The organism is Vibrio floridensis (assembly GCF_021852965.1).
Classification (GTDB): domain Bacteria; phylum Pseudomonadota; class Gammaproteobacteria; order Enterobacterales; family Vibrionaceae; genus Vibrio; species Vibrio floridensis.
Map to the genome: position 1 here is coordinate 1 of NZ_JAKGCY010000016.1, position 84,361 is coordinate 84,361.

General features: G+C 48.0%; 77 protein-coding genes, 1 tRNA gene and 1 pseudogene. 46 read left to right on the top strand and 33 right to left on the bottom strand.

All coding sequences use genetic code 11. From position 1 onward, the window contains the following. Window positions 1-2: 2 nt before the first annotated feature. Together LZU85_RS17860 and orn are read right to left on the bottom strand one after the other, a co-directional pair. Window positions 3-75: transfer RNA gene (locus tag LZU85_RS17860), tRNA-Gly, on the bottom strand. 156 nt (window positions 76-231) lie between these two features. After that, a complete protein-coding gene (gene orn / locus LZU85_RS17865; RefSeq protein WP_176298273.1) occupies window positions 232-777 on the bottom strand; it encodes an oligoribonuclease in 546 nt (181 codons plus the stop codon). Window positions 778-908: 131 nt separating this feature from the next. Between orn and rsgA the strand changes: the two genes are divergently transcribed. The 4 genes from rsgA (at window position 909) to LZU85_RS17885 (ending at window position 5,500) form a co-directional block, all read left to right on the top strand. Further along, window positions 909-1,967, top strand: coding sequence for a small ribosomal subunit biogenesis GTPase RsgA (gene rsgA, locus LZU85_RS17870; protein ID WP_176298274.1), 1,059 nt, complete (start codon window positions 909-911; stop codon window positions 1,965-1,967). Window positions 1,968-2,075: 108 nt separating this feature from the next. Next, complete coding sequence (gene asd, locus LZU85_RS17875) at window positions 2,076-2,933, top strand: archaetidylserine decarboxylase (protein ID WP_237288011.1); 858 nt, start codon at window positions 2,076-2,078, stop codon at window positions 2,931-2,933. Between the two features lie 160 nt (window positions 2,934-3,093). Then, window positions 3,094-4,509: an SLC13 family permease gene (locus tag LZU85_RS17880; RefSeq protein ID WP_237288013.1), complete on the top strand. Its 1,416-nt coding sequence runs from the start codon at window positions 3,094-3,096 to the stop codon at window positions 4,507-4,509. Window positions 4,510-4,612: 103 nt separating this feature from the next. Then, complete coding sequence (locus LZU85_RS17885; protein WP_103199867.1) at window positions 4,613-5,500, top strand: DMT family transporter; 888 nt, start codon at window positions 4,613-4,615, stop codon at window positions 5,498-5,500. Window positions 5,501-5,556: 56 nt separating this feature from the next. On the opposite strand, the gene gpmM is transcribed toward LZU85_RS17885, so the two are convergent. Further along, window positions 5,557-7,089, bottom strand: a complete 1,533-nt coding sequence (gene gpmM, locus LZU85_RS17890) for a 2,3-bisphosphoglycerate-independent phosphoglycerate mutase (protein WP_080538796.1) — start codon at window positions 7,087-7,089, stop codon at window positions 5,557-5,559. 413 nt (window positions 7,090-7,502) lie between these two features. Here gpmM and LZU85_RS17895 point away from each other — a divergent pair, with 413 nt between their 5' ends. From LZU85_RS17895 to LZU85_RS17915, 5 genes are all read left to right on the top strand, one after another. Next, the gene (locus LZU85_RS17895; RefSeq protein ID WP_176298278.1) at window positions 7,503-7,937 is read left to right on the top strand and encodes a rhodanese-like domain-containing protein; all 435 of its coding nucleotides are present in this window, start codon (window positions 7,503-7,505) and stop codon (window positions 7,935-7,937) included. Window positions 7,938-8,117: 180 nt separating this feature from the next. Next, window positions 8,118-8,585: a protein-export chaperone SecB gene (gene secB / locus LZU85_RS17900; protein ID WP_011079263.1), complete on the top strand. Its 468-nt coding sequence runs from the start codon at window positions 8,118-8,120 to the stop codon at window positions 8,583-8,585. A 184-nt stretch (window positions 8,586-8,769) separates the two neighbouring features. Further along, entirely contained in the window at window positions 8,770-9,807 is a 1,038-nt protein-coding gene (gene gpsA, locus LZU85_RS17905) for an NAD(P)H-dependent glycerol-3-phosphate dehydrogenase (RefSeq protein ID WP_176298279.1), read from the top strand. 39 nt (window positions 9,808-9,846) lie between these two features. After that, window positions 9,847-10,668, top strand: coding sequence for a serine O-acetyltransferase (cysE, locus tag LZU85_RS17910; protein ID WP_130394372.1), 822 nt, complete (start codon window positions 9,847-9,849; stop codon window positions 10,666-10,668). 21 nt (window positions 10,669-10,689) lie between these two features. Further along, the gene (locus tag LZU85_RS17915; RefSeq protein ID WP_176298280.1) at window positions 10,690-11,853 is read left to right on the top strand and encodes a murein hydrolase activator EnvC family protein; all 1,164 of its coding nucleotides are present in this window, start codon (window positions 10,690-10,692) and stop codon (window positions 11,851-11,853) included. Between the two features lie 52 nt (window positions 11,854-11,905). Here the strand turns inward: LZU85_RS17915 and LZU85_RS17920 are convergent, their stop codons facing one another. The 4 genes from LZU85_RS17920 to epmA form a co-directional block, all read right to left on the bottom strand. Continuing rightward, window positions 11,906-12,859, bottom strand: coding sequence for a DHH family phosphoesterase (locus LZU85_RS17920; protein WP_176298281.1), 954 nt, complete (start codon window positions 12,857-12,859; stop codon window positions 11,906-11,908). 148 nt (window positions 12,860-13,007) lie between these two features. Continuing rightward, window positions 13,008-13,643 (bottom strand): TetR/AcrR family transcriptional regulator, encoded by a 636-nt coding sequence (locus LZU85_RS17925; RefSeq protein WP_176298282.1) that lies wholly within the window; start codon window positions 13,641-13,643, stop codon window positions 13,008-13,010. A 121-nt stretch (window positions 13,644-13,764) separates the two neighbouring features. Then, window positions 13,765-14,133 carry a VanZ family protein gene (locus tag LZU85_RS17930; RefSeq protein WP_176298283.1) on the bottom strand — a complete coding sequence of 123 codons (369 nt, stop codon included), beginning with the start codon at window positions 14,131-14,133 and terminating at the stop codon, window positions 13,765-13,767. 8 nt (window positions 14,134-14,141) lie between these two features. Further along, window positions 14,142-15,113: an elongation factor P--(R)-beta-lysine ligase gene (gene epmA / locus LZU85_RS17935; RefSeq protein ID WP_237288015.1), complete on the bottom strand. Its 972-nt coding sequence runs from the start codon at window positions 15,111-15,113 to the stop codon at window positions 14,142-14,144. A 404-nt stretch (window positions 15,114-15,517) separates the two neighbouring features. On the opposite strand from epmA, the gene frdA reads away from it, so the two are divergent. Genes frdA through frdD form a run of 4 tightly spaced genes read left to right on the top strand, consistent with a single transcriptional unit; the run spans window position 15,518 to window position 18,869 of the window. After that, window positions 15,518-17,335, top strand: coding sequence for a fumarate reductase (quinol) flavoprotein subunit (frdA, locus tag LZU85_RS17940; RefSeq protein ID WP_011151343.1), 1,818 nt, complete (start codon window positions 15,518-15,520; stop codon window positions 17,333-17,335). Continuing rightward, window positions 17,335-18,093, top strand: a complete 759-nt coding sequence (locus LZU85_RS17945; RefSeq protein ID WP_011079253.1) for a succinate dehydrogenase/fumarate reductase iron-sulfur subunit — start codon at window positions 17,335-17,337, stop codon at window positions 18,091-18,093. Before frdA ends, LZU85_RS17945 begins: the two co-directional genes overlap by 1 nt. Before the next feature lie 2 nt (window positions 18,094-18,095). After that, a complete protein-coding gene (frdC, locus tag LZU85_RS17950) occupies window positions 18,096-18,479 on the top strand; it encodes a fumarate reductase subunit FrdC (RefSeq protein WP_011079252.1) in 384 nt (127 codons plus the stop codon). A gap of 12 nt (window positions 18,480-18,491) precedes the next feature. Beyond that, complete coding sequence (gene frdD / locus LZU85_RS17955) at window positions 18,492-18,869, top strand: fumarate reductase subunit FrdD (protein WP_011151344.1); 378 nt, start codon at window positions 18,492-18,494, stop codon at window positions 18,867-18,869. 83 nt (window positions 18,870-18,952) lie between these two features. On the opposite strand, the gene LZU85_RS17960 is transcribed toward frdD, so the two are convergent. Beyond that, on the bottom strand, window positions 18,953-19,540 hold the full coding sequence (locus LZU85_RS17960) for a hypothetical protein (RefSeq protein WP_237288017.1): 588 nt from the start codon (window positions 19,538-19,540) through the stop codon (window positions 18,953-18,955). Between the two features lie 258 nt (window positions 19,541-19,798). Then, window positions 19,799-20,365, bottom strand: a complete 567-nt coding sequence (gene efp, locus LZU85_RS17965; protein WP_176298286.1) for an elongation factor P — start codon at window positions 20,363-20,365, stop codon at window positions 19,799-19,801. 33 nt (window positions 20,366-20,398) lie between these two features. Here efp and epmB point away from each other — a divergent pair, with 33 nt between their 5' ends. Continuing rightward, window positions 20,399-21,421, top strand: coding sequence for an EF-P beta-lysylation protein EpmB (gene epmB / locus LZU85_RS17970; RefSeq protein ID WP_237288018.1), 1,023 nt, complete (start codon window positions 20,399-20,401; stop codon window positions 21,419-21,421). A 49-nt stretch (window positions 21,422-21,470) separates the two neighbouring features. Further along, entirely contained in the window at window positions 21,471-21,965 is a 495-nt protein-coding gene (locus tag LZU85_RS17975) for an MgtC/SapB family protein (protein ID WP_176298288.1), read from the top strand. Window positions 21,966-22,066: 101 nt separating this feature from the next. On the opposite strand, the gene LZU85_RS17980 is transcribed toward LZU85_RS17975, so the two are convergent. The 3 genes from LZU85_RS17980 to LZU85_RS17990 all read right to left on the bottom strand — a co-directional run bounded on the left by LZU85_RS17980 (window position 22,067) and on the right by LZU85_RS17990 (window position 24,967). Continuing rightward, window positions 22,067-22,621 carry a VC2662 family protein gene (locus LZU85_RS17980; protein ID WP_176298289.1) on the bottom strand — a complete coding sequence of 185 codons (555 nt, stop codon included), beginning with the start codon at window positions 22,619-22,621 and terminating at the stop codon, window positions 22,067-22,069. 341 nt (window positions 22,622-22,962) lie between these two features. Then, window positions 22,963-24,603 (bottom strand): chaperonin GroEL, encoded by a 1,641-nt coding sequence (groL, locus tag LZU85_RS17985; protein WP_176298290.1) that lies wholly within the window; start codon window positions 24,601-24,603, stop codon window positions 22,963-22,965. Window positions 24,604-24,676: 73 nt separating this feature from the next. After that, on the bottom strand, window positions 24,677-24,967 hold the full coding sequence (locus LZU85_RS17990; RefSeq protein WP_011079244.1) for a co-chaperone GroES: 291 nt from the start codon (window positions 24,965-24,967) through the stop codon (window positions 24,677-24,679). A 251-nt stretch (window positions 24,968-25,218) separates the two neighbouring features. Here LZU85_RS17990 and LZU85_RS17995 point away from each other — a divergent pair, with 251 nt between their 5' ends. Next, window positions 25,219-26,565: an MATE family efflux transporter gene (locus LZU85_RS17995; RefSeq protein ID WP_176298291.1), complete on the top strand. Its 1,347-nt coding sequence runs from the start codon at window positions 25,219-25,221 to the stop codon at window positions 26,563-26,565. An 80-nt stretch (window positions 26,566-26,645) separates the two neighbouring features. On the opposite strand, the gene pfkA is transcribed toward LZU85_RS17995, so the two are convergent. The 3 genes from pfkA to LZU85_RS18010 form a co-directional block, all read right to left on the bottom strand. Further along, a complete protein-coding gene (gene pfkA, locus LZU85_RS18000; protein ID WP_176298292.1) occupies window positions 26,646-27,608 on the bottom strand; it encodes a 6-phosphofructokinase in 963 nt (320 codons plus the stop codon). 284 nt (window positions 27,609-27,892) lie between these two features. Then, entirely contained in the window at window positions 27,893-28,801 is a 909-nt protein-coding gene (gene fieF, locus LZU85_RS18005; RefSeq protein WP_176298293.1) for a CDF family cation-efflux transporter FieF, read from the bottom strand. A gap of 119 nt (window positions 28,802-28,920) precedes the next feature. Then, window positions 28,921-29,436, bottom strand: coding sequence for a CpxP family protein (locus LZU85_RS18010; RefSeq protein ID WP_026050335.1), 516 nt, complete (start codon window positions 29,434-29,436; stop codon window positions 28,921-28,923). A 201-nt stretch (window positions 29,437-29,637) separates the two neighbouring features. Here LZU85_RS18010 and LZU85_RS18015 point away from each other — a divergent pair, with 201 nt between their 5' ends. From LZU85_RS18015 to trmL, 4 genes are all read left to right on the top strand, one after another. Further along, complete coding sequence (locus LZU85_RS18015) at window positions 29,638-30,321, top strand: response regulator (RefSeq protein ID WP_237288021.1); 684 nt, start codon at window positions 29,638-29,640, stop codon at window positions 30,319-30,321. Window positions 30,322-30,324: 3 nt separating this feature from the next. Continuing rightward, window positions 30,325-31,713 carry an envelope stress sensor histidine kinase CpxA gene (cpxA, locus tag LZU85_RS18020; protein WP_237288022.1) on the top strand — a complete coding sequence of 463 codons (1,389 nt, stop codon included), beginning with the start codon at window positions 30,325-30,327 and terminating at the stop codon, window positions 31,711-31,713. Between the two features lie 76 nt (window positions 31,714-31,789). After that, entirely contained in the window at window positions 31,790-32,398 is a 609-nt protein-coding gene (locus LZU85_RS18025) for a superoxide dismutase (protein ID WP_237288023.1), read from the top strand. Between the two features lie 107 nt (window positions 32,399-32,505). Then, a complete protein-coding gene (gene trmL, locus LZU85_RS18030) occupies window positions 32,506-32,979 on the top strand; it encodes a tRNA (uridine(34)/cytosine(34)/5-carboxymethylaminomethyluridine(34)-2'-O)-methyltransferase TrmL (protein ID WP_237288024.1) in 474 nt (157 codons plus the stop codon). An 89-nt stretch (window positions 32,980-33,068) separates the two neighbouring features. Here trmL and LZU85_RS18035 read toward each other — a convergent pair whose 3' ends face one another. After that, window positions 33,069-33,599 (bottom strand): FxsA family protein, encoded by a 531-nt coding sequence (locus LZU85_RS18035; protein WP_176298299.1) that lies wholly within the window; start codon window positions 33,597-33,599, stop codon window positions 33,069-33,071. A 309-nt stretch (window positions 33,600-33,908) separates the two neighbouring features. Here LZU85_RS18035 and aspA point away from each other — a divergent pair, with 309 nt between their 5' ends. From aspA to LZU85_RS18080, 9 genes are all read left to right on the top strand, one after another. Continuing rightward, window positions 33,909-35,360 carry an aspartate ammonia-lyase gene (gene aspA, locus LZU85_RS18040; RefSeq protein WP_176298300.1) on the top strand — a complete coding sequence of 484 codons (1,452 nt, stop codon included), beginning with the start codon at window positions 33,909-33,911 and terminating at the stop codon, window positions 35,358-35,360. A gap of 154 nt (window positions 35,361-35,514) precedes the next feature. Continuing rightward, window positions 35,515-36,822, top strand: coding sequence for an anaerobic C4-dicarboxylate transporter (locus LZU85_RS18045; RefSeq protein ID WP_103199862.1), 1,308 nt, complete (start codon window positions 35,515-35,517; stop codon window positions 36,820-36,822). A 142-nt stretch (window positions 36,823-36,964) separates the two neighbouring features. Continuing rightward, window positions 36,965-38,761 (top strand): protein-disulfide reductase DsbD, encoded by a 1,797-nt coding sequence (locus LZU85_RS18050; protein WP_176298302.1) that lies wholly within the window; start codon window positions 36,965-36,967, stop codon window positions 38,759-38,761. A 186-nt stretch (window positions 38,762-38,947) separates the two neighbouring features. Further along, entirely contained in the window at window positions 38,948-39,583 is a 636-nt protein-coding gene (locus LZU85_RS18055) for a response regulator transcription factor (protein ID WP_043877344.1), read from the top strand. Window positions 39,584-39,731: 148 nt separating this feature from the next. Beyond that, the gene (locus tag LZU85_RS18060) at window positions 39,732-40,355 is read left to right on the top strand and encodes a MarC family protein (RefSeq protein WP_017419764.1); all 624 of its coding nucleotides are present in this window, start codon (window positions 39,732-39,734) and stop codon (window positions 40,353-40,355) included. Between the two features lie 215 nt (window positions 40,356-40,570). After that, entirely contained in the window at window positions 40,571-40,837 is a 267-nt protein-coding gene (locus LZU85_RS18065; RefSeq protein WP_011079229.1) for a DUF4212 domain-containing protein, read from the top strand. A 12-nt stretch (window positions 40,838-40,849) separates the two neighbouring features. Beyond that, the gene (locus LZU85_RS18070; protein WP_176298303.1) at window positions 40,850-42,553 is read left to right on the top strand and encodes a sodium:solute symporter family protein; all 1,704 of its coding nucleotides are present in this window, start codon (window positions 40,850-40,852) and stop codon (window positions 42,551-42,553) included. 202 nt (window positions 42,554-42,755) lie between these two features. Continuing rightward, window positions 42,756-43,295: a DUF6795 domain-containing protein gene (locus LZU85_RS18075; protein ID WP_237288025.1), complete on the top strand. Its 540-nt coding sequence runs from the start codon at window positions 42,756-42,758 to the stop codon at window positions 43,293-43,295. A 56-nt stretch (window positions 43,296-43,351) separates the two neighbouring features. Further along, window positions 43,352-43,813: a DUF6795 domain-containing protein gene (locus LZU85_RS18080; protein ID WP_237288026.1), complete on the top strand. Its 462-nt coding sequence runs from the start codon at window positions 43,352-43,354 to the stop codon at window positions 43,811-43,813. Window positions 43,814-43,922: 109 nt separating this feature from the next. Here the strand turns inward: LZU85_RS18080 and LZU85_RS18085 are convergent, their stop codons facing one another. After that, the gene (locus LZU85_RS18085; protein WP_237288027.1) at window positions 43,923-47,354 is read right to left on the bottom strand and encodes a PAS domain-containing hybrid sensor histidine kinase/response regulator; all 3,432 of its coding nucleotides are present in this window, start codon (window positions 47,352-47,354) and stop codon (window positions 43,923-43,925) included. A 92-nt stretch (window positions 47,355-47,446) separates the two neighbouring features. Further along, window positions 47,447-48,637 carry a 3-phenylpropionate MFS transporter gene (locus LZU85_RS18090; RefSeq protein WP_013570973.1) on the bottom strand — a complete coding sequence of 397 codons (1,191 nt, stop codon included), beginning with the start codon at window positions 48,635-48,637 and terminating at the stop codon, window positions 47,447-47,449. A 213-nt stretch (window positions 48,638-48,850) separates the two neighbouring features. Here LZU85_RS18090 and LZU85_RS18095 point away from each other — a divergent pair, with 213 nt between their 5' ends. The 10 genes from LZU85_RS18095 (at window position 48,851) to LZU85_RS18140 (ending at window position 60,468) form a co-directional block, all read left to right on the top strand. Beyond that, window positions 48,851-50,677 carry a DUF294 nucleotidyltransferase-like domain-containing protein gene (locus LZU85_RS18095; RefSeq protein ID WP_237288028.1) on the top strand — a complete coding sequence of 609 codons (1,827 nt, stop codon included), beginning with the start codon at window positions 48,851-48,853 and terminating at the stop codon, window positions 50,675-50,677. Between the two features lie 67 nt (window positions 50,678-50,744). Beyond that, window positions 50,745-51,380: a 3'-5' exonuclease gene (locus LZU85_RS18100; protein ID WP_011079224.1), complete on the top strand. Its 636-nt coding sequence runs from the start codon at window positions 50,745-50,747 to the stop codon at window positions 51,378-51,380. Window positions 51,381-51,554: 174 nt separating this feature from the next. Further along, window positions 51,555-53,507 (top strand): acetate--CoA ligase, encoded by a 1,953-nt coding sequence (gene acs / locus LZU85_RS18105; RefSeq protein WP_237288029.1) that lies wholly within the window; start codon window positions 51,555-51,557, stop codon window positions 53,505-53,507. Between the two features lie 296 nt (window positions 53,508-53,803). After that, entirely contained in the window at window positions 53,804-54,253 is a 450-nt protein-coding gene (gene aroQ, locus LZU85_RS18110; protein WP_176298309.1) for a type II 3-dehydroquinate dehydratase, read from the top strand. Window positions 54,254-54,313: 60 nt separating this feature from the next. Beyond that, entirely contained in the window at window positions 54,314-54,778 is a 465-nt protein-coding gene (gene accB, locus LZU85_RS18115; RefSeq protein WP_011079221.1) for an acetyl-CoA carboxylase biotin carboxyl carrier protein, read from the top strand. A gap of 12 nt (window positions 54,779-54,790) precedes the next feature. Continuing rightward, complete coding sequence (gene accC, locus LZU85_RS18120; protein ID WP_080609396.1) at window positions 54,791-56,137, top strand: acetyl-CoA carboxylase biotin carboxylase subunit; 1,347 nt, start codon at window positions 54,791-54,793, stop codon at window positions 56,135-56,137. Between the two features lie 120 nt (window positions 56,138-56,257). Continuing rightward, window positions 56,258-57,145: a 50S ribosomal protein L11 methyltransferase gene (gene prmA, locus LZU85_RS18125; protein ID WP_011151370.1), complete on the top strand. Its 888-nt coding sequence runs from the start codon at window positions 56,258-56,260 to the stop codon at window positions 57,143-57,145. Between the two features lie 139 nt (window positions 57,146-57,284). Further along, on the top strand, window positions 57,285-58,253 hold the full coding sequence (dusB, locus tag LZU85_RS18130; protein WP_176298310.1) for a tRNA dihydrouridine synthase DusB: 969 nt from the start codon (window positions 57,285-57,287) through the stop codon (window positions 58,251-58,253). Window positions 58,254-58,276: 23 nt separating this feature from the next. After that, on the top strand, window positions 58,277-58,573 hold the full coding sequence (gene fis, locus LZU85_RS18135) for a DNA-binding transcriptional regulator Fis (protein ID WP_000462885.1): 297 nt from the start codon (window positions 58,277-58,279) through the stop codon (window positions 58,571-58,573). A 254-nt stretch (window positions 58,574-58,827) separates the two neighbouring features. Beyond that, on the top strand, window positions 58,828-60,468 hold the full coding sequence (locus LZU85_RS18140; RefSeq protein WP_237288031.1) for a methyl-accepting chemotaxis protein: 1,641 nt from the start codon (window positions 58,828-58,830) through the stop codon (window positions 60,466-60,468). 59 nt (window positions 60,469-60,527) lie between these two features. On the opposite strand, the gene zntR is transcribed toward LZU85_RS18140, so the two are convergent. Beyond that, the gene (gene zntR, locus LZU85_RS18145) at window positions 60,528-60,926 is read right to left on the bottom strand and encodes a Zn(2+)-responsive transcriptional regulator (RefSeq protein ID WP_011079216.1); all 399 of its coding nucleotides are present in this window, start codon (window positions 60,924-60,926) and stop codon (window positions 60,528-60,530) included. A gap of 17 nt (window positions 60,927-60,943) precedes the next feature. Here zntR and LZU85_RS21195 point away from each other — a divergent pair. The 3 genes and pseudogenes from LZU85_RS21195 to purD form a co-directional block, all read left to right on the top strand. Beyond that, window positions 60,944-61,053: pseudogene (locus tag LZU85_RS21195) on the top strand (phosphoribosylamine--glycine ligase); the annotation flags it as partial. Window positions 61,054-61,196: 143 nt separating this feature from the next. Continuing rightward, window positions 61,197-62,789: a bifunctional phosphoribosylaminoimidazolecarboxamide formyltransferase/IMP cyclohydrolase gene (purH, locus tag LZU85_RS18150; RefSeq protein WP_237288033.1), complete on the top strand. Its 1,593-nt coding sequence runs from the start codon at window positions 61,197-61,199 to the stop codon at window positions 62,787-62,789. Between the two features lie 57 nt (window positions 62,790-62,846). Then, window positions 62,847-64,136 carry a phosphoribosylamine--glycine ligase gene (gene purD / locus LZU85_RS18155; protein WP_237288035.1) on the top strand — a complete coding sequence of 430 codons (1,290 nt, stop codon included), beginning with the start codon at window positions 62,847-62,849 and terminating at the stop codon, window positions 64,134-64,136. Between the two features lie 69 nt (window positions 64,137-64,205). On the opposite strand, the gene LZU85_RS18160 is transcribed toward purD, so the two are convergent. Further along, on the bottom strand, window positions 64,206-64,898 hold the full coding sequence (locus LZU85_RS18160; protein WP_176298314.1) for a DUF1481 domain-containing protein: 693 nt from the start codon (window positions 64,896-64,898) through the stop codon (window positions 64,206-64,208). A 51-nt stretch (window positions 64,899-64,949) separates the two neighbouring features. Next, a complete protein-coding gene (hupA, locus tag LZU85_RS18165; protein ID WP_011079212.1) occupies window positions 64,950-65,222 on the bottom strand; it encodes a nucleoid-associated protein HU-alpha in 273 nt (90 codons plus the stop codon). A gap of 265 nt (window positions 65,223-65,487) precedes the next feature. Between hupA and LZU85_RS18170 the strand changes: the two genes are divergently transcribed. Further along, window positions 65,488-66,576 (top strand): CNNM domain-containing protein, encoded by a 1,089-nt coding sequence (locus tag LZU85_RS18170; protein WP_237288036.1) that lies wholly within the window; start codon window positions 65,488-65,490, stop codon window positions 66,574-66,576. 57 nt (window positions 66,577-66,633) lie between these two features. On the opposite strand, the gene LZU85_RS18175 is transcribed toward LZU85_RS18170, so the two are convergent. Further along, window positions 66,634-67,221 (bottom strand): YjaG family protein, encoded by a 588-nt coding sequence (locus tag LZU85_RS18175; protein ID WP_237288038.1) that lies wholly within the window; start codon window positions 67,219-67,221, stop codon window positions 66,634-66,636. 66 nt (window positions 67,222-67,287) lie between these two features. Between LZU85_RS18175 and LZU85_RS18180 the strand changes: the two genes are divergently transcribed. Further along, window positions 67,288-68,214, top strand: a complete 927-nt coding sequence (locus LZU85_RS18180; RefSeq protein ID WP_176298317.1) for a D-2-hydroxyacid dehydrogenase — start codon at window positions 67,288-67,290, stop codon at window positions 68,212-68,214. A 3-nt stretch (window positions 68,215-68,217) separates the two neighbouring features. After that, a complete protein-coding gene (locus LZU85_RS18185) occupies window positions 68,218-68,811 on the top strand; it encodes a uracil-DNA glycosylase family protein (RefSeq protein WP_237288040.1) in 594 nt (197 codons plus the stop codon). Between the two features lie 114 nt (window positions 68,812-68,925). On the opposite strand, the gene hemE is transcribed toward LZU85_RS18185, so the two are convergent. Beyond that, window positions 68,926-69,993: a uroporphyrinogen decarboxylase gene (hemE, locus tag LZU85_RS18190; RefSeq protein ID WP_176298319.1), complete on the bottom strand. Its 1,068-nt coding sequence runs from the start codon at window positions 69,991-69,993 to the stop codon at window positions 68,926-68,928. Between the two features lie 257 nt (window positions 69,994-70,250). Continuing rightward, entirely contained in the window at window positions 70,251-71,039 is a 789-nt protein-coding gene (gene nudC, locus LZU85_RS18195) for an NAD(+) diphosphatase (RefSeq protein ID WP_176298320.1), read from the bottom strand. A 194-nt stretch (window positions 71,040-71,233) separates the two neighbouring features. Here nudC and rsd point away from each other — a divergent pair, with 194 nt between their 5' ends. Next, the gene (gene rsd / locus LZU85_RS18200) at window positions 71,234-71,728 is read left to right on the top strand and encodes a sigma D regulator (protein WP_176298321.1); all 495 of its coding nucleotides are present in this window, start codon (window positions 71,234-71,236) and stop codon (window positions 71,726-71,728) included. A 108-nt stretch (window positions 71,729-71,836) separates the two neighbouring features. On the opposite strand, the gene rpoC is transcribed toward rsd, so the two are convergent. The 9 genes from rpoC to LZU85_RS18245 all read right to left on the bottom strand — a co-directional run. After that, window positions 71,837-76,039 (bottom strand): DNA-directed RNA polymerase subunit beta', encoded by a 4,203-nt coding sequence (gene rpoC / locus LZU85_RS18205; protein WP_176298322.1) that lies wholly within the window; start codon window positions 76,037-76,039, stop codon window positions 71,837-71,839. Window positions 76,040-76,114: 75 nt separating this feature from the next. Continuing rightward, a complete protein-coding gene (rpoB, locus tag LZU85_RS18210; RefSeq protein ID WP_237288042.1) occupies window positions 76,115-80,143 on the bottom strand; it encodes a DNA-directed RNA polymerase subunit beta in 4,029 nt (1,342 codons plus the stop codon). A 252-nt stretch (window positions 80,144-80,395) separates the two neighbouring features. Then, entirely contained in the window at window positions 80,396-80,761 is a 366-nt protein-coding gene (gene rplL / locus LZU85_RS18215) for a 50S ribosomal protein L7/L12 (RefSeq protein WP_039431518.1), read from the bottom strand. Window positions 80,762-80,821: 60 nt separating this feature from the next. Continuing rightward, window positions 80,822-81,310, bottom strand: a complete 489-nt coding sequence (gene rplJ, locus LZU85_RS18220) for a 50S ribosomal protein L10 (RefSeq protein ID WP_011079199.1) — start codon at window positions 81,308-81,310, stop codon at window positions 80,822-80,824. Window positions 81,311-81,600: 290 nt separating this feature from the next. Next, window positions 81,601-82,302: a 50S ribosomal protein L1 gene (gene rplA, locus LZU85_RS18225; protein WP_176298324.1), complete on the bottom strand. Its 702-nt coding sequence runs from the start codon at window positions 82,300-82,302 to the stop codon at window positions 81,601-81,603. 4 nt (window positions 82,303-82,306) lie between these two features. Further along, entirely contained in the window at window positions 82,307-82,735 is a 429-nt protein-coding gene (rplK, locus tag LZU85_RS18230) for a 50S ribosomal protein L11 (protein WP_011079197.1), read from the bottom strand. A 142-nt stretch (window positions 82,736-82,877) separates the two neighbouring features. After that, the gene (gene nusG, locus LZU85_RS18235) at window positions 82,878-83,426 is read right to left on the bottom strand and encodes a transcription termination/antitermination protein NusG (RefSeq protein WP_011079196.1); all 549 of its coding nucleotides are present in this window, start codon (window positions 83,424-83,426) and stop codon (window positions 82,878-82,880) included. Between the two features lie 13 nt (window positions 83,427-83,439). Continuing rightward, complete coding sequence (secE, locus tag LZU85_RS18240; RefSeq protein WP_176298325.1) at window positions 83,440-83,820, bottom strand: preprotein translocase subunit SecE; 381 nt, start codon at window positions 83,818-83,820, stop codon at window positions 83,440-83,442. 232 nt (window positions 83,821-84,052) lie between these two features. After that, on the bottom strand, window positions 84,053-84,361 hold a 309-nt coding region (locus tag LZU85_RS18245; RefSeq protein ID WP_237288044.1), incomplete at its 5' end, for an EF-Tu C-terminal domain-related protein.

Sequence of the window (84,361 nt, forward strand, 5' to 3'; positions counted from 1 at the left end):
GGAGCGACACACGAGGTTCGAACTCGTGACCTCAACCTTGGCAAGGTTGCGCTCTACCAACTGAGCTAGTGTCGCAATCAACAACGTTTTACGTCGTTCAGGGCTGCGAATTATAAGAGCATTTTTTTGTGATGCAAGTCCTTCGTTGAAAAAATCTTTAAATTTTTCTCGTTCGATGAAAAAGCGCACAAAGCAGCCAAAAATTCATCGCCCTGACGCATGAAATCAAAGCTAAATCTTAAAAATGGTTTGGCGATAGAACTTGAGTTCTGCAATAGATTCACGAATATCGTCGAGTGCGAGGTGAGTTCCCTGCTTAGAAAAACCTTTCAATACTTCTGGATTCCATCTTCTGGCCAACTCTTTCAAAGTACTGACGTCGATATAACGGTAGTGAAAGTAGCCCTCAAGCTCAGGCATATGACGGTACAAAAAACGACGATCTTGCCCAATGCTGTTACCACAGATTGGCGATACTCCTTTAGGTACCCACTTTTCTAAGAAAGCGATGGTTTGTTCAACCGCCTCTTGCTCAGTAATTTGACTACTACGCACTCGTTCTACGAGACCACTACCTGTGTGTGTATTGGTACACCACTCATCCATTTTTGCGAGTTCCTCTTCTGACTGATGAATCGCAAGTACCGGTCCTTCGGCTAAAATGTTTAGCTCGCTATCGGTGACGATAGACGCTATTTCAATAATTTTATGAACGTCAGGATCCAAGCCTGTCATCTCAAGATCGATCCAAATTAAGTTCTGATCGCTAAAGGACATAGATGAGTTGCCTATTTGTTTGCTGCTAAAAGAGGTACTATACCTCAAAATAGTGATAACAAGATACTTCGATAATGTAGCGAAAGTCGTCATACTTAGCTCGTTATCAGCGAACAGATTAAGTAGATATCGTGGCAAAAAAGAAGAAGTTAACTCAAGGTCAAGTGCGTCGAGTGCGCGACAACCAACAAAAACGTTTGAAAAAACAAGCCGACACCATTCAATGGGATGAAGCAATGTTGGGTGATAGCCGTAGAGGGCTAGTGATCACACGTTTCGGTCAACATGCCGATATTGAAGATTCGGAGACAGGGCTTATTGAACGTTGCAACCTTCGCCGTGGTATCGAATCACTGGTGTCTGGCGACAAGGTCATTTGGCGCAAAGGCTTAGAGTCAATGGCCGGAATTTCAGGCGTGGTTGAAGCTGTAGAACCGCGGACTTCAGTGTTAACTCGACCTGACTATTACGATGGTTTAAAACCCGTTGCGGCCAATATTGATCAAATGGTCATTGTCTCATCGGTGCTGCCAGAGTTGTCACTCAATATCATTGATCGCTACTTGATTGCGGCAGAGACCCTTGGTATCGAGCCGCTGTTGGTATTAAACAAAATCGATTTGTTGCAAGAAGCTGATCTCGCCACGTATCGTGAGTGGTTGGCCGACTATGAGAAAATTGGCTACAAAATCCTTTATGTGAGCAAACGCTCTGGCGCTGGCATTGCCGAGCTCGAAGCGCAATTGCAAGATCGTATCAATATCTTCGTCGGACAATCAGGCGTGGGTAAGTCTAGCTTGGTGAATGCGCTCATTCCTGAACTGGATATTGAAGAAGGGGAAATCTCCGAGCTATCCGGTTTGGGCCAACATACGACAACAGCAGCACGCCTCTATCACATTCCGTCAGGTGGTAACTTGATCGATTCTCCAGGAGTTCGTGAGTTTGGACTCTGGCACTTGGAGCCAGAAGAAATCACCAAAGCCTATCTTGAGTTTCGTCCTTACTTGGGCGGCTGCAAGTTCCGAGATTGCAAGCACGCGGATGATCCAGGCTGTATCATTCGTGAGGCTGTAGAAAATGGTGAGATCAGCGAAGTACGCTACGATAATTACCATCGCATTATTGAAAGCATGGCGGAGAACAAAGCCAATCGCCAATATTCGCGCAATAAGAAAGCGGACTTATAACGCATATTGTTGTGTAAGTTTTCGTCACTGATTACTGACAAACAGAATAAATTTCAGTAACATCACGCGCCCGAAACAAGAATCAATCAGACATCATCGGTATTTACAATGGATAAGATTAAAGTTGGACTGCAGTACTGGATCCCACAACATGGCTTAACTCGCCTAGTGGGTAAATTGGCTTCTGCCAAAGCTGGCGGCCTGACCACAGCGATCATTCGCTGGTTTATCAAACAGTACAACGTCAATATGGACGAAGCGAAACACGCCGATCCCAAACATTACAAGACGTTCAATGAGTTCTTTGTGCGTGAGCTAAAAGAAGGCGCACGTCCAATTGCTGAAGGTGATGCGATCATTACCCACCCAGCGGATGCTTGTGTCAGCCAGTTCGGTCCTATTACCAACGGCCAATTGATTCAAGCGAAAGGGCATGACTTCTCCGCTCAAGAGCTGTTAGGCGGTGACGCTGCTCTTGCTGAAGAATTTAAAGACGGTAGCTTCGCGACCTTGTATCTATCACCTCGTGATTACCACCGTGTACACATGCCATGCGATGGTACTCTACGCCAAATGATTTACGTTCCTGGTGATCTTTTCTCGGTGAATCCGCTGACAGCAGAGAATGTGCCCAACCTATTTGCTCGTAATGAGCGCGTGGTGTGTATCTTTGATACTGAGTTTGGCCCTATGGCTCAAGTGCTTGTTGGTGCGACCATTGTTGGCAGTATTGAACAAGTATGGGCGGGTACCATTACTCCACCTCGTGGCAATACGGTATACAAATGGGATTACCCAGCCTCTGGTAACCATTCGGTTATCTTGAAGAAAGGCGAAGAAATGGGTCGCTTCAAGCTCGGTTCAACCGTCATTAACCTTTTTGCCAAAGATGCAATTCGTTTTGATGAGTCGATGGCCAATGGCCAACCAACGGTGATGGGTACCCCATACGCCCACCAGCAATAAGTTTATTTTTAGCCCCAACAACCGTTGGGGCTTTTTCTTGACGAAAAACAAAACTCTTCATAAAAAATCAACGGAATTCAGAAACTTCAACCCGCCTCTAAGATGTTCTTTGCACAATGAATTAACCTAAGTTTTCACGTGAAATCCTGAGGTGTGATGAATGCAGAAATTGAACATGACTGTGGTATGGAAGCTGCTGGTTTGTTTTGCGCTCCCTATCGGCATTTTGTTAATGCCCATCGATGCGATTCCTATCGATGATCTGACGCTCATTCAACATCGCCTACTGGCCATCTTTCTACTTGCAGCCTTACTTTGGGTTTTAGAGCCCGTGCCAGTGTTTGCCACTTCAATTCTGATCATCGCCCTCGAGCTGATCATGATTTCTGATAAAGGATTACACCTGTTTCGTACCCCTCCTACCGGACACGACCTCGGTGAGTTGATTGGTTATACCGACATTTTTTCTGCGTTTTCCTCGCCCATCATCATTCTTTTCATGGGCGGATTTGCGCTCGCCATTGCTGCTTCAAAATACGAATTAGATAACAACCTCGCACGGGTATTGCTCAAGCCTTTTGGCCAGCAACCCAAGTTTATTATGTTGGGTTTGATGCTGATTACCGCAGTGTTTTCAATGTTTATGTCCAATACCGCGACTACGGTCATGATGCTGGCGTTATTAGGGCCAATTGTGGCCTCCGCGCCAAAAGGCGATTTGGGCATAAAAGCACTGGTGTTGTGCATCCCAATTGCAGCAAACACCGGCGGCATCGCGACTCCAATTGGTACCCCGCCCAACGCCATTGCATTGCAATATTTAACTGGAGAAAACAGCATCGACTTTCTCAGTTGGATGGCAATGGGTTTACCCTTTGTTCTGGTCCAGTTGACCATTGCTTGGTTTTTATTGCAGAAACTTTTCCCTTCTAGCGAAGCAAAAATGACGCTGAAGTTAGACGGCAAGTTCAAGAAAAGCTGGCGTGCCGTGGTGGTGTATGTCACGTTTGCCGCCACGATTTTGCTATGGATGACCACGCAATTACACGGCATGAATACCTATGTGGTGGCCATCATTCCGCTGGCAGTGTTTACATTGACGGGCATTATGGGCAAAGAAGAACTCAAGCTGATCAACTGGGATGTGCTTTGGCTGGTCGCGGGGGGGATTGCCATTGGTATCGGGCTGGAAAAAACAGGGCTGGCGAAAGCCTTAGCGCATGCAATCAATTATGAAGCCCTCTCACCATTTGCGATTGTGGTTTCTCTCTCTTTGGTGTGCTGGCTTATGGCGAACTTTATGTCCAATACCGCGACCGCCAACTTGTTGATGCCAATCGCGGCCGCCATCGGTACCTCAATGAGCAGTTTAGAAGCCGTCGGAGGCTTACAAGGCTTGCTGGTGGTAGTGGCATTCTCAGCCTCGCTCGGGATGATTCTTCCTGTATCAACGCCTCCCAACTCGCTCGCCTACTCTACCGGCTTAATCGAGAGCAAAGACATGGCAAAAGTGGGCTTGCTGATCGGTGTGATTGGTTTAGCCATCGTCTACGGGGCCGTTTTGATTCTCGGTTAATGAGAAAGCACGACGACAAAGCGGAGAAAGTCACGTCTGTGCTTTGCCAAGATGATAACTTGAGGCATATTGTCGGTCTCTTCAATTAGGGATCACACAATCAATGGGATTTGAATGGCTTGCACTGGCCGCAGCACTACTGTGGGCGATCGCCAGTTTACTTTCGGTCACGCCGGCTCAGCATTTGGGGTCGTTTGCTTACAGTCGTTGGCGAATGGGATGCACGGCGGTCATGCTCTCCAGTATGGCTCTGTTTACCGGAGGCTGGTCGAGTGTCATGGCAGAACACATCACGCCCATGATGTTTTCAGGCTTAATTGGCATCTTTATTGGCGATACCGCGCTGTTTGCTTGCTTAAATCGCATGGGGCCTCGCCAAGCGGGCTTGCTCTTCTCTTGCCATGCCGTCTTTTCCGCCATTCTCGGTTACTTCCTATTTAGCGAAAGCATGACGTCAATGGAGCTACTCGGATCGCTGCTGGTATTTTCCGGCGTCGTTCTGGCGATCTTTTTTGGCCGACGTGGACAAAGTCAGAATGCATTGGAAACCGTCAAAGGTGCCGCTTGGATCGGCATCGCCTTGGGGTTACTGGCGGCTTTGTGCCAAGCGCTAGGGGGAATTATTGCCAAACCAGTGATGCAGACTGACATCGATCCTGTCGCAGCATCCGCTATCCGTATGATCAGCGCCTTTGTGGCACATTGCCTCCTACGAGCCACTGGCGCAAAAATTTCTCGGGCAACACAAAAAATGAATGGGCGCATCTTTACCATTACCGCGATTAACGGCTTTCTCGCCATGGCGGTTGGTATGACGTTGATCCTGTACGCTTTGCGCGATGGGAATGTCGGGATGGTCGCCTTACTCTCCTCGACAACCCCAATCATGCTGTTGCCGATACTGTGGTTCTACACCAAACAACGCCCCAATCGTTACGCGTGGCTTGGTGCCTTCGTCGCGGTGGCGGGGACAGCCATCTTAGTTCAGTGACGCACAGAGACAAAAAAGCCCGAGTCATGCTCGGGCTTTCATTTAGCCGTTTAGGCTTACTTAACCAATACTTGGCCAGTCATCTCTGCTGGAATCTCTAGACCCGCTAGAGACAGCATGGTTGGTGCTAAGTCAGACAGTTTACCGCCTTCCTTGAACTCAACCGCTTTGTCACCGACGTAGATAAGTGGTACTGGTAGGCTAGTGTGAGCTGTGTGGATACCGCCGGTTTCTGGGTCAACCATCATTTCTGCGTTACCGTGGTCTGCTGTGATCAATAGCTGACCACCCACTTCTTTGATCGCTTCAACCACTTGGCCAACGCTTGCATCCAGCGCTTCAATCGCTTTTTCTGCAGCTTCATAAACACCAGTGTGACCAACCATGTCCGCATTCGGGTAGTTACAGATAATGGTGTCGTACTTACCAGACTTAATCGCCGCAACCATTTTCTCAGTCAGCTCAGTTGAACTCATTTCTGGTTGAAGGTCGTAAGTCGCCACTTTAGGAGAAGCGACAAGCTGACGCTCTTCGCCTGCAAATTCCGTTTCCACACCACCGTTGAAGAAGAAGGTCACGTGTGCGTATTTCTCAGTTTCAGAAATACGTAGCTGCGTTTGACCCTGCTTAGACAACCACTCACCGTAGGTGTTTTCTAGCGATGCAGGTGGGAATGCGATAGCAAGAGGAATGTCTGCTGCGTATTGAGTCAGCATCACAAAGTTCACTGCTGGGAATACTGCACGTTCAAAGCCAGCGAAATCAGCCACGAAGGTACGGGTGATTTGACGTGCACGGTCTGCACGGTAGTTCATGAAGATCACCGCATCGCCATCTTGCATTGCGGCACTTTCTTGACCTTCCGCTTTGATTTCTGTCGCTTTAACGAACTCATCGTTTTCACCACGCTCATACGCGGCAGCAAGACCTGCTACAGCTGAGTCATAAGTGAAGTCTGCCTTCGCTTGAGTAAGAAGATCGTAAGCCACTTGAACGCGATCCCAGTTGTTATCACGGTCCATGGCGTAGTAACGACCCACCAAAGATGCCACGCGGCCTTTACCTAGCTTAGCGAACAGATCTTGGAATCGTTGTAGAGAACCCTCTGCACTGCGTGGTGGTGTATCACGACCATCAAGGAAGCAGTGTAGGTAAATCTTCTCAGCGCCACGCTCTGCTGCCATTTCTACCGCAGCAAGAATGTGGTCTTCGTGTGAGTGAACACCACCAGGAGACATCAGACCCATGATGTGAACCGCTTTTTCCGCTTTCACTGCAGTATCAATCGCTTCAACAAGCGCTGCCGTTTGCTGGAATTCACCATCTAGGATTGATTTCGTGATACGAGTGAGATCTTGGTAAACCACGCGACCTGCGCCAATGTTGGTGTGACCCACTTCAGAGTTACCCATTTGGCCGTCAGGCAGACCGACATCCATGCCAGAGGCAGAGATAAGTGTATTTGGGTGATTTGCAATCAACGCATCCATAACTGGTTTTTTTGCGTTTGCAATTGCGTTGCTTGCTGTGTCTTCACGGTAACCGTAACCGTCAAGGATAACTAGAGCCAAAGGCTTCTTAGCAGACATAGTGATGACCTCGTCAAATTTCAGTAACTTTCGGCGCTTAGGGCTCATTCCCTGTTTGCCTTGAAACAAAACTAGCGTAATTTTACTACACTTTTTAAGCAAAACTGTAGGGTAAGATCAAATTATGTTGGCGAACCCCCGTTGTATTCTTACAGGCAATAAAGAAAAAAGCGCTTAACCAACCACCAATTATAGTTTCGCTTGGGCAGAAAGATTTCATTGTCATGATAATCCACCACTCACACCTTTTTATAAAGTTGATATCACCAATCACTCTGATAGTTCAATCGAACACGAGCAAGATAAGATCCCATTTATTGGTTAGAAAGTTTTAACGCACTCGCCTCTCGCCAATAACCTCGCTATACTCCTTGCCACTTTATTTTTCCGCTTATGGTTCGAGAGCAACTAAGATGCAAGAGTACACCGACTTTATTCAGCAAAATATGATCATGTTTTTGGCTTGGGTTGGCCTAGTGATCGCCGTGATAATGAGCTTCGTGAAATCGGCCACCGCCGCGTACAAGATCATTACTGTCAACGAACTTACCGCATTGGTAAACCGTGAGAACGGCCAAGTCATCGATATCCGTGCTAAAGACGAGTTCAAAAAAGGCCATATCACCGACGCAGTTCACATTTTGCCATCGGATATCAAAGCTGGCAGTTTCGGTGGTCTTGAAAACCGTAAATCAGACCCAATCATCGTAGTATGCAAAACAGGCCAAACCGCGCAAGAAAGCGCTAACCTGTTGGCGAAAGCGGGTTTTGAAAACGTCAGCGTATTGAAAAACGGCCTGATTTCGTGGAGCGAAGCAAACTTACCTCTGGTACGTAGCAAGCGTTAATCCCACCATCCCGTCATCAATGTGGTTATTATCAAAGCAGTTGAACCAACAAGGTGTGACACTTGGCACGGAATGACGGGTTGATCTGGTCATTGATGAATGGCTCGGTTAGTCTCAGGGCAGACACATTCAAGGCTTGAAACATCAGGTCTGATTTAACGAATATTGAAGGATTTAAAAATGGCTGAAGCAGCACCACAAGATACCCAACAACACTTTGCTATCCAACGCATCTTCCTAAAAGACGTGTCATTTGAAGCACCAAACTCACCAGTTATGTTCCAAAAAGAGTGGAACCCAGATGTGAAACTGGATCTGGATACGCAAAGCCGTGAGCTAGGTGAAGGGGTTTACGAAGTCATTCTACGCTTGACGGTCACCGTGAAAAACGCAGAAGAAACGGCATTCCTATGTGAAGTCCAACAAGGTGGTATCTTCACAGCAGAGAAAATGGAAGCAGGTCAATTGGCTCATTGTTTAGGTGCATTCTGTCCAAACATCCTATTCCCATATGCGCGTGAAACTATTTCAAGCCTAGTGGTGAAAGGTACGTTCCCTCAACTGAACCTAGCGCCAGTGAACTTTGACGCACTGTTCATGAACTACCTACAACAGCAAGCTGCACAACAAGGTGCAGAACAAGCTTAATTCCGAATGGAATTAAGCTTTCACTGGCCACAGTGAAAGGCATTAAAAGAAATGCACATGCATCCGAAAACACGATGTTATGTGCATTTTTTATTGGATCGAGCAGAGCGAAGCATTACCCAAGCGCGCTTTAATGAGGGTATACTCTGCCCAATCATCATGAAACTAACCATCAGGTAAACGCATGACTCAAACACTGGTTAATAACGCCTACGGCAAAGAGATTTCAATGACAGTGATCGGCGCAGGTTCGTACGGCACATCATTAGCTATCTCGCTTTCACGTAACGGTGCCAACGTTGTCCTTTGGGGGCATGAACCAGAGCATATGGCTAAGCTCGAAGCGGATCGCGCCAACCACGAATTTTTGCCAGGTATTGAGTTTCCACCCAGCCTGATTGTTGAATCCGATTTAGCAAAAGCCGTGCAAGCGAGCCGAGATCTGTTGGTTGTCGTACCAAGCCATGTGTTTGGTATTGTGCTCAATAGCTTAAAACCCTATCTGCGTGATGATTCTCGTATCTGCTGGGCCACCAAAGGCCTCGAACCTGAAACCGGTCGCCTTCTAAAAGACGTCGCGTTTGATGTACTGGGTGAACACTACTCGTTGGCAGTGTTGTCAGGCCCAACCTTTGCCAAAGAGCTGGCTGCAGGCATGCCAACCGCCATTTCGGTTGCCTCACCTGACGCGCAGTTTGTCGCAGATCTACAAGAAAAAATCCATTGCAGTAAAACCTTCCGTGTTTATGCCAATAGCGATTTTACTGGCATGCAACTCGGCGGCGCAGTGAAAAACGTCATCGCCATTGGTGCAGGGATGTCTGACGGAATTGGCTTCGGTGCCAATGCTCGTACCGCATTAATCACGCGTGGTTTGGCGGAAATGTGTCGTTTGGGCGCCGCGCTTGGAGCACAACCAGAAACCTTTATGGGCATGGCAGGTTTGGGCGATCTGGTGCTGACCTGTACCGACAACCAATCACGTAACCGCCGCTTTGGTCTTGCACTTGGGCAAGGAAAAGACGTCGATACGGCGCAAGCGGATATTGGCCAAGTGGTCGAAGGCTACCGCAACACCAAAGAGGTGTGGATGCTGGCACAACGTATGAGCGTTGAGATGCCTATTGTTGACCAAATCTATCAAGTATTATATCAAGGAAAGGATGCGCGCCTGGCAGCGCAAGATCTGCTGGCTCGCGATAAGAAATCCGAAGGAAAATAAGGACACTTTGGCCCCATTCCAAAGTAGTGAGAATACGCCATGAAACACTGTGAAAAACAAAAAGTCTGGCAGAGCATTGTCAAAGAAGCCCGTGAGCTATCGGAGCAAGAGCCGATGCTTGCCAGTTTTTATCACGCCACCATCATCAAGCATGAAAGCTTGTGTGCTGCATTGAGCTATATTTTAGCCAATAAGCTGAACACGGCCTCCATGCCCGCGATGGCAGTGCGTGAAGTGGTGGAAGAAGCTTTTGCCGCCGATCCCAACATCACCGATTCTGCCGCCTGCGATATCTGTGCGACGGTGAATCGTGACCCGGCTGTTTCTATGTATTCTATCCCACTACTTTACCTAAAGGGTTACCATGCCTTGCAAGGCTATCGCGTTGCAAACTGGTTGTGGAAACAAGGCCGCTACGCGCTGGCGACCTATCTGCAAAATCAAATTTCTGTAGCATGCCAAGTGGATATTCACCCTGCCGCTCGTATCGGCAAAGGCATCATGCTGGATCACGCAACAGGGATCGTGATCGGGGAAACCGCTGTTGTAGAAAATGATGTATCCATCCTGCAAGACGTGACGTTAGGTGGTACTGGTAAAGAGTGCGGCGACCGACATCCTAAAATCCGCGAGGGGGTGATGATCGGTGCTGGGGCAAAAATCCTTGGCAATATCGAAGTTGGAGAAGGCGCAAAAATTGGCTCCTGCTCCGTTGTACTTCAACCGGTTCCACCGCATACTACCGTCGCAGGTGTACCCGCACGAGTTGTAGGCAGACCACAATCCGATAAACCTTCCCTCGATATGGATCAAGGCTTTAACGGGAAATACCCTAACTTCATTGACGGTGACGGCATCTAACAGCGCGCCATAACAAGCGCAATGCTGATTTCATTGATAGCTCAGGAAAGAACGTACGTGGCAAAACAGAAAACCAACAGATCAGGCTTTTTTTTCCTTTCCATCTGCGTTCTTTTGACTTCACTTAGTTTTTCAGTCTTAGCCACGAATCCCAATGAGCTTCAAGGTGTGAAGAACGAAATCTCCCGCCAGCAGAAGTCTCTCTCAAGCCAAGAAAAACAACTTGACGATTTACAAAAATCCTTGCGTAGCCAAGAAACCACTATTGCGCAGCTCGAAAAAGAGATCCAACAGACCAGACAATCTCTCGCTACCGCTAAAGCAAACGTCAGCCAACTTGAACGAAAAGTGATGGAGCTAGAAGGGCAGCAAAAAGCGCAAACAAAACGTCTAGAAACCCTCATTCAGACCTATTATGTGACGCAAAGAGCCACCGCTTCCGCGTCGTTATTGCAGCAAGGTGTTGAAGAAGATCGCATCAGCCAATATTTCCAACACCTCGCGAAAGCGAGAGCTGAGACCATCCAAGAACTGGAAGAGACTAAACAACAGTTAGAACAGAGTAAACAGCAACGACTTAACGAACAGAACCAAATAGAAGCAATGCTCAAGGAGCAATCGGCAAAGCGCGAGCAGTTGGCGAAAACACAGAGCCAACGTAAGAAAACACTGAATACCATCAAACAAAGCATTTCTAGTGATAAGAACTATCTTGCCGAGCTTCAGCGTAATGAAACTCGACTCAAAGCCGAGATTGCCAAAGCAGCCAAACGCAATGCTATACCAATGGATGGCTTAGCCAAGCAAGCGGGTAAACTCCCTTGGCCGTTACAAGGCTCTGTTCTTCATCACTTTGGCACCAAGCAGACAGGACAAGTCAATTGGAAAGGTATGGTGATCTCAGCGCGCTATGGTCAGCAAGTGAAATCCGTCTATTCTGGCACCGTTGTGTTTGCCGAGTATTTGCGTGGCTATGGTCTTGTCGTACTGATAGACCACGGCAAAGGTGACATGACCTTGTATGGTTACAACCAGGCGTTGTTGAAAAAAGAAGGCGATAAAGTGACGGCTGGCGAAGTGATCGCCCTTGCTGGCGACACGGGCGGGCAAGATCGAGCGTCACTCTATTTCGAAATTCGCCGCAACAGTGAAGCACAAAACCCAAGAAATTGGCTGACTCGCTAACTGGCTGTTTAGCGATGGATGCTTTTTCCCTACCCCTTCAATAAGCAACGACCTAGTAATAGCTTTCCACCAACTCGATAAAACGGGGCAACTCTTCTGCGGTTAAGGCATTAATGCCTGCTGCTGCTGCTCGCCCCCCACCCGTGGCAAACGAGCTGCAAATATCACCCGCCCCTTGTTTATTGGTTAACGGAGCACGTAGAGAGACAGTGTAAGAGTCATCTTGATTGCGCGTCAGAACCGCATGAGCTCGCACTGGCGTCTGATTCGCCAACAAATTGCCAAACACTCCGCTGATTCGGCGCGACGCTGGTGTATCTGGCAGCTCTATCAAAGCCAACTTGTCACTTTGATACTTTGGTAACACAGCTTGCGCTGCGTGTAAATCTTGCTCATAGGCTTGTTTTAATCGATGGTAAGGCGAACTGGCATCGGCAATCACATCAAAAGGCGATGAGTAAGCGAGCAAGCTCAAAAACAGCTCTGCGGGGTCAAAATGCAAATCTGCCAACTTCTCGCCATAACCGTTGTAATTGATTAACGTGCCCAACTCGCACAATTGTGCTCTCTGTTGTTCATTCAAACCCGCTTTGATGGCGAGCTCATCAGCACGCGCGATCAAGTTATCGCCATACGCGGCAGTGATCGCCCAGTGATGAAAACGTCCGTCCAACAGCTTATCCACAATCAACGCCGTGCAAATGTTGGCATCCAAATCGATATGTGCATCTAGATGGGGGTGAGTTGGAATCTCTCCCGCTTTGTGATGATCGGCGTAAAAGAGCTGCGCCCCAGCCGCTAAGGCGGCTTGCACTCCAGCGATGTTTTTCTCCATTGAAATATCGAGGATCGTCAAATGATCGCCCGCTTGTGCAGCGACTTTTTCCACCAGCTTGATATCGCGTTTTACCCCCGTGACTAAAGCTGCCTGCCTAGGTTGTGCCAGCCTAAGTTGCAATAACGCGATAATGCCATCGGCATCACCATTGAAAATGTCGTAATTCATCGGGAAAGATGTCCATATCTGATTGATTATACGTGGAGTATTTTCCGATGTGAGGCAAAGAAGTCAACGACCATAAAGTGATGAGTCATGCTTTATGGTCATATCAAATACAGCGCTATTACAAGTGAAGTGAAGTGAAGTGAAGTGATCAACCGTGCAACGCGCGCACACCATCTTCAAGCAGCAGTAACTGCTCCATACCTTGCTCTGTGGCAATCGGCTTCACCACCGCAATCATTTGCAACATGCCTTGTTGCACCATCTGTTCTGTGATCGACACTTTCGGCGACATCGCCGACTGATACGCCAACCAACTGCAAGCAATCAGGTGTAAAGTTCGCACTAAGGATTTAAGTTCATCTTCATTTAACTTGAGCAGCTGAAGGGCAACAAACTCGCGCATGATCGCCACTAGGTTAGCTTGTAACTTATCTTGAACTTCAATGTATTGTTGATGTAACTCTTCATCACGAGAGAGGATTTCTGGCAAATTGGCGTAGAAAAAACGGTACTTCCACATCAAGGTAAAAATCGAATCAAGATAGCGCTTCAACAACACCAAACTTTCTTGGTTTTCTTGAACTGGAGTAAAGCGCTCAATCAGTTCTTGCGCATACAACGCAAAAATTTCGCGCACAATCTCTTGTTTGTTGCGAAAGTGGTAGTAAAGGTTACCTGGGCTAATATCAATATGATCAGCAATATGGTTAGTGGTGATGCTGCGCTCGCCATGCTGATTAAACAGCTCAAGGGCAGCATGCACGATCTTCTCACGTGTTTTCATTATTGTGGTGTAATCCCTTTCTTAGAAAGATAAAACTTGCTCTCTTGGCGCATCTATCTTTCCTTCCCAATCGGTGATCTTTCGTTTGGAAAGCGTATATTAGGAAAAGAAGAAAAACGACCTAGTTATTGGAGTATATCGATTTCACATTTCGAGATCGATAAACGCAATAGAGCTTATACGTTAGTAAGCCTAGTATAATCCCAGATAAGTTCGCTAACAGATCAAACCACGAGCTTTCCCTGCCGACGTAAGCTTGTGCCAACTCAATCGCTCCGCTGAAGAGCAAAATGGCTAAAGCAGCCACACCACGTTGCCACCAATGCCTTACACTGACAGCTGCGAGCAGCGAGAAACAGCTGTACGCCATAAAATGCTGCAGCTTATCTAAGTGCGGTATATCGCCCCAATTTTGTAATCCACTCGAAGAACGCAATGACAAAAATGCGATTAAGGCCGCATATATAAGCAACAAATACCGTTTTTTCATAGCGACTCTCACGCAATAGGAAAAGGAAAAGCAGTGATCTCATCGATGTGAGTACAGCCAAGCGCCAACATAATCAAGCGATCAACCCCTAATGCCACTCCCGCGCAAGCCGGTAAGCCCGATTCCAATGCCGCAATCAGATGATAATCAATCGGTTGTGGAGTAAGCTCCATTTCAACACGCTTCGCGTTGTCTTGCTCAAATCGTCTCAGCTGCTCTTGTGGGTTGTCGAGCTCGTGGAAACCATTGGCTAGCTCGATGCCTTTAAAGTACACCTCAAAACGATCTGCAACACGAGGATCATTCGGGTTAATCTTCGCCAATGCCGCTTGAGAGGCAGGAAAATCGTAAACAAATGCTGGCACCTGCTGACCAATTTTTGCTTCCACACCGATGCTAAAGAGCAGTTGTAGCAAGGTATCGCGATCCTCTTCTGGTTCTGCGATATCACTCAAGCCTAACCTTGCTGCGACGATTTTCAGCTCCGCCATGGAGCCTTCTAGCGGACAAACACCCAGCACAGTGAGAAACGCTTGCTGATACGTCATGCGTTCAGCAGCGCCACACTTGAGTGTCAGTTGCAGTAAATCATCCATTTCATCCATCAGTTGGTGATGATCAAAGCCAACGCGATACCACTCCAGCATGGTGAACTCAGGATTGTGGTGACGGCCATTCTCTTCATTACGAAATGCCTTGGCCATTTGGTAGATACAGCCACTTCCAGCCGCCAATAAGCGCTTCATATGGAATTCTGGGCTGGTCATCAAGTGAAGGTGGCGACCTTGAGCATAACCGGGCCCCACAAACTCGGTTTGAAACGTATGCAGATGGATATCGGTAACCGTGGCGTGGCTCATCGCTGGCGTATCCACTTCCAACACCCCTCTCTGGGCAAAAAATTGACGGATATTGGCAATCAAAACGGCGCGTTGACGCAGTTGTTCGATTGATGCGGTCGGTTTCCAATCGGCTTGCATTTTTGACTCTCAACTCAATAACTATGCGGTGGAACTTACCACCTTCTTCAGCCTTTGCAAGTAACTTCTCAAGCGCCATTGAGCACAAAAACAACGTTGTACAAGCTAAAAACAGCAACAAATTGGTTGCGATTATTGATGATAAAAATCATCGGCAACATCCAATTAACACCTTGCCGCTCAAGCAGTTGAATCCTCAAGACAAGCTGCCGTGACAGTTATCACATAACCTATAAATTCTATGCTCATATTTGCATTTCCGAAGCAAAAACCTAAATACATCAATTTTTCTATCACAAAGCTCTTCTACACTGTCACTACTACTTTTGGGGAGTATGCGTTTGCCTACGCCCCTATCTCACAATAACAAGCGGATTTCCGCACTCACACACTGGAGGATAACTGTGCAAACTATCATCACAGATATCGCAGTCATCGGCGCAGGCGGCGCTGGTCTTCGTACTGCTATTGCAGCGGCTGAAGCAAACCCGGATCTGGAAGTAGCCTTAATTTCTAAGGTTTACCCAATGCGTTCCCATACGGTCGCAGCAGAGGGTGGCTCAGCAGCAGTTATCAAGGATGAGGATAGCCTAGACAATCACTTCAACGATACCGTTGGTGGTGGTGACTGGCTTTGTGAACAGGATGTTGTTGAATACTTTGTTGAAAACGCGACGCGCGAAATGATCCAAATGGAGCAATGGGGTTGCCCATGGAGCCGTAAGGAGAATGGCGAAGTCAACGTTCGTCGCTTTGGCGGTATGAAAGTTGAGCGTACGTGGTTTGCGGCAGACAAAACTGGCTTCCACATGCTACACACCCTATTCCAAACTTCGATGAAGTACTCAAACATCAAACGCTTTGATGAGTACTTTGTGGTGGATCTGCTTGTTGATGAAGGTGAAGTTCAAGGCCTGATCGCCATCCATATGGCAGAAGGTGAGTTGGTCACCATCAAAGCAAAATCCGTGGTGCTTGCCACAGGTGGTGCTGGTCGTGTTTACCACTGCAACACCAACGGCGGTATCGTAACGGGCGATGGTATGGCCATGGCTTACCGTCACGGCGTTCCTCTACGTGATATGGAGTTCGTGCAATACCACCCAACGGGCCTACCAGGCACTGGTATCCTGATGACCGAAGGTTGTCGTGGTGAAGGTGGTATCATTGTTAACAAAAACGGCTATCGTTACCTGCAAGATTACGGCATGGGCCCAGAAACACCGGTTGGCCAGCCGAAGAACAAATACATGGAACTTGGTCCACGTGACAAAGTTTCTCAAGCATTCTGGCATGAGCAGCAGAAAGGCAACACCATCAAGCACCCACTCGGTGACGTGGTACACCTAGACTTGCGCCACCTAGGCGAAGAGTATCTGCAAGAGCGTCTACCGTTCATTTGTGAACTCGCCAAAGCGTATGTCAACGTTGACCCAGCAAAAGAGCCGATTCCAATTCGTCCAACCGTTCACTACACCATGGGTGGTATTGAAACGGACAAACAGTGTGAAACACGCATTAAAGGCCTGTTCGCGGTGGGTGAATGTGCTTCTGTTGGCCTGCACGGTGCAAACCGCCTTGGTTCGAACTCACTAGCAGAATTTGTGGTGTTTGGCCGCGTTGCGGGTGAGCAAGCGGTGAAACGCGCGGCCGAATTCAAAGGCTGGAACGAAGCGTCTATCGCTGCACAAGTGAAAGCGGTTGAAGAGCGTATCGCAGCGCTAATGAACCAAGAAGGCGATGAAAACTGGGCAGATATCCGCACGGAAATGGGTCACACCATGGAAGCGGGCTGTGGTATCTACCGCCAAGAAGATTTGATGCAAGCCACGATCGATAAGATCACAGAGCTTAAAGCGCGTTACAAGCGCATCAGCATCAAAGATAAAGGCAAAGTGTTCAACACCGACCTTCTCTACGCAATCGAAGTGGGTTACGGCCTAGAAGTGGCGGAAGCAATGGTTCACTCCGCGATTCTACGTAAAGAATCTCGTGGTGCTCACCAACGTCTTGACGACGGCTGTACCGACCGTGATGACGTGAACTTCCTCAAGCACTCTTTGGCTTTCTTCCAAGAAGATCAAGCACCAAACATCAGTTACAGCGACGTGACCATCACTAAGTCTCAGCCTAAAGCACGTTTGTATGGTGAAGCAGCAGAGAAAGCTGCCGCTGAAGAAGCCGCTAAGGCCGCAGAGAAAAACGCAGAGGAGCAAGCATAATGTCGGCAAACCGCATTCAAAAAGTAGACATTCTGCGTTACGACCCAGCAACAGACGCAGAACCTCGTTTTCAGGCTTTCGAAGTCCCGTTTGATGAAACCATGTCGGTACTTGATGCTCTGGGCTACGTCAAAGATCATCTCGACAAAAACCTCTCTTACCGTTGGTCTTGTCGTATGGCGATTTGTGGCTCGTGCGGCATCATGGTCAACGGCGTGCCAAAACTGGCGTGTAAGAGCTTCCTGCGCGACTACCCAGACGGCGTGAAAATCGAGCCATTAGCAAACTTCCCAATCGAGAAAGATTTGATTGTCGATATGACGCCGTTCATCGAGCGCCTAGAAGCGATCAAACCTTACATCATTGGCAACGACCGCAAACCAGAAGATGGTACTAACCTACAAACCCCTGAACAGCTGGCAAAATACAAGCAGTTCGCGGGTTGTATTAACTGTGGTCTTTGCTACGCAGCGTGTCCACAGTTCGGTTTGAACCCAGAGTTCATTGGTCCAGCAGCACTGACTTTGGCACACCGCTACAACCTAGATAGCCGTGACAATGGTAAAGCAGAGCGTATGAAGCTGATCAATGGTGAAAACGGTGCGTGGGGCTGTACGTTTGTTGGCTACTGTTCTGAAGTTTGTCCGAAGAATGTTGATCCTGCTGCCGCGGTTAACCAAGGCAAAGTCGAGTCATCAATGGACTTCGTCATTGCAATGCTGAAACCTGATGGTTCACCAAAGAAAGTGGAGGCATAAGAATGAGCAATCGTAAACCTTACGTTCGTGAAGTAAAACGCACTTGGTGGAAAGATCACCCATTCTACCGCTTCTACATGCTACGTGAAGCCACTGTGCTGCCATTGATTCTCTTCACCTTGTTCCTGACTGTCGGTTTGGGTTCTCTGGTGAAAGGGCCAGAAGCTTGGCAAACGTGGTTGAACTTTATGGCAAACCCAGTGGTGATCGCGATTAACATCGTCGCCTTACTCGGCAGCCTACTGCATGCTCACACCTTCTTCAGTATGATGCCTCAGGTCATGCCAATTCGTTTGAAGGGCAAACCTGTTGATAAGAAAATCATCGTGCTCGCTCAGTGGGCGGCGGTGGCATTTATCTCACTGATCGTACTTATCGTGGTGTAAGGAGCTTTAACGATGAAACCGAATTACAACGTAGATAGAGCGCCAAAACGTTCTGATGAGCCAGTTTGGTGGAGCTTGTTTGGTGCAGGTGGTACTTGGTTTGCCATGATCACACCAGTTACTGTTTTGGTGCTGGGTATTCTCGTGCCAATGGGCGTGATCAATGCAGAAGCACTGAGTTACGACCGAGTGGTGAGCTTTGCCACCAGCATCATCGGCGCATTGTTTATCATCGCGACACTGGCCTTACCAATGTGGCATGCGATGCACCGTGTTCACCACGGCATGCATGATCTCAAATTCCACACTGGCGTGGTCGGCAAAATTGCCTGTTACGCGATTGCTGGATTGATTTCAGCATTGGCGGTGGTGTTCATTTTCATGCTGTAAGCATGGCGCACTGAAAAAGAAAAAGCTGGCTTGTCGCCAGCTTTTTTTAATGAGTCGCAGCCTTTGATGAGCTACTCGTTATTTTATTGTGCGTTCGGGCACTCAAATGGACCAACGTACTTCCATTTTTTCCAGCCCGATTTGTACGCTTCTTTCGCTGGGTTGGTGTTTTTCGACCAGCTAGACGATTGGTAAACATGCCCCATATAAACCACTTGGCTACCTGAATGGTACTGCTCTACCGAACTCCAACGTGAAGGCCCCTTGGGATAGATGCCTTCTAATTCCCACTCTTCTGCCTTGCCCGGTTCGCCGTTGGTCCAACTTCTTGCTTTGTACAGTTGGCCGTTGTGCGCCACTAACGCGCCACTGCGATAGCTGCCTTTTTTCCATGCTTTGTAGTTTGCTAACTCTTCTTCTGTGCGCAAACCATCACACTTCAATGGACTAACCGATTCAAAATATACCCACCCCATTTCACTACAAGCCCAAAGCTTGCCTGAGCGCACATCGAAGGTGGTCGCTCCAAGATCTTCGCTAAACTGGCATAAACCGCTATCGGGTTGATTATAACTTACTGAAAATGCATCAGCAGTATTGGATTCAGCTTGTACTGAAAGGCTGAGTGAACTCGCAATAATGGCGAGTAAAGAGAGTGGTTTCATCGTCATAACGTCATCCGTCTTATAAATGTGACATTGGTTCCATAAAGGTGGTGAATACTAGCAAAGGAGGTGTATCACTTTTGAGACTAAATGGCGTAATCCATCCCTCATTGTTAGCAAATGTAAAAAGACGGCATATGCTGTTGATCTCCCAACAAAAAAGACAATAGGCAAATCCTCCTAACAACAGTCGAACAACAAACGATAATCAACAATAAAAAAAGGCCGCCAAGGCGACCTTTTTTAGAAACTATCGGGCTGATATTACTTCACGCGACCCACATATTCTGCGCTGCGAGTGTCCACTTTGATCACTTCACCGATTTGGATAAACAGCGGAACACGAACAACAGCACCTGTTGATAGTGTTGCAGGCTTACCACCTGTACCCTGAGTATCACCCTTTAGACCTGGATCAGTTTCAATCACTTCTAACTCAACGAAGTTTGGTGGAGTCACTGCAATCGGGTTGCCGTTCCACAGCGTCAACATACAGGTGTTGTTTTCAACTAACCACTTCACGTTGTCACCAATCGCTTTTGCATCTGCCGCAATCTGTTCAAATGTTTGGTTGTTCATAAAGTGGTAGAATTCGCCGTCTGAATATAGATAATCTAGGTCGATATCCATTACGTCTGCCACTTCACAAGTGTCACCAGACTTGAATGTTTTCTCTAGCACTTTACCAGAAAGAAGTTTACGAATTTTAACGCGGTTAAACGCTTGGCCTTTACCTGGTTTTACGTACTCATTTTCCAAGATAACGCAAGGCTCGCTATCAATCATGAGTTTTAGGCCGCCTTTAAATTCATTCGTGCTAACTGTAGCCATTTTGTCCTCTTACATTCTTAGAGCTAAAAATTAATGCCGCACATAATAACCCGAAAAGTCGAATCTGTTGAGCAAAACTGGCTCAAACAGTTAGCGAATGGGATCTCAGATCCTGCAACATTGCTCAAAATGTTGGAAATTGATCCAACGCCGTGGCAAGACGGGTTCTCGGCACGCAAGTTATTCGCACAGCGCGTGCCGCAAAGTTTTGTTGAAAGAATGGAAAAAGGCAATCCTAACGATCCGCTTTTGCGCCAAGTCCTCCCTCTCAGTGAAGAGCACCAAATCCAGCCAGGCTATTCAATCGATCCATTGGAAGAACAAGACAATCCCATTCCTGGCTTACTGCATAAATATCAAAATCGAGCACTGCTGATCGTCAAAGGTGGATGTGCGATTAACTGTCGTTACTGCTTCCGCCGTCATTTTCCTTATCAAGACAATAAAGGCAGTAAAAAGGTTTGGCAGCAAAGCCTTGACTACATCGCACAGAATAAAGCCCTCAATGAAGTGATCTTTTCCGGAGGAGATCCTCTCATGGCTAAGGATGATGAGTTGCAGTGGCTGATTGAACGTATTGCTGACATCCCCCACATCAAGCGGCTACGCATTCACTCGCGTTTACCTGTGGTGATACCCGCACGCATCACAACGGAACTGTGCCAGCTGCTAGAGCAAACGCGTTTGCAAGTCATTTTGGTCACGCACATTAATCATGCCAATGAGATCAACGCCGAATTCACCACACAACTCAGCCAACTAAAACAAGTGGGTGTGACACTATTAAACCAAAGTGTACTGTTGAAAGGGGTAAACGATAGCGTGGAAGCACAAGTGAATCTTAGCGAAGCACTGTTTGATGCTGGCATTTTGCCCTATTACTTACACGTATTGGATAAGGTTCAAGGCGCGGCACATTTTTATGTTTCCGACCAAGAGGCCAAAGCGATTATGCGTGGTTTGATAACACGTGTATCTGGTTACCTTGTCCCAACGCTCACTCGAGAAATCGGTGGTCGCCCTAGTAAAACACCATTGGATCTTTATCTCGAATAGCTTCGTTTGCTCATCGCGTTTTGTCTGTACTTATTTTTAGGAAGCCTATATGTCATTTACCTTAGATTCACTACTCAACATTGAACCATTTAGTTGGGTCGCCTTATTGTGCTGCGCAATCAATGGACTACTCATCGGTGCCGAGCGACAAACTCGTGGCAAACCAGTGGGTATTCGCACTTCTATCTTGATCATTTCTGGCACCTACTTTTTTATGTCGATGGCGGTCTACCTATCGCCGAATACCCTTGACCAAGCCCGTGTGCTTGGGCAAATCATTACCGGCGTGGGCTTTTTAGGCGCGGGGGTGATGATGACCCAAGATGGAAAAATTCACGGAGTGACTTCCGCTGCGGTCATTTGGGTGTTGGCGTCGATGGGGATGATGATTGGTCTGGGGCTTGAACAACAGTCAGTGATCATGACTATACTGGCCTTGATCGTGTTGCTTGGCGTCGACAAAGCCGAAAACCGCATTCAAGCGCTACGCCGAGGCGTTCACCAAAAAATTCAACAGCGCCGTAGCTCACGTCTGATTAAATAAACCAGTATATGGCTATCTTTGCTCACTGCTAAAAACAAAAAACCCAGACCATTATTGGCTGGGTTTTTTTATGCTATCGAGAACTTAACTCTCGATTGCGCTTACTTCGCAAAGTTAATGATTGGGAAGCAAGGGAAGAAACCGTTGTCCGCACAGTTGAGTAGGCCAATTTGCACGCCTTCAATTTTTGCGGTTTTGTTGAACACACCCACCTGAACAGTTGAAGTATCAGAGAAGTTTGCCGCACCAAGATCAACCAATGTGTTGCCTTCTGAGTAGTTCACAAAACTCAGGTTTGCGCCTTTTACATCGTTGGTTAAGTTCACTGCACCCAAATTAACACCAGTTGTTTTACCCGTGTTCCAGTTAAAGAAACCCAGTGACGCACCAGTCATTTCTTGGTTTACTTTCGATGCACCAAAGATGCCTAGATTCACACCTGTTGTTGTGTTGGTTTCAGAAAGACCAATCACCGCTAGATCAACACCTTTCAAGTTATCTACTTTACCGTAGAGCGCGGCCACACGAACACCCGCCACGGCGCTGTCATCCGGTGCATTAAAGTTATTGATCGATGAAAACATAACAGGGGTTGCTGCCATTGCCGCTGTTGAAGTTAATGCGGTTACCACTGCTGCTGCTAAGATTTTTTTCATTGGTTGAGTCTCCACTGACTATTGATTGCTAAGTACCGAAGGCAAGCTGCCAAGTCCAGCACCCATCGACTTATTATGTATACTGTTCAATTCCAGAAAGTCATTGTTTTGTTAAATGTTTGAACTTTTCCCACAAACTCATTAAAAAAACAAATGAAATATTTTATTTTTCAAATGCTTATAATTTAACCAATCATAAGAAACAATGTCATATAACCGAAATTGCATATCATTCTATAATAAGTTTTATTCTTAATCTTGAGTAAAGCACACATTCCCGATGAAAAAAAAGCTGAGGATCGCTCCTCAGCTTTTTCGAATGTTAACAGCGGGTAGGCTGATTACATCATACCCATGCCGCCCATACCGCCCATGCCACCCATATCTGGCATAGCAGCATCTTTCTGTGGTCGATCCGTCACCATCGCTTCGGTGGTGATCATTAGGCCAGCAACTGATGCCGCAAACTGCAGCGCAGAGCGCGTTACTTTTGTTGGGTCTAGGATACCCATCTCTAGCATATCACCGTATACACCCGTTGCTGCGTTGTAGCCGTATGAACCTTCACCAGCGCGAACATTGTTCGCAACCACGGATTCTTCATCGCCCGCATTCTTGGTAATTTGACGAAGCGGCGCTTCCATAGCACGCAGTGCCACACGAATGCCGACGTTTTGCTCTTCGTTGTCGCCTTGTAGGTCAACAATCTTAGAAGCCGCACGAATGAGGGCAACACCACCACCGGCTACGATACCTTCTTCAACCGCTGCGCGAGTTGCGTGTAGTGCATCTTCTACGCGGTCTTTCTTCTCTTTCATCTCAACTTCAGTCGCAGCGCCAACTTTGATAACGGCAACGCCGCCAGCCAGTTTAGCCACACGCTCTTGCAGTTTCTCTTTGTCGTAATCTGACGTTGCATCTTCGATTTGCTGACGAATTTGAGCAACACGGCCTTGAATCATCGCTTCTTCACCCACGCCATCAATGATGGTGGTATTTTCTTTGGTGATAGAAACACGCTTCGCTTGACCTAGATCTTCTAGAGTCGCTTTTTCAAGCTCAAGACCCACTTCTTCAGAAATCACGCTACCTCCAGTTAGGACTGCAATGTCCTGTAGCATGGCTTTACGACGATCACCAAAGCCAGGCGCTTTCACCGCCGCCACTTTCACGATGCCGCGCATGTTGTTCACAACCAGTGTAGCGAGCGCTTCACCTTCCACATCTTCTGCGATGATCAGCAGTGGACGAGAGGCTTTTGCTACCGCTTCAAGTGCTGGTAGAAGTTCGCGAATGTTCGAGATCTTCTTATCAACCAATAGGATGAATGGGCTCTCTAGTTCAACGCTGCCAGACTCTTGATTGTTGATGAAGTATGGTGATAGGTAACCACGGTCAAACTGCATACCTTCAACAACGTCTAGCTCATCGTGCAGTGCTTGACCTTCTTCTACCGTGATAACACCGTCACGGCCCACTTTTTCCATCGCTTCCGCAATGATCTTACCCACGCTTGAATCCGAGTTCGCAGAGATGGTGCCTACTTGCTCGATTTCAGTGCTGGTTGAGCAATCTTTTGACATCGCTTTCAGTTCTTCAACCGCAGCCGCCACTGCTTTGTCGATACCGCGTTTTAGATCCATTGGGTTCATGCCCGCAGCAACCGCTTTAAGACCTTCATTCACGATAGCTTGCGCGAGTACCGTCGCCGTTGTCGTACCGTCACCCGCGACGTCGTTTGCTTGTGAAGCCACTTGCTTCACCATTTGAGCGCCCATGTTTTGGAACTTGTCTTCAAGTTCAATTTCACGCGCGACCGATACACCATCTTTTGTAATCGTTGGTGCACCGAAAGATTTGTCGAGTACCACGTTACGGCCTTTAGGGCCCAGTGTTACTTTTACTGCGTCAGCTAGGATGTTGACACCTTCTAGCATTTTTACGCGAGCGTCATTACCAAATTTAACGTCTTTAGCAGCCATCTTTGATTTCCTTTCTAAATTCTGTTTTGGATTTCGTTTTGAATCAGAGCAAAAAATTACTCAACGATTGCTATTAGTCGACAATAGCCATAATGTCGTTTTCAGACATGATAAGAACTTCTTTACCGTCGATCTTTTCAGTCTTAGTGCCGTAGCTCTCTGCAAAGATAACAGTATCACCAACTTTAACGTCCAGCGGCTGAACAGTGCCGTTTTCTAGAATGCGGCCTTTACCTACAGCTAGAACAACACCGCGAGTTGATTTTTCCGCGGCAGAACCAGTTAAAACGATGCCACCAGCAGATTTAGATTCAACTTCTTGGCGCTCTACGATAACTCGATCATGTAATGGACGAATGTTCATCGGTCGTCTCTCCTGAAAAATTCCATGTTTATTTGATAATTACCCTGAAGCAGGGCTTCTAGGCCTAGTGCTAACTATATAGGGGGTGATCATGACGATCCCAAGGGGGCGTGAGGATTTTTTTGTGACTAAGTTAAAAGTTCCGAGGCTTTGGCAAAGGATTGCTTAAAAACAGCTCGCTCGCCCCTCGCACACATTTCTTGTATCCTAGCGCTTTTGCACCTTCTGGTGATGCCTTCTGGTGATGATTGATGCTTGATAAACATGGCTTGCTGAGCGCGCCCATCGCGGAAACGCTACGAAAGATGACCGTCCCCATGATATTTGGCATGGTGGCAATCCTGATGTTTAACTTGGTCGACACCTTTTTCATCTCACTGCTTGGCACCGAAGCACTGGCGGCGATCAGTTACACCTTTCCCGTCACCTTCGCCGTTAACTGCATCACGATGGGCATTGGCGTCGGACTGTCGACCAGCATCGGTCGTCTATTAGGTCAAGGAGAAGCGCATCAAGCCGCACGTTTTACTACCCATGGCTTGCTATTGGCGGTTGTGCTGGTTGCGCTCGCTTCCACGCTCGGCTTCTTTACCGTCACCCCTTTATTTACCTTGCTTGGTGCAAAAGAAGAACTGATTCCCCTCATCGGCCAATACATGCATGTCTGGTACCTCACCATCCCATTACTGGTGATTCCGATGGCGGGAAACAGTGCCATTCGTGCCACCGGAGATACTAAGACCCCAGCCAAAATCATGATGCTCGCAGGGCTTATCAATGGCGTGCTCGACCCGCTGCTGATTTTTGGTATCGGCCCATTTCCTGAGCTCGGTATTCAAGGCGCAGCGATTGCGAGTGCGTTGAGTTGGCTCGGTGCGCTGATTGGATCTTTCTACGTTTTGATTCAGCGTGAGCGGCTGCTCGGCCTGCCACAATGGCAACGCTTAAAAGAGGATTGGCAGCAGATTCTCAAGGTCGGCACTCCGGCTGCGCTGTCCAACGCAATGAACCCTCTCTCTGGCGCCATTTTAATGATGATGCTGTCCAGCCACGGCACCGCTGCTGTTGCCGCTTATGGGGCGGCACAACGCATTGAATCGATTTTGATTTTGGTCCTCATGGCACTCACCTCTGCTCTGACGCCTTTTATGGCGCAGAACTTTGGCGCGAAAAACCCACAACGAGCGTTCCAAGGATTGTTCGTCAGCATGCGCTTTTCGGTGCTGTTTCAAGGTTTGGTGTTTTTGATGATGGTGCCACTCAGTATTCCGCTCGCCGCTCTATTCTCACAAGAGCAAGCGGTAAGAGATTTGCTTTGGCATTACCTGCTGGTGGTACCGATCAGCTACGGTTTTTTAGGCATTGTGATGATGCTGGTCAGCGGTTTAAATGCCATGCACCAACCACTCAACGCCTTTCGCTGGAGCGTAATTCGGCTATTCGTGTTTACCCTGCCAGCGGCATACCTAGGCAGTTGGCTCTACGACATTGAAGGGCTGTTTATTGGCATTGCGGTGGGCAACATTTTGGTGGGGTTATGCAGCTACCTTTACGCCCTCAAACAGCGCAAACAGCAATTGACCACATTAGTGCCTTAGGTTTGGCGTCTGATAGAAGCCACCGATATGAAAAAGGCTGCGATAACGCAGCCTTTGCTCAGATAGTCAGTTTATTCTGCTTAGAATAGCTCTTCTGCTACTTTGAACAGATCATTGCGAACTGGACGCTTCATGTTCTCGATTGCATCGATGATGTCGTGGTGAACAAGTTGCTCTTTCACGATACCAACACAACGACCACCATGGCCTTCCATCAATAGGTGAACGGCGTAGTTACCCATACGAGACGCAAGAACACGGTCGAACGCCGTTGGACGGCCACCACGTTGGATGTGACCAAGAACAGTGGCACGAGTTTCACGCCCCGTTCCCGCTTCGATCTCTTTTGCCAGTTCGTTCGCGTCCATCATCAGTTCAGTCAGCGCGATGATCGCGTGCTTTTTGCCTTTCGCAATACCATCTTTGATGTTGTTAATCAGCTTCTCTTTGTCTAAACCGGTTTCCGGAGTGATGATGTATTCACAACCACCAGCGATCGCAGACATCAGAGTGAGGTCACCACAGTGACGACCCATGATTTCTACGATAGAAATACGCTGGTGAGAAGAGGAAGTATCGCGTAGACGGTCGATCGATTCTATAACCGTGTTCAGCGCGGTTAGGTAACCGATGGTGTAATCCGTGCCTGCGATATCGTTGTCGATGGTGCCTGGCAGACCGATACATGGGTAACCCATTTCCGTCAGTTTTTTCGCACCCATGTACGAACCGTCACCACCGATAACCACAAGCGCATCAATACCGTGTGCTTTCAGGTTTTCAATCGCTTTTTCACGTACCGCAACTTCTTTAAATTCTGGGAAGCGAGCTGAACCCAAGAACGTACCACCACGGTTGATCACATCAGAAACGCTTGAACGATCAAGTGGCTTGATGCGGCCTTCGTATAAACCCAAGTAACCATCATAGATACCGTACACTTCAAGACCCGCACCCAATGCAGTACGCACTACACCACGGATTGCTGCGTTCATACCAGGGGCGTCACCACCACTTGTCAAAACACCGATCTTCTTAATCATGCTCACCCTCGAACTCTAGAAATCAATATTTAATAATCTTTAGGATAGCTGTTATTCAGCTACCAATATAATCCGAAAAACTGTGCGTAATGTTACATTTCCTCTACAGGAATACCAATTAAAACCCACAATTTTATGTAACTTTTCTACTTATGTAGGAGTATTACAGTTTTGTACTTACTCTTTGTTGATTCACATCAGGATCACGAATCTTAATAGAGGCTGTTGGAAAGATAGTCAACAACCGCTTATTTGTCCTGAAGACAAACGCATTTTTTCGAGCGCTACCACTGTTGTTCTATATGCTCTTTCTCGCTGATCACAACAACAGAATAAGGGTCTTGATGGATCAAAATATCAGCCTCAGGGAAGCACGCCAGTAATCTTTCTTCTACTTCGTCGGCAATTTGATGCGCTTTGATCAAAGGCAAATTGTCATCCAATTCAAGATGAAGCTGAATAAAACGCGTCGGCCCCGACATTCTGGTGCGCAATTGATGCACCCCCAGAACATTCTCCACTGCCAAACATTCGCAGCGAATTTGTTCTAGCTCTTCATCGGGCAATTTGCGGTCAAGCAAGGTTTGAATCGCTTCCGTCACCATTTTAAATGCGCTGTATAAAATAAACAGCCCGATCCCCACGGCAAACACCGCATCCGCTTGGCCAATCCCGTAATAACTGAGCCCCAACGCCACCATAATGGCGGCGTTCATGAACAGGTCACTTTGATAATGCAGAGAGTCCGCCGCAATGGCTTGGCTACCGGTCTTTCTTACTACGTGCTTTTGGAATGTCACCAAGGCGAATGTCACCACCATGGCAAACAAACTGACATAAACGCCATATTCTGGAGAGTTCAGCTCATGAGGACGGAAGAAACGATCAATACCGTTGAGGATCAAAAACACCGCAGAGCCTGAGATAAACATCGCTTGAGCCAACGCTGCGAGCGATTCCGCTTTGCCATGGCCAAAGGTGTGTTCCTCATCGGCAGGTTGCAGCGCATAACGCACCACAATTAAGTTGACGACAGACGCCGCAATATCGAGGAATGAATCGATCAGCGAGGCAAGTAAGCTCACAGAGCCGGTCACCCACCAAGCCATGACTTTAACAAGAAGAAGTAAGGTGGCGACTGCGGTTGCCGTCCAAGCAGCCATCGTCACTAAACGTGCATATTGGTGTTTCATAATCATTCGATGAAAAAAGCCTTGCTCGCAGTATAACGCGCTCAAGCAGGAATGAGTACGATACATTTAAGGCGATCCGAAGATCGCCTTTTTGCTCAAGTCAGTGAATACCGCTCAGATCAGTTTTTCGCGTGCTTTTCCATGCGTTTTTGCATTTTGTCGCCACACTCCTGCATGCGCTCGTTTTGCAGTTCAACGAACTTTGCTTTTTGCTCTGGAGTCAAAATGCTCAACATTTGATGTTGTTTTTCCAACATTTTCACACGGCGCTCTGCTTGTTTCTCCGCCATCTGTTTCGCCAGCTCATTGGCGGTCGCTTGGTCGAAATTGTCCGCCAATAACAGGGCCTGTACTTTAGCGTGCTGTGCTTGACGTTCGGCCTGGTTTGCTGCGAAGTTGCCTTGATGCATCTCTTTCATTTGTGCACGGTTGCTGCCACGCATCGCATCCAACTGCTCTTTCTGTGCATCGGTCAGGTCAAGTTGACGCATCATGCCGCGCTCCATCCCCATGCCACATTCGCCATCAGGCCCTTTGTGATGACCTTTACCGCCGCCAAAAGCAAAAGCGCTGGCAGTACCTAGTGTTAGTGGAAGGACAACAGCAGCGAGTACCATTTTTTTTGCAAGTTTCATAATCAATTCCTTACTCATGTCGGTGGTTCATTTGAGCTGTTCTCACAGCGCTTGAGTGTAGAATACAAACTGCAAGGTAAAGTGACGTATAGAGAGCGTAAAGTATCGTAAAGAGCGACTTTGCTCCTCTTCCCTGCGGTCATTTCACAGTAATATTAAAGAGAACTGTTAAAGAGAACTGATTGAGAGAAAGGCCCTACTATGGCAAACATCCTGTTGATTGATGACGATACCGAACTGACGAGCTTGCTGACAGAAGTCTTAAGCTATGAAGGCTTTCATGTCACCGAGGCGAACGACGGTGAGCAGGGTTTGCAAGCCTTATCGGCAGAGATTGATTTGATCTTACTCGATGTCATGATGCCCAAACTCAACGGCATCGATACGTTGAAGAAGTTGCGTGAACAATGGGACACGCCAGTATTAATGCTGACAGCCAAAGGGGAAGAGATCGATCGTGTCATCGGCTTGGAGCTGGGTGCGGATGACTATCTGCCCAAACCTTTCAGTGATCGTGAACTGCTGGCACGTATCAAAGCGATTTTGCGCCGAACCAATGTGACGAAAGCCCCGAAAAGCAGCGATTGTATTGAGTATCAAGATATCAAAATTTATCCGGGCCGATTGGAGGCTTATTGTGCGGGTACTCAGCTTGACCTCACTGCCACCGAGTTCGCCTTGCTGAGCCACTTTATGCAAAACCCAGGCAACACCATCACAAAAGAGACGCTCAGCTTGGATGTGCTCGGTAAACGCCTAGCGGCTTTTGACCGAGCCATTGATATGCATGTCTCGAACTTGCGGAAAAAACTCCCTGAACGTGCGGACGGCAAATCTCGAATTAAAACCTTACGTGGCCGTGGCTACTTAATGATTGTGGAGTAACGGATGCGCTTGCCGAAAATCACCAGTTTGTATGGGCGAATTTTTGCGATCTTCTGGTTTACCATGTTTTTGGTGCTGATGGCCGTTTTGGCATTGCCCCATCTTGATCCTCGTAAGGCACGCAATATTCCGGCCGATCAATACGATCGCTTTATTGAAGCCAAGCAAGAGATTGAGAAGCAATATCGTGGCGAAACTGATCTTGCCCGCATTCTCTTTCGCATGGAGCGTCCAGGCGATCGCCACGGGCGAGATGGACGGCCGCGCTTTTTCATCACCGATTACGATGGCAATGTCCTCACCACCTTAGAACACGGAGATTTTCAGCTCAAAGCGCTGAAAAACTTCGTCACCTCGATTGAACAACCCGATCAACCGAAACAAAAACTCTATGGCCGCTTTATGCTCTCAGGGCCACTGCCAGTGACGCTAGCGAACAAAGAGTACTTACTTTACGTTGGGATGCGCTGGAACCAACCACCGCCTTTTTTACTACGTATGTTTGATCATCCATTTCAGCTACTACTGGCTGTGATGCTGGTCAGCACCCCTTTACTGCTGTGGCTCGCGTGGGCACTCAGCCAACCCGCACGACGCTTAGAAAAAGCGGCGCAACGTGTCGCCAAAGGGGAATTTGTCACGGATCCCTCTTTAGAAAAAGGCACCTCGGAGTTTCGCCAAGCCGGCGCCAGTTTCAACCGCATGGTCGAAGCGGTCAATCAGATGATTTCAGGTCAACAACGGCTGCTGTCGGATATTTCCCATGAATTGCGCTCACCACTGACTCGCTTGAGAATGGCCAATGCGCTTGCGACACGTAAACAGGGCGAAAGTAATGAGCTGCAACGAATTGATACCGAAGCACAACGTTTGGAACAGATGATCAGTGAACTGCTGGAACTCTCTCGCATGCAGATGAACAGCCATTTGGATCGTGAAGAGCAGCCCGTCGCCAGCCTGTGGGAGGAGATCATTCAGGATGCGCAATTTGAAGCGGAACAAATGGGCAAAGCCTTGCAATACACCCCATTGCCCGAGCGACATATTTCCGGAAATCCCAAGCTGTTGATGAGCGCGATCGAAAACATCATTCGCAATGCCATCTACTACGGCAAAGACCAAGTGATCATTGCCATTCAAGCCATCGACGACACGCTACATATCGTGGTGGACGACAATGGCGAAGGGGTACCTGAAGAGGAGCTCGAAGCCATTTTCCGTCCGTTTTATCGAGTCTCTACCGCTCGGGATCGTCATTCTGGAGGAACCGGGCTCGGCTTAAGCATTACCGAAAGCGCGATTCGTCAGCACAGCGGCACCATAAACGCTGAGCGCAGCGATCTTGGCGGTTTGCGAGTCACCATTACTCTCCCACTGGTGAAAAGGCGTTAATACCCTTACAAAGATCGCAGTTGATAATAATTATCATTAAGACCATGGTAAATCCTTCATCACCGGAGGATTTACCATGTCACACACTTTCCCTGAGCTTCCCTATTCCTACGATGCGTTAGAGCCATACATCGATGCAAAAACCATGGAAGTGCACTACAGCAAACACCATAAAACCTATTACGATAAGTTTCTCGCAGCGATTCAAGGCAGTGCGCTTGAGCATCAAACGCTCACTGAGATCTTCACAAGCATCTCTCGACACAGCCCTGCAGTGCGCAATAATGGCGGTGGCTACTACAACCATATTCTCTACTGGCAGTGCATGTCCCCCAATGGTGGAGGGGAACCTCAAGGCGCGCTCGCCCACGCGATTCAAGAAAAGTTTGGCACTTTTGCAGCGTTCCAAGAGGCCTTTTCCCAAGCCGCCATCAACACCTTTGGTTCTGGCTTTGCATGGTTAGTGGTCAAAGAGGGTGATATTCATATCACCTCCACCAGCAATCAGGATAACCCACTGATGGATATTGCTAGCGTACGTGGCGAGCCGATCCTCGCCCTCGATGTTTGGGAGCATGCGTACTACATCCGCTATCAAAATCGCCGCCCAGAATACATTGATGCTTGGTGGAATGTGGTCGACTGGCGAGCGGTGGAGCAAAATTATGCCCAAGCAATAGGCTAAACATCACCGCTCACCGGAGCGCCGTCGCTTATCGGGCTCTTTTATACCCAAGCCTTCAAACTTGGGTATATACTGGCCCCCTCATTTGACCATATTCTCTCGATACCATGTTTGATATTGCTCTATACGAACCAGAAATTGCGCCAAACACTGGCAACATCATCCGCCTTTGTGCCAACTGTGGCGCAAATTTGCACTTAATTGAACCGCTTGGGTTTGATCTTGAAGAAAAGAAGGTGCGCCGTGCTGGCTTGGATTATCATGATCTTGCTCGTGTCACACGCCATAAAAACTACCAAGCGTTCCTAGACTATCTCGATCAGCGTGGTGAATATCGTATTTTTGCCTGCACCACCAAAACCACTGGCCATCATGTGGACGCGCAATATTGTCAAGGTGATGTACTGCTGTTTGGCCCAGAAACGCGTGGTCTGCCGATGGAGGTGATTGAAAGCCTACCGATGTCGCAACGCATTCGTATTCCTATGATGCCTGACGCACGCAGCTTAAACTTATCGAATGCGGTCGCGATCATTGCTTTTGAGGCATGGCGTCAGCTAGGGTTCCAGGGGGCAAAATAACATCACCGCCTAGCCAACAAGATCAAAAAAGCCGGAATGCTCCGGCTTTTCTATTTCATCAAACTTCATCAAACGAGAATTTGTTCAAATTAACGCAGACGATTCTGTTCATCGTCTTGTTTGTCTTTGCTTTCATATTCCCCTTCGAACGTCTGGCCTTGCTTACCATCATTAAAAGGCTGACGATAAAACGGGTCTTGTTCGAACGGGCTGCGGTCGAAGCCTTCGCTATGATAGTGAGAGTGAAAACCACCGCCTGCACCATTCACCACTACCTTGCTCATCAAGTAGCGGGCAATCGCAGCTCTTGGACCTGGAATCAACACCATCATGCCCATGGCATCGGTCATAAAGCCTGGAGTGAGCAACAATACGCCCGACACCGCCAGCATCACACCTTCGACAATCTGTTGCGCAGGTAATTCACCTTGCTGCAAACGTTGTTGCACCGACATCAGAGTTTGCAACCCCTGACTGCGAACCAAAGACGCCCCAACAAACGCCGTAATCAGCACTAAGCCAATTGTCGGCCATAAACCGATAAAGCCACCAACTTGAATGAAGAGAGCGATCTCAACAATGGGCACACAGATAAACAGTAGTAATAATATTGGAAACACGAGATCCCCCCTTGGTTGATTTTAGTGTAATGGCAAATCGTGCAGTGACTCAAATTTATCCTGTAAAAATGCGTGTTTTTTGACTACCCCTTTAGAGTTATTCATATGCTGTTCATACTTTGCAAAATATTGACGAAATAAAAGCGAAAAAGGTGATCCACTTACTATTTTTATGCGCAAGGTACAGTATCATGTGCCACATAAGTCAGGACGGATTTTACAGCCAAATACTCTGATGAATGGATTCTGATTGCAGAAAATGGCTAACCAATCACTTAAATATCAGAATTATTATCTAAGGATCCTGTTATGGCTACCCTAACTGAAGCTCCAAAAGCATCAACTCCGGCCACTCGTATTGAAGAAGATCTATTAGGCCAACGTCACGTTCCGGCTGACGCTTACTACGGTATCCACACGCTGCGCGCCATCGAAAACTTCAACATCTCAAACGTAACGATTTCTGACGTGCCAGAATTTGTTCGCGGCATGGTCATGACCAAAAAAGCCGCTGCACTTGCCAACAAAGAGTTGGGCGCAATTCCTAAGAATGTAGCGGATTACATCATTCAAGCGTGTGACCTAATGTTGGAAACCGGCAAATGCATGGATCAGTTCCCATCAGACGTATTCCAAGGCGGTGCGGGCACTTCTGTGAACATGAACACCAACGAAGTGCTTGCCAACATTGCTCTCGAACTAATGGGTAAAGAGAAAGGCGATTACGACGTGGTGAACCCAAATGATCACGTGAACAAGAGCCAATCTACCAACTGTGCCTACCCAACGGGCTTCCGTATCGCGGTTTACAACAGCATCCATAAATTGATGGAAGCGATTGAATACCTAAAAGGTGCGTTTGAGCTGAAATCTCAAGAGTTCAACGGCATCCTAAAAATGGGCCGTACTCAGTTGCAAGATGCAGTTCCAATGACTGTCGGTCAAGAGTTTCACGCTTGGGCTGTGACGTTAAACGAAGAGATCCGTGCGCTAGACTACACCTCGAAGCTACTTCTTGAAGTGAACCTAGGTGCAACGGCAATCGGTACTGGCTTGAACACACCTCCTGGTTACCAAGCACTTGCCGTGAAACACCTAGCGGAAGTGACTGGCCTAGCAGTGGTTCCAGCAGAAGACCTTATCGAAGCAACTTCAGACTGTGGTGCTTACGTAATGGCACACGGCGCGCTAAAACGCCTAGCGGTGAAATTGTCTAAGATCTGTAACGACTTGCGTCTGCTTTCTTCTGGTCCTCGCGCTGGTTTGAACGAACTTAACTTGCCAGAAATGCAAGCCGGTTCTTCCATCATGCCAGCAAAAGTTAACCCAGTTATCCCAGAAGTGGTTAACCAAGTGTGTTTCAAAGTACTGGGTAACGACAACACGATTTCTTTCGCAGCCGAAGGCGGTCAGCTACAGCTGAACGTAATGGAGCCTGTGATTGGTCAAGCGATGTTTGAATCGATTTCACTGCTACAAAACGCGTGTGTGAACCTACGTGACAAATGTATCGACGGCATCACAGTAAACAAAGAAGTCTGTGAAAACTACGTTTACAACTCGATCGGTATCGTCACTTATCTAAACCCATACATCGGCCACCACGAAGGCGACATCGTTGGTAAGATTTGTGCGGAAACCGGTAAGAGCGTCCGTGAAGTGGTGCTTGAGCGTGGCTTGCTGACATCTGAAGAGTTGGATGACATCCTGTCTGTGCAAAACTTCATGCACCCAACTTACAAAGCAAAACGTTACGAGTAATCGTAAAGAGAAAGGGCTCCTTAGTGGGCCCTTTTTGCCGTTCTTTATTAATAACCATAATAATAACAAGTATTTATTTTAGTTCTGATTATTCAAGCGCTTTCGACAAAGCGTTTCGCTAATCAGATTCAACAAAAATATGAGGTAACAATCTATGGTAGCGGTCGAGTTATTAGTCGTTCTGCTCTTTATCTATTTAGGGGCACGAATTGGTGGTATTGGTATCGGTTTAGCGGGGGGTGCGGGCGTTATTGTCCTGTCACTGGTCCTTGGTGTACCGACCAAACAAGCATTTATTCCTGTTGACGTTATTTTGATCATCATGTCTGTGATCACGGCCATTGCGGCAATGCAAGTGGCTGGCGGTATGGACTGGCTGGTTCAAATCGCGGAAAACTTCCTGCGCAAACATCCTGAACGTATTACCTTCTACGCGCCTATCGTCACTTTCTTAATGACGTTGATGGCAGGTACCGGTCATACCGCGTTCTCGACGCTTCCTGTGATTGCCGAAGTGGCAAAAGGCCAAGGTGTGCGTCCTTCTCGCCCATTGTCGATTGCCGTTGTCGCATCGCAAATTGCCATTACCGCGTCCCCTATTTCTGCGGCAGTGGTGGCGTTTGCGGCCATGCTGGCGCCATTTGGTGTGGACTACTTAACGCTGCTTGCGGTTTGTATCCCAACCACTTTTGTGGCGTGTATGATCGGTGCTTTGGTGGCGAACTACATGGGTGGTGAGCTGAAAGACGATGCTGAGTATCAAGAACGCCTTGCAAAAGGCCTGATCAAACTCAGCACCGAGAAACAACGTGAAATTCTACCTACCGCAAAAACCGCGACTTACATCTTCCTTGGCGCGATTGCGTTTGTGGTTTGTTATGCGGCAGCAATTTCAAAATCGGTTGGTTTAATTGTTGACCCGGCACTTGGCCGTAACGAAGCGATCATGACAGTGATGTTGGCTGCTGCGGCCGCGATTGTGATGTTCACTAAGATCGATGCATCGAAAATCCCTTCGGCAGCGACGTTCCGCTCAGGTATGACAGCGTGTGTGTGTGTACTGGGCGTGGCTTGGTTAGGTTCTACCTTCGTTAATGCTCACGTCGATGGCATTAAAGATGTCGCTGGTGCTTTGCTGTCTGACTATCCTTGGATGCTAGCATTGGTGCTGTTCTTTGCCTCTATGCTGCTGTACTCGCAAGGTGCGACCACGGTTGCGCTTATGCCTGCGGCACTGGCGATTGGCGTTGCGCCACTCACTGCAGTCGCTTCTTTTGCAGCCGTGAGTGCACTGTTTGTTCTACCGACTTACCCAACGCTACTGGCTGCAGTAGAGATGGATGATACGGGTTCAACTCGCATTGGTAAGTACGTGTTCAACCACCCATTCTTTATTCCAGGTGTGGTGACCATCGCTTCTGCAGTTGCGCTTGGCTTTGCCTTCGGTAGCCTGTTTATCTAAGTAAAACGAGTCTTACTCATGGGAGCTTCGGCTCCCTTTTTTAATTTTCTGCACATAACCTCCCTATCGTTGAAACTTTCTGCACCGTTTCTGGGTCTGATTGGGTTAGACTCACTCCATTCACTCCCATATTTTGTTCACTATGCGCGCATTATTGACTTTCTTTGTTGCTGGATTGCTTGTGCTTTCCTCACCCGCCATGGCGCTGTTTGGCAATAACCAAAACAGCAGTTTTGCTTCTGGCTCGAATGATTTTGTGCCTGTTGATCAGGCTTTTCCTTTTAACTATTTCCAACAAGATCACCGCATCACCCTAGACTGGCAAGTCAAAGAGGGTTACTACCTCTATCAACAGCGTCTTTCATTTAGCGCAGAAAACGTTGTATTGGGTGACATCCAAATGGAAAACGGTCAGCCCTACCGTGATGAATTTTTTGGCGATGTGAATATTTATACCAACCCATTGTTCGTTAACATCCCAATGCAAGACTGGCAGCCGGGCGCAAAATTGATCGTACAATACCAAGGCTGTGCCAAAGCGGGCTTTTGCTATCCACCTGAAACACGAGTGATCGACATTACCTCGTTTACCAATGGAGACATGGCACCAGCAACGCTGCCGGCACAAACCGCCAGCCCTCTCGATACATCAACAGCGAACACATCAACGCCTCAACCTCTGACCCAGCAAGATCAGTTGGCTTCAGGCTTAGCCGATAACTGGTGGACGCCACTGCTGTTTTTGGCACTGGGTGTTGGCTTGGCCTTTACCCCTTGCGTATTGCCGATGTACCCGATTCTGACCAGCATCGTATTAGGCAGCGGTAAACTGAGTCAGCGACGCGCGCTTGGGCTCTCTCTGATCTATGTTCAAGGCATGGCACTGACCTATACCTTACTGGGTCTGGTTGTCGCTTCCGCTGGCTTGCAATTCCAAGCCGCCATGCAGCACCCTTATGTGTTGATCGGCCTGAGTATTCTTTTTGTCACCTTAGCGCTCTCCATGTTTGGGGTGTACACCCTACAACTGCCTAGCAGCGTACAAACTTGGCTGAACAATTTGAGTAATAAGCAGCAAGGTGGCAGCAGTGCAGGTGTTTTTGCCATGGGTGCCATTTCCGGTTTGGTATGCTCGCCTTGTACCACCGCCCCACTTTCTGGGGCACTGCTGTACGTGGCACAAAGTGGTGATCTCTTAACGGGGGGCGTTGCGCTGTATGCCTTAGCCATGGGCATGGGTATCCCTTTGATTTTAGTCGCGGTGTTTGGCAATAAACTGCTCCCCAAAGCGGGCGGTTGGATGGATCGCGTTAAAACGCTGTTTGGTTTTGTATTGCTGGCAGCGCCAATCTTCCTATTGGAGCGCATCCTTCCTGAAATGTGGTCAACCGCGCTGTGGTCTGCCTTGGGTATCGCGGCGTTTGGCTGGCTTTACCATGTGAAAAATAGTTTGGAGTTTGGTGGTTGGAAGCAAAGCTCGGTGGGCATCATTGCCGTGCTGGGTCTGTTTGCGTCCGCTCAGCCTGCCCTCAATTATTGGTTTGCCGACAGCACTCAACAGGCTCAAACCAGCGAAGTGAGCTTTATTAAAATCCGCAACGTCGAAGAGCTTCAACAACAATTGGCGTTAGCCAAGCAAGCCCAAAAACCTGTGATGCTCGATTTTTATGCCGATTGGTGTGTGGCGTGTAAAGAGTTCGAGAAATACACTTTCCACGATCCAGCCGTGGCAGCTCAACTCAAACAATTTGTGTTGCTTCAAGCCGACGTGACACGTAACCAAGCACAGGACATTGAGCTGCTACAGGCCCAACAAGTGCTCGGCCTACCGACGATCGATTTTTGGGATGCGCAAGGTAATCCGGTTTCAAACGCTCGACTCACTGGCTTTATGCAAGCGGCACCTTTCTTGGAGCATATTCAACGAATTTCCAACTAACCGATTCAAACGCCAGCAAAACCTTGCTGGCGTTTTTTCTTACCACATTCTCACCTTCACAACGGAGGTATATGCAAACTCTCTAATAAAAGTCGATTTACATCAGACTTTTAGCGTATAAAGATTGTCCACACTCTTAAAGCTGCAATAATTCCATTAACGAAATAGTTAAAAGTGTTTAACGTCATGGATTCGACCTACACCATCATCATCGCCGATGATCACCCCCTGTTCCGTAATGCGCTGTTTCAATCTGTGCATATGGCGGTCAGTGGGGCCAATTTGCTAGAAGCCGACTCACTCGATGCGTTGCTGAACCTGCTTATGCGCGAAGAAGAGCCGGATTTACTGCTGCTTGACCTCAAAATGCCTGGAGCCAATGGCATGTCAGGTTTGATCCATCTCCGTGCAGAGTATCCCGACCTGCCCATCGTTGTGGTCTCCGCCAGTGAAGAACCGGCGGTGGTCACACAAGTGAAAAGCCACGGTGCTTTTGGCTTTATTCCTAAATCGAGTGATATGCGCACACTGGTTTCCGCGCTGAACCAAGTGCTCAATGGCGATCCTTATTTCCCTGAAGGATTGATCACCAATAACGCCGCCTGTAATGACTTAGCCGAGAAAATCGCCGCGTTAACACCACAGCAATACAAAGTACTGGGGATGCTTTCCGATGGTTTGCTCAACAAGCAAATTGCTTATGAGCTGAATGTTTCTGAGGCCACCATCAAAGCACATATGACGGCTATTTTCCGCAAACTTGGGGTGAAAAATCGTACCCAAGCTGTGATCTTGTTACAGCAGCTAGAGCCCGAGCAATAACTCAACGCCAAACTCGGTATTCAGAAGTTTTCGTTATATTAGTTCACATTTTAATGACGCAAATGTTTAATACCTTGAGTAAAATACCTCGGCAGCCAAATGGGCTGTCTTTTTCATCCCTCTGTTATTAACTCTGGGAGGCCATACCTTGCTCAGTATTCTCATCACTCAATTTGTTGTTCTTTGGGCCGTGATTGACCCTGTTGGTTCAGTGCCTGTTTATCTTTCGCAAACCCAACACCTGACCGCCAAGCAGCGTCGTCTCGTCGCGCTCAAAGCTGTTGGTATCTCAGCAGGGGTATTGCTGTTTTTCTTAATCGCCGGGCAAATGCTGCTTGAAGCGATGCAGATCCCACTACCCGCCTTTCAGGCTGCGGGGGGGCTGGTTTTATTGCTATTCGCACTGAGTATGATTTTCGGTGAAAGTAAACCTGAGCAAGAGCAGAAGCTAAGCGAAGAGTTGGATAAATCCGCCCTCGCAGATTTGGCCGTCTACCCGCTGGCCATTCCTTCCATCGCGTCACCTGGCGCTATGATGGCGGTGGTGATGCTGACAGACAACCATCGCTATTCCTTTGCTGATCAAGCGATGACCGCAGCGGTGATGATGGCAGTACTATTGATCACACTGGTTCTGTTACTCGGAGCCAACACGATTCAAAAATGGATTGGCAATGTTGGCGCTGCCATCATCAGCCGTGTGATGGGTTTGATCCTCGCCGCCGTCGCACTCAACAATTTGCTGCAAGGCATTAAAGATTTTTACCTGTAGCACGTACGATGTTTTAGACCTTTGGCTAATTTAACATCAAATTAACATCCTCAATTCTGCTATCCATCTCACTAAACGCCCATTTTTCGGGCGTTTTTGCTTTTTACCGCCCCGACTAAAGTTGCACAGATCCCTTGACTCAACACTGCTATCTTAGGAAACGTAACATTACGTTAACACTTATCTATTCAGACGAGAAACACAAGGAGAAGGCCATGGCGTTCGAATCAACAGAACATGCTCAAGCCTACTGGAAGGAAAACTTGGGGATCATGGGATCACTGCTAGCAGTATGGTTTTTAGTGTCATACGGCGCTGGAATTTTATTTGTCGATGCACTTAATGCCATTCAGTTTGGTGGCTTCAAGCTCGGATTTTGGTTCGCTCAGCAAGGGTCGATCTACACCTTTGTGGCGCTGATCTTTGTCTACGTTGTCCGCATGAATGCGCTGGACAAGAAGTACAACGTGCAGGAAGACTAAGAGGTTTAGGAAATGGATATTCAAACTTGGACGTTTATTCTTGTCGGTATCACTTTTGCTCTGTATATCGGCATCGCAATCTGGGCCCGTGCGGGATCAACCAGTGAATTCTATGTTGCTGGTGGTGGTGTTCACCCAGTCGCCAACGGCATGGCAACCGCAGCGGACTGGATGTCTGCGGCATCATTTATCTCTATGGCAGGTATTATCTCGTTCATCGGCTACGATGGTACGGTATACCTGATGGGTTGGACCGGTGGCTACGTACTTCTCGCCCTTTGTTTAGCCCCTTATCTACGTAAGTTTGGTAAGTTCACCGTGCCAGATTTCATCGGCGACCGTTACTACTCAAGAACGGCACGTTTGGTTGCGGTATTCTGTGCTATTTTCGTATCGTTTACTTACGTTGCTGGTCAAATGCGTGGTGTGGGTGTGGTATTCGCACGCTTCCTCGAAGTTGATATCAACATGGGTATCATCATCGGTATGGCGATCGTGTTCTTCTACGCGGTTATGGGCGGCATGAAGGGCATCACCTATACGCAGGTAGCGCAATACTGTGTGCTTATCTTTGCCTTCATGGTTCCGGCGATCTTCACTTCCTTGATGATGACAGGTAACCCTGTACCTCAGCTTGGCTTTGGTTCGACCATGGCAGGGAGCGATGAGTATCTACTCACCAAACTGGATGGTCTAACACAGGAGCTCGGCTTCACCGCCTATACCGATGGGTCGAAGAGCATGGTTGACGTCTTCTTCATCTGTGCGGCGCTCATGGTAGGTACTGCCGGTCTTCCACACGTTATTATTCGCTTCTTTACCGTACCGAAAGTATCTGATGCGCGTATCTCTGCTGGTTGGGCATTGGTGTTCATCGCGATTCTTTATACCACCGCACCGGCTGTGGCAGCATTTGCACGCGTTAACATGATCGACACCATCAATGGTCCAGACATGCAAGGTGTCGCAGGCACAGAAGCACCGAGCTGGTACAAAAACTGGGAAAGCACTGGCCTAGTGGCTTGGGAAGACAAGAATGGCGATGGCAAGATGTTCTACTCTGGCGATGAGCGCAACGAGATGAAGATCAACCGCGATATCATCGTACTGGCTTCTCCAGAACTAGCAAAACTACCAAACTGGGTTGTCGCACTATTGGCAGCGGGTGGTCTGGCAGCAGCACTCTCTACCGCAGCAGGCCTACTATTGGTTATCTCAACCGCCATTTCGCATGACTTGTTGAAGAAAGGCTTTAGGCCCAATATGACCGATAAACAGGAGTTAATGGCCGCGCGGATTGCATCAGCGATTGCCATCGTCGGTGCGGGCTACTTGGGTATTAACCCTCCAGGCTTTGTAGCACAGGTTGTGGCATTCGCCTTCGGATTGGCAGCCTCGTCCTTCTTCCCTGCGATTATCTTGGGCATCTTCTATAAGAAGATGAACAAAGAAGGCGCAATTGCAGGTATGCTATCAGGGATCTTTTTCACTGCGGCTTACATCGTGTACTTCAAGTTCATCAACCCAGCAGCGAGCACACCGGACAACTGGTGGTTCGGTATCAGCCCAGAGGGTATTGGTACACTAGGTATGTGTCTGAACTTTGCAGTGGCGATTGTGGTAAACAAATTTACCGCTGAAGTACCAGCAGACGTACAAGAAATGGTTGAGTCTATCCGCTACCCGAAAGGAGCTGGCGCAGCTCACGACCATTGATCCACACTTTAGAGCTTTATTGTAGGGATTAAGCTCCGAGGAAAAGCAAAGCCGATGCAACTGCATCGGCTTTTTGTTGTGTACAAAGTATCAAACTTATTAATTACACAACAAACACGATATTAATCTCAAAAAAAAAACATTCTTTCTTATCAAGAAAAAACATCCTATATATTAGTCACCATTTGTTTTCGGACTAAAAATGAAAATCACTAAGATAATATTAACCCTGCTCTTAGTTTCTTTCCCACTAACAAGTCAAGGTAATATGTTGAGTATTTTTGATTTATTTAAAAAAAATGAGTATGTCTTAAGTCCAGAGGTCTCTGGACACCTTACTCAAGACGGACAAGCATTTGCGAATAGAGACGTTTATCTTGAAGGTTCTTTTTTAAAACATCGATATAACGATAAAACCAAAACTAATCTGAATGGGTATTTCCATTTTAACCCCATGATTCATGCTCAATGGTTGAAGAAATCCCCGTTAAATCAGGCTTACTCTTACTTTGGTATTTACTTGCTTGTAGAAGAAAAAAAGATATACATCTGGCACTCTCAGCTTAGCTACGATAAGCCTTATGACTTCATTACTAATAATCTTGGTAACTTTAAATGCAACTTAAACTCACCTGTGTATGAGTACTATTTTAAAAATCCTGTAGCACCTAATGGGGTCGATGCAATGCCACTGAGCCGATGTGATATTGGAGGGTATAAATATCGAAATAAAATCATTTAAAATCAATAATTTAATAATAAACTTATTTTTTAATCATCTCATGTCAGGTCTCCGCTATGGAAATATTTAAACAAAACATATTTGACTTAACACCCAAAATTCACGGAAGAATTTTTAATCATGGTATCCCTGCGGTAAATATTGAAGTTACTTTAGAAATCAGCGCTCTGAATGAGACAAAAGAGCTAAAAGCACACACTAACCAAAATGGTGAGTTCTTTTTTGAAGCTGTCAGTATTTCAACAATAAAGACACCAAGCATTTTTGACCCCAAAATGGTCAGCACATCATTAAGCATAAAACGTGACCTTGAATACAAATACTTATGGCGTTCATATTTACCTGGATATAGCATATTTACTTTCATGTCAGAAAATTTATCCAATCTCACTTGCGACATTAATTCAAAAGAGAAATATTTTATATTTGATGCTAAGAAAAAAGATCATGATGGGTATGAAGTTCATACTATCTGCGACCTTCATGGTGCATTAGAGTCAGGATATATAGAGAATTAAGCAGGTGATCATTATTGGCGTATCAACACAACTTTTTTCTTAGCCAAGACAATCACAAAGAGCTGCCATTTTAATACCAACCATGGCAGCTCTTTTTGGAGAAGGCACCTCACGCCACTCGGTTCAACACCGCTCTCAACTTGAGCGGTTTAACGGGTTTGGCTATAAAGCTAAAACCATTGGCTTTGATGCCTTGCATCATGTCATCGGTGCGATCGGCGCTGATGATCACCCCTTCAAAACGGCTGCCCAATCTAAGCTTACATTGCTGGAGCACTTCTAAACCTGTGCGACCTTCATCAAGACGATAGTCGGAGAAAATGACATCCGGATGCCAACCACCGTCCAGTGCTTTCAAACTTTGCACAATGTCAGTAGCGGTTTTCACTTCACACCCCCAACGCGCCAGCAGATTCTCCATGCCAACCAAAATATCGGGCTCATTATCGACACACAAAATACGTAAGTGACTTAACTCAGAGTGCGCTTGGGCAGGCTCTGCCGTCGGCAACGCTTGCACTTGCTGAGCACGATCCAGAGTAATAGAAAACACACTGCCGCGGCCATGCCATGAACGCATCGAAATCTCATGCCCCAACACTTGCGCGATGCCTTTGGAAATAGCGAGCCCTAACCCCAATCCCTGATCAGCGCGCACTTGGGTGCCTCGGTTGAACTCTTCGAAGATCTCTTGTTGCTTATCTTCTTCAATGCCCATCCCGTTATCCCATACATCGATACGCACACGTTCACCGACTCGGCGCACCCCAAGCGCTACCTTGCCATTAGGACTATATCGAAACGCATTGGTCAGGAAGTTCTGCACCACACGGCGCAGCAATTTTGGATCAGACGTGACATTGAGTGACGACGGGATCATGCAGAACTCGATGCCTTGTTGTTTGGCCAGTGCGCTAAATTCCGCATTCAAATTCGACAACACATCATTGATGGCAAAACCGTGTACGTGTACATCCAACTTACCCGATTCCAGTCGCGAGATATCCAACAAATCACCAATCAAATCTTCCGCAGCCCCGAGAGCACTTTCAATGTGATGCGCTAGCTTGCGGCTTTCATCGTCCTTAGTCACTTCCGAGAGTGATGAGGCAAACAGACGCGCCGCGTTGAGTGGTTGCATCAAGTCGTGGCTCACGGCCGCCAAAAAACGCGATTTAGAGCGCGATTCCAGATCCGAACGTTGTGTCGCCACCACCAGCTGTTTATTCAACTGCTCAAGCTCTCTTGTACGTAAATGAACACGTTCTTCGAGCGTTTCATTGGCTTCTTTCAGTGCTTGTTCTGCATCACGGAACACGGTGATGTCGGTAAAGCTCATCACAAAGCCGCCGCCGGGCATGGGGTTGCCTTGCACTTCAATCACGCGTCCATCGGGGCGAATGCGTGACGAGGTATGCCGCGAGCCTTGTTCCAAATGATAGACTCTACGACGCACATGATCTTCTGGGTCTCCCGGGCCACATAAACCCTGCTCAGCATTATGGCGAATCACATCGGCAATCGGCCTGCCCACTTGTATCAGCCCCGGCGGAAACTCAAACAGCTCCAAATAGCGTTGATTCCATGCCACCAGCCGAAGCTGTTTGTCCACCACGGCAATGCCTTGACCAATATGCTCAATCGCCCCTTGCAATAAGCCACGGCTAAAATCATACAACTCAGACGCTTCATCCACGATGGTTGCGACTTCCTCCAGTTGCATGTTTCTGCCTTGCAGCGCAGAAGTAAGGACTAACTTCGCCGACGAAGCACCAAACACCCCCGCCAATACCCGCTCAGTATGACGAATCAAGGTCGAGGGAGCTTGTTGGTTCGGCAATAAGGTTTCTCTTTGCTGCGACCAATAGTGAGCAAAGGCATTTTTCACCCGATTTCGCCCAACAAAGCGGGAGGCCAGCATCTCCAACTCGCCCACGGTGACACGGCTTTGATAGAGGCTGATGTTTTCATTTTCGGGCAATGGCGTACCAACAAACGACGCCGATTGTAAGCGCTCACTTAGGCTTGGACGTGTTAGCATCGAGACGACAAGGAAGCAGAGCGCATTGACGGTGACACTGAGGAACATCCCCCAGTCAGAGGCCTTCACGCCCATCTCCCCCAATACATCTGGTGGCGTAATCAACCAAATCAGCAAATTGCTCTGCGCATCCCCGGCCAACATGTCGGTTTGGCTCATCAATGTAATCAGCCATAAAGTAAAGCCCGCCGCCAGACCGACATACACCCCTTTGCGGTTACCTTGGCGCCAGTACATGCCGCCAATCAAAGCAGGAGCAAACTGGGTGATCGCCGCGAATGAGAGAAAGCCAATTGCTGAGAGCGAGTGAATTGCGTCCAGCGCTTGATAGAAGCCCCATGCGCCAATTAACAACACCAGAATCAACGCTCGACGAATACGAAGCAGTAAACCTGAAAAATGGTGGTGATTACGGTTAGACAGGCGCATGCGACGCAGCAGTAACGGCATCACCAAATCGTTGGAGACCATGATGGCGAGCGCGATGGTGGACACAATCACCATGCCACTGGCAGCGGACGTGCCACCAAGGAAGGCCAATAAAGCAATGTCATTGGCGCCAAACGCCATCGGCAAGCTGATCACATAAGTATCGGCAGGGCTGCCAGAGAGCAAACTTTGCCCCGCCCACGCAATCGGCAGCACAAAAATGCCCATCAAAATCAAATACAGCGGGAAGAGCCAGCGCGCGGTATGCAGATCTTGCGCGCGTTCATTTTCCACCACCATGGTGTGAAACTGACGCGGCAAACAGACAATCGCCAACATAGTCAGCAAGGTATGGATCAACAAGGTCGCAATATTGGGCGATTGGTACGTGGCAGCGGCCACACGGCTGAGATCGACCTCTTGATGTTGCATCGCCAGCCAGACGATAAACATTCCCACCACGAGAAACGCCACCAGCTTAACGATCGATTCAAAGGCGATCGCCATCATCATGCCGCGGTGATGCTCGGTGTTGTCGATATGACGGGTGCCAAACAGCATGGTGAATACCGCCAGTGCCCCTACCACAAACCAAGAAACGCCTGAGTCTTGATAGCCAAAACGGCTTGAGAGATCAGGCGCGATGATCTCAAGCCCCATGGTGATGCCACGCAATTGCAGAGCGATATAGGGCAAAATTCCCACCACAGCGATTAAGGTCACCACCACCGCAAGCCCTTGCGATTTGCCATAGCGCGCTGCAATGAAGTCCGCAATCGAGGTAATGTGCTCGCGCTTGGCAACGAGAATGAGCCGCGCCAAGACGCGCCAGCCAAGAGTAAAGACCAGAATCGGAGCAATGTAGATCGGCAAAAAAGACCAAGGATTATTGCTCGCCTGCCCCACCGTGCCGTAAAACGTCCAAGAGGTACAGTAAACCGCAATCGATAGGCTATAGATCCAAGGGCGCCAACGTGCCAACCAATTTTTTTGCCTATCTCCATACCAAGCGATGAGGAACAACACTCCTAAATACGCTAACGATACGGGTATCACCAACCATCCTTGCATGTGACATCCTTTCTCTTGGTCAATAAAAAACCTCTCCATACGGGAGAGGTTTCATTTAACTAAGGATAGTTTTTAATCTCAATCTCTTAGGATTAATTCTGTGCATTGGGCTCCGCTTTCACCACGCTAACGTCCTGAACCTGGCTGGTGACAGGCGCGACTTTGATGAACAGTGCCACTAGCCCCATGGCCGCCATCACCCAGAATACGTTCGCGCCCCAATGCTCGAAGCCCCAACCACTAAAGGCCGTCATCGCCGCAATAAAGGCCCCCAGTGGCAGCGCATTGTACAGGGCTTGTAGCGCCACCATTTTGTGTTCTTCTGAATTTTGAATGTATTGAATGGCTGCGATGTGCGCCATCGCAAACGTCACGCCGTGCAGCAACTGCACCAACACCAAACCCAACAACAGCGTGGTCGAGGCGGTAATGCCCCAGCGCAACATGACGCCAATCGATGCCGCGACAAACAACGCACGCAGCGACCAGCCCGCAAACAAGCGCTTGCTCAACGCAAACACCGCCACTTCCGATACCACACCAAGGCTCCACAAATAGCCGATGATCTCTTCCGAATGGCCTGCTTGCTGCCAGTAAATCGCACTAAAGCTGTAATAGGCGGCGTGACTGCCCTGAATCAGAGCGGCCAGTAGCAAAAATTTCACCACAGGGCCGTCGGTCAGCAGTTGCGTCAGTTTCGGTCTTTCACTGTGATGCTCGCTGCGCGTCACCGGCATCACATTGGCACTGCGCATACTCAGCAGTAAGGAAATAAACACCCCAACCAAGGCGGTGTACAGAATCATGTCGGTACCATAGAGGGAAATCAGATACCCCACCACGGTCGAGCCCGCGATAAAGGCGATCGAGCCCCACAAACGGGTGCGACCATAATCGAGCATCTTCAATCTTGCGTAGTAGTTGGCAAGCGCATCGGATAACGGCACGACGGGGCCACAACACAAGTTAAACAGTACCGTCGCTAACGCCATTAGCCAAAAACTGCCGCCGGTAAAGAAGTGGAAGCCGACAAAAATCAACGCCGCAAAACTGAGCCAACGTAACGCCGGCATAATGTGCTCAGCCTTGTGAATACGTGGCGTGATCACCATGTTCGCTACACAGCGTGTCGCTAAGCCGATACCGACCAGCAAACCGATGTCAGTGGAGGAGACGCCCTGTTCTTTAAACCACAGCGACCAAAATGGCAGATAGACGCCATAGGCAAAAAAGAAACCGAGAAAATACTGCGATATCCATCCATAAGGAGACGGTTTGAACATGATGGTGATCCTAAGGCCTGTTGACCTAAAAGCTGACGGGAGAAAAATCGGCGCCATTATGACTTGCCTTGCAGATGAGAAAAAGGGAATTCTCCGCGACAGATTGTTTCCTCTAATCAGCCTAATTGGAGTGAATTAGACCAAAGTCGTCTGGAGAGTCAGGAGAATTTTGTCAGACTTAGAGCATATGCCTTGCTGGTTTTGGATGCTGCCATGCCTGATAAATTTAATATGCAATCTCCCCCGTTTGATCGCTTGAGCGAGGGGCAACAACACCTTTTACGTTCTTCGCTGGATGTGGCCTATTTTCGCACCAAAGATGTGGTGCTCGCCGCGGGGCAACCGTCACCGCATCTGCATATCTTAATCAAAGGCGCGGTTGAAGAGCGCTCCGCCAACCAGCAAGAAGTGTTTGCTCACTATGCCAATGACGACATGTTTGATGTGCGCGCCTTGTTCGAGCCAACCGTACGTCATCAGTATGTCGCGCTCGAAGATACCTTAAGCTATTTACTGCCCAAGGCCATTTTTCTCGAGCTATACAATGAAAACGGCCAATTCGCCGCTTATTTTGATAACAACCTCGCCAAGCGCCAAGAGCTGATAGAGGCGGCGCAGCAGCAGCAAAATCTTGCTGAGTTCATTCTCACCAAAGTTGATAAAGCCATCTATCATCCACCGAAGATTTTGTCGCCTGAGATGCCGATCAATCAGGTCACGCGCATACTTAAAGAGAACGGCATCGATGCCGCCTTGGTACGCCTTCATGACGACGATGAGCGGCGACTCAACCATCCCAATGCACACCCTTATGCGATTGTCACCCGCACTAATATGCTCCACTCGGTGATGCTCGATGACAAGCCACTCGACACTCCAGTGGGCGACATTGCCACCTTCCCCGTCTTCCACGTCGATGATGGTGATTTTCTCTTTAATGCGATGATCACCATGACGCGCAATCGTATGAAGCGCCTCATGGTGTGCGATGGTCATCAAGCTGTGGGCATGTTGGACATGACGCAAATTCTCAGCGCCTTCTCCACCCATTCCCACGTGCTCACTTTAAGCATCGCGCGCGCCTCCAGTGTTGAAGAGTTGGCCTTAGCGTCCAATCGCCAACGTCAGTTAGTGGAAAGTTTGCTGAAAAACGGCATCCGCACTCGCTTCATCATGGAACTGATTTCTGCCGTCAATGAACAGATCATCGAGAAAGCCTTTGAGTTGGTTGTTCCACCCGCCCTTCACGATCACTGTTGTTTGATCGTTTTAGGCTCAGAAGGGCGTGGGGAACAAATCCTCAAAACCGACCAAGACAACGCACTGATCATCAAAGATGGTTTGGAATGGCAACAAAGCGGCGTGGTGATGCAACAACTGACACACACTTTGCAGCAACTTGGCTATCCGCTTTGCCCTGGCAATGTGATGGTCAATAACCCTAAGTGGGTCAAAAGTCAGAGTGATTGGCGCAAAACGCTCACCGCGTGGGTACGCAGCGCCAAACCAGAAACGGTGATGGATTTAGCGATTTTTGCCGATGCGCATGCCGTTGCGGGCAATAAGGCATTGCTTGAGCCCGTGAAACAGCACCTCTCCGAGTTGATGGCGGATCAAGAACTGATTTTGGCCGAGTTCACTCGGCCTGCATTGAACTTTTCAGTTCCCCTCACCCTTTTTGGCAACGTCAAGGCCGACAAAAGCGGCCTCGACATCAAACAAGGCGGCATCTTCCCTATCGTGCACGGCATTCGAGCCCTGAGCTTGGAATACGCCTTACACGACAACAACACCTTCGACCGCATTGAGGGGTTAGTGGCACGCAACGTGTTGGAAAAAAGCACGGCCGCAAACCTAAGCGAAGCACTCAAGCTGTTTTTTAAATTGCGCCTAGCACAGCAACTGACGGAGCAGCACAGTAATAACAAACTCAACTTAACACTGCTGGATCGCACCGAGCGAGATTTACTGCGTCACAGTTTGCACGTGGTGAAAAAGTTCAAACAGTGGCTGGGTTATCACTACCAAATCAAAGATTAACCAACGCAAAACATCGAATCACGACCAAAGGCTATACGGCTAAGGTCTTAATGAAATAGGAATCTCTATGAACTGGTTTCGGCGCAACTACTGGTACTACCGATTGAAAGGGTCGCCCTATCAGTCGCTGTTTTGTGCGCCAAACAACAAAGAGTATGTCTCTCTCGACTGTGAAACCACCAGCCTTGACCCCAACCGCGCAGAGTTAGTCACCATTGCCGCGACCAAGATCATCGACAATCGCATCATCACCAGTAAACCATTCGAGGTGCGTTTGCGTGCGCCACAGTCTCTCGATTCTGGTTCAGTGAAAATACACAAGATCCGCCACCAAGACTTGGTCGATGGGTTGAGCGAGAAAGAAGCACTGCTCAAACTGATTGATTTCATCGGTAATCGCCCCTTAGTGGGCTACCACATCCGCTACGATAAGAAGATCCTCGATTTAGCCTGCTTACGTCACCTCGGTTTTCCCTTGGCCAATCCGCTGGTGGAAGTCAGCCAGATCTACCATGACAAGCTGGAAAAGCACCTGCCCAACGCCTATTTCGATTTGAGTTTGGACGCCATTTGTCGCCATCTCGACTTGCCCATCCAAGACAAACACGATGCGCTGCAAGATGCGATTGCCGCCGCTTTGGTGTTTGTACGACTCACTCGTGGCGATTTGCCGAGCCTGTCATTGCCCTATGCTTCTTCGTGATCGTAGTCGGAGAAAAAACACCCCTTCAGCACTCGCTATATCCTAAAGTCTAATTGTCGAAAGCCTCCAACTGATTGACAGTTAGAGGCATACGGATTCCCCCTTTCGTGATTGAGGCGTGTTTAAAACATCATAAAACCGCATCGCGAAGACAAAGGCACAAGGAGAAAGACAATGAGTGAAGCCAACATTTATCCGGTAAAAGAGAACATCAAAGCCCATACCCATGCGGATAATGATACCTACCTAGCCATGTACCAGCAGTCAGTCACTGACCCAGAAGGTTTCTGGAGTGAACACGGCAAAATTGTTGACTGGATTAAGCCCTTCACGAAAGTCAAACAAACGTCTTTTGATACTGGCCACGTTGATATTCGCTGGTTTGAAGATGGCACGCTCAACGTCTCAGCAAACTGTATTGACCGCCATCTAGCAGAGCGCGGCGATGATGTCGCCATCATTTGGGAAGGCGACAACCCAGCGGACGACAAAACACTGACTTACAACCAACTTCATCAAGAAGTGTGTCGCTTCTCCAATGCACTGAAAGAGCAAGGCGTACGCAAAGGCGACGTGGTGTGTCTCTACATGCCAATGGTCCCTGAAGCGGCGGTTGCGATGTTGGCTTGTACCCGTATTGGTGCGGTGCACACCATCGTCTTTGGTGGTTTCTCGCCAGAAGCATTGGCTGGCCGCATCATCGACTCCGATGCCAAAGTCGTCATCACGGCCGACGAAGGCGTTCGTGGTGGCCGCGCGGTACCACTGAAAAAGAACGTGGACGAAGCACTGACTAACCCTGAAGTGAAAACCATCAGCAAAGTGGTGGTGTTCAAGCGCACTGGCGGCAACATTGATTGGCACGAACATCGTGATGTTTGGTGGCACGAAGCAACAGCAAAAGTCTCTGACGTTTGCCCACCAGAAGAGATGAAAGCTGAAGATCCGCTGTTCATCCTCTACACGTCAGGCTCAACCGGTAAACCAAAAGGCGTACTGCACACCACGGGCGGCTATCTGGTTTACGCGACCATGACCTTTAAGTACGTGTTTGACTACCAGCCAGGCGACACCTTCTGGTGTACGGCCGACGTGGGTTGGATCACTGGCCACACGTATCTGGTTTACGGTCCACTGGCAAACGGCGCGAAAACCATTCTCTTTGAAGGCGTGCCAAACTATCCAAACACCAGCCGCATGAGTGAAGTGGTCGATAAGCACCAAGTCAACATTCTTTACACCGCACCAACGGCCATTCGTGCGCTGATGGCAAAAGGCAACGAAGCGATCGAAGGTACGGATCGTAGCAGCCTACGCATCATGGGTTCTGTGGGTGAACCTATTAACCCAGAAGCGTGGGAGTGGTACTACAAAACCATCGGCAACGAGAAATCACCGATTGTCGATACTTGGTGGCAAACCGAAACTGGCGGCATTTTGATCACACCACTGCCAGGCGCCACCGCGCTGAAACCGGGTTCTGCAACGCGCCCATTCTTTGGTGTTCAGCCTGCACTGGTGGACAACATGGGTAATGTGATCGAAGACCAAGCCGCAGAAGGTAACCTCGTTATCCTCGATTCTTGGCCAGGTCAAATGCGCACGGTTTATGGTGACCATGAGCGTTTCGAACAAACCTACTTCTCAACCTTTAAAGGCATGTACTTTACCGGAGATGGGGCGCGCCGCGATGAAGATGGTTACTACTGGATCACAGGCCGTGTGGATGACGTATTAAACGTTTCTGGCCATCGTATGGGTACAGCGGAAATTGAATCCGCCCTAGTGGCACACCCGAAAATTGCTGAAGCGGCGATTGTTGGCATTCCACACGACATCAAAGGCCAAGCAATTTACGCCTACGTCACCCTCAATGCGGGCGAGTATCCAACCGCCGAGCTGCATAAAGAAGTGAAAGATTGGGTACGTAAAGAGATTGGCCCCATCGCAACGCCAGACGTACTGCATTGGACAGATGCGCTACCGAAAACTCGTTCAGGTAAAATCATGCGCCGCATTTTGCGCAAGATCGCCACGGGAGACACCAGCAACTTGGGTGACACCTCAACACTGGCCGACCCAAGCGTAGTTGATAAGCTGATCGCAGAAAAAGCCGAACTGGTTTAATCCGTTTTAAACAAAACACCCTCAAAGCCACTCTACATAAGAGTGGCTTTTTTGTTTGCCGTTATCATTACCCATACTATAAGAAAGGTTAATCTTGTTTTTTGTTAAGCTGGTTACAGAAAATCCACGGCAAACAGGGAGATTAGACCAGTAAATTGCTGCTAATTGTAATGAATTGGCTATAATCTTGGTCGATTTTGAAAAATTTGCGCGTTTTTTACAAAAATCTCGTGCCGATTTCTCGTATTTTTGGGAATATGCTGGTTCCACTCACGTTAAAGGAAGATAGCGTCAACATGTCTGCAAAATCACGAATTCTGGTCCTTAACGGCCCAAATATTAACCTGCTGGGTTTGCGTGAGCCGGGTCATTACGGTCACCACACTTTGCCGCAAATCGTCGAGACGCTGACACAACAGGCGCAAACTGCAGGCATCGAGCTCGAACACCTGCAATCGAATCGTGAGTATGAATTGATTGAAGCCATCCATGCCGCACACGGCAACGTCGACTTCATCATCATCAATCCAGCGGCTTTTACTCACACCAGTGTTGCGCTACGTGATGCGCTACTGGGTGTTGCCATCCCTTTTATTGAAGTGCACCTCTCCAACGTACACGCTCGTGAGCCGTTCCGACATCACTCTTATTTGTCGGACAAAGCGGTCGGCGTGATTTGTGGCTTAGGGGCGCAAGGCTATGAATTCGCTCTGTCGGCAGCCATTGCTCGTCTGCAGGCAAAGTAAACCCAACACTCTGCAACCCTTTAGGGTTGTCTTACTCACAAGATAAAAGAGAAAGAAAAGATGGATATTCGTAAAATCAAAAAGCTTATCGAACTAGTTGAAGAATCTGGCATTGCTGAGCTAGAAATCTCTGAAGGCGAAGAGTCGGTACGCATCAGTCGTCACGGTCAAATGATGGCAGCGCCTGCTCCAATGCACTACGCTGCGGCACCTGTAGCGCAACCTGCGCCAGTTGCAGCAGCACCTGTCGCAACCGCAGAAGCAGCTCCAGCTGCAGCGGCAGTACCAGCAGGCCACCAAGTTCTTTCTCCAATGGTCGGTACTTTCTACCGCTCTCCAAGTCCAGATGCGAAAGCATTCATCGAAGTGGGCCAATCTGTGACTGCAGGTCAAACACTGTGCATCGTTGAAGCGATGAAGATGATGAACCAAATCGAAGCAGACAAATCTGGCGTGGTAACAGCAATTCTTGTTGAAGACGGCCAGCCTGTTGAGTTTGACCAACCACTTGTAGTTATCGAATAAGCGGAGTTCGCTATGCTAGATAAAGTAGTCATCGCGAACCGAGGTGAAATCGCACTTCGTATCCTTCGCGCGTGTAAAGAACTCGGCATCAAAACCGTTGCCGTGCACTCCACCGCCGATCGCGATCTAAAACACGTACTGCTGGCAGATGAAACTGTGTGTATCGGTCCTGCTCGTGGTATCGACAGCTATCTGAACATTCCTCGCATTATTTCAGCAGCAGAAGTGACTGGCGCGGTGGCGATCCACCCAGGTTACGGTTTCTTGTCTGAAAACGCAGACTTTGCTGAACAAGTAGAACGTAGCGGTTTCATTTTTGTGGGTCCAAAAGCGGACACCATCCGCATGATGGGTGACAAAGTATCGGCTATCACTGCAATGAAAAAAGCGGGCGTTCCATGTGTACCTGGTTCTGATGGTCCACTTGATAACGACGAAGTGAAAAACCGAGCACACGCGAAACGTATTGGTTACCCAGTGATCATCAAAGCCTCTGGTGGCGGTGGTGGTCGTGGTATGCGTGTGGTTCGTAAAGAAGCAGACCTCGTTCAAGCGATTGCCATGACGCGTGCAGAAGCAAAAGCAGCATTCAACAACGACATGGTTTACATGGAGAAATTCCTAGAAAACCCACGTCACGTTGAAGTTCAAGTGATTGCAGATGGCCAAGGTAACGCTATTCACCTAGGTGAGCGTGACTGTTCAATGCAGCGTCGTCACCAAAAGGTTGTTGAAGAAGCACCAGCTCCAGGTATTACTGAAGAGATGCGCAAGTACATCGGTGAACGTTGTACTCGTGCTTGTGTGGAAATCGGCTACCGCGGTGCTGGTACATTCGAGTTCCTCTACGAAAACGGTGAGTTCTACTTCATTGAAATGAACACCCGTATTCAGGTTGAGCACCCAGTGACTGAAATGGTGACTGGTGTTGACCTAATCAAAGAACAGCTGCGCGTTGCGGCGGGTCAGCCTCTGTCATTCACGCAGAATGACATTAAGATCCGTGGCCATGCGATTGAATGTCGTATCAACGCGGAAGACCCAGAGCGCTTCCTGCCATCTCCAGGTAAGATTGAACGCTTCCACGCACCAGGTGGTATGGGCGTTCGTTGGGAATCGCACATCTACAGCGGCTACACAGTGCCACCGCACTACGACTCAATGATCGGTAAACTGATCACTTACGGTGAAAACCGTGACGTTGCGATTGCACGTATGAAGAACGCCCTAGGTGAGATGTTCATTGAAGGCATCAAGACCAACATTCCGCTGCAAGTGAGCATCATGAACGATGAAAACTTCCAGCACGGTGGTGCCAACATCCACTACCTAGAGAAAAAACTCGGCCTTCAGCACTAAGCGCAGCGCACTGGTTACCATGCCCACTTCGGTGGGCATTTTTCATTGAGCGGATTTTTTCGTTTGCAGGGAAAGTCTGCTAAACTCTGCGCCAAATTTAAACATTAAGAGTATGCACTCATGCCTTGGATTCAAATCAAACTCAATGCGACCAACGAAAACGCTGAGCTTATCGGCGATATGCTTATGGAAGAGACTGGCGCGCTATCGGTGACTTTCTTAGATGCGCACGATACCCCTGTCTTCGAGCCACTGCCTGGTGAAACGCGTCTTTGGGGTGATACGGATGTCCTGGCACTGTACGACGCAGAGGCGGACACTCAGCTCATCATGTCGCAAATCAAAGCAAGCAACATGCTGGCTGAAGGCTTTGCTTACAAAATTGAGCAGCTAGAAGACAAAGATTGGGAACGTGAGTGGATGGACAACTTCCACCCAATGAAATTTGGTCAGCGTTTGTGGATCTGCCCAAGCTGGCGTGACATTCCCGATCCCACCGCAGTGAACGTGATGCTGGATCCTGGCCTTGCGTTTGGTACGGGTACTCACCCAACCACAGCACTGTGTCTTGAATGGCTAGAGGGTCTTGATCTTTCGGGTAAAACCGTTATCGATTTTGGTTGTGGCTCTGGCATCTTGGCGATCGCAGCGATCAAACTGGGTGCAGAAAAAGTCATCGGGATCGACATTGATCCTCAAGCACTTCTCGCTTCGAAAGACAACGCCCAACGTAATGGCGTTGCCGATCAACTGGATGTTTATCTGCCTCAAGATCAACCGGAAGGTCTGCTTGCTGACGTCGTTGTCGCGAATATTTTGGCGGCACCACTGCGTGAGCTTTCTTCGATCATCAAGGGTCTTGTCAAACCAAATGGCCAATTAGCGATGTCGGGCGTGTTGGATACCCAAGCAGAAGATGTGGCCAACTATTACCGTGATGAGCTTCACATTGATCCAATCGTTGAGCAAAGTGAATGGTGTCGCATCTCTGGTCGCAAGCAAGGCTAGACAAGACTTTCAGGGGTAATTGTTTGAAATTCATACAAATTGCAAAAACAATTTGTCAATGCTCAAATATTAGTCTTTTCACGCAGAAAAAAAATGCGTAAAATGCGCGCCCTTGCTGGTATGAAGCTGTGACGACGTTTTGAAGATCGGAAATTATCAACTTAAGAACAAACTAATCGTAGCGCCGATGGCCGGAGTAACGGATAGACCGTTTCGAGAGTTGTGCCTTCGTTATGGTGCGGGAATGGCCGTCAGTGAAATGATGTCCTCTAATCCGCAGCTATGGAAAACGTCGAAGTCGAAGCAACGCATGGTGCATGAAGGCGAATCGGGCATTCGCTCTGTACAAATCGCGGGCAGCGATCCACAGCTGATGGCAGATGCCGCGCAATTCAGTGTTGAAAATGGTGCGCAAATCATCGATATCAACATGGGTTGCCCAGCAAAAAAAGTGAATAAAAAGCTGGCGGGTTCCGCGCTGCTCAAATACCCGGACATTATCGAACAGATTTTGAAAGCGGTGGTTGACGCAGTGAACGTTCCTGTAACGTTGAAAACCCGCACAGGCTGGGATACAGAAAATAAAAACTGTATTCACATCGCTAAATTAGCCGAAGACTGCGGCATACAAGCTCTTGCTCTGCATGGCAGAACCAAAGCCTGTATGTACAAAGGTGAGGCCGAATACGACAGCATTAAAGCCGTTAAACAGGCAGTTTCCATTCCGGTTATCGCAAACGGTGATATCGATAGCCCGGAAAAAGCCAAGTATGTACTGGAGTACACCGGCGCAGACGCTTTAATGATTGGACGCCCTGCCCAGGGTCGTCCTTGGATTTTCCAGGAAATCCATCACTATTTGGAAAACGGCACCACAATGCCTGAACTTCCGATTGAGGAAGTGAAAAGCATTATGCTCGGTCATGTTCAGGCTCTCCATGAGTTTTATGGTGAGTATTTAGGCCCTCGCATCGCGCGTAAGCACGTGGGTTGGTATCTAAAAGAACATGAGCAAGCAAGTGAGTTTCGCCGTACCTTCAACGCTATCGACGCAGCGATGCTGCAACTTGAAGCGCTCGAAGGTTATTTTGATAACGTTGCATCATAATTAAGAGAAGAGCTAGACCGAATATGTTCGAACAAAATCTGACTTCAGAAGCTTTAACAGTAACTACCGTAACATCACAAGATCAAATCACGCAAAAGCCACTACGTGATTCTGTTAAAGCGTCTCTTAAAAACTACTTGGCTCAACTAAACGGTCAAGAAGTGACTGAACTTTATGAATTAGTTCTAGCTGAAGTTGAACAGCCACTACTAGATACCATCATGCAGTACACTCGCGGTAACCAAACTCGCGCAGCAACCATGATGGGCATCAACCGCGGTACTCTTCGTAAGAAACTGAAAAAATACGGCATGAACTAATCCCTGATTAGTTTGATCGCTTTCAAACCGCCCGCTGGAGTTTCCCGCGGGCGGTTTTCTTTTATCGGTTCTTATGCCCTCTTTTCTACGCAGTAGCACATTTATCCTGTAACGCTACCCAACCTTTGCTTTAAAACCGTAATCACTTTCAAATCTCGCCTTTCGTCGCATATACGAAGCTGTTATCAATTTGTTACATTGAAAAAACAATAACAATCAACAAATGTTTCCCAACCCTTCAAGGAGTGATTGGTATGGTCGGTTCTAGCTTGCGCGTCATTAACATCAAACAGCGACTTTATGTACTCACGTTCGTGATTACATCACTATTGCTGCTTCCATTTATCGCTCTGCTCTACGCCTATCAAAGTGATTTGATGGAAGCCAAGCAGGTCAAAACACGCCATTTGGTCGAAGCGGCCGTGAGTTTGCAGCAGCACTATTATCAGCAAGAACAAGCCGGGCGCTTGTCTCGCGAAGGGGCGCAAACGCAAGCCAAGGCGGCCATTAGCCAGCTGCGCTATGAAAAAGAAGATTACTTTTGGATTAACGATGATCAGCCCAATATGATCATGCACCCGATGAAACCGCAACTGAACGGCAAGAGTTTAAGCGCAGTGAAAGATCCGACAGGCAAGGCGCTGTTTGTTGAAATGGTTTCGGTGGCAAAAACATCCGGGGCTGGCTTTGTCCATTACATGTGGCCAAAACCGGGTTCGGACGTTGATGTGGAAAAAGTCTCTTATGTGCAAATGTTCCAGCCATGGGGGTGGATTACCGGCAGCGGTGTCTATATCGATGATGTTGAAGCGCTGGTGTGGCAGCGTATTCGTGCTTCTCTTCTCCAATTGAGCCTGACTGGCGCTGTCATGCTGTTACTGGCTGGATGGATAGGCAACAGCATTACCCAGCCATGTCGAGCGACGCAGCGCGCTTTAGAGGATATTGCACAAGGTGATGGCGACCTGACCAAGCAACTGCCTGCCGACGGCCAAGATGAGTTAGCGCAAATCGCTCGTGCGTTTAACCAATTCACCAGCAAGATCCGCCTCATCGTACAAGGCATTGCCCCTGTCACACGTGATGTCACCGGCTCAGCCTCTGAGCTGACCCAAGTGGCAAGAAATGCACTCGAAAAAGCCACCGCCCAGCAGCACTCGGTCGATTCCGTTGCCAGTGCCATGAAGCAACTGCACGACAGCAACATGCAAGTGGCCGATTCGGCTCAAGAGGCAGCCAGTGCAGCGCAGACTGCTTCAGAGAAAGGCAAGGAAGGCAGTGCCATCATTGAAAAAGCCTCTGGCTACATGCATGCCTTGTCACACACCGTGACCCAAACAGAGCTCAATGTGCAAGAGCTAGCCAAAGAAACCCAAAAAGTAGGCTCAGTGTTGGAAGTTATCCGGGGTGTGGCCGAGCAGACCAATTTACTTGCGCTCAACGCTGCAATAGAAGCCGCACGAGCGGGTGAGCAAGGCCGTGGCTTTGCGGTGGTCGCTGACGAAGTACGCACATTGGCTACGCGCACCAGCAGCAGTACCGATGAAATTCAACACATCATCGCGCAGTTGCAACAACGCGCCAACGATGTCTGTTTATCGATGGAGCAAACACAGCGTCAATCCACCGAAACCCAACAACAAGCCAGCTTGGCACAGCAAGCCCTAAGTGACATCGATGCGCAAATTGCTGTGATTCTGCAGCTCAATCAGCACATTGCTCGTGCCAGCGGAGAGCAAACATCGGCCACTGAGCTCATTAACCACAATCTGCTGCAAATTGTCGATCACAGTGAACAGACGGCAGCACAAGCCAATCAAGTCGCTGCGGCGAGCGAGCAGTTGATGGCTAGCGGTAATCAATTGCAAGTCAACTTTGCTGCGTTCAAGGTGTAACGCCAATAGAATGAACAAACTTACGATCGGCTTAGGTCATTAATGGCCTAAGCCGTCTGTTATTCTAAAGCAGCAAGAATAGAACAGTGGCTGGCATTATCTTCCACATGGCCACAGCACGCATCGTTAATTTTTTTCAGTGCCCGACGAATTTTGTTTAATTCGGCAATTTTCTCATCGATGAGTGCCAACTTAGCAGAAGTGATCGCTTTCACCTCGGCGCAACTGTGTTCTGTTGCTTCGAGCTTGATCTCCAGCAGCTCTTTGATCTCTTCCAAACTCAAACCGAGTTCTTTGGCTTTTAGAATGAACCCCACCTGCTTCTGGTTTTCATAATTGTAAAGACGGTAGCCGGATTCACTGCGACCAGCTGGCTTGATCAGGGCATTTTTTTCATAAAAGCGCAGCGTATCCGCGCTCACACCACAACGTTTCGCCAATTCACCTATCTGAAACATAACTTTCCTTATTAACTATCTCGTTACTTTTTCTCTTAAAGTTCGAGTTTTTTGCAATTATTTTTGAGATGCCAAACGATTGCGCGAGATTTTATGTAATAAATTGGTTAGAATACGCGCCATCAAATGAGGGAGACTGTCTTCTTACCAGAAAAGAGAGACAAAGGTCTTTTCCAAAACTGGCCAATATTTTACCCCAAGAGGTAAAAACAAGTTCATTTTTGGCAAATATCTTTAGTTTAACTCCGTGAATTTGAGGAAATTGGAAGCATGAACAACGCTCGTCCTATTCGCCGTGCGCTTATCAGCGTATCAGACAAAACCGGTATTGTTGAGTTTGCGCAAGCTCTTGCTGAGCGCGGTGTCGATATCTTATCGACTGGCGGTACTGCTCGTTTACTTGCAGAGCAAGGCATCGCAGTCACTGAAGTCTCTGACTACACTGGTTTCCCAGAAATGATGGACGGTCGCGTGAAAACGCTTCACCCGAAAGTTCACGGTGGTGTGCTCGGTCGTCGTGGCCAAGACAATGAGGTCATGGCAAAACACGGCATTAACCCGATCGACATGGTGGTGGTTAACCTCTACCCATTCGCAGAAACTGTCGCCAAAGAAGGCTGCACACTGGCTGACGCGGTTGAAAACATCGACATCGGCGGCCCAACCATGGTTCGCTCTGCGGCGAAAAACCATAAAGACGTGACTATCGTTGTCAACGCTTCAGACTACCATCGCGTCATCACAGAAATGGACGCCAACGACACGTCGCTTACTCTAGAAACGCGTTTCGATCTCGCTATCGCAGCCTTTGAACACACCGCTGCTTACGACGGCATGATCGCGAACTACTTCGGCACTATGGTTCCTTCATACGGAGAGAACAAAGAAGGCGATGAAGAGAGCAAATTCCCGCGCACTTTCAACCAGCAGTTCATCAAAAAACAAGACATGCGCTACGGTGAGAACAGCCACCAAGCAGCCGCTTTCTATGTTGAAGCCAACCCACAAGAAGCATCGGTTGCTACCACACGCCAAATCCAAGGCAAAGCCCTTTCTTACAACAACATCGCAGACACTGACGCAGCGCTTGAGTGTGTGAAAGAGTTTAATGAGCCAGCTTGTGTCATTGTTAAGCACGCTAACCCATGTGGCGTAGCGCTAGGTAAAGACATCCTAGAGGCGTACAACCGCGCTTACCAAACCGATCCGACATCCGCATTCGGTGGCATCATCGCCTTCAACCAAGAGCTAGACGCGGAAACGGCCACAGCGATCGTTGAGCGCCAATTTGTTGAAGTCATCATTGCCCCTTCTGTATCAGCTGAAGCGATTGAAGTGGTGGCAGCGAAGAAAAACGTTCGTCTGCTTGAGTGTGGCGAGTGGACAACAAAGACAACAGGCTTTGATGTGAAACGCGTGAACGGCGGCCTACTGGTTCAAGATCGCGACCAAGGCATGGTCAGCCTAGATGACCTTAAAGTCGTCTCTAAGCGCCAGCCAACTGAAGAAGAACTCAAAGACGCGTTATTCTGCTGGAAAGTCGCCAAGTACGTAAAATCGAACGCGATTGTTTACTCTAAAGGCGATATGACTATTGGTGTGGGCGCTGGCCAAATGAGCCGCGTCTACTCAGCGAAGATTGCTGGCATTAAAGCGGCAGACGAAGGCCTACAAGTTGAAGGTTGCGTCATGGCCTCTGATGCCTTCTTCCCATTCCGTGACGGCATTGATGCAGCAGCAGAAGCTGGCATTAAATGTGTAATTCAGCCTGGTGGTTCGATGCGTGATGACGAAGTGATTGCCGCCGCAGATGAACACGGTATGGCGATGATTTTTACGGGCATGCGCCACTTCCGCCACTAATTTTTATCAGAGGTGCCTTATCAGGCACCTCTTTTTGCAAGATTTGAGGATGATGAGATGAATGTATTGATAATTGGTTCCGGCGGTCGTGAACACGCACTAGGTTGGAAAGCCGCGCAAAACCCAAATGTAGAGACAATCTTCGTCGCGCCGGGTAACGCTGGTACCGCACTTGAGCCTAAGCTAGAAAACGTCAACATCGCCGTTGAAGACATTGCCGGTTTAGTGGCGTTTGCTAAAGAGAAAGCCATTGAACTGACCATCGTCGGTCCTGAAGTGCCGCTCGTACTGGGTGTCGTTGATGCGTTTAGTGAAGCAGGCCTGCCAATTTTTGGCCCTACCCAAGCGGCTGCGCAACTTGAAGGCTCGAAAGCATTTACCAAAGACTTCCTTGCTCGCCATCAAATTCCTACTGCGGCGTACGCAAACTTTACGGAAATCGAGCCAGCATTGGCGTACGTGCGTGAACAAGGCGCGCCAATCGTGGTGAAAGCAGATGGCCTTGCAGCAGGTAAAGGCGTGATTGTCGCGATGACGCTGGAAGAAGCGGAAGAAGCAATCAAAGACATGCTCGCAGGCAACGCCTTTGGCGAGGCAGGCAGCCGCGTGGTGATCGAAGAGTTCCTGGATGGCGAAGAAGCCAGCTTCATCGTGATGGTGGATGGTGAGAACGTATTGCCGATGGCCACCAGCCAAGACCACAAACGTGTCGGCGATAAAGACACCGGTCCAAACACCGGCGGTATGGGGGCTTACTCACCCGCACCAGTGGTGACACCAGAGATCCATAACCGTGTTATGCAAGAAGTGATCTTCCCGACCGTGCGTGGTATGGCCGCCGAAGGTAACCCATACACGGGCTTCCTCTATGCCGGCTTGATGATTGACAAAGATGGCACACCAAAAGTGATCGAGTACAACTGCCGCTTTGGTGACCCAGAGACGCAACCTATCATGATGCGCATGGAATCGGATCTTGTGGAATTGTGCCTCGCGGCCATCGACAAGAAACTGGATCAAGTCGAGTCCAAGTGGGACCCTCGCGCATCGATTGGTATCGTGCTTGCAGCGGGTGGTTACCCAGCAGCGTACAACAAGGGTGATGTGATCTCTGGCCTACCTCAAGTTGAGATTGAAGGCGAGAAGGTCTTCCACGCTGGTACTGAAAATAAAGAGGGCGATATCGTCACAAACGGTGGTCGTGTTCTGTGTGCCACCGCTCTGGGCAATAGCGTATCAGAAGCGCAGCAACGCGCGTACGAACTAGCAAAACAGATCCGTTGGGAAGGCATGTTCTATCGCAACGATATTGGCTACCGTGCTATCGCTCGCGAGCAGCAGAAATAACAACAGCGTTAGTTGGCTAACACAAAAAAAGGCGCATGATGCGCCTTTTTCTTTCGTCAGTAAACCACGTTACTCTTCGATAAGTACTGGCTTCTCAATGCAATCTTTATCGTCATCATCCATCAAAAGCAAGGTATCGACTTCTAAACGACGAGTCGATTTTTTGCCTAAAAACGCCACGTAACTATCCACACTCGCAAGTCGGTTAACCACAAAACCCGGGAGCGTTTTGTTGAACTCAAGTGAGGTATACTCTTCTCCGCCACAAGTTTCAAACGTTTCGCCATCCCAGTAACCTTGCACCAACTCCAAACCTTCTCGAGATTGCAGCTTGGTCTCTTTGACTAACGCTTCCGCTTCATAGCGGTAACGCTGCAGCTGCTCCTGCTGGATGGGTAGCACTTTGCCATTTAAACGATACTGTTGATAAACCGCATCACCTTCAACATTAAAACGAACGTGGATTCGATAAGGCACCAAACCAAGCTTACCATCAAGCTGTTCACCTTCTCGAATCAACTCTCGCAACGCGCCTTCATCCCATCGGTAATCACTCTGATACCAACCGTAATCACCAGAAAAAACGTAATCGGCCGCCTTGTGAGGCCCAGTAAGCTTATCCGTGACCCAATAAAAACTCGTCGCATCGCCCATCGTCTGGCCACCAGAGAAATGAGTGAACTGTTCAAGATTTGGTCTTGGTGCTGAAGAACAACCAGCAAGGATTAGGAGGGCAGTCAGGGAGAGAAGTCGTTTTTTCATGATGTCAGGCAATTAAAAAAGGCACCGGAGAGAATCTCCGGTGCAGAGCAATTAGTTTACTGATTCTTTCAGCGCTTTACCTGCTACGAATGCAGGAACGTTTGCTGCAGCGATTTGGATCTCGTCACCCGTTTTTGGGTTACGGCCAGTACGCGCTGCACGGTGGTTTACTTTGAATGTACCAAAACCAATTAGTTGAACCTGGTCACCCTCTTTTAGTGCATCAGTCACACCGTTAAGAGTTGCTTCAAGAGCAGCTTTTGCTTGTGCTTTAGATAGGTCTGCTTTCTCTGCGATAAAGTCGATTAATTGGGTCTTGTTCATTAGGTTTCCCTTCTCATAGGTTATCGAATTCGTTTCACTCTAAAGCATAAAGCCTATGTCTGGCAAAGGTTTGTCGTCAATCTTTCGCTTTAGTGCCTTACTTTTAACCGTTTTCTGAGTAATAACTCACAAATTGTTACCGAATAACCATACAAAGAGCTTGGATTTCACGGCCGAAGCACCTATTTACAAGGAGTCTACGACCATTAGATAATGCACTTTGTCTCAGTGTAGACGTGAACTCGTGACTTCTTCAAGGGCAACTATGCTACTGCTTACTTTCTATATTTCGATTGCTATTGGTATTTCTTTCATCTGTTCTGTGCTGGAGGCGGTACTACTGAGCATCAGCCCAAGCTATATTGCGCAGCTCAGACAGCAAGGTCATCCTGCTGCTGAACCGCTGACGAAGCTTAAAGCAGACATCGATCGTCCGCTGGCTTCTATCCTCACATTAAACACCATCGCTCACACCATTGGTGCTGCGACAGCGGGTGCGCAAGCGGCAGTGGTTTTCGGCAGCGAATGGTTGGGGGTATTTTCTGGTGTCCTAACGCTCGGTATTCTTGTGCTCTCGGAGATTGTCCCGAAAACCATTGGTGCCACATACTGGCGACAACTAGCGCCTTCGGCAGCCACGACATTGCGTTGGATGGTGTGGGCTTTGACCCCCTTTGTTTGGTTCTCAGAGCAAATCACCAAGCGTTTGGCACGCAATCAAGAACTGCCCAAAATGCGTGATGAGCTATCAGCGATGGCGATCTTAGCACGCGAAAGCGGTGAGTTTGCCGAAGGTGAGTCGAAGATCCTAAGTAATCTACTAGGCATTCAAGATGTACCGGTAACGCAGGTGATGACACCTCGCCCTGTAGTTTTTCGAGTGGATGCCACCACCACGATTAACGAGTTTCTCGCTGAGCACAAAGAGACACCATTCTCTCGCCCTCTGGTTTACAGCGAGCAGAAAGACAACATCATTGGTTTTGTCCACCGCTTAGAGCTGTTCAAACTGCAGCAATCGGGGGAAGGTGAAAAACAGCTAGGGGCGGTAATGCGACCCATTCATGTCATCATGAACACACTTGCTTTGCCCAAAGCCTTTGACCAGATGATGGCAAAACGCTTGCAGCTTTCTATCGTGGTGGATGAATACGGCACCGTACAGGGCTTAGTCACGCTCGAAGATATCTTCGAATACTTGTTGGGCGAAGAGATCATCGACGAAGCCGACAAGAGCCAGGACATGCAAGAACTCGCTTACCAACGCTGGGAGCGTTGGAAAAATAAGCACGGCATGATTGAAAGCCGTGACGACGATGAGGATCAAGGAAGTAACGACAAGGCTAAGTCGTAGATTGGACAGGTGTCAAAACAACAAAAGGCTCGATCGGAGCCTTTTGTGTTTCTATCGCTAGAGCGTAATGCCAATGTTGCTGATTGGGTCATCTCTCAGCTCTTGTCTCAAGTCTTTAATCAAATCGATATCGCGCTCTTGTGCTTCACGCAAAGGACGGAAAATTGCCCACTGCACATCCCACTCAGAACACACCGCTTCGTTCGCTTTCTGGTTATCATTGGTGATCGCTTCACTGCCTTGAGCTTGCTCTAAATCCACCACGGTTTGCACCGACTGCTGACTGATTTTAATCATAGAGTCAAACAAGTAGTCACGATCAAGCAAACCGTGCAGTAAGGTGGAGAGAGATTGACACGCATCCATCGCCGGGTAAACCGCATAGAGCTCGAACTCTTCTGCGCTAGGAAAAAGCTCTTCCAACTTCTCAAGTTGACGCTCAAAATTCACCTTAGCGTTTTTCACCGTGAGAATTTCCCATACACTGTCTAAAATGTTGCGATAACCGCGTGGGTCTGCAAAGGCTGTATTTTCGCAAAACAGCGCGTAGTTTGGGTACATACGCTCACATAAGCAGGCCATAAAGGTTATTTGTTGCCAAGGTTCCAGTTTCTCTAAACGAACCTGCAGGGGATTCTGTAGCATAATCACTCAATCATTGCGGAAAAAGACAGCGGAAGTGTACTTGATTCGCCACAGGGAAAAAAGTTAATGCATCAGTCAAATCACAAGATTTTCATTGATACCGAGGATAATGCAGCTTATCAGCAGTTGCTCAATGACCAAGCCCTACCCAATTTGACCATTACGCAATACCGAGAAGAAGCGAATATTATTCTCGCCGCCCCACCCAAAATCGCACCACAGCTCTCAGAATGCCACCAGCTCGAATGGTTACAGTCTACCTATGCTGGCGTGAATGCACTGATGCAACCTCAGTTACGACGGGATTACAAGCTGACCAATGTCCGTGGTATTTTTGGCCCCTTGATCGCGGAATACGTCATCGGCTACGCCATTCAACACTATCGCCACTTGGCCCGCTATGCGGAGCAGCAACAGCAACGTCTCTGGCAACCGCATCCCTACTCTTCCCTAGAGGGCAAAACGATCACCATCTTAGGTACTGGGAGCATAGGGAATCACCTTGCGCATGCCTGCTCAGCGATGGGGTTACACACCATTGGCGTCAATCGCACAGGCATTCCGCCAAACGGTAGCCATTTTCAGCAAACCTATCACATCAATGAGCTGGCAGCGGCCTTGAAGCGAGCGCACATCGTAGTCAACACTCTGCCTAGCACAGAACATACTCACCATTTGTTGAACCAAGCGAGCCTAAGCCACTGTCGTCATGCTCTATTATTTAATGTTGGACGTGGGGACGTCATTGACAATGCGGCACTACTTTTGGCGATTAAAAATCACTGGGTCGAACATGCATTCTTAGATGTATTTGAACAAGAACCCCTCGTCACGGATCATCCATTTTGGGGGCTCAAACAAATCACTATCACGCCGCATATTGCCGCGCTGAGCTTTCCTGAGAAAGTGATGGCGCTGTTTGCTGAAAATTACCATCGTTGGCTTGAAGGGTACCCGCTCAACCATCAAGTCAGCTTCACCAAAGGGTATTGAGGCATGCCACTTGAGCCGCTGTTAACTCAAATACGAGCTTGCCAAGTGTGTGCCTCCGCCTTGCCGCTCGGTGCGAACCCTGTGGTTCAAGCTCACTCAGAGGCGAAGATTTTGATCATCGGACAAGCGCCAGGTACCAAAGCCCACCAAACTTCCATTCCGTGGAATGATGCCAGTGGCAATCGCTTAAGAGCGTGGTTAGACATTGAAAAGCAGACTTTTTATGACCCAAAACAGATCGCCATCATGCCGATGGGATTTTGCTATCCCGGACGAGGGCAATCTGGCGATCTTCCGCCACGAAAAGAGTGCGCACCACTGTGGCATGAGGCCTTACTGAAACACTTACCCAATATCGAACTGACACTGTTGATTGGTCAATATGCACAAAACCGTTATCTGTCGAACAAACCAAAAACACTGACTGAAACAGTACAAAATTGGCAAGCTTGGCTACCCGCTTACCTGCCAATTCCTCATCCCTCACCAAGGAACACACTGTGGTTGAGAAAGAATCCTTGGTTTGAAGAACAAACCGTGCCCTACCTTCGCCAACAAGTGCATCAGCTACTCTCCCCGAGCAAGGTTGAGATCTAAAAAGCATTGAGATCATGGCAACCCAAAAGCACCTTTCGCTGTACACCGCTGAGGTAGAAGCGAAAAACAAAAACCAGCCGAAGCTGGTTTTTAATGGCTAACAGAGAGTGCTTTTTATTGGTGGTATGGCTTAGAAAGCTCGTGAACCGCCTCAACAAAGACACCTGCGTTTTCTGGTGGAACGTCAAGATGGATACCGTGACCCAAGTTGAACACGTGTCCAGTACCACCATGGCCAAATCCTTCTAGGATAGAGGCCACTTCTTCACGAATGCGATCGTGAGAAGCGTAGAGCATCGATGGATCCATATTGCCTTGCAGGGCCACTTTGTCACCGACACGCGCTTTTGCGTCTGCAATGTTGATGGTCCAATCAAGACCTACGGCATCACAACCCGTAGCCGCAATCTGCTCTAACCACATGCCACCATTCTTCGTGAAGAGCGTCACGGGTACGCGGCGGCCATCGTTTTCACGAATCAGGCCATCCACAATCTTATGCATGTATTGCAATGAGAAGAGGTTGTAGTCACGCGGCGTCAATACGCCCCCCCATGTATCAAATACCATCACTGATTGCGCACCTGCTTTAATTTGTGCGTTTAGGTATTCGATAACGCTGTCTGCTAGCTTATCAAGAAGTAGGTGCAGAGTGTGTGGTTCTGCGTACATCATTTTCTTGATCTTAGTGAAGGCTTTTGAGCTGCCGCCTTCAACCATGTAAGTGGCGAGTGTCCACGGGCTACCAGAAAAGCCAATCAGCGGTACATCACCGTTCAAGTCTTTGCGGATTTGACGCACAGCGTTCATAACATATTGCAGCTCACCTTCTGGATCCGGCACGCCGATTTTTTCGACGTCTGCTTTGCATGTGATTGGGTTATCGAAGATCGGGCCTTCACCTGTTGAGAAGCGCAGACCCAATCCCATCGCATCTGGGATAGTCAGGATATCAGAGAACAGAATGGCGGCATCCAGCGGAAAGCGGCGAAGTGGTTGAAGAGTCACTTCAGACGCAAGCTCTGCATTTTTACACAAAGACATGAAATCGCCTGCTTGCGCGCGAGTTGCTTTGTATTCTGGTAGGTAACGACCTGCCTGACGCATCATCCATACCGGTGTGCAATCGACTGGCTGTTTAAGAAGAGCACGCAGATAACGATCATTTTTTAATTCAGTCATTCCGAAATTCCAGTTGTTAGGCTTTTTATAAGAGCGACATTCTAACACCGATTTCGTGCAAAATGCGGTCTGCTTTGCGCCCTGGATCAAGTTATTAACTTTTAAATCAATGCTTCATTTGCAACCAAGATGTAACAGTGTTAAAAATTTTCTCGCTAGCGAAAACTATAATTACAAACTGAACACTCTGTGTTCAGCATCTCATAACGACATCTTACTTACCCCCTCCCTCTCGGAGGGTTTTTTTTATTTATTTTTCAATTATTTACATAGAAGATCTCACTCAAAGTTTGTTCTATTAATGCTCTAGCTATCGTGCCTGTTGGTGCGACGGGGGGCAAATTGTCGATACCAAACCAATCTGCATCGCTCAGCTCGCTGTAATCTGGTTTCAACTCCCCCGCGTGGTAATCGGCCAAAAAGGCCATCATCATACTGGAAGGAAATGCCCAAGGTTGGCTGCCAAAGTAACGAATGTTGGTCACATCAATACCCGTTTCTTCTTTTACCTCTCTCGCCACGCACTGCTCTAAGGTTTCACCCACTTCCAAAAATCCGGCGATGACGGTATACATACCATTGCGGTGCCTTGGATGCTGGGCCAGTAAAATCTTATCCTGCTTACGCACCGCGACAATAATGCATGGGAAAATGCGCGGATAATGCAAGGTCCGACAGTCGCCACACTGCATCGCGAGTTGGTTGTGATTGAGGTGGTTGCGTCCACCACACTGAGGACAAAAACGCATTGTTTGCGTCATATGGCCATATTGAACCGCTTTGCTCATCAGCAGAAAAAGCGCTTCAGAAAACTGGAGACACTCTCTGAGTGATGTCATTTCAAGGTGTTGTTCCACATCAGATTCATTGAGCCACATGACAGGCATCTCTTGATGCTGCCCAATGCATTGCGCTTTCTCCACCGGGAGATTCCATTCGCTACCACGACCAAAAGGCAGCTCTCCGTCCACCAGCCAAAGTTCACTCCCTGCAACAACACACCAATATGCTTTGGGGTCATGCTTGCTGTCACTATTCGATAACATTCCTATTCCTCACCGCTTGCAGTTCGTTCATTTTACTGGCAATCTAATTTCATACCAGAATTTGTAGACTCAGTCGTTTCAGACTATAAATTCTTGTAAGGACAAGAGTTTGTATCCAGTTGGCCATTTTGCCAAGGTACTGGCTTTACTATGCAAAGGAAACGATCACGGATCAGTGATTAGCTCATGAGGGCATGGTCATGCTAAAAAAATTCAAACAAACACAGGAACAGTGGGGTGGCTCAAGTGATGTCATTGACCACTGGTTGGAAACTCGTCAATCGCTGATTGTGGAGTTTTGTAAGCTTGCTGCGCTGCAGCCATGTTCGACCAAATCAAATGTTTTAGAACTCCCATCACCCATCGATTTACAACACTTCTGCCAACATCTCGTCGACTATATTTCTGAAGGCCACTTTAAGATTTATGACATGGTCATGGACAAGTGGCGAGCAACCGGCTTTGAGGCAACCACCGAAATTAACGACACGTACGCGAAGATTGTGCTGACCACTGAACCCTTATTAAGTTTCACAGACGCCTACGCCAATGTTGATGAAGAGGACCCTTTGGAAAGTTTTGAACGCGATTTATCACGTGTAGGCGAAATTATCGAGCTTCGATTTGAAGTAGAAGATCACCTCATCCAGTTGATTGCGGACAGCTTATCAGTTCCTCCTGGCGCTTAGTGGCAACTTAGCCATTTAGAATGGCCATTCGTAAATAAACGCGATGTAAAAAAGACAGATAAACAAAAGGCACCTCGAAAGGTGCCTTTTTTATGCTTCAATCAGCGATTACTCGTCTGAAGAGAAACCTGCATTCAGTAGTGCCGCTAGGTTATCAGTTGCTTGCGCTGCTGATGGACCTTCTTGCTCCTGAGCACGTTTCGCCTGACGATCTTGGTGGTACGCAAAACCTGTACCAGCAGGGATCAGACGACCAACGATTACGTTCTCTTTCAGGCCACGTAGATCATCACGCTTACCAGAAACCGCAGCTTCTGTTAGTACGCGAGTCGTTTCCTGGAACGATGCCGCAGAGATAAACGATTCAGTCGCTAGAGACGCTTTAGTGATACCTAGTAGCTCACGTTCGAAGCGAGCTGGCTCTTTGCCTTCTGCTTCAAGATTACGGTTAGCAATCTTCACTTGTGAGTATTCTACTGTCTCGCCTGGTAGGAACTCAGAGTCACCAGCATGAGTAATAGTACACTTACGTAGCATCTGACGAACGATAGTCTCGATGTGCTTATCGTTAATCTTAACGCCTTGGAGACGGTAAACTTCCTGAACTTCGTTCGCGATGTACTGTGTTACTGCGTGGATACCACGTAGACGCAGGATATCGTGTGGAGCTTCTGGACCGTCAGCAATGACGTCACCACGTTCAACACGTTCACCTTCGAACACGTTCAACTGACGATGCTTAGGAATCATCTCTTCGTATGTATCACCACCCTCGCGAGTGATAATCAGACGACGCTTACCTTTGGTCTCTTTACCGAAGCTTACAGTACCTGAGTATTCTGCAAGGATAGCTGGCTCTTTCGGCTTACGAGCTTCAAATAGGTCAGCTACGCGTGGTAGACCACCGGTGATGTCTCGGTTACCGCCCGATTTCTGTGGAATACGAGCAAGTGTGTCACCGATACCCATCTCAGCGCCATCTTCGATGTTTACGATCGCTTTACCTGGTAGGAAGTATTGCGCTGGCATATCAGTACCAGGGATCATTACATCCTTACCTGCTGCATCAACAAGTTTGATAGCCGGACGCATATCTTTACCTGCAGCTGGACGAGCCGCTGCATCCGTCACTTCGCTTGAAGATAGACCTGTTAGATCGTCTGTTTGACGAGAAACCGTTACGCCATCAATCATATCAACGAATTGAACACGACCTGCCACTTCAGTGATGATTGGCATGGTGTGCGCTTCCCAGTTTGCTACTGTTTCACCAGCAGTTACTGAATCGCCATCTGCTTTGTTCAGTGAAGAACCGTAAGGCAGTTTGTGCTTCTCTTTGGTACGACCAAATTCATCAATGATAGTCAGCTCTGATGCACGAGAAGTGATAACTAGCTTGCCATCTTTGTTGATAACGAACTTCGCGTTGTTCAGCTTAACAGAACCGTTGTTCTTCACTTGGATGCTATTTTCTGCTGCCGCTGTTGATGCCGCACCACCGATGTGGAACGTACGCATCGTTAGCTGTGTACCAGGTTCACCGATAGACTGAGCAGCGATAACACCGACTGCTTCACCTTGGTTCACTAGGTGACCACGTGCTAGGTCACGACCGTAACACTGCGCACAACAACCAAAGTCAGAGTCACACGTTACAACAGAACGTACAGTGATCTTGTCAACTGAGTTGTCATTGATGATCTGACACCATTTCTCATCCAATAGCGTGTTACGCGGGATAAGAATTTCTTCAGTACCAGGCTTAACGATGTCTTCAGCAACCACGCGGCCTAGTGCAAGCTCAGTCAATGCTACTTTAACGTCACCACCCTCGATATGAGGCATCATTTCAACGCCTTCTAGCGTGCCACAGTCGTGCTCTGTTACAACCACGTCTTGTGCAACGTCTACTAGACGACGAGTTAGGTAACCCGAGTTCGCTGTTTTCAGTGCCGTATCCGCAAGACCCTTACGAGCACCGTGCGTTGAGATAAAGTACTGAAGTACGTTTAGACCTTCTTTAAAGTTTGCAGTGATCGGCGTTTCGATGATTGAACCATCTGGACGCGCCATCAGACCACGCATACCTGCTAGCTGACGAATCTGAGCTGCAGAACCACGAGCACCTGAGTCCGCCATCATGTAGATGCTGTTGAAAGACTCTTGTTGCTCTTCTTCACCGTCACGGTTAATGACCGTTTCAGAAGAAAGGTTCTCCATCATCGCTTTCGCTACGCGATCGTTGGTTGATGCCCAAATATCGATCACTTTGTTGTAACGTTCGCCCGCAGTTACAAGACCAGACTGGTACTGTTCCTGGATTTCACGTACTTCTTCTTCTGCTTCTGCGATTTCAGTGTACTTCGCTGGCGGTACAACCATATCGTCGATACCAACAGACACACCAGAAAGTGCTGCGTAAGCAAAACCTGTGTACATGATTTGGTCAGCGAAGATTACTGTGTCTTTCAGACCTAGCTTACGGTATGCCTCGTTAAGTAGGTTAGAAATCTGCTTCTTACCTAGCTTTTGGTTAACGATGCTGAACGGTAGGCCTTTCGGTACGATTTGCCACAACATGGCACGACCAATAGTGGTATCCACCATCTTAGTTTCTGTTGTGCTGTGACCATCTTCATCGACCACTGTCTCAGTGATACGAACTTTTACGCGAGCGTGTAGCGCCGCAGTTTTAGTGCGGTATGCTTTTTCAGCTTCAGCAGGACCTGCTAGGTACATGCCTTCGCCTTTCGCGTTGATCATTTCACGAGTCATGTAGTACAGACCCAATACAACGTCCTGAGAAGGTACGATGATCGGATCACCTGACGCTGGCGACAGAATGTTGTTTGTCGACATCATCAGAGTACGAGCTTCAAGCTGTGCCTCTAGGGTTAGAGGTACGTGAACCGCCATTTGGTCACCATCGAAGTCCGCGTTGTAAGCCGCACACACTAGTGGGTGTAGCTGGATCGCTTTACCTTCGATTAGTACTGGTTCGAACGCCTGGATACCAAGACGGTGAAGTGTCGGTGCACGGTTCAACAGTACTGGGTGTTCACGGATTACTTCGTCTAGGATATCCCAAACGACCGCTTCTTCACGCTCTACCATCTTCTTAGCCGCTTTGATTGTCGTCGCTAGGCCACGAGTTTCAAGCTTGCTGTAAATGAACGGTTTGAACAGCTCAAGTGCCATCTTCTTAGGAAGACCACACTGGTGCAGACGAAGGTATGGACCTACTGTGATTACAGAACGGCCAGAGTAGTCTACACGTTTACCTAGAAGGTTCTGACGGAAACGACCTTGTTTACCCTTGATCATATCAGCAAGAGATTTCAGAGGACGTTTGTTCGAACCTGTGATCGCACGACCACGACGACCGTTATCCAGTAGCGCATCAACAGACTCTTGCAGCATACGTTTTTCGTTACGTACGATGATGTCCGGAGCTGCTAGCTCTAGAAGACGCTTCAAACGGTTGTTACGGTTGATCACACGACGGTATAGGTCGTTCAGATCTGAAGTCGCAAAGCGACCGCCATCTAGTGGTACTAGAGGACGTAGATCTGGCGGAAGAACTGGAAGTACAGTTAGGATCATCCACTCAGGGTTGTTGCCTGAAGAGATAAACGCTTCAACCAGCTTCAAACGCTTAGTCAGTTTCTTACGCTTAGTTTCAGAGTTAGTGGTATCTAGCTCTTCGCGCATCTGCTCAACTTCAGCATGCAGATCCATTGAACCTAGTAGGTCCTTGATCGCTTCTGCACCCATTTTCGCAGTAAACTCATCTCCCCACTCTTCTAGACGATCCAGGTACTCTTCTTCAGTGAGCATCTGAGATTTTTCTAGATCCGTCATACCTGGTTCAGTGACTACGTACATTTCGAAGTACAGAACACGCTCGATATCACGTAGAGGGATATCCATCAGTAGACCGATACGAGACGGTAGCGATTTTAGGAACCAGATGTGAGCAACTGGAGAAGCCAGTTCGATGTGGCCCATACGGTCACGACGAACTTTAGTCTGAGTAACTTCTACACCACATTTCTCACAGATCACACCACGGTGCTTCAGGCGCTTGTATTTACCACAAAGACACTCGTAGTCTTTTACTGGGCCAAAGATACGCGCACAGAATAGACCATCGCGTTCAGGTTTGAACGTACGATAGTTGATCGTTTCAGGTTTTTTAACTTCACCAAAAGACCATGAACGAATCATGTCTGGTGAAGACAGACCGATTTTGATTGCATCAAATTCTTCGGTCTTATGCTGTGCTTTCAGAAAGTTTAATAAGTCTTTCACAATCAGCTCCTGTAAGGAGTTAAAAGCAGCCAGCCGTGTGAAACTGGCTGCTTTCTACCAAATAACCCGGACGGATTACTGTTCGTCTTCTAGCTCGATGTTGATACCTAGCGAGCGGATCTCTTTCAACAATACGTTGAACGATTCTGGCATGCCAGGTTCCATCGCGTGGTTACCATCTACGATGTTTTTGTACATCTTAGTACGGCCGTTAACGTCATCCGACTTAACCGTTAGCATTTCTTGTAGCGTGTAAGCAGCACCGTATGCTTCTAGTGCCCATACTTCCATCTCACCGAAACGCTGACCACCGAACTGAGCTTTACCACCTAGTGGCTGCTGAGTTACCAGACTGTACGAGCCAGTAGAACGTGCGTGCATCTTGTCATCTACAAGGTGGTTCAGTTTCAGCATGTACATGTAACCTACGGTTACAGGACGCTCAAACGCATCACCTGTGCGACCATCAAACAGAGTTAGCTGACCTGACTCTGGCAGACCGCCAAGTTTCAGTAGCTCTTTGATTGATGCTTCAGACGCACCGTCAAATACTGGAGTCGCAATCGGTAGACCACCACGTAGGTTGCCAATCAGAGTACGAACTTCTTCATCAGACAGAGAAGCGATGTCTACTTTCTGGCGAGTTTCGCCTAGATCGTAAACTTTTTGCAGGAATTCGCGGAATTTCGCGAGTTCTTGCTGCTCTTTCACCATCTGGTTGATCTTGTCACCAATACCTTTCGCTGCTAGACCCAAGTGTACTTCTAGGATCTGACCGATGTTCATACGCGAAGGTACACCCAGTGGGTTCAGTACGATGTCTACAGGCTGACCTTTTTCATCGTATGGCATGTCTTCAACAGGGTTGATCTTAGAGATAACACCCTTGTTACCGTGACGACCTGCCATCTTGTCACCAGGCTGGATACGGCGTTTCACCGCTAGGTAAACTTTAACGATTTTCAGAATACCAGGCGCTAAATCATCACCTTGAGTGATCTTACGACGCTTAGTTTCAAACTTCTTATCGAAGTCTGCTTTTAGCTCGTCGTACTGCTCTGCAAGTTGCTCAAGCTGAGTTTGCAGTGCGTCGTCTTCAAGAGTCAGCTCTAACCACTTCTTACGATCGGTTGAATCCAGCTTCGCTTCAGCGTAACCACCAGCGATAAGTACCGCTTTAACACGGTTTAGAAGACCACCTTCCAGAATCTGGAACTCTTCCGTCAGGTCTTTCTTCGCTTCTTTCAGCTGCATCTGTTCAATTTCAAGCGCACGCTTGTCTTTCTCTACGCCATCGCGAGTGAAAACTTGAACGTCGATGATGGTACCTGAAACAGAGTTTGGTACACGTAGTGACGTATCTTTAACATCCGATGCTTTTTCACCGAAGATCGCACGTAGTAGCTTCTCTTCAGGCGTTAGCTGAGTTTCACCTTTTGGTGTTACTTTACCAACCAGGATGTCGCCACCCTTCACTTCAGCACCGATGTAAACGATACCTGACTCGTCTAGTTTAGACAGAGCAGACTCACCTACGTTTGGAATATCCGCTGTGATCTCTTCAGATCCCAACTTAGTATCACGTGCCACACAAGTCAGTTCTTGAATGTGGATAGTCGTGAAACGGTCTTCTTGAACTACGCGCTCAGATACTAAGATCGAGTCTTCAAAGTTGTAACCATTCCAAGGCATGAACGCGATACGCATGTTCTGACCAAGTGCAAGTTCACCTAGGTCTGTTGAAGGACCATCAGCAAGCACATCACCACGTAATACTGGCTCACCAGGCATCACACATGGACGCTGGTTGATACAGGTGTTTTGGTTAGAACGGGTGTACTTGGTTAGGTTATAGATATCGATACCCGCTTCACCAGGGATCAACTCTTCTTCATTAACCTTCACCACGATACGAGAAGCATCAACTGACTGAATAATACCGCCACGTTTAGCAACCGCAGTTACACCAGAGTCAACCGCTACGTTACGCTCAATACCTGTACCGACAAGTGGCTTCTCTGACTTCAGAGTTGGAACCGCTTGACGTTGCATGTTCGCACCCATTAGAGCACGGTTAGCATCGTCGTGTTCTAGGAACGGGATTAGCGATGCTGCGATCGATACGACTTGGTTGGTTGCAACGTCCATGTAATCAACATGTTCGCGTGGGTGCAGACCAGATTCGCCTTTTTGACGAGCAGTGATCAGCTCATCGGCAAAAGTACCATCTTCGTTCAGCTTCGCGTTCGCCTGAGCGATAACGAATTGACCTTCTTCGATAGCTGATAGGTAATCCACTTCGTCTGTCACAACACCATCAACAACACGACGGTATGGCGTCTCTAGGAAGCCGTACTCGTTACAACGTGCAAATGCTGATAGAGAGTTGATCAGACCGATGTTCGGACCTTCAGGCGTTTCGATCGGACATAGGCGGCCGTAGTGAGTTACGTGTACGTCTCGAACTTCGAAACCAGCACGCTCACGAGTAAGACCACCAGGACCCAATGCAGAAATACGACGCTTGTGTGTAACTTCTGACAGCGGGTTGTTTTGGTCCATAAACTGAGACAGCTGAGAAGAGCCAAAGAACTCTTTTACTGCCGCAGAAATTGGCTTCGCATTGATCAGGTCTTGTGGCATCACTGCGTCAAGATCGCCTAGGCTTAGACGTTCTTTCACTGCACGTTCAACACGTACTAGACCAACACGGAACTGGTTTTCTGCCATTTCGCCAACTGAACGGATACGACGGTTACCTAGGTGGTCGATGTCGTCCACTTCACCAATACCGTTACGGATAGCGATCAGCTTTTTCATCACTTCGATGATGTCAGTTTCATCTAGTGTGCCTTGCTCTTGAGCATCTTCACGGCCAATTGAGCTGTTGAACTTCATGCGGCCAACAGTCGATAGGTCATAACGCTCTTCAGAGAAGAACAAGCTTTCGAATAGAGCTTCAGCGGCTTCTTTTGTTGGTGGCTCGCCAGGGCGCATCATGCGGTAGATTTCTACCAGTGCAGAAATACGATCAACAGAGCTGTCGATACGCAGTGTTTCTGACATGAATGGGCCATGGTCTAGATCGTTGGTGAACAGAACCTCTAGCTGCTTGTGACCTGCTTGAGAAAGCTTAGCCAGTGCTTCAAGGCTGATTTCTTGGTTCGCAGCAACGATGATTTCGCCGGTCGCTTCGTTGACGTAGTCTTTAGACGACACTTTGCCTACGATGTACTCGACTGGTACTTCGATCTGATCAACGCCTTCTTTTTCTAGTTGGCGGATATGGCGTGCCGTTACACGACGACCTTTCTCAACGTAGACTGTACCATTTGCTTCGATATCAAACGTTGCCGTTTCGCCACGTAGACGATCTGGTACCAACTCCATCATCAGCGTTTGGTCTTTCACTTCGAAATTCACTTTTTCGAAGAAAGTATCCAAGATCTCTTCAGTGCTCTTACCTAGTGCACGAAGAATGATGGTTGATGGTAGCTTACGACGACGGTCGATACGTACGTACAGGTTGTCCTTAGGATCAAACTCAAAATCAAGCCATGAACCACGGTAAGGAATGATACGCGCGTTGTACAGAACTTTACCAGAAGAGTGAGTCTTACCTTTGTCGCTGTCGAAGAACACACCTGGGCTTCGATGCAGCTGAGATACGATAACCCTCTCGGTACCATTAATCACAAAGGTACCATTGTCTGTCATGAGTGGAATCTCACCCATGTAGACTTCTTGTTCTTTAATGTCTTTTACAGTGCCTGCAGGCGCGTCTTTATCAAAAATAACTAGGCGTAGTTTTACGCGAAGTGGTTTTGAATAAGTTACACCACGGATTTGACATTCTTTAACATCAAAAACTGGCTCACCAAGACGGTAGCTAACGTATTGCAGCTCAGAATTACCATTGTAGCTCTGAATAGGGAATACAGAACGGAAAGCAGCCTCAAGACCGTACTGTCCTTCAGGATCCTGTTCGATAAATTTATCGAACGAATCGAGCTGGATCGATAGCAGGTATGGAATGTCCAAAACTTGTGGACGAGTACCAAAGTCCTTACGGATGCGCTTTTTCTCGGTATAAGAGTAAACCATGGGGTTCCTCAGCTCGCTGATAAGTGACCCAAACTGTCCGCCCACTCCTAGTTACTTAAGGGGGGTAAGGGACAGAGACTAATATAACTGTTTACTGTAGTGACACCTCATTGCGAATGAATGAAATGTTTTTTGCATGGATATCAGGCGCTTAAACAGCAGGAAAATTCGCCTATACCCTACAGCGCAAAAAGGCCGGTGGTCAATAAACCACCAGCCATTAGCCGTTAGGCTAGGAGATTAAGCAATAAATTACTTGATCTCAACAGTTGCACCAGCTTCTTCTAGCTCTTTCTTCAGAGCTTCAGCTTCAGCTTTCTCAACGCCTTCTTTCAGTGCAGCTGGAGCGCCGTCAACTAGAGCTTTAGCTTCTTTCAGGCCAAGACCAGTTGCGCCACGTACTGCTTTGATTACAGCAACTTTGTTAGCACCAGCAGAAGCTAGGATAACGTTGAATTCAGTTTGCTCTTCAACAGCAGCTGCTGCTGGGCCACCTGCTACAACTGCAGCTGCAGCAGTAACACCGAATTTTTCTTCCATTGCAGAGATCAGTTCAACAACTTGTGTTACAGACATTTCTGCGATAGCGTCTAGGATTTGCTCGTTAGTAATAGACATAACAATTCTCTTTTAAGTCAACAATAAGTTTATTAAGCAACCAGTAAAAAGCAATGCGAATTACGCAGCTTCTTTTTGGTCGCGGATAGCAGCGATAGTACGAACCAGCTTGCCTGCAGAAGCTTCTTTCAGACACATCATTAGACGTGCGATTGCTTCGTCGTAAGTTGGTAGCGTTGCTAGTACTTCAGCGTCAGTTAGCGCGCCTTCGAATGCAGCAGCTTTGATCTCGAATTTTTTGTTCTCTTTAGCGAAGTCTTTGAAAAGACGCGCTGCAGCACCTGGGTGCTCGTTAGAGAATGCGATTAGAGAAGGACCAGTGAAAGTGTCAGTTAGACACTCGTACTGAGTACCTTCAACCGCACGGCGTGCTAGTGTGTTACGTACAACTTTCATGTAAACGCCCGCTTCACGAGCTTGCTTACGTAGAGTTGTCATCGCATCAACAGATACGCCACGAGAATCAGCTACAACTGCAGAAAGTGCACCAGCGGCAGCTTCGTTGACTTCAGCAACAATTGCTTTTTTGTCTTGAAGATTTAAAGCCATCTTGGATTAACTCCTGGTTGTTGTTACACCACTCACTATTATCACAACAGTGAGAGCTATTGAGGTGCTTTTCCCAGAAGAAAGGTAACTATTTACATAGAGCTTTCTGTCAGTTCGGGCACCATCTACGTAGGAAAATTAAGTCAGTTCGAAAACTGGCACCTACGGTCTTGGACGGAGACTGGGTCTTAATTCATAGAGCAACAAGTTACTCAAAGAACCAAAGTTCAGCCCCAACCACAAATATTAGGCGCAAAATTATACATAATTTTTGCGCCTAAGCAAATAGATTATGCTTGAGCGCTCAGGCTAGCCTGATCGACAGCAACACCAGCACCCATCGTAGTAGAGATGCTTACTTTCTTCAGGTAAGAACCCTTAGCTGAAGATGGCTTAGCTTTCTTCAGAGCAACTAGAAGTGCTTCTAGGTTCTCTTTGATTTGCTCTGCAGAGAAATCTACTTTACCGATAGTTGTGTGGATGATGCCGTTTTTGTCGTTACGGTAACGAACCTGACCAGCTTTCGCGTTCTTAACCGCTTCAGCAACGTTAGGAGTTACAGTACCAACTTTAGGGTTTGGCATTAGACCGCGAGGACCTAGGATAGTACCTAGTTGACCTACAACGCGCATTGCATCTGGAGAAGCAACAACTACGTCAAAGTTCATTTCGCCTTTCTTAACTTGCTCAGCAAGATCTTCCATACCAACGATGTCTGCGCCAGCTGCTTTCGCTGCTTCAGCGTTTGCACCTTGTGCAAATACTGCAACGCGAACGTCACGGCCAGTACCGTGTGGCAGTACAGTTGCACCACGTACGTTTTGGTCAGATTTACGAGCATCGATGCCTAGGTTAACAGCAACATCAACAGACTCAACAAACTTAGCAGTCGCTAATTCTTTAAGAAGAGCAACAGCTTCGTTGATTTCGTATTCACGAGTTACATCAACTTTTTCGCGGATAACGCGCATGCGCTTAGTTAGTTTTGCCATGATATTAACCCTCTACCACTAGGCCCATTGAACGAGCAGTACCTGCGATAGAACGCTTCATCGCTTCGATGTCAGCACCAGTCATATCAGCAGCTTTAGCTTCTGCGATCTCTTGGATTTGAGCGTCAGTTACAGTACCCACTTTTTCAGTGTTTGGACGACCTGAACCAGACTTGATACCAGCAGCTTTCTTCAATAGAACAGCAGCAGGTGAAGTCTTAGTTACGAACGTGAAAGAACGGTCGCTGTATACAGTGATAACAACAGGAACAGGAAGACCTTTTTCCATTGATTCTGTTTTTGCGTTGAACGCTTTACAGAATTCCATGATGTTAACACCACGTTGACCTAGTGCAGGACCAACCGGTGGACTTGGGTTCGCCATACCAGCAGCAACTTGCAGCTTGATATAAGCTTCAACTTTCTTAGCCATGATAATACCTAATTCTTGGGTTCAAACGCTAATCTCAGATCAGCTCCCCGTTATCAACAATTCTTTTTGCTCAATAGAAGCAAAAAGGCGCGAAATTATAGTCATAATTCGCGCCTAGTACAAGCCCAATTAAGGTGCTTTTTTAATCAAGCTTTTCAACCTGACCAAACTCAAGCTCGACCGGTGTTGCACGACCAAAGATCGATACAGACACTTTTAGGCGGCTCTTCTCATAATCCACTTCTTCAACCGTACCGTTAAAGTCAGCAAATGGACCTTCGTTAACACGAACCACTTCACCCACTTCGTACATAGTACGTGGACGAGGGGCTTCACTTGCTTTCTCTAGGCGATTAAGAATCGCGTCCGCTTCTTTATCAGAAATCGGTGCAGGGCGGTCAGAAGTACCACCAATGAAGCCCATGACACGCGGCACACTGCGAACGAGGTGCCATGATTCATCATTCATAATCATTTGAACAAGGACGTAACCTGGGAAGAACTTGCGCTCAGATTTACGGCGTTGACCTGCGCGCATTTCTACGACTTCTTCAGTCGGCACTAGAACTTCACCGAAATACTCTTCCATACCGTGCATTTTGATATGCTCACGCAAAGACTGAGCTACACGGCCTTCAAATCCAGAGAAGGCTTGAACCACATACCAGCGTTTTTTAGGAGCTTCACTCATGAATTACAACCCTCTATACCCCAGTTGCGAAAGCAATTAGACGAACCATGATGCCGTCAATGCCCCACAAAACCAGAGCCATTACTATACTTACAGCCAAAACAATCAACGTTGTTTGCATCGTTTCTTGGCGAGTAGGCCAAACCACTTTGCGTACTTCCATACGAGATTCTTTGGCAAACACAATCGCTTCTTTACCTTTGGTCGTTGTTGCAGCCACACCAAGCGCAGCAGCAATAAGTACAACAACACCTGCAGCGCGAATCACCACAGACAGATCACCATACAGGTAATTACCCACAACAGCAGCGGCAAGCAGTACAAAAGTAACTATCCACTTCATTGTATCTGCTGCATTCGAGCCATCAGGAGTTTCAGCATTATTTGCTTTCATAAAACCAACCTGTCATAAGTCTTAATATAGACGACAACAACCCCGCTGTGGCAGGGCAAACTCCATATCGCTGCACACGGTTTGCGACAGCGCATTTATTCTGATCAAGCGTCACTGCTCAACCAATTCTTCTTCACTCAAGATAAGCCTGCACAATAAAGCAGCAAAAATTATATTGAGCGTAGAAAAAGGGCATCAAATGATGCCCTTTTTACTAGCTGTTCGTCAAATCTTATTCAAAGATTTTAGCAACAACACCAGCACCTACAGTACGGCCACCTTCACGGATCGCGAAACGTAGACCTTCGTCCATCGCGATTGGAGAGATTAGCTCAACTTGCATTTGGATGTTGTCACCAGGCATTACCATTTCTACGCCTTCTGGAAGAGAGATATCACCAGTTACGTCAGTTGTACGGAAGTAGAACTGTGGACGGTAGCCTTTGAAGAACGGAGTATGACGACCGCCTTCGTCTTTAGAAAGTACGTATACTTCTGACTCGAACTTAGTGTGTGGAGTGATTGAACCAGGCTTAGCTAG

Bases quoted from the DNA above. Each gene is read 5' to 3' on its own strand.
- orn (WP_176298273.1), bottom strand. From the start codon at position 777: ATGTCCTTTAGCGATCAGAACTTAATTTGGATCGATCTTGAGATGACA.
- asd (WP_237288011.1), top strand. From the start codon at position 2,076: ATGGATAAGATTAAAGTTGGACTGCAGTACTGGATCCCACAACATGGC.
- LZU85_RS17880 (WP_237288013.1), top strand. From the start codon at position 3,094: ATGCAGAAATTGAACATGACTGTGGTATGGAAGCTGCTGGTTTGTTTT.
- LZU85_RS17885 (WP_103199867.1), top strand. From the start codon at position 4,613: ATGGGATTTGAATGGCTTGCACTGGCCGCAGCACTACTGTGGGCGATC.
- gpmM (WP_080538796.1), bottom strand. From the start codon at position 7,089: ATGTCTGCTAAGAAGCCTTTGGCTCTAGTTATCCTTGACGGTTACGGT.
- LZU85_RS17895 (WP_176298278.1), top strand. From the start codon at position 7,503: ATGCAAGAGTACACCGACTTTATTCAGCAAAATATGATCATGTTTTTG.
- secB (WP_011079263.1), top strand. From the start codon at position 8,118: ATGGCTGAAGCAGCACCACAAGATACCCAACAACACTTTGCTATCCAA.
- gpsA (WP_176298279.1), top strand. From the start codon at position 8,770: ATGACTCAAACACTGGTTAATAACGCCTACGGCAAAGAGATTTCAATG.
- cysE (WP_130394372.1), top strand. From the start codon at position 9,847: ATGAAACACTGTGAAAAACAAAAAGTCTGGCAGAGCATTGTCAAAGAA.
- LZU85_RS17915 (WP_176298280.1), top strand. From the start codon at position 10,690: ATGCTGATTTCATTGATAGCTCAGGAAAGAACGTACGTGGCAAAACAG.
- LZU85_RS17920 (WP_176298281.1), bottom strand. From the start codon at position 12,859: ATGAATTACGACATTTTCAATGGTGATGCCGATGGCATTATCGCGTTA.
- LZU85_RS17925 (WP_176298282.1), bottom strand. From the start codon at position 13,643: ATGAAAACACGTGAGAAGATCGTGCATGCTGCCCTTGAGCTGTTTAAT.
- LZU85_RS17930 (WP_176298283.1), bottom strand. From the start codon at position 14,133: ATGAAAAAACGGTATTTGTTGCTTATATATGCGGCCTTAATCGCATTT.
- epmA (WP_237288015.1), bottom strand. From the start codon at position 15,113: ATGCAAGCCGATTGGAAACCGACCGCATCAATCGAACAACTGCGTCAA.
- LZU85_RS17945 (WP_011079253.1), top strand. From the start codon at position 17,335: ATGTCGGCAAACCGCATTCAAAAAGTAGACATTCTGCGTTACGACCCA.
- frdC (WP_011079252.1), top strand. From the start codon at position 18,096: ATGAGCAATCGTAAACCTTACGTTCGTGAAGTAAAACGCACTTGGTGG.
- frdD (WP_011151344.1), top strand. From the start codon at position 18,492: ATGAAACCGAATTACAACGTAGATAGAGCGCCAAAACGTTCTGATGAG.
- LZU85_RS17960 (WP_237288017.1), bottom strand. From the start codon at position 19,540: ATGACGATGAAACCACTCTCTTTACTCGCCATTATTGCGAGTTCACTC.
- efp (WP_176298286.1), bottom strand. From the start codon at position 20,365: ATGGCTACAGTTAGCACGAATGAATTTAAAGGCGGCCTAAAACTCATG.
- epmB (WP_237288018.1), top strand. From the start codon at position 20,399: ATGCCGCACATAATAACCCGAAAAGTCGAATCTGTTGAGCAAAACTGG.
- LZU85_RS17975 (WP_176298288.1), top strand. From the start codon at position 21,471: ATGTCATTTACCTTAGATTCACTACTCAACATTGAACCATTTAGTTGG.
- LZU85_RS17980 (WP_176298289.1), bottom strand. From the start codon at position 22,621: ATGAAAAAAATCTTAGCAGCAGCAGTGGTAACCGCATTAACTTCAACA.
- groL (WP_176298290.1), bottom strand. From the start codon at position 24,603: ATGGCTGCTAAAGACGTTAAATTTGGTAATGACGCTCGCGTAAAAATG.
- LZU85_RS17990 (WP_011079244.1), bottom strand. From the start codon at position 24,967: ATGAACATTCGTCCATTACATGATCGAGTTATCGTAGAGCGCCAAGAA.
- LZU85_RS17995 (WP_176298291.1), top strand. From the start codon at position 25,219: ATGCTTGATAAACATGGCTTGCTGAGCGCGCCCATCGCGGAAACGCTA.
- pfkA (WP_176298292.1), bottom strand. From the start codon at position 27,608: ATGATTAAGAAGATCGGTGTTTTGACAAGTGGTGGTGACGCCCCTGGT.
- fieF (WP_176298293.1), bottom strand. From the start codon at position 28,801: ATGAAACACCAATATGCACGTTTAGTGACGATGGCTGCTTGGACGGCA.
- LZU85_RS18010 (WP_026050335.1), bottom strand. From the start codon at position 29,436: ATGAAACTTGCAAAAAAAATGGTACTCGCTGCTGTTGTCCTTCCACTA.
- LZU85_RS18015 (WP_237288021.1), top strand. From the start codon at position 29,638: ATGGCAAACATCCTGTTGATTGATGACGATACCGAACTGACGAGCTTG.
- cpxA (WP_237288022.1), top strand. From the start codon at position 30,325: ATGCGCTTGCCGAAAATCACCAGTTTGTATGGGCGAATTTTTGCGATC.
- LZU85_RS18025 (WP_237288023.1), top strand. From the start codon at position 31,790: ATGTCACACACTTTCCCTGAGCTTCCCTATTCCTACGATGCGTTAGAG.
- trmL (WP_237288024.1), top strand. From the start codon at position 32,506: ATGTTTGATATTGCTCTATACGAACCAGAAATTGCGCCAAACACTGGC.
- aspA (WP_176298300.1), top strand. From the start codon at position 33,909: ATGGCTACCCTAACTGAAGCTCCAAAAGCATCAACTCCGGCCACTCGT.
- LZU85_RS18045 (WP_103199862.1), top strand. From the start codon at position 35,515: ATGGTAGCGGTCGAGTTATTAGTCGTTCTGCTCTTTATCTATTTAGGG.
- LZU85_RS18050 (WP_176298302.1), top strand. From the start codon at position 36,965: ATGCGCGCATTATTGACTTTCTTTGTTGCTGGATTGCTTGTGCTTTCC.
- LZU85_RS18055 (WP_043877344.1), top strand. From the start codon at position 38,948: ATGGATTCGACCTACACCATCATCATCGCCGATGATCACCCCCTGTTC.
- LZU85_RS18065 (WP_011079229.1), top strand. From the start codon at position 40,571: ATGGCGTTCGAATCAACAGAACATGCTCAAGCCTACTGGAAGGAAAAC.
- LZU85_RS18070 (WP_176298303.1), top strand. From the start codon at position 40,850: ATGGATATTCAAACTTGGACGTTTATTCTTGTCGGTATCACTTTTGCT.
- LZU85_RS18075 (WP_237288025.1), top strand. From the start codon at position 42,756: ATGAAAATCACTAAGATAATATTAACCCTGCTCTTAGTTTCTTTCCCA.
- LZU85_RS18080 (WP_237288026.1), top strand. From the start codon at position 43,352: ATGGAAATATTTAAACAAAACATATTTGACTTAACACCCAAAATTCAC.
- LZU85_RS18085 (WP_237288027.1), bottom strand. From the start codon at position 47,354: ATGCAAGGATGGTTGGTGATACCCGTATCGTTAGCGTATTTAGGAGTG.
- LZU85_RS18090 (WP_013570973.1), bottom strand. From the start codon at position 48,637: ATGTTCAAACCGTCTCCTTATGGATGGATATCGCAGTATTTTCTCGGT.
- LZU85_RS18095 (WP_237288028.1), top strand. From the start codon at position 48,851: ATGCCTGATAAATTTAATATGCAATCTCCCCCGTTTGATCGCTTGAGC.
- LZU85_RS18100 (WP_011079224.1), top strand. From the start codon at position 50,745: ATGAACTGGTTTCGGCGCAACTACTGGTACTACCGATTGAAAGGGTCG.
- acs (WP_237288029.1), top strand. From the start codon at position 51,555: ATGAGTGAAGCCAACATTTATCCGGTAAAAGAGAACATCAAAGCCCAT.
- aroQ (WP_176298309.1), top strand. From the start codon at position 53,804: ATGTCTGCAAAATCACGAATTCTGGTCCTTAACGGCCCAAATATTAAC.
- accB (WP_011079221.1), top strand. From the start codon at position 54,314: ATGGATATTCGTAAAATCAAAAAGCTTATCGAACTAGTTGAAGAATCT.
- accC (WP_080609396.1), top strand. From the start codon at position 54,791: ATGCTAGATAAAGTAGTCATCGCGAACCGAGGTGAAATCGCACTTCGT.
- prmA (WP_011151370.1), top strand. From the start codon at position 56,258: ATGCCTTGGATTCAAATCAAACTCAATGCGACCAACGAAAACGCTGAG.
- fis (WP_000462885.1), top strand. From the start codon at position 58,277: ATGTTCGAACAAAATCTGACTTCAGAAGCTTTAACAGTAACTACCGTA.
- LZU85_RS18140 (WP_237288031.1), top strand. From the start codon at position 58,828: ATGGTCGGTTCTAGCTTGCGCGTCATTAACATCAAACAGCGACTTTAT.
- zntR (WP_011079216.1), bottom strand. From the start codon at position 60,926: ATGTTTCAGATAGGTGAATTGGCGAAACGTTGTGGTGTGAGCGCGGAT.
- purH (WP_237288033.1), top strand. From the start codon at position 61,197: ATGAACAACGCTCGTCCTATTCGCCGTGCGCTTATCAGCGTATCAGAC.
- purD (WP_237288035.1), top strand. From the start codon at position 62,847: ATGAATGTATTGATAATTGGTTCCGGCGGTCGTGAACACGCACTAGGT.
- LZU85_RS18160 (WP_176298314.1), bottom strand. From the start codon at position 64,898: ATGAAAAAACGACTTCTCTCCCTGACTGCCCTCCTAATCCTTGCTGGT.
- hupA (WP_011079212.1), bottom strand. From the start codon at position 65,222: ATGAACAAGACCCAATTAATCGACTTTATCGCAGAGAAAGCAGACCTA.
- LZU85_RS18170 (WP_237288036.1), top strand. From the start codon at position 65,488: ATGCTACTGCTTACTTTCTATATTTCGATTGCTATTGGTATTTCTTTC.
- LZU85_RS18175 (WP_237288038.1), bottom strand. From the start codon at position 67,221: ATGCTACAGAATCCCCTGCAGGTTCGTTTAGAGAAACTGGAACCTTGG.
- LZU85_RS18180 (WP_176298317.1), top strand. From the start codon at position 67,288: ATGCATCAGTCAAATCACAAGATTTTCATTGATACCGAGGATAATGCA.
- LZU85_RS18185 (WP_237288040.1), top strand. From the start codon at position 68,218: ATGCCACTTGAGCCGCTGTTAACTCAAATACGAGCTTGCCAAGTGTGT.
- hemE (WP_176298319.1), bottom strand. From the start codon at position 69,993: ATGACTGAATTAAAAAATGATCGTTATCTGCGTGCTCTTCTTAAACAG.
- nudC (WP_176298320.1), bottom strand. From the start codon at position 71,039: ATGTTATCGAATAGTGACAGCAAGCATGACCCCAAAGCATATTGGTGT.
- rsd (WP_176298321.1), top strand. From the start codon at position 71,234: ATGGTCATGCTAAAAAAATTCAAACAAACACAGGAACAGTGGGGTGGC.
- rpoB (WP_237288042.1), bottom strand. From the start codon at position 80,143: ATGGTTTACTCTTATACCGAGAAAAAGCGCATCCGTAAGGACTTTGGT.
- rplL (WP_039431518.1), bottom strand. From the start codon at position 80,761: ATGTCTATTACTAACGAGCAAATCCTAGACGCTATCGCAGAAATGTCT.
- rplJ (WP_011079199.1), bottom strand. From the start codon at position 81,310: ATGGCTTTAAATCTTCAAGACAAAAAAGCAATTGTTGCTGAAGTCAAC.
- rplA (WP_176298324.1), bottom strand. From the start codon at position 82,302: ATGGCAAAACTAACTAAGCGCATGCGCGTTATCCGCGAAAAAGTTGAT.
- rplK (WP_011079197.1), bottom strand. From the start codon at position 82,735: ATGGCTAAGAAAGTTGAAGCTTATATCAAGCTGCAAGTTGCTGCTGGT.
- nusG (WP_011079196.1), bottom strand. From the start codon at position 83,426: ATGAGTGAAGCTCCTAAAAAACGCTGGTATGTGGTTCAAGCCTTCTCT.
- secE (WP_176298325.1), bottom strand. From the start codon at position 83,820: ATGAAAGCAAATAATGCTGAAACTCCTGATGGCTCGAATGCAGCAGAT.